This is a genomic window from Mycolicibacterium thermoresistibile, from assembly GCF_900187065.1.
In the GTDB taxonomy this organism is placed as follows: Bacteria; Actinomycetota; Actinomycetes; order Mycobacteriales; family Mycobacteriaceae; genus Mycobacterium; species Mycobacterium thermoresistibile.
Window position 1 is genome coordinate 3,893,434 of the sequence record NZ_LT906483.1, and the last position, 113,735, is coordinate 4,007,168.

Consider the following 113,735-nt stretch of genomic DNA (forward strand, 5'->3'; position numbering starts at 1 on the left):
GCCAGGGCGACGTCGCTGGTCCGGCGCACCGCATCGCGCTTGCTGATCAACATGGGCACCAGGACGAAGAGCCACAGAATGACCAGCGAGATCCACAGCAGAGATTGGGGGATGCTTGGCATGCAGCCTGCTCCTTTCCCCTTCAGGCTAGGTCCGCGACCAGCGCATCAGTCGCCGACGCGCCGAGACAATTACACACCTGTAATTCACCCACATCAAGCACCATCTGTAACTCGTGTCACATCCGTCACAGACCCGGTGCGCAAGGGTGCTCAAGATTGCCTTCAGGGTCGTGATCGCCGACGAACCACAGCCCTGAACGCAAAACCGGCAGACGGGGCGCGACTCGAGCGCGTCACACCCACTCGGCGCGGCCGTGCTTCACCAGTGCGGCGGTCGCACTGCCCGAGGTGAGTTCCTCGACGGTGATCGCCACCAGCAGGTGATCGCGCCAGGCGCCGTCGACGTCGAGGTAGCGCCGCAGCAGCCCCTCCTCGCGGAAGCCGACCTTGGCGAGCACCGCCCGGCTGGCGGCGTTCTCCGGCCGCACGGTCGCCTCCACCCGGTGCAGGCCCACCCGGCTGAAGCAGTGATCGACCCCCAGCGCCAACGCACCGGTCGCCACCCCGCCACCGGTGACCGCGCTGGCCACCCAGTACCCGATCCACGCCGAGCGCAGCGCCCCGTGGGTGACGTTGCCGATCGTCAACTGGCCGACGAACCGCCCGTCGAGTTCGATCACATACGGCAGCAACCGGCCCTTACGGGCCTCCGCCCGCAGACCGGAGCAGATCGACGGCCACGACGAGATCGCATGGCGCGTTTCCCAATCCATCCCGGTCGCGGGCTCCCACGGCTCCAGATGCGCCCGGTCGGCCAGCCGGAGCCGGCTCCACACCGCGGCGTCACGCATCCGGATCGGACGCAGCCCGATCACGCCGGCCTTCACACGCAGCGGTCCCGCCGGGATCGGCCACCCCGGATGCGCCGCACTGGATCTGAACAGGTTCACTCCTCAGCCACGCTGAGCCAGGAAAGCGACGTCGACGATCTCGCCGGTACGGACCTCCTCGGTCTCGGCGGGCACGATCACCAGACAGTTGGCCTCCGCCAGGGTGGCCAGCAGATGCGACGACGCGCCGGACGCGCCGCCGAGCGTCTGCACCAGGTACTCCCCGGTCTCGTGGTCACGCATGAGCTGACCCCGCAGGAAACCCTTGCGCCCGGGCACCGAGACGATCGGCGACAACGTGCGCGCCTTGACGATGCGCCGCATCGGATGACGTCTGCCCAGCGCCATCCGGATCAACGGCCGGACCATCACCTCGAACACCACCAGGGCGCTCACCGGGTTGGCCGGCAACAGGAACACCGGCACCCCGTCGCGGCCGAGTTGTCCGAAGCCCTGGACCGATCCGGGGTGCATGGCGATGCGGGTCACCTCCATCTCGCCGAGTTCGGACAGCACCCGGCGGACCGGTTCGGTCGCCGCGCCGCCCACCCCGCCGGCGATCACCACCACCTCGGACCGGTTGACCTGACCCTCGATGACCTCGCGCAGTTCCTTGGGGTCGGGGTCGAGGATGCCGACCCGGTTCACCTCGGCGCCGGCGTCGCGCCCGGCCGCCGCCAGCGCGTAGGAGTTGACGTCGTAGACCTGACCGTTGCCCGGGGTTCGGGAGATGTCGACCAGTTCCCCGCCGACCGACATCACCGAGAGCCGGGGCCGGGGGTGCACCAGCACCCGTTCCCGGCCCACCGCGGCGAGCAGACCCACCTGCGCCGGGCCGATGATGGTGCCGGCGCGCACCGCGACATCACCCGGCTGCACGTCGTCACCGGTGCGCCGGACGTAGGCGCCCGACCGCACCCCGCGCAGCACCCGCACCCGCTTCTCACCGCCGTCGGTCCAGCGCAGCGGCAGCACGGCATCGGCGAGGGTGGGCATCGGGGCGCCGGTCTGGATCCGCGCCGCCTGCTTCGGCTGCAGCCGCGTCGGGGTACGCGACCCGGCCTCGATCGTGGCCATCACGGGCAGGCTGACCTGCCTGTCCGGACCCTCTTCACCGTCCGGGCCGCCGCCCACCCCGAGCACATCGACACTGCGGACCGCGTAACCGTCGATCGCGGCCTGGTCGAATCCGGGTAGCGGACGCTCGGTGACGACTTCTTCGGCGCACATCAAGCCCTGAGCTTCGGCGATGGCGACCCGGACCGGGCGGGGCGCCACCGCTGCGGCAGCTACTCGAGCCTGCTGCTCCTCCACCGAACGCACAACACGCCTTTCTCCCGTCGTCGTGGACCCGAAGCGTGGCCGGCTCGCTGGGGTCAGGTCAGGCCCAGCCGCTCCAGCAGCCACTCGCGCAGGTCGGGTCCGTAATCGTCGCGCTCCAACGCAAAGTCAACCGCAGCCTTCAGGTACCCGCCAGGATTTCCCAGGTCGTGTCGGGTTCCGCGGTGCACGACCGCATGCACCGGGTGTCCCTCCTCGATGAGCAGCGCGATCGCGTCGGTCAGCTGGATCTCGCCGCCGGCGCCGCGCGGCACCCGGCGCAACGCGTCGAAGATCGCGCGGTCGAGCACATAGCGGCCGGCCGCGGCGTACGGGGACGGCGCGTCCTCGGGTTTGGGCTTCTCCACCATGCCCTTGACCCGCAGCACGTCCGGATTCGTGGAGTCGGGCACCGGTTCGACGTCGAAAACGCCGTAGGCGCTGATCTCGTCGCCCGGCACCTCGATCGCGCACAGCACCGAACCGCCGCGCTTGGCGCGCACCCGCGACATGGTCTCCAGGATGCCGGTCGGCAAAACCAGGTCGTCGGGCAGCAGCACCGCGATCGCGTCCTCGTCGGGCTCCAGGGACGACTCGACGCAGCTGACCGCATGGCCCAGGCCGAGGGGCTCCTGCTGGATCACCGACTCGACCCGGATCAGTTCCGGTGCGCGGCGGACCTTTTCCAGCATCGTCTTCTTGCCGCGGGCCTCCAGGACGCCCTCCAGGACGAGGTCCTGGACGAAGTGGGCGACCACGCTGTCCTTGCCTTCCGAGGTGATGATGATCAGCCGCTGGGCGCCGGCTTCGGCGGCCTCCTCGGCCACCAGCTCGATGCCCGGAGTGTCCACCACCGGCAGGAGTTCTTTGGGCACGGTCTTGGTGACCGGCAGGAACCGCGTCCCCAGCCCGGCGGCGGGGACGACGGCGGTGCGGGGAACGGGGGCCCGAGACTCACTCATCGTTCACACATTAACGCGGCCGTCCGGGCGAGGGACGGCCACGAGCGCGGAAATGCGATTCTGAACTCCGTGGAGACGTCATCGACGGAACGGCAGGAGGCGAAGCAACAGCTGCGCCGCCGGTTGCTCGCTGCCCGCCGAGCGGTGACCGCCGAGGTGCGCGCCGAGGAGGCCGCTGCGCTGGCCCGCCATGTCCGGCGGCTGGTTCACGCCGATGAGACGGTCTGCGCCTACGTGCCCGTCGGCGCCGAACCCGGATCGCTGGAGTTGGTCGAGGCCCTGCATGCCGTCGCAGCCCGGGTGCTGCTTCCGGTGGTCCGGCACGACGAGGACGGGGCGCCGGCGCCGCTGCAGTGGGCGGAGTACCGTCGCGACAATCTGGTCCGCGCGGACTACGGTCTGCTCGAACCGGCGCCGCCGTGGCTGGCGGCGGACTCGGTGGCCGATGCGGCGGTCATCCTGGTGCCCGCGCTGGCCGTCGACCGGACCGGGGTGCGGCTGGGCCGGGGCGCCGGCTTCTATGACCGCACGTTGCCGTCGGCGGCCGCCTCGGCGCTGTTGGTGGCGGTGGTACGCGACGACGAACTCGTCGAGCGTCTCCCCGCCGAACCCCACGATGTGGTGATGACCCACGCCCTGACCCCGCGACGCGGGCTGGTCCCGCTGAGCAGGGATGATTCCCCGGCCCGGCCGGGACCCCGCTCGGCGGAATGACCAAGCCCACGTGGCGGTTCTAGCACTTGACCCGCTAGAGTGCTAGCAGAATTGCGATTCGGAGGTTTTCCGTGCCTACCTATTCCTATGCGTGCACCGAGTGCGGCGACCGGTTCGACGCGGTGCAGGCGTTCACCGATGACGCGTTGACGACGTGCAAGAAGTGCTCCGGCCGGCTGCGGAAGATTTTCGGCAACGTCGGGGTGGTGTTCAAGGGCAGCGGTTTCTACCGCAACGACAGCCGTGCGGACAGCTCGTCGAGCGCCAAGAGCTCGTCCGGCTCGTCGAGTTCGTCGAGCTCTGCGGAGTCCGGCTCGTCGAGCTCGTCGAACGGGGGCTCCAAGTCGAGCGACTCGTCCAGCTCGTCATCCGCTCCGGCCGCGGCCGCCTCGAGCTGATCCACAACCCCGGGTACGTCCCCAACAGCTGATCCGGCCCGCCCGCCTCCCCGGTGGCGCCGCCTAGCGTGGCGGAATGCGGGATTCCCTCAACCCGTCGGTGTCGCACCGGCTGCTCGCCCTGCGGCCCGACTGGACCCGTACCGTCGCCGCGCGACGCCTCGCCGCCGGACTACTCGTCGTTCTCGCGGCGGTGGCCGCGTTGCGGGCGGACCCGCGGGGTGAACGCGCCGAGGTGGTGGTCGCCGCCCGTGATCTGGCGCCCGGTGTGGAACTCGGTGCTGACGACGTACGCCTGGAACGGCGGCTCGCCGCCGACGTCCCGGACGGCGCCACCGCAGACCCGGACACCGTGCTCGGCGCGCGGCTGGCCGGTCCGGCGCGCCGCGGCGAAGTGCTCACCGATGTCCGCCTGCTGGGCCCTCGGCTGGCCGAGTCGGCGGCCGGCCCCGGCGCCCGCATCGTGCCCCTCGCGCTGTCCGACCCCGCGCTGACCGATCTGATCCGGGTGGGCGACGTCATCGATGTCCTCGGCGCGGCGACCGGGGCGCCGACCACCGACGCCCGGACCCATCTGCTGGCGGCCGCCGCGGTGGTGGTGCTGGTGTCGGAGAAACCCCGGACCGGTGGCGACCGGGTGGTGCTGGTGGCGGTGCCGGCCCACACCGCCAACGATGTCGCGGCCGCGGCACTGGTCGATGCCGTCACGATCACGTTCCACTGAGTTGCCCACTGCCCCGCGGTGACGGGCGTAACGTGCGGTTTCACAAACCAGAACTCTGGACAGAACTCAGGCCGGAAGGGGTCTTGCGCATGTTGAAGGGTTTCAAGGAGTTCCTCGCCCGTGGCAATATCGTCGATCTCGCGGTGGCGGTCGTCATCGGCACCGCGTTCACCGGACTGGTCACCCGCTTCACCGACAGCGTCATCCAGCCGTTGATCAACAGGATCGGGGCGACCGGGGAAACCGACATCGGCGTCCTGCGCATCCCCATCGGCGGCGACCAGGCCATCGACCTGAACATCCTGCTGTCCGCGCTGATCAACTTCGTGATCGTCGCTGCGGTGGTCTATTTCCTGGTCGTGCTGCCCTACAACAAGCTGCGGGCCCGGGGCGAGGTGGAGCAGGCCCAGGACACCGAGTTGAGCCTGCTGACCGAGATCCGCGACCTGCTCGCCGACACCAACGGGTCCAGCGGAAAACACGTCAGCGGCCCCGGCACCGGCCCGAGCCCGGACACCGCCGAGACCACCAGCGCCGACAGGACCTGACCAGGCGGCCCGAAACGGCCGCCCGCGCACACCGCCCGAGACACGACGCGGCCCCCGGGGTTCCCCGGGGGCCGCATCTGGTGAAAACGATTGTGTCAGTTCATGTTCCAGGGTTCGCCGTAGGTGGTGACGCTGTCGCCGGTGGAGGCGATCAGCCGGGCGAACGGCCGCAGCAGTACCCCGCCGGCCGCACCGGTGACGGTGCCGTGGGCGTTGGACACCGCGACCCCGCCCTCGGGGCCGGCCACGTCGACGGAGAACGTGGCGACCTCCTGGATGCCGGGACCGTTGCCCAGATCCGCCGAGATCGACACCCCCGGGAACAGGTTCGGGGTGATCACCGAGTCCAGCCCGAACGGCGGGCCGGTGATGTCGCCGCCGTCGAGCAGGATGTTGGGGGTGGTGTAGCTGAAGTTGATGCCCACGCCCAGCGACCACGGGAACCCGATCTGATAGCCCAGTTCCAGGGTGCCCTCGAAGTCCTCGGCGCCGGGTCCCTCGACGCGGTACTTGGCGCGGCCGGAGTGGAACCACTCCCGGGTCAGCCGGTTGCGGTCCAGCGGAAACACCCCGTTGAGGAAGGTGTCCCACTGCTGCACCGTCAGCGTCCGATCCTGACCGTCGACCAGAGACAGCTCATTGTCCAAGCCCGCATGGGCCGTCCCCGGGCTCACCACCAGCGCCGCGACAGCGGTCGCCATCGCGATAAGCACCCGACTGATTGCCTTCATCTTCTCCCTAGCCGTGTCGACGGTGATCGGCGGTTCACCGTTGTTGCCTCCTGAGCGTGGCCTGCCGCGCCACCACACCGGTCGAGAACGTCATGCGGATCGAACGGAATATCTGCATGCCGTCCTCTTGTTCTCCTCATCGTTGAAACCACGAGGAACATAACGGCGCCGCCTGTACCCGGCAACGGGAAGCGGCGCGGGTGCGATGACGGCTGATCCGGCGCGGTGTTTGCTACGTTCGCATCAGCCGGTGACTTCTGCGGCGCTTCCGGACGGTGTCGCACGGTCGGCGGAGCGGGCCGGACACCGGCGATTCACCCGGTGAGATTCGCCCGGCGGCAAGTGATTTCCTGGCCTTTCAGTCCGATGCCGCATCAATCATGATGCGGCGGAACATTGTCGCGCAGCCAGCGGTCATGCTCGGCGGCTTCTTCCGGCGACCGCGGTTCGGGGTCCTCGACCCGGCCCTCGGCCAGGGGATCGCCGAATATCTTGTTAACTGAGTCGCGTTGTTTACTGTGAGGCGAGTTCACGATCAGACCTCCTGTGATGAAGATCACATTTCCGGTTCATGTGGTGTTCACACCGGAGTAACGGGATCGACCTGCAAAAACACGATGCGGGCGACCGCTGAGCCCGATCTCGGCTCAGATCTGGTCACCCGCGACGCGGTCCGGATCCGCAGAATTCGAATCGGTTAGATTTCCAAGCTTGATAGCTGGCCGATGATGTGGGTGGCCAACGGGATCAGGGTCGCCATCCCGTCACGCACCGCGGCCCGGGAACCGGCCAGGTTGACCACCAGCGTGCTGCCGGACACGCCCGCAAGCCCACGGGAGACACCGCCGTCGGCGATACCGGCCTGCAATGCCGACGCCCGCAACGCCTCGGCGATGCCGAGCAGTTCGCGGTCGAGCAGCTCCCGGGTGGCCTCCGGGGTGACATCGCGCGGGGTCACGCCGGTACCACCGACCGAGACCACCAGGTCGACGCCACCGATGACCGCGGTGTTGAGGGCGTTGCGGATCTCCACCTCGTCGGCGGACACCACGATCACCCCGTCGACGACGAAACCGCCCTCGTTGAGGAGTTCGGTGACCAGGGGTCCGCTGTGATCTTCTTCGTCACCGTGTGCGGTGCGGTCGTCGACGACGACCACCAATGCCCGGCCGACCATCTCCACAGGCTTTTCCATGGGTGCAACCGTATATCCGGAGCCCGGCCATGGTGCGACCACGGTCAGCTGTCCGTTCCCGCGCCGGATCACCGCTGCATCTTCCCGAGCGTGACGTCGACGGTCCGCGGCTTTCCGGAGCCCTCGACGTAGGTCAGGGTGACCGTGTCGCCGGGCGCCTTGGATCGCACCGCCGCCACCAATGCATCGGCGCTGTTGATCAACCGGTCGTCGAGTTTGGTCACGACCACCCCGGCCGGCAGGCCGGCGGCCGCGGCCGCACCGCCTTCGGTGACCTCGACGATCATGGCACCGTCGGTGCCCGCCTCGTTGCTGACCTGCACGCCCAGCGACGCATGGGTGGCCCTGCCGTGTTTGATCAGTTCATCGGCGATGCGTTTGGCCTGGTCGACCGGTATGGCGAAGCCCAGACCGATGGAGCCGCTCTGGGTCTGGGCCACTCCGCCGCCCAGGGTGGCGATCGCCGAGTTCACCCCCACCAGTTCACCGTTCATGTTGACCAGCGCACCGCCGGAGTTACCCGGGTTGATCGCGGCATCGGTCTGGATCGCGTCCAGCACGGTGTTCTGGTTGCGGGCGTCCCCGCCGGCGGCGACCGGACGGTTCAGCGCGCTGACGATCCCGGTGGTGACGGTGCCCTCGAGCCCCAGCGGCGAACCGATCGCGACGACGTCCTGGCCGACGCGCAGATCGGCCGACGATCCGAGCGTGACGGGGGTCAGCCCGGTGACGTTGGTCGCGCGGACGACGGCGATGTCGCTGCTCGGGTCGCTGCCCACGACGGTGAACGGGGCGGTGCGACCGTCGGCGAAGGTGACCTTGGTCCGGACGTTGGGGGTCTGGGCGTCGGTGCGGCCGGGTTCGCGCACCGCGGCGGACACCACGTGATGGTTGGTCAGGATCAGCCCGTCGGAGGACAGGATGATGCCTGACCCCTCCTCGGTCGCACGGCCGAGTTCGGTCTCGAGCTTGACCACGCTGGGCACCACCTTGGCCGCCACCTGTTCGACGGTGCCCGGCGGGATGCTGGCCGCCGGAACCGCGGAGGCGGCGTCGGACAGACTCGAGTAGTCGGCGGGGCGCTCCGGCTGGGCCAGGGTGGCCACCCCGCCGCCGATTCCGGCGGACACCACGGCGATGGCCAGTGCACCGGCGAAAAGTCCTGCACGCGAGGGCTTTCGGTCACCTCCCGAGGGAGTCGGCGGCTGCGCGGCCCCATTGCGGTACGGCTGGTACGACGGCGGGAACTGCTGCTGCGTCGCATACCGCCAGTCATAGCCGTAGGGGGTCTGCTGGTAGGGGTCGCGGCGCTGCACGCCCGGGTAACCGGGAACCGCCGTCGACTCGGGACCGCCGGGCCGACGGCCCGGCGGAGATGGCGGCGAATACCTCGGGTGATTCGTCATGGCGCTGCGTGCTCTTCCTCTTCGGTGAACTCCGTCGATCTGATCAACGAACAACGTCTCCGCACGGTGCCCGGGGCGTGCTGAGAATCGACTTAGAGTTGCTCGCCGAATCTCTCACTTATTCTCGGCGGTGAACACCGATTGCACAGCGTCGTTACCGGTTTGTGTCGGCGCGTGCGGGTCCGCGCCGGGCGCGTGCTGGGGCGGTTGCGGCTCCTGCGAAGCCGGCGGTACGCCGGACAGCGGCCGACCGGGCAGCACCACATGTATCGAGGTGCCCGGCGGCTGCCCGCCGGGGACGGTGTCCTCGACCCGCAGTGTCCCACCGTGTTTGAGCACGACCTGTTTGACGATCGCCAGCCCCAGACCGGATCCGGGCATCGACCGCGCGGTGGTGGACCGGTAGAACCGCTCGAAGACCAGCCGGCGTTCCTGCGGCGGGATGCCCGGGCCGTGGTCGGACACCACCAGTTCGGCGTGCACCGGGTCGACCTGGGTCAGCCGGACCCCGACCCGGCCGCCGGACGGGCTCCATTTGGCGGCGTTGTCGAGCAGGTTCATCACCGCGCGGCTCAGCCCGGCCGCGTCACCGTAGACCTGCCAGGGGACCACCTCGATGTCGAAGTCGATGTCGTTGCGGCGGCGTCGAACCCGTTCCAGGCTGCGGTCGACCACGTCGGCGATGTCGACCGGCTCGTGGATCACGCCGCCGGCGTCGTCACGGGTGAGGTCCACCAGATCCCCCACCAACGTTGACAATTCCTCGATCTGCGCGATGACGTCGGCGCGCAGCCCGGCCATCTCCTCCTCGGGCAATCCGGGCGCTCCCGGCTGCTGCGAGGCCATCAGCAGTTCGACGTTGGTGCGCAGCGACGTCAGCGGGGTGCGCAGTTCGTGCCCGGCGTCGGCCACCAGCCGGGCCTGCCGTTCGCGTGACTCGGCCAGCGCCCGCAGCATCATGTTGAACGCCTCGGTGAGCCGCGCGAGTTCATCGCTGCCGACCACCGGGATGGGCCGCAGATCGTCGGTGCGCGCGACCCGTTCGGCGGCCTCGGTGAGCCGCGACACCGGCCGCAGTCCGGCCCGTGCCACCATGCCGCCCGCGATCGCAGCGACCGCCACCCCGATCCCGCCGACGATGAGCAACACCGTGCCCAACCGTCTGAGCACCTCCATGGTGGGCGCCAGGCTCTTGGAGATGAGCAGTGAACTGCCGTTGCTGAGGTGGATCGCCAGCACCCGTTGCTGATCGGCGGTGCGCAGCGACATCACCAGCTCACCGGAGAGTACCTGCCGCTCCGGCTCGCCCAACGGCAGCGCCTCACCCTGCTGGTTGGCGGTGTAGATGGAGCGGCCCGGGTTGACCAGCATCGCGTTGACATCGGAGTAGGCGGTGCCCTCGATGGCGCGGCCCGGGTCGGCGGCCAGCGATCCGCTCTCGATCAGCAGACGGGCCCGGCTGTGCAGCTGATTGTCGATGTCGTTGTACAGCGCACGCGACACCACCGCGTACAGCGCGATGGACATCAACACCACGACCATCGCGACCATCGACATCGCGAGCAGCATGACGCGCCAGCGCAGCGACAGCGAACTGGCCGGCTGTGACGTCGCCTGCCGCTGCGGAGGCGACGGCGGATAGGGCTGGGCGAACGTCATCAGGGCGGTGTCTCACGCAACACGTAACCCACACCACGCACGGTGTGGATCAGGCGCGGCTCTCCTTCCGCTTCGGTCTTGCGGCGCAGGTAGCCGATGTACACCTCCAGCGCATTGCCGGAGGTGGGGAAATCGAACCCCCACACCTCTTCCAGGATGCGGCTTCGGCTCAGCACCCGCCGGGGATTCGCGATCAACAACTCCAACAGCGCGAACTCGGTGCGGGTGAGGCTGATCTGCCGGTTGCCGCGGGTCACCTCCCGGGTGACCGGGTCCAGCGTCAGATCGGCGAAGGTCAGCTTCTGGGAGTCGGCCGCATCGTCCGGGGTGGTGCGCCGCAGCAACGCGCGCAACCGGGCCAGCAGCTCTTCGAGCGCGAACGGTTTGGGCAGATAGTCGTCGGCGCCGGCGTCCAGACCGGCGACCCGTTCGGACACCGAATCGCGGGCGGTCAACACCAGGATCGGCAGGTCGTCGCCGGTGCTGCGCAGCTGCCGACACACCTCCAGACCGTCGAGCCGGGGCATCATCACATCGAGCACCACGGCATCGGGCCGGTCGTTGGCGATCAGGTCGAGCGCCTCGACACCGTCCTCCGCCAGTTCGACCGAGTAACCATTGAACGACAACGACCGGCGCAGCGACTCCCGCACCGCGCGATCGTCGTCGACGACAAGTATCCGCACGGCCACAGTTTCATCCCACCGCCTGAGATTGGGCTGAGAGGCGCGCCGAGGCGGCGTCGGCCGCCGGGAAAATGATCCGGGTCAGCGACGGTCCAGATCGATCAGACCGAGGCGAGCGGCCTTCATCAGCCGGCGGGGCACCTTGTGCTGCCGTCCGGCAACGTTGACGGTGACGAGCTGCGGCGTCTCGGCCTTCCACTGCGCACGGCGGGTCCGGGTGTTGGCACGCGACATTCTGCGCTTGGGCACAGCCATGATCGAGCTTCTCCTCTTACGGGGTACGGAGTGCCAGCCGCGCAAAACGAACGGCCTCGGCAATTACCTCCAAGAATAACCGGTCGCCGCCGTCGCCTCCAAAAAAGTCGACCACCCGCCTTACCGGCGCCGACCCGATAACCTACCGGTTGGTCGACCGGACATCCGCCAGTGACCGACATCACACCCACGGGGAGCTGCGCCGCCGCCGGCCGGCCGCCCGTGCCGGACACCGAGAAGGAGATGGCCCGTGACCGGCTTCGTCGAGTCCGAGGAACAGCGAGCGCTGCGCCGGGCGGCGGCCGAGTTGGCCGCCGGTTACGGCCAGGACTACTACCTGGAGAAGGCCCGCGCCGGTGAGCACACCGACGAACTGTGGGCCGAGGCGGGAAAGCTCGGCTTCCTGGGCGTCAACCTGCCCGAGGAGTACGGCGGTGGCGGCGCCGGCATGTACGAGCTGTCGCTGGTCATGGAGGAGTTGTCGGCCGCCGGATGCGGGCTGCTGATGATGGTGGTCTCCCCCGCCATCAACGGCACCATCATCAGCAGGTTCGGCACTGAGGACCAGAAGCGGCGCTGGCTGCCCGGGATCGCCGACGGTTCGATCACGATGGCGTTCGCGATCACCGAACCGGACGCGGGTTCGAACTCCCATCGCATCACCACCACCGCACGCCGCGACGGCGGCGACTGGATCCTCAGCGGTCAGAAGGTGTTCATCTCCGGGGTGGATCAGGCGCAGGCGGTGCTGGTCGTCGGCCGCGTCCAGAAGGACGGCACGGGGCGGACCAAATCGCTCAAGCCGGCGCTGTTCGTGGTGCCCACGGACGCACCGGGGCTGAGCTACACCAAGATCGAGATGGAGCTGATCAGCCCGGAGAGTCAGTTCCAGGTGTTCCTCGACGACGTGCGGCTGCCGGCCGACGCACTGGTCGGCGATGAGGACGCGGCGCTCGCACAGTTGTTCGCCGGCCTGAACCCGGAACGGATCATGGGCGCCGCCAGTGCGATCGGGATGGGCCGCTTCGCGATCGGCCGGGCCGTCGACTACGTCAAGAACCGGCAGGTGTGGCGGACCCCGATCGGCGCCCATCAGGGCTTGGCGCATCCGCTGGCGCAGAACCACATCGAGATCGAGTTGGCCAAGCTGATGATGCAGAAGGCCGCCGCGCTGTACGACCTCGGTGACGGCGCCGGGGCCGCCGAGGCCGCCAACATGGCCAAGTACGCCGCCGGTGAGGCCTCGGCCCGGGCTGTGGACCAGGCGGTGCAGTCCCTGGGCGGCAACGGGTTGACCAAGGAGTACGGCATCGCCGCGGCGATCACCAGCTCTCGGCTGGCCCGTATCGCCCCGATCAGCCGCGAGATGATCCTCAACTTCGTCGCGCAGACCTCACTGGGTCTGCCCCGGTCGTATTGATCCGCCGGGGTGTCCGGCCTGCTGACCACCGGCGCGACCGGCCGAACCAGGCTGCGGGATCGCACAGTGGGTACCGAGTCGGATCTCGCCCACACCGTGTTGCGGGTGACACAGTTCCCCGATCTGCTCGTGTCGTTGTTTGCGAAACAACCACTGCCGGGGCGTGCCGTGGCGTCGTTGCGGCGGTCCGGGGCCGGCTTGGTGCTGGATCATCGGGTCGGGACCATCGGACCCCCGAGTTCCTGACCGATTGGTTTTGCCGGCTAGCGGATTCGCCACGGCGGCCGGGGCACGGTCCGAACCGGCCTTGCGTGTGGCCGTGTTCGTCGTAGGCTCGTAGCCGATGACTACTCCAGCGTCGGAGAACGGGCGAATGCGCGCCGCGGACACTGACCGGATTCAGATGGCGCATCTGTTGACAGATGCCGCCGCGCAGGGACGCCTGCGGATGGACGAATACGAAGAGCGCCTGACCAAGGCGTATGCGGCCAAGACCTACGACGAACTCGAGCAGTTGTCCGCCGATCTGCCGGGCGTGGTCGCGCGGCGACGCAGCGGTGGTTCCGTGCATCCGGCGCCATCGTCATTGCTGCTGGCGATCATGGGCGGCTTCGAGCGGCGGGGACGGTGGAATGTTCCGAGCCGGCTGACCGCGATCGCACTGTTCGGCGGCGGGGTGATCGATCTGCGTTACGCCGACTTCACCGCACCGGAGGTCGTCATCCGGTCCTACTCCATCTGCGGCGGCCAGACCATCCTGGTGCCGCCGGAGGCCAACGTCGACCTGCGCGGCGTCGGTGTGATGGGCAGCTTCGACGAGAGGGTCAGCGGGGAGGGCACACCCGGGGCGCCCTGCGTCCGGATTCGCGGCGTCGCGTTCCTGGGCAACGTCAAGGTCAGACGCAAGCGGCGCAAGATCAGCTCGTCCTGAGCGCCGTCCGGCCGGGCCGACGACAAAGAATCCGCCCGCCGGTGTTCACCGGAGCGGGCCGAGATGCTGTCCGGATTGCCTTGAGCGGCGCGCTTATTCGTCGCCGCCCTCGCCGGCGCCGGTGCCGGTGCCGGTGCCCTTCTTGGCGTGCTTGCCGTAGGTGTCGGCGTCCGCGGACAGGGACGCACCGGCCGCTTCGGCGGTCGACGCCGTTGGGGTGGACGCGGTCGTGGTCGACGCGGCGTCCTTGTCCTCGGCGCGGTCCTCGGCGCGGTGCTTGCCGCCGGTCCGCGATTCCGTCGACTCGCCACCGGCCGCCCGGCCCGGCCCGTTGAACCGCTTCACGTTGAGCCGTGGCTTGATCTTGTCGGACGGCTTCTGCTTGAGCCCCGACGAACCCTCGGCGGCGGCACCGTCACCGGCCGGAGTCTCGCTGCCGGTCCCGTCGGTGACCTTCTCCGCGGGGGTCTCGGTCTCGAGTTCCCCGGTCTTCCCGTCCTCGTCGAGCGTGCTCTCGGTGTCCTCGGTGTCTTCGGCGTCCTCGGTGTCTTTGGTGTCCTCGACATTGCCCGGCTTCTCGGCGTCGTCGGCCTCCTCGACCTTCTGATTCGGAGCGACGTCGAGGGTGACGAACCGCGAGGACAGCGCCGAAGACCCGGCGTTCGAGCCCAGGAGGGAGGTCAATCCGTCGGCGCCGTCGCCGTCGCCGTTCTCGGTCTCTTCGGGATCCGGGTCGGGCTCCGGGTCGGGATCTTGCGGCGGCTCGTACCACGGCTCGGCCTGGCCGAGGATCCGGTCGACGATGTAGTTGACGACGCCCACGGCTCCGGGGGTGTACTCCCGGACAACGTACTGCTCGTCCCCGATCGGCCGGATCTGCTCCGCGCCGAAGAAGAAGATGCTGGTGGCATAGGACAGGTCGGGGCCGATCAGCGGCGCGAGCGAGGTGACCTCGGTGAGCGCCGCACCGGCGAGATAGACCCAGTTCTTCGCGACGAACTCCGCCACCCCGAGCGCGATCCCCACCGGGCCTTCGGGGCCGCCGGTGAGCTCAGAGGCCGCGACCCGGAACGCCTCCCACACACCAAGCTCGTAGAAGTAGCTGGTGACGTTGTTGTAGGCGAACTCCGCGGCATCCGCCAGCAGCGGAATCCCGGTCTGCACCACCGAGTCCAGGAACTGGTCGGTCAGGTAATAGGCCAGGCCGGTGAAACCGTCCAGATAGATCGAAAAGCCTTCGGGGAGCGGATAGTAGGGGTCGTTGGGTCCGACGCCGCCGCCGTAACCCTGGAAGAACACGTCCGACAGTTCACCCAGCGTGATGTCGGTGAGTGCGAGCAGCCGCAGCTGTTCGAGGGTGAGCGTGTGATCCGGTGCGGTCCCGGCGTCGCCGGCCGTGAGCTTCTCGTCCTGCGGACTCAGGATGGCCGGGTTGAATGCCGGAACCGCCGCGATCACGCCGGCACTGACCAGCGCGATACCGGTGGTGACGAACGGACGTGCAGCCATGGTGTTGTGACCCTTCTGATGAGGTGACGGCGCCGGCAAGCCAGACCTGAAAGCTCTCAGAAAGGGTATGGGAGGGTTTGCTTCCCAGCAACCGTTATGGACGCCCTCCGGTTAGCTGGCGGCTGGGGCATGTTTCCCGTCGCAAGGTCATATGACCTGATCAGAGCTGTTTCCGGACCGCTGGACCGCGGCAGAACCGCAGCCACTGCTCCGAATCTGACGAAAATCTTCACCGTAAATCCGCCGAAACTGTCGTGGGTATCAATAATCCACCGGCATGGCGATGGTTGCGGGCGAGCACGGGGACCACGTCGACGTGGAGTTCGATATCGACAGGGAGTACCAGCTCTACTCCTCCACCCGGGCGGCCGTCCGCTACGAGGACCTCGTCGGTAACCGCTACCTCGAGATCTCCACCGGACCCGGGGATCTGCGGCCGCTACCACCCGGCAGCACCATCGCCCGCTCGAACACCGCGCCCGCGTTGGACCTCGACGCCCTGTTGGGCGGACTGCGCCCGGTTCTCAAAGGCCTTGAGCCGCACAAGGTCAACGAGATCAGCAACGCCATCATCGAACTGCTCCAGGGCAACGGCGGCGCGCTGGCCGAAGTGCTCTCCGACACCGACTCCTTCACCCACACGCTCGCGGCGCGCGATCAGTTGATCGGAGAGATCATCGACAACCTCAACACCGTGCTGGCCACCGCCGACGGACAGGGGGCGCAACTCGACGCGAGCATCGACAACCTGCAACACCTGATCGACACCCTGTCGCGGGGCCGAGGTCCCATCGGGCGGGCCATCGCACCGCTGGCGTCCGCGCAGACCGATCTCACGGACCTATTGGAGACGGCACGGCGCCCGATACAGGGAGTGATCGAGAACGCGCGACCGCTGGCGGACGTGCTCGACGAACGCAAGGCCGAGATCAACGCGGTGATCGAACCGCTGGCCGAGAACTACGTGCGGCTCAGCGCGCTGGGCCAGTACGGCGCGTTCTTCAACATCTTCTTCTGCGCGGTGGCCTTCAAGGTCAACGGCCCGGCCGGCAGCGACATCCTGATACCGATGCTCGGCCCCGCCGACCCCTCGAAGGGACGGTGTTCCGATGACGGTTGAGGAACCGGGTCGGCGGAACCCGTTGCGCACAGGCATCTTCGGGATCACCCTCGTCGTCCTGTTGATGCTCGTGTCCTTCGGCTACACCGGCCTGCCGTTCATGCCCCAGGGCAGGGTGTACACCGCCTTCTTCACCAACGCCGCCGGAATCACCAGCGGCAGCGACGTGCAGGTATACGGATACAACGTCGGCGCGGTGAAGTCCGTCGACCTCGACATGTCGGCCAGAGCCGCCAAGGTGACCTTCACCGTCGACCGCAAGATACGCATCGGCGACCAGACCATGGTCGCGATCAAGACCGACACCGTTCTGGGGCAACGGATCCTGGCGGTCACCCCCGGCGGCGTCGGCTCGGAGACGGTGATTCCACTGGGACGCACCACCACTCCGTACACCCTGTCGGAGGCACTGCAGGACCTCGGCCACTCCGCCACCGAGCTGGACACCGACGCGTTCCAGACCGCCCTGCAGACCCTCACCGACACCATGCGCGACGCCACGCCCCGGCTGCGCGGTGCCCTCGACGGGATCGCCGCGCTGTCCCGCAGCGTCAACGCCCGCGATGAGAAGCTCGAACAACTACTGCACCACACCAGTTCGCTGTCGCAGATCCTGGCCCGGCGGGCCCGGCAGCTCAACCAGCTCATCTCCGACGGTAACGCGCTGTTCGCCGAACTCAGCAGGCAGCGCGCCGCCCTGGCCGAACTGATCGCGGGAATCGGCGACGTGTCTCGGCAGGTCTCCGGGTTCGTGGCCGACAACCGCCGCGAGTTCGGGCCCATGCTGGTCAGGTTGAACCTGGTGCTGGACAACCTCCTTGAACGGCGCGCCCACATCGACGAGGCGCTCAAGCGCGTGCCGTCGTTCTCTACCACCCTCGGCGAGGTCGTGGGCTCCGGGCCGGGTTTCTCGGTGAACATCTGGGGCGTGCCCAACCCGGAGGTCGCCGGCGTGCTGCTCGACACCTACTTCCAGCCGGGCAAGCTGCCCGACAGCCTGGCCGACATGCTGCGCGGATTCATCAGGGAACGACTCGTGATCAGGCCGAAGACCCCATGAGCGCACCAATCACCCGACGCAGGGCCCGCGCGGCGATCGCCGGCTTGCTCGCGGTGCTGCTCGCCGCCGGGGTGATCGCCGTGTGGCCGAGACCGGCGCAGCGCACCGTCACCGGCCTGTTCGCTTCGGCGGTGGGGTTGTACGTCGGCGACGAGGTGAAGGTTGCGGGTGTGCCCGTCGGCCGGGTCACCGCGATCGAACCCGGCCCCGCGCACACCACCGTGTCGATGCGGGTACGCGCGGACATCCCCATACCAGCCGACGCCTCTGCCCTGATCGTCGCACCGAACCTGGTCTCCGCGCGGTTCGTCGAGTTCGCCCCGGTCTACGACGGCGGGCCGATACTGGCCGACGACGCCGTCATCGGTCCGGACCGCACGGCGGTGCCGATCGAGTGGGACCAGGTCAAAGACGAACTCACCAGGCTGGCCGCCCAACTCGGACCACAGCCCGGCGCGGTCCAGGGGCCGCTGAGCCAGGTGATCAACCAGGCCGCGGACACCTTCGACGGCGCGGGCCGGTCGTTCCGCGACGCCGTGCGTGAGCTGTCTCAGGCGGCCGGACGCCTCGGGGACTCCCGCGCAGACCTGATCGGCACCGTGAAGAACCTCAGCGTGGTGGTCGATGCGCTCGCCGCCAGCAACGAGCAGATCGTCGCGTTCACCTCGCACGTCGCCTCGGTGTCCCAGGTGTTCGCGAACAGCTCTCAGGACATCGACCAGGCGCTCGGAGCGCTCAACACCGCACTGTCCGATGTCCGGGATCTGCTGCGGGACAACGACGATGCGCTGCGCGGTCAGATCGACCGGCTTACGGAGTTCACCAGCCTGCTGACCGAGCGCAGCGACGACATCGAACAGGTGCTGCATCTGGCTCCGCACGCGCTGGCCAACTTCTACAACATCTACACACCCGCCCAGGCCTCGGTCGCGGGCATCGTGACGCTGCCCAACTTCGGCAACCCGGTGCAGCTGATGTGCGCGGGAATGTTCGAGACCGCCAAGACTCCGGAGAGCTACAACCGCGCCGAGATCTGCCGCCAGCGGATGGCGCCGGTGATCAAGAGGCTGCAGATGAACTATCCACCGTTCCTGATGCATCCGATCAACAGCATCACCGCGTACAAGGGCCAGATCATCTACGACACCCCGGAAACCCAGGCCAAGGCACAGACGCCGATCTCGCACCTGCAGTGGCAACCGCTGCCGGGCGTGACGCCGCCGTCGGTGCCGCCGGATACCGACCTGACCGAACTGATGGTCCCGGAACCACAGAAGGAGAGCGGCCGGTGATCCGCTGGTTCAGGCGTGCGACAGCGATCGGGGCACTCACGCTGGCGGTTTCGGCGTGCGAGTTCAACGGCTTGAACTCGGTGAACATGCCCGGTACCGCAGGACACGGCGAGGGGTCGTTCACGATCTACGTCGAGCTGCCCGATGTCGCCGCCCTGCCGCAGAACTCCCCGGTCAAGGTCGACGACGTCACGGTGGGCAGCGTGTCGGGTGTCAAACCGGTGCAGCGCGCCGACGGAACCTTCTTCGCGCTGGTTCAGGTGTCGCTCGACGGCTCGGTGCGGCTGCCGGAGAACGCGACGGCCACCGTCGCCCAGACGTCGCTGCTGGGCTCCCGGCATCTCGAGCTGGCCGCACCGGAGACCAGACCACCCATCGGACGGCTCGGCCCCGGCTCGCGCATCGGGATCGACAACGCCGGGAACTACCCGAGCACCGAGGATGTGCTGTCGTCGTTGGCTCTGGTCGTCAACAACGGCAATCTCGGTGTACTGCAGGACATCACCGATGAGATATACGCTGCGGTGGCCGGGCGCGCCGGACGGTTCGCGGCATTCCTGCCGCGCCTGGCCGAGCTGACCGCGGCCATCGACGCCCAGGCGAACGACATCGTCACCGCGATGGACAACGTCAACCGGTTCGCCGGGCAGCTCGCGGGCGGGGCCGACAAGATCGAGCGCGCTCTGGTCACCCTGCCCGCGGCGACCCGGGTTCTCAAGGACAACGGCGACGAGATCGTGGCGGCCTTCGCCGCGCTCGGGCGGCTTGCCGACACCGCCGCCCCGCTGCTCGCACAGACCAAGGAGGATCTCGCCGCCGACCTTGTGCACGCCTACGCGCTCATCAAGGCGGCCAACGACAACGCCGACACCATCGTCGACGCGCTGCCGATCCTGCCCGCGTTCCCGCTGCCCCTCAACGAGGGCCTGAAACGGGCGGTGCGGGGTGACTTCCTCAACGTCTACGCCACGTTCGACCTGACGCTGCGCCGGATCGGCGAGAACTTCTTCACCACCAGTGCGCTGGACCCGAACATGAAGCACCTCTCCGAGATCGTCTCGATACCGGACTATCTGATCGGGGCGACGTCGTCGCTGTCCGGGCAGGCCGCCGACCCGTTCACGATCCCGCCGCACAACTCCTCCGACACCCCCGGACAACGCTGATGCTCTCCCGTCTCGTCCGGATGCAGCTGGCCGTCTTCACCGCGGTCGCGTTGATCAGTGTGCTCGCGATCGCGGTGTTCTACATACAGGTGCCGAAGACGCTCGGCTTCGGCAGCTATCGGGTGACGGCGGACTTCGCGGGCAGCGGCGGTATCTACCCGAACGCCAACGTCGCCTACCGCGGCACCACCATCGGCAAGGTGACCGGTGTATCGCTGACACACGACAACGACGTCCGCGTCGAGATGCGGATCGACGACGACCGCAAGGTGCCCGCCAACGTCAACGCCTACGTCAAGAGCATGTCGGCGATCGGCGAACAGTACGTCGATCTCGTCCCGCCCGAACACGCGTCCACCGAGTCCCTGCGGGGCGGCTCGCACATCGGCCGCGACCGCACCTTCATCAACGGCGACATCGCCGGCATGCTGCGCGAGGCACAGGCGCTGGTCGACTCTCTCGACCGCAGCCGGTTGCGGGACGTGCTGAAGGAGACGTTCGCGGCGTTCAACGGTTCCGGACCGGAACTTGCGCGGCTTCTGGAGTCCTCACGCCTGCTCGTCGAGGAGGCCGGCGATGCCACCGATGACACCATCGGCCTGGTCGAGCAGTCGCAGCCTCTGCTCGACGCCCAGGTCACCGCCGGCGACGACATCCGGGCGGTGGCCGACGGATTGGCGCGGCTGACAAGCCATCTCCGCGAGGCCGACCCTCAGTTCCGCGAGGTTCTGCAGAAGGCCCCGGCCGCCGCGGATCAGGCCACCACCCTGTTCGACGGCATCCGCCCCACCTTCCCGGTACTGGCGGCCAACCTCGCCAACGCCGGCCGTATCGGCGTCATCTACCACAAGTCGATCGAGCAGGTACTGGTCATCATCCCGGCGGTCACCGCCGCGATCATCGCGATCGCCAACCAGTTCCCCGCCGATGAGGGCGCCAAGGGCGACTTCAAGTTGAACTTCGGCGACCCGCCACCCTGCATCACCGGGTTCGTGCCGCCGTCGGAGATCCGCTCGCCCGCCGACACCACCCTGCGCGATGTGCCCAAGGAGCTGTACTGCAAGGTCCCGCACAACGATCCGGCCGTCGTCCGCGGTGCCCGCAACTATCCGTGCATGGAGTTCCCGGGTAAGCGGGCCGCGACGGTCCAGCAGTGCCGCGACCCGGAGGGGTATGTTCCCATCGGCAGCAACCCGTGGCGTGGACCGCCGGTGCCGGTCGGTACACCGATCACCGATCCGCGGATGATCCTGCCGCAGAACAAGTATCCGTACATCCCGCCGCAGGCCGACTACGATCCGGGGCCGCCGGTCGTACAGCTGCCGCCCGGTGTTCCCCCGGGGCCCGGTCCGGCGCTGACCCCGCCGTACCCGACGCAGATCCCGCCGGTCACCCCTGGGCCGCCGCCACCGCCGCTGCCGTTCCAGCCACCGCCGGATCAGATCGTGCCGCCCTACGGCCGGCCGCCTGCCCCGCCGCCCCCGGCCGAGGGCGACAGGCCGCAGGCCGCGGGTGTCGACGTCGCCACCTACGACCCGGCCACCGGCAAGTTCCTCGATCCGCACACCGGCATCAGCGTGTACGCCAGCGGCATTGCCGCACCGTCCATCGCGGAGAACTGGGTGGACCTCATGACATATCCCCGTACCGGATCGGAGCCAGCATGACCGGCAACCGGCATCTATTGGGTCTCGTGGTGAGCCTGATCGGCGTGGCGCACTTCGTCGCGCCCCGCCTGTTCGATCCCGTCAACCGACTCGGCTTCCCCACCCGCGCCCGCACCTTCACCTACGTCAACGGCGGGCTCGAGACACTGCTGGGCGTTCTGATCGCCGTGCCTGGCACCCAACGGCTGTCGAGGTACGTATCGGCTTGCTACACCGCGTATCTGACGGCGGCGGTCGCGCGCACACAACTGTCCACCCGTCACGGCCGCCGATGAGTACGACCCTCCGACTCGTCGGCGACGCGATCCGGATGAACGTCGCCGCCGCCGTGCGCACCCGCCGGCGCGGGTACGACGGCTGGACCGGTGCGATCAACACCGACTACGACCCGCAGGATCCGGCCACCGCCGCCCACCCCTTCGACGCCTACCGCGCACTGCACCGCGGCGGACGGGTGCACTACAACCCCCGACGCGCGACGTTCATCGTGGCCCGCCTCGAGGACGTACGGGCGGCGCTGCGCGACACCGACCAGGTCACCAGCTGCCAGGGAGTCACGCGGTGGCGGATGTCCGCACCGCTGGCCGTGCTCACCGACGGCGAGGAACACGCCCGGCTGCGCAAGCAGGTGCAACCCGGGTTCAGCAAGGGCGCGATGGAATCCTGGCAGGAGATCGTCGAGAAGCTCGCCGTCGAACACGTCACCGACCTGCTGGCCAACCCCGGGTGCGATGTCGTGCAGCGCCTGGCGATACCGATGCCGATCCGTCTGATCGCCGGCATCCTCGGCGTTCCCGACACCGATCTCGACGACTTTCGGCGCTGGTCGGAGCGCGGCGTCGGACTCATGGAAGTCAAGCCCACAGCCATCACCGAAGCGGCCAGGTCCGCGATCGCGATGGCATCCCTGTGCCGGTATCTCAGACAGCAGTTCGCTCACGGCGGGCTCAAGGGATCCGACACCGTGCTCGGACGGCTGCTCGCGCACAACACCGACGGGAGCCTCACCGACCAGCAGCTTCTGCTCGTCGCCATCCACCTGCTCATCGCGGGCAACGAGACCACGACGAACCTGCTGGGCGGGATGTTCGACACCCTCGCCCATCGTCCCGATCAGTACCAGCTCATTCGCGCCAACCCCGAACTGATTCCGATTGCGGTCGAGGAACACCTGCGGTTCACCACGCCGATCCAGAACCTGTACCGCTACACCCGCACCGACTACCGCATCGGTGACGTCGTCATCCCCGCCGGTTCCCGCGTGCTGCTGTCCTTCGGCGCGGCCAACCGCGATCCCAGCGTCTTCGACGAACCCGACGATTTCCGCGCGGACCGCGACCCGCGCAAGCACGTCGCCTTCGGCTACGGAGCGCACATGTGTCTGGGAGCCCCGCTGGCCCGGATGGAGGCCCAGGCGGTGCTGCGCCAACTCGTCACCCGCGTCGCGAATATCAGTCCGGTGGGTCCGACGCGGTGGTCGACGCACAGTTCGCTGCACGGGCCCACCCGGCTGCCGATCCGGCTCACCCCCGCCTGAGGTCTACCCGCGCTGGGCGGACACCGGCAGCTCGGGGTCGGACACCACGGTCTCCGCTGCGGTGGCGCGCATCAGCTGTTCGGTGCCCCCCACCGGGCTGCCCGCGAGACCGACCGCGGCCAGGGCACGCGCCTTGAAGACGACGGCGGCGTGGCTGAGACGATGCGAGACGATGTGCAACCGCGGATCGTGCTCACCCTCGGGGTCGACTCCGATGACGTCGGTCTCGCCGACCGTCTGGCCGAACCTGGCGGCGACGCGTTTGCGAAGCCGGGTGTCCGCATCGTAAAGCGCTGACGTGACCGCGATTCCGTACGGTAGCGGCCGATCGGGGTCCGGGATCGCACCGCGTTCGGCGACCTGGCAGCCGAGGATCCTGGCGACCAGTTCCGCGTCGTCACCGGGCTCGGTCAGGATCGTGACGGTCCAACCGGCCATGGCCCGGTCGATCAGCAGACCGCCCGCGTGAACCACCGCCTCGCGGATCGAGGTGGTGTAGACGTCGAGTCGGTAGGAGTCGTCGGGTGCCGGCCTCTCACCGGTTCGTGAGCGTGGAGCGTTGCGCATGACGAGTCTCCCGCCTAGTGCACTTGTCGCAGTAGCATGGCCGTGGTTCCGCTGTTGGCCGCCCCCACTCCGACGGCGGCCAGCGTCGCGTTCTCGATCTGCCGCTCCCCGGCTTCGCCCCGGATCTGCAGGCAGGCTTCGTGAAGATGCCCGAACCCGTGCAGGCGGCCGCCGGACAGTTGTCCGCCGGCGGTGTTGATGGGCAAGTCGCCGCCCGGTGAGATCCGCGCCGGGTCGGCGACGAACTCGCCGGACTCCCCGAGCCCGCAGAAGCCGAGGTCCTCCAGCCAGCACAGCACGAACACGCTGAAACCGTCGTACAGCGAGGCGTAGTCGACGTCGGCGGGCGTGAAATCCGTGCGGTCCCAGATGGTCGACCACCGGGAACTGATCCGGGTGATGTCCTCGCCACCCTCCCAGGTGAACCGGTCATGGTGCGCGCAATCGAGCGCCTCGACCGTCACCGCCGGATGGTCAAGGGCGCGTGCGTGGTCGCCGCGCGAGATCACGAACGCCGTCGCGCCGTCGCACGCGATGTCGCAGTCGTACATGCACAGCGGATCCGACACCATACGCGCGTTCAGGTAGGTGTCCAGGTCGAGGGGCTCGGTGTAGATGGCCGACGGATTGCGCGCCGCGTTGGCCCGTTGGACGATCGCGATCGAGGCGAGCTGTTCGCGGGTCAACCCGTAGCGGATCATCCTGGCCCGCACCTGCATTCCGGCGAGATTGGCCGCGGTCACGCCGTACGGCAACTGCCAGCCCATCATCCCGCTCGGCCGGCCGCCGCGCGCGCCGTAGCCCTGCCGCCGGCCCGGCCCCTGTGCGGTGCCCTCCCAGATGCTGCGCCAGCACAGCACATGGTTGGCCAGGCCACCCGCTACGGCGAGCATCGCGTCGACCACCGCGCCCAACTGGCCCGGTGATTCCCCGCCTCCGGCAACCCAATTCGGCTTGATGCCGAGCGCGTCGTGGATCTCCCGCAGCGACGCGCCGGAGAACCCCGGCCCGGCCTGCGACGCGCCCGGATACGTCGTCAACCCGTCGATGTCGGCGAGCGTGAGCCCGGCGTCCTCGACCGCGGCCTGGCACGCCTGCGCGGTCAACTCCAGGGGGTCGCGGCCCAGCCGTCGGCCGATGTCGGACTGGCCGACACCGCTGATGACGACCTTGTCGGTGAGTGGCGAAGCCATCACAGGTCCGGTTCGAACAACGGAACGTAGACCTCGTCGTCACCGTCGGTGTACCGCTCGAACGTCACCCGCACCGGCATCTTCGCGGTGACCTCCTCCGGGCGCACGTTGACGAGGTTCGTCAGGACCCGAACGCGTTCGTCCTCAACCGGATTCACAAACGCCACCACGTACGGCGGCGGAAAGCCCGGAAAGAACGGGTGCTCGTTGACGGTCCAGGTCTCCACGGTCGCGCGGCCGCGCAGCGCCACGTAGCGCAGGACGCCGTGGTCGTGCGGGCAGCGCAGCGCGGGCGGATGGACCAGGCGCTCGCAGTCGTCGCAGCGCTGCAACTGCCAGGTGCCCGCGGCGCCACCGGTCCAGTACGGCCGGTTCAGTTCCGTCAGCAGCGGCACCGGCCGCTGATCTGTCGCCGCGCTCATTGCTTGTCGAGTCCGAAGATGAACCGGTCGGCGATCGCGTGCTCGTTGCGGATCGACATCTCCTGCGCGGTGTTCAGCCAGAGCCCCTCGAACCCGTGCGAGTGCATGCCGGCGTGGATCGCCTCGATGTTCTGCAGATCCTGGGTCGGCAGCTCGCCCCAGCCGTCGTGATCCTGCCAGCGCTCGAACACCTGCCAGCTGGTCTCGGGAACCTCACCGGGCGCGAAGTGTTCGAGCGTGAACATCTCGAATGTGCACTTGTCGGGGTCCTCGGCGTCGGGCAGCATCCGATATCCGAGCAGACACGACTTCTCGACGAGGATGACCATCGTCGGGAAGATGTGCCAGTCGCCGTTGCCCGCGAAGTACTCCTCCATCGACATCCGCGGGAAGTCCACGCCTTCGGCCAGCGCGAGTTCCTCACACAGCTGGTGATACAGCACGAACGGCGGCACCTCGCTGGGCTCCATCGTCGCCAGCTTCTGCGCGGCCCGGTAGTCGCGCTCGGTCACCAGCGCGTTGACCCCGATGTAGTTGTACTGCATCGCGTTGGCGAACACCTCGGGCCGCGACGCCTGCTCCTGGCGGCCCTTGTCCCGCTCGGCCGTCTCGGGCCGCTGGGTGTAGATGAAGCGGGAGTGGTTCTTGTACGCGATGGTCGGGGTGTACGGCGCGTAGACGTACTCCTGGGGCTTCGCGGGCTCGGTGCTCGGGTGAGGGCTCTGCGCGGTGCGCAGCGTCTGCGGGTGCGTACCCGGCGTGTGGTAGCCCTCGATGAACGCATCGATCACCGTCTTGTAGTTGGCCGGCAGCGTCGTCCGCTTGCGCCATCGGAATCGCATGTCCTGTAGCCGGAACGGCGCCAGCGCGGTGGGCAGCGGATCCAGCCACTCGAGCAGCTCCGGCGGCTCGTCGGCCATGCTGATGAACACCCAGCCACCCCACGTGCCGACGTGGACCGGCCGCAGCCCCCACTGCTCGCGCGGCCGGTTGGCGAACTCCTCCCGGCCCGGCACGAACGACGAGCGCCCGTCGAGTGAGTACCGCCACCCGTGGAATCTGCACCGCAGCTCCCCCTCGGCCTCGACACCGGTGCCGCACACGATTTTCATGCCCCGGTGCGCGCATGTGTTGTGAAAGGCCTTGATGCTGCGGTCTTTCTGGCGCACTACCATGATCGACTGCCTGCCGATGCAGTACTCGTAGTAGCTACCGGGGTCGGGAATCTCCTCTTCGCGGCAGGCCGGCTGCCAGACCTGGGTGAAGAGCCGATCGAGTTCGAGCTGGAGGAATTCCGGATCGATGTATCGGCTCTTGGGGACGAACGTCTCGCCGCAGGCGTACTTCTGCGGCACTCGTTGGGCCGTCAGGTCGGTCATTCGTCACCTCATCCGTCAGGTCACTTGGCAGGCGGCTTGTCGAAGATGTTGGGCCACAGGATGGCCTCTTTGAACGACGACTCGATCTCAGCGAAGGCGGTGGGGATGTCCCAGGTCCCGCTGGCCGAGACGATCTCGCGCTCGATGACGGGGTTCGTCATCAGGCTGATGCGGCCGTTGCCGGCGAAGATGACGCGGCGGTTCAGCCAGTCGGACTGCTCGCTGGCCAGGTAGACCACCGGCGGCACGCAGTTCTTCGGCGACAGCCGCACATTGGAGTCGGAGTAGTCCATGCTGCCGCCACCCTTGATCCCCTGCGTCATCCGGGTGCCGGCGATCGGTGCGATCGCATTGGACGTGACGCCGTAGTTGCGCAGCGCGTTGGCGCAGGAGAAGGTGAGCCCGACGATGCCCATCTTCGCGGCCGCGTAGTTCGGCTGGCTCGGCGCACCCTGCAGGCCGGACATCGAGGTGAAGTTGATCAGCCGGTACTGACCACCCCGGTTCTCGCGCCACCATGCCGCGGCGTGCCGGGTGACGTTGAACGTGCCCTTGAGGTGCACCGAGATGACGGCGTCCCAGTCCTGCTCGCTCATCTTGAAGACCATGCCGTCACGCAGGATGCCCGCGGCGTTGACCACCACGTCCAACCCGCCGAGCGTATCGGCGGCGCGGGCGATCAGCGCCTCGCAGGCCGCGAAGTCCGTGATGTCGGTGACATCGGCGAACGCCTTGCCACCCTGCTGGTTGATGGCCGCGACCACCGACTCGGCCGGTCCCGGGTCACGCCCGGTGCCGTCGACCGCGACGCCGGCGTCGGAGACCATGACGGTCGCCCCCTCGGCCGCCAGGCCCTCGGCGATTGCGGCTCCGATGCCCCGGCCCGCGCCGGTGACCAATGCCGTCCGTCCGTCTAGCACACCCATCTACCACTCCTCATCGCAGGGCTCATCATATAGAACACACTGACATCTTTTGTATAACTGTTGCAACTATTCGAATCCCCACTCCCGGTAGCGGCGCTCGAGTTCGGCCAACGCCTCGCGACCACCCCGCACCGACCGCTCCTTCATGAAGTTGAATTCGTCGTCGCGCCAGACCAGGTTGCTGAACACGCTGTGCCCCATCGGAACCCAGTCGCCGAACTGCGCCATACCCACGGCGTTCCAGAACGTGATCAGCGCATGCTTACCCACCATCAGCCCGTCGGAGGAGTGGTGCGCGATCGCCCGCGCGTAGCGCAGCGCCTCGTCCCGAAGGCGATCGGCGGGCACGACCGAGGCCGCGACCCCCCACTCCTTGAGCTCGGCCGCGCGCACCTTCCGCCCGGTGATCATCGCCTCGTAACCGCGGTTGGGCCCCAGCTTGAGCAGGACCAGCGGCATCGCGGTGGAGAATCCGGCGAACCCGATCCGCGCCTGCGGCCGCGCCAGATACATGTCGTCGGAGACGACCAGGATGTCGGCCGCCAGTGCCAGGTTCATCCCGGCCCCCAGCGTCGCACCCTGACACGCGGCGATGACCGTCTTCGGGAACTCCAGCCAGTTCGTCAGGTGCCGGTGCAGCCGGCGGGCGTTGCCCATCCGCGCCGTCTGCGGCAGCTTCCCGCCCTTCTTCAGGCCGGCCTGCTCGACAGGCAGCCGCCGGACGTCGTCACCGGCGGAGAAGTCCTTGCCCTCGGCCGCCAGGATGACGACCTTCACCTCGTCGTCGGCCTCCGCACGGTCCAGGTGCGCCTTGAACAGCACATGCATGTCCGGCGACAGGATCGCGTTGCGGCGATCGGGCCTGTTGATCGTGATCTGCGCGATGTGCGGTTCGACAACCTCGTAGCGGACCCAGCTCTCATCGACCTCGAACTCACCCGTGGCCCGATCGTCAGCGCTCACCGTCTCTCCGATTCCACCGTCAGAAGATTGCACACATGAACATATTCCGCTTCATTGTTACATAGGTGGTAGGGTTCGCCATATGCCGACATTGACAGTCAGCAAGGACCTCACGGCCAGCGCCGAAGCAGTGTGGACGCTGCTGGCCGACTTCGCGGACGTCCGGTGGATTCCGGTGATCAGCGATGTCGAGGTCGAGGGCGAGGGCCCTGGCATGAGCCGCAAGATCCGCGGCTCGGCGGAGGCCGATCCGACGGTCGAGACGCTGCTGTGGATCCGGCCCGAGCAGCGCCAGATCTCCTACCGCATCGACGGCAGCCCGTTGCCGGTCAACCGCTTCGAGGCCGTCGTGTCGGTGACCGAGTCCGGCGTCGGCGGTTGCCGAGTCGCCTGGACCGTGGACTACGAACCGTCCGCCGACGACGCCAGCGCGCGCGAGAGCATCGAGGCGGTCTACGGAATGATGGCGGACTGGCTGGCAGCGGCGGTGAATCCGGCCACCTAGAGCTTGAAACAGATACACATTAACTGTTCAATAGTCTAGAATCGTGCCGGTGATCGACCCTCAGGACCTCGTGCTGATCAGCGTCGACGACCACACCGTCGAGCCGCCCGACATGTTCAAGGGCAGGGTGCCGTCGCGGTACGCCGATCAGGCACCGAAGATCGTGCAGGACGACGACGGCGTCTGCTTCTGGGAGTACGACGGCCTGGCACTGCCCAACATCGGGCTCAACGCCGTGGCGGGCCGTCCCAACGACGAGTGGGGCTTCGAGCCGTCGCGCTTCGAGGACATGCGCCGCGGCTGCTACGACGTCGACGCCCGGGTCGACGACATGAACGCGGCCGGGGTGTTGGCCTCGCTGTGCTTCCCGTCGTTCCCCACCATCTCCGGGGCGCTGTTCACCTACCGTGGTGACCGCGATGTCTCGGAGGTCATGGTCCGCGCCTACAACGACTGGCATCTGGAGGACTGGTGCGGACGGCATCCGGACCGCTTCATCCCGCTGGGCATTCTGCCGCTGTGGGATCCGGTCCTCGCCGCGGGTGAGGTGGCGCGGCTGGCCGCGAACGGCTGCCACGCGGTGACGGTGCCCCAGCACATCGGAAACTACGGCCAGCCGCCGTGGCAGGACCCGCAGTGGGATTCGCTGTGGGAGGCGGTCTGCGAGCACGACACCGTGGTCAACATCCACATCGGCACCGGCGGCGGAGTGCCTGTCCCGTCCGACCAGACCACGTACCTGGCGTACAACTCGATGCTGGCGATCGACACCCTGCGGTTCACCGCGGACCTGTTGTTCTCGCCGGTGATCCTGAAGTTCCCGACCATCAAGTTCGCGCTGTCCGAGGGTGGCATCGGCTGGATTCCGTTCATGCTGGAACGGTTCGAGGACCTCTACTCTCGTCAGCGCGCATGGACCGGTGACGACCTCGGCGACGGGGTCACCCCGACCGACGTGTTCCGTCGCAACTTCATGTCGTGCTTCATCCGCGACCGCGTCGGCATCGAGATGCGGGACCGCATCGGCGTGCAGACCATCTGCTGGGAGATGGACTACCCGCACTCGGACAGCAGCTGGCCGGATGCCCCCGAGCAGCTCGCCGCTCAGTTGGAGGGCTGCACGCCCGAGGAGGTCGAGGACATCACGTGGCGAAATGCCGCACGCGCCTTCGGCTATGACGGTGTCGAACGGCTGGGCCGGGAGAACTGCACCGTGCGCGCACTGCGCGAGAAGACCGCCGGACTCGACCTGTCCGCGCCAAAGGTCGAAGCGGGCCGCGCTCCCAAGGCCGGTGCCACCGCCATCACCTACGGCGACATGAAGAAGCGTATGGCATCGATCCTTCGCGGGGGCTCGTGAACGACCGCGATTACGGCGTCGCGCTCACCGACGCCGACCGAGCCTTCCGCGACGAGGTGCGCGAGTTCCTGGCATCGTCGCTGACCCCGGATCTGCTCAGCCGCGACGGCGGCGAGACCGCCCGCCTCGACCGGCTCCGGCGCTGGCAGGGCCTGCTCTACGACGCTGGGCTGGCGGCCATCTCGTGGCCGACCGAGTACGGCGGACGCGCTGCCACGCCCACCCAGCAGCTGATCTTCAACACCGAGATGGCGGCTGCCCGCGCGCCCGAGCCGATCAACCGCAGCGCGATCAACCAGCTCGGGCCGACGATCATCCAGTGGGGCACCGACGAGCAGCGGGCGTACTACCTGCCCCGCATCCTGTCGGCGGAAGACGTCTGGTGCCAGGGATTCTCCGAGCCAGAGGCCGGCAGCGACCTCGCGTCGCTGAAGACCAGGGCCGTCATCGACGGCGACGAACTGGTCATCACCGGCCAGAAGATCTGGACGTCGAAGGCCACGTACGCCAACCGGATCTACCTACTGGCCCGCACCGACCCGGATGCGCCGAAGCGCGAGGGCATCAGCTACATCCTGGCCGATCTGAACACCCCGGGCATCGAGGTGCGCCCGATCCGGCAGATCACCGGCGCCTCGGAGTTCTGCGAGGTGTTCCTCGACTCGGTGCGGGTGCCGCTGGCCAACGTGCTCGGGCCGCTGCACGGCGGCTGGCGGGTGGCCAAGTCGACGCTGGGCTACGAGCGGGTGGGCCAGAGCCGTACGCACCGTATCGAGCGTCGTCTCGGCATCCTGGTGAAGATGGCACAGGAGCCGAATGCGCTGACCGACAGCGGATTCGACGACAGCTACGTCGCCGATCGGATCGTCCGGTACGCGGCACAGGTCGAGGCGTTGCGCCAGATCGCCGCACAGGCCACCGCGGCGGGCGTGCGTGGCGTCGCCCCGGGCCCGGAGGCGTCGGTCGCCAAGCTGCTCACCTCGGAGGTGGACCAGTCGATGGCGAACTTCGGTGTCGAACTGGCCGGTGCGCCCGGGGTGCTGGAGCGCGGGTCACCCGGCGCCGCCAAGCGCGGCAACGTCGCCGCGAGCTACCTGCTGATGCGGGCCGCCACCTTCGGTGCGGGCACATCCGAGATCCAACGCAACGTCATCGCCGAACGACTTCTGGGGTTGCCGCGTGACAACTGACACCACCGTCTCTCTCGCCGAGATCGCCGATACCGCAGCCGAACTCGCGGAACTGCGGCAGTCCGCGCTGGAGATCGTGCGTCGCGCCTGGTCGGTGGAACGCAGCCGCGGGCTGCTGGACGGCCCGAGCCCGGCGTTCGACGACGCGCTGTGGTCGACCGTGCGCGACCTGGGCTGGCCGGACGTGCTGGTGCCGGAGAGCGCCGGCGGCGCCGGTGGCACGCTGCGCGAACTGGCGGTGCTGACCGAGGTGACCGGATCGGTCGTCGCTCCCCTGCCACTCGCCGCGACGGCGGCGGCGGCCTGGTGTGAGGGTCGGCCCGCCGACGGCATCGCGATCGTGGCGCCGGAGCCGGCGACGGCAGCCGGCCAGACGGCGACGGGCACGTTCTCGACGGTCCCGTACGGCGCGGTGGCGACCCGTCTCGTCGTGCTCGCCGAGGCCGACACCGCGGTACTCGGCGTCGTCGACCTCACCGGGCCGGGGGTCGAGCGCACACCGGTGACTCCCCTCGATCACGGTCCCGCGGCGCACATCAGCCTCGATCGGGCCCCCCTGCGGCAGATCGCCCGTGGCGACGACGCCATCGCGCGTCACCGCGACGCGGTCCTGCGCATGCGCGTCGCGCAGGTGGCCGAGCTGGTCGGCGTCGCGGCCGCCGCGAACGAGGCCGCCACCGAGTACGCGAAGGTCCGCGTGGCATTCGACCGGCCGATCGGCTCGTTCCAGGCCATCAAGCACCGGCTCGTCGATCAGCGGGCGGCGATCGAGGTCGGCCGCGCACTGGTCAATCGGGCCGCCGACGCGTGCGACCACGGACAGCCCGACACCGAGGCGCTGGTGTCACTGGCGGTGTTCTGGGCCGTCGACTCGTTGCGCACCGTCCCCGAGGGGGCGACGCAGGTGTTCGGCGGGATCGCCTACACGTGGGAGCACGACGCGCATGTGTATCTGCGCCGGACGGCCACGCTCGCCGCGACGCTGGGTTCGCGTGCGCGGCATCGCCGGGTGGTCACCGACTGGCTGGCGGCCCGCGGCTGAGACCGCGGCCGCCGCGCGTCAGCGGTACTCGAGCGTGACGTCCAACCGGTCGAAGGTGTTCACCAGCGACGACTCACGCTTGACCCGTTGCCCGGTGACGCGCACCGACTTCGCCCGCCGGACCACCTCCGAGAGCACGAACCGCGCCTCGCGGCGGGCGAGCGCGGCGCCCATGCAGAAGTGCTCGCCGACACCGAAGCCGAGATGCCCGGCCGCGTCGGGGCGGTTGATGTCGAAGTCCTCGGCCGTCGGACCCCAGTGGTCGACGTCGCGGTTGGCCGACGCGTAGGCCATCAGCAGGCCGTCGCCCGCGCGCACCGTCTTGCCCCGAAGCTCGACATCCTGAGCGGCCTGCCGGGCCATGCTCATGACCGGGGTCCACCACCGCAGGGTCTCCTCGATCGTGTTGTCGATCTTCGACGGATCGGCGAACACCGCCTCGGCCTGGTCGGGGTGCTGATCGAGGCAGTGCAGAAGGCCCGCCAACAGGCTCTGCGTCGTCTCGCTGCCCGCGGCGAGCAGCGTCAGCGCGTAAACCATGATCTGGACCTCGTTAAACGGCTCACCGTCGATGCGCACCTGCGTGAGCATCGTCAGCAGGTCGTCGCGCGGGTCCTTGGCCCGCTCGGCGGTCAGCCCCAGCAGATACGGCCCGATCTGATCGAAGATGAGCTGGAAGTCCTCATCGGTCGCCAAACCGCTGCCCGCCTTGGCGATCGTGGTCGCCCACGACGCGACCTTCGACCAGTCCTCCTCCGGCACCCCGAGGAAGTGGGAGAACACGAAGACCGGAATGGGCTCGGCGATGTGCTCGACCCAGTCGAACTCACCGTCGGGCAGCCGGTCGAACGCGTCGGAGACGACCTGCCGCACCCGGTCCTCCATCTTGGCCACCGCCGACGGGGTGAACCTGACGCCGATCGCCTTACGATGGGCCCGGTGCTCCGGCGGATCCATGAACATGATTCCGCGACTGCCGTATCCCTGTGGGTCGACGCCCTGGCGATGCGCGATCAGGTCCATCATGATCCCGATGCGCTCGGACTTGAACTTCTCCGGCCGCGCCGAGATCGCCTTGATGTCGTCGTACTTGGTGACGACCCAGAACCGGCCTTCCTGGTACCAGTGCAACGGATCGGTCTCGCGCAGATGGCGGAACGTCGCGTTGGGATCACCCAAGTAGAAGGAGGGATCGTCGAAACGGGCTTCAGACAGGTCGGCAATCGTCGACATAGTATGAACAATAGAACACTTGATGTGAAGCTGTGAAGTCGTCCCCCGTTGCGGGTGTGTTGCCTCTCGATATGGACTCAACAGAACGAATATTGTTCAATTGTTCAGCACACAGCGGGAAGGAGCGACGCACAGTGAGTCAGGAACATCCCACGACCACGGATTTCCTGGCAGGCGTGCGCGTGCTGCAGATCGGCGACGGCATCGCCGGCTCGGCCGCAGCCGCACTGCTGGCGAGCCTGGGCGCCGCCGTGGCCCGCATTCCGAGCACTTCGCGGACGGGCACACCCCGGACAGGACCGCACCTGGCAGGACCGCACGGGCCGGTCGCGGCCGTCGACTTCGTGCTCGACCACCGAAAGCGCATCCTCGACGCCGGCGCCGATCCGGCCGAGCACGCGCGCGACGCCGACATCGTCTTCGTCGACGGCGCCGCGGTCCCACCCGTCGACGGGCCGACAGTGGTGGTGGAGCTGACCCCGTTCGGCGCCGACGGGCCTGCGCATCCGGGCGGTGAACTGGTCGCACAGGCCAGCGGCGGGCTGATGGCGACGATCGAGGACAGCGACGGGCGGCCGGTTCCCGCACCCGGGTACGTTGCGTTGAAGGCGGCGGGGGCGGTCGCGGCACTGGCCGCCCTGCACGGACTGGACCGTCGCGGGTCGAGCCCCGTCCACGTGGACATGTCGATCCAGGAGGCGGTGATCTACACCGCCGCGCTGCCGGAATGCGCGCACGTCATGTACCGCTGCCCCGGCCGCGCGGGCAGCGGCCGTTACCTCGCACCGTCCGGGGTGTTCCCGTGCCGCGACGGGCTGGTGCGGATCACCGCGGTGGAGAACCACCAGTGGACGGGCCTGGTGAAGGCCTTCGGCCGGCCCGACTGGGCCGCGGGCCTCGACGACCGACCCGCCCGCATCGAGCACGCGGATCTGATCAACGCCAAGGTCACCGAGTGGACCCGCGACCGCCTCAAGGCCGACTGTGCCGCGATCCTTCAGGCCAACGGGGTGCCCTCGTCACCGGTGAATCTGCCCGGGGAGCTACTCACCTCCCCGCAGCTGGCGCATCGAAAGTCGTTGTACACGGGGCGAATCGGCGACCGCGATGTCACCGTCCTGGGCCCGCCGTGGCGTATCGACCTCGGCGATCGCCGGCCAACCCGGCCCGACGGCCTGCGCGGACTGCGAATCGCCGAACTCACCCACGTTCTCGCGGGCCCGATCATCGGCTCCCTGCTCGGCGCGATGGGCGCGACGGTGGTCCGGCTCGAGGACCCCGACCGGCTCGACATCTACCGGCGCAGCGGCCCGTTCGCCGAAGGGATCGCCGGCGTGGAACGCGGCGCCTACTACGCGGTGGCCAACCACTCCAAGCGCAGTGTGCTGATCAACCCCGAGCACGCGGCCGACGACGTCGCCGCCGCCCTGGCGCAGGCCGATGTCGTTATCGAGAACGTCGGATCGTCGCGGCTGAACCGGCTGAACGTGTCACCGGAGCGGCTCGCCGCGTCCGGGCGGCTGATGGTCCGGGTGTCGGGCTTCGGGTCGGACGGACCGCTGGCTGGATACCGGGTGTACGCCAACAACGTTCAGTCCTACGGCGGGCTCGCGGGCCTGACGACCGAAGCCGACGGCAGACCGGCACGCCTGGGCACTGTGCTGGCCGATCCGTTGTCGTCGGTGGTGGCGGCGGTCGTCATCGCCGCGTGGGCGGTCGGCCCGCGCGCCGACACCGGTGCGGTGATCGACTTGTCGATGTCGGAGGTGGTCGGCTACACCGTCGCCGAGTACGTCACGGCGGCGTCCACCGAACAGGGCGCCCCGGCCTCGGCCGTGCACCGCGGGGTGTATCCCGCCGCCGACTCGCGCTGGGTGGCGGTCGAACTGACCGGTGACGAGCCCGTCGACAGTGCCGACCTGCCCGCGCAGATCGCGTCGCTGCCCGCGCAGGACGCCGCGGCGAAGCTGACGAGCGCCGGTGTCCGCGCCGCCGTGGTGCGCAGCGCGACCGAGCTGGTCGGCGACCCGCATCTCGCGGCACGTGGATTCTTCCCCGAAATCGCCCACCCCGACCCGCAACTGCGCACCGGCCGGCTGGTGGGTCTGCCGTGGCGGTTCGCCGGTGCGGGACCGGTGCCGTTGAGCCCACCACCCGCACTGGGCAGTACCCCTGCCAGCGCGCTCTACGAGAGGACGCCAGTCTGACGATGTCCAAGCCAGCCACCGTATGGTCCTCGACGTTCGTACCGTCGAAATCCCCGTTCCCCGAGTACGGGCAGAACGGCTACAGCGTCGCGTGGGTCGACACCGACGACGGCCGGTTCCAGGTGCTTGTCGACGGCACCCGACCCGCTCCCGGCACCAAGGGCCGGTTGGTGCCCACCACCCTCGGCGAGGAGACCGTCGAGCTGTTCGTGGCGGATCAGTCATGACGGGGGTGCACATCACCGGAATCGGTGTCACCGAGTTCGGCAAGCACGGCCTGACGCCGCTGGCCGACCTCGGCGTGGCCGCCGCCGAGCAGGCGCTCGCCGATGCGGGCATCGCCTACAAGGAGGTCGGCGAGGTGTTCACCGCGTCCGCACTCGCGGGGCCGCAGACGGGCATCGGGGTGGCACATCGGTTGGGCCGCACCGGAATTCCCGTGACCGCGACGGAGAGCGCGTCCGCGGGGGGCATGGTCGCACTCCGGCATGCGGTGTGGGCGGTCGCGTCCGGCCGGTGCCGCACCGCGCTGGCGATCGGATACGAGAAGACCACCGCGCTGGAACCGGGCGGCGTGGTCCCGGCGGCAGTGGGCTTCTGGGACCGCTTCCCGCCGCAGCTGCACTATGCGATCGAGGCCGCACGTTTCCTGTACGACACCGGCGCCGGCCCGGAGGTCATCGCCGCCGTCGCCGCCAAGTCGTACAACCAAGCCCGCCTCAATCCCCTTGCCGCGCGCCGCAACCCGGAAGAGGTGACGGTCGACGAGGTGCTGGGCGCGCGGGTGGTGGCCGAACCGCTGACCAAGATGATGTGTCACGCCTCGGTCGACGGTGGGGCGGCCGTGGTGGTGTCGGCCGATCCGACGCCGCGTTCGGTGTCGGTGCTGTCGATCGAGCAGACCAGCTGGCCCGCCGATCCGCACTGGCCCCTGGTCGGCCCCGTCGTGGGTCCCCCCTCGCAGATCACGGTGACCGCGAAGCGCGCGTACGCCGCGGCCGGGGTGGAACCGAAGGACGTCGGGGTGGTCTCGCTGCACGACATGTGCGCCAGCGAGGAGATCACCGCACTCGTCGCGATGGGTCTCACCGACGAGGCCGGGGCCGTGCGGCTCGCCGAGTCCGGGGGGTTGGCGTCCGACGGCGCCCTGCCCACCAACACCGACGGCGGCTGCATCGCCCGCGGTCATCCGATCGGTGCGACCGGCCTTGCGCAGACCGCCGAGGTCGTCATGCAGCTGCGCGGCGAGGCGGGCGCGCGGCAGGTGTCCCGACCGCGGGTGGGGCTGGCGCAGGCGGTCGGCGGCGGCGGCTCGTGTGTCGTCGCGCTACTGCGCGAGAAACAGCAATAGTCGCGCTACTGCGCGCGTGACGGCGCCAGCGCGACGGTGGCCTCACCCGGTGTCGTGCTGGTGCCGTTCTGGTCGACGACGTCAATCTTGAGGTGCACCAGGTATTCCGGTCCGTCTGGTCCGTCGACGATCTCCTTTCCGGTTACCTCCCCGATCCCGCGCAGGGTATCGCCCTTCTGGTTCATCGAGCGGTATTTGGCGTTCAGCGCCCGGATCTCGCCCTCATCGCCGATCCACGCCTGCAGCATGTTGACCAGGTAAGCCAGCCGCAGGTTTCCCATTCCGAAGGCGCCGCGCTCATTACCCGCCGCCCGTCCGGCCTCGTCGTCCATGTGAATGGGAATGAACTCGTCGTTGACCGCGGCATAGCGGTTCCACTCGGTGAAGTGCGTCGTGCGCACGTAGGACGGGATCTGGTCGCCGATCTGAATCGACTCGAAATCAACGGGACTCATCGCAGCCTCCCTCACAGCGCGATTCCGAGGACCTTGGTGTCGAGGTACTCCTCGATACCCGCCCGCGCACCTTCGCGGCCCAGGCCGCTCTGCTTGATACCGCCGAACGGCACCGCCGCCGACGTCGGGTTGATGTCGTTGATGCCGATCATCCCGAAGTCGAGCGCCTCGCCGACGCGGATCGCCCGGCTGATGTCGCGGGTGTAGATGTATCCGGCCAGGCCGTACTCGGTCGAGTTGGCCATCGCGATCGCCTCGTCCTCGTCGTCGAACACCATCACCGGCGCGATCGGACCGAACGTCTCCTCGGAGCAGATCAGCATGTCCGGGGTGACGCCGGTGAGGATGGTCGGAGCGTAGAAGTGCCCGTTGTCGAACGCGGGGCCCTGCAGGCGCGACCCGCCGAGTTCGAGCTTGGCCCCCTTGTCAACGGCGTCGTCGACCTGGCGCTGCATCTTCTTCAGCGCGACCTCGTCGATGAGCGGCCCGACCGTGGTGCCCGCGGCCAAGCCGTCTCCGGGCACCAGCTTCTCGATGCGCGCGCGCAACGTCGCGATGAACGGTTCGGCGATCGAGCGGTGCACGATGAACCGGTTGGGGCAGATGCAGGCCTGGCCGGTGTTGAGAAACTTCACGGCCGCACCGCCCTTGGCCGCGTGCTCCGGGTCGGCGTCGGGGAAGACCAGGAACGGGGCGTGCCCGCCGAGCTCCATGGAGACCCGCTTCATCGTGGCGCCGGCACGCGACGCGATCATTCGGCCGACCTCGGTCGAGCCGGTGAAACTGATCTTGCGCACCCGGGGATCGCCGAGCAGCTCGTCGGCGACCGGTTCGGGATCCGAGCACGTCACGAGATTGACCACGCCCGCGGGCACGCCGGCGTCGGCGAACACCTTGAACGTCTCGACCGCGCACAGGGGCGTCTGCTCGGCCGGCTTGAGCACCGAGGTGCACCCGGCGGCCAACGCCGGAGCCAGCTTGCGGGTGAGCATCGAGATCGGGTAGTTCCACGGCGTGATCGCGGCACACACGCCCACCGGCTGTGCCAGCACGATGAAGCGTTGATCGGCGCGGGCGGACGGAATGACCTCGCCGTACACGCGCTTGGCCTCCTCGGCGAACCACAGCAGGAAGTCCGCGGCGTAACCGACCTCGGTGCGGGCCATCCTCAGCGGCTTGCCCTGTTCCCTGGTCATCAGCTCGGCGAGGTCGTCGCGGCGCTCCAGCATGATCCGGTGCGCCTCGACGAGCACCTCGGCACGTTCGTACGCGGTGCGCGACCGCCAGTCCGGCAGCGCGGCCGCGGCCGCGTCGATCGCGCGGCGCGCATCTTCGCGCTCACCGTCGGGCACGCTGTCGAGCACGGCGCCGTTCGCCGGGTTGATGCTGGCGAACGTCTTGCCCGACGCCGCCGACTGCCACTCACCATCGATGTACATGCGGATTCTTCCTTAACCGAGTCAGTACCGGATCAACGTGTCGACGCGAGTGCGCACCCACTCGTCGTGCTGGTTGTGCAACTGCCGCTCCAACCGGATGTAGAGCATCTGCCCGAGGCGGCCCGCACGTTCGGTGGCGTCCTTGATCCGCCATCGACCCCGGATGACGTCACCCGGCCGCATGGGTACGCCGTATTGAAAAGCCACCCCGCCGTTGAGCATCCGCTGACCAGGCTCACCCGGTGCCGGCATCACCAGCGCCGACGGACCGTCGTCGCCCCGGGTGACCGGCCACGCGAACGGGTTGAAGTCCGCAGGCGCGATGAGGCCACCCCAGCGCGTCGTCTTGGCGTATTCCTCGTCCCAGTAGAGCCGCGGTGGTTCCTCCGGCCAGTACGTCGCGATCGCCCACCGCCGAATGTCCGAGCGGTCGATCGGGAACGACGGTGGACCCTCCTCATGCCAGACGCCGACTGCGTCGGCGAGCCGGTCGGTGATCATGCTCACGACATTCGCCCCTCGTGTCCGATGAAGTGCCGTCCGACAGCGGATGATTCGCTGTCGGCGGTACCGTTGCGCACTGCGCGCCAGAGGTATCAGTTAAACAGTCTATGTTATGGTGTTCAGCCATGGTGGCGATCGGCAGGCAATGGCATGTCAACCACGTCGTCTCCGACTACCGCACCGTCACTGACTGGTATCGCGAGGTATTCGGCGCCGTCGACGTGTTCACCGACGAGTGGCTCGAGGCCGAGAAGCGCTGGGCGTCGATGGTGACCATCGCCGACCTCGCGGTCGACGTCATGGAACCCACCGTCGCCGAGCTCCCGCTGGGGAGGTTCCTGTCCCGGTTCGGCTCGCACTTTCATGCGGCGGCATATTTCGTCGCCTGCCCGCCGACCGAGATCTTTGACGCCCTCACCGCCCAGGGGGTGCGGTGTTTCGGCCTCGCAGGCGCCGGCCGGGAGGTGATGGTCGAGAAGCCGATGAGCCCGGTGTTCACTCATCCCCGCGACACCGCGGGCCAACTCGAGTTCATGCCGTTCTCCGAGTCCCGGCCGGGTCCGCTCGGCGTGCCGGGCAAGTGGGCGGACCCTCGCTACGGCGAGGGATGGTCGACCGAGCCGTGGGAGCGGCACCCGCTGGGCATCCGTGGCTGGCGCATCGGCGTCGTGGTGCGCGACCTCGACCGCGCCACCGGGATCTACCGGGCACTCGGTGCCGACGTCGTCGCCAAGGACGACGGACCCGACGCGGCCCGCTGCCGGCTGCGGCTCGGTACCAACACCACGGTGGAACTCATCTCCCCCACCTCCGAATCCACAGTCGCCGGGCGCGATCTGGCCGCCAACGGCGAGATCATGCACTCGTGCGTCTTCGAGACCGCTGACCTCGCGTCCGCGCAGGCATATCTGGCCGACCACGGTGTCGGCATCGCCGAGCGTCACCGCGGACGCCTCGTGACCGATCCCGCGACGTGCCACGGCGCGGTGTTCGAATTCGTCGAGTAGGACCCCCAGTAGGACATGACCGAAACGCTGCACGCCACACTTCGCCCGCTGTGCCACATCACCTATCAGCTCGCCGATCCCATCGCGGTGTCGTCCGGCCCCACCGGCAGCCGCACCATCGGCGAGATCACCGCCGCACGGTACGAGGGCGAGCGCCTCAAGGCCTCACTGAAGGGCAGGGCCGCCGCCGACTGGGCGTTCGTCGAGCCGTCCGGCCGGGTCCTCGTCGACGCCCGCCTCACCCTCGAGACCGACGACGGGGCGACGATTCTGGTGACCTACACCGGGCGGATGACCGGACCCACCGTGCACTCGGCGTTCTTCTTCGAAACCGGCGACGAACGCTACCAGTGGCTCACCCAGATACTCGCCGTCGGCAAGGGCGGCTTCCGCGGCGAGAGCCTCGAATACGAGGTCTACGAGGTGGTCTAGGCGATCGCGCCACTGTCCTTCAACGCCGTGATGCGATCCCAGTCGCCGCCGAGTTCGAGGATCAGCTGCTCGGTGTCGGCGGCGAACTCCGGCATCGGCCGCAGATTCAGCGGGGTCTCGTCGAACAACACTGGGCTGGCGACGAGTTCGGTCTTACCGCTGCCGGTTTCGACCTCGACGATGCCGCCGTTGGCGCGCACCTGCGGGTCCGCGGCGACCTCGGCGGTGTTCTGCACCACCGCCCACTGCCCCTCGAACCCGTCAAGCACCCGCCGCCAGTGCTCCAGCGGCTGGGCCGCGATGGTGGCGCGCAGGATCTCGGTGGCCGCCGCGGCGTTCGCGGTCAACGCCGCGTGACTGGCGAAGCGCTCGTCGGCGGCGAGCTCGCCGACCCCGATGCGCTTGCAGAACTCCCCGAAGAAGCGGAACCCCTGCAGCATCGACAGGCTCAGGAAGCGGCCGTCGGCGGTCCGGTAGAAGCCGACGAGCGGATTGTTGGGCGCGACGTTCGCGCCGGTGGGATTGGGGATCCACGGCTGACCGCTGATCAGCGCCGCGTTGATCGCCACCCCGGACGCCCACACCCCCACACCGAGCAGCGAGATGTCGACGACACGGGCCACCCCGGTGCGCTCCCGCTCGAACAGTGCCGCCGCGATGCCGCCGGCTATGGTCATGCCGCCGATCGAATCGCCGTAGGCCGGGCCCGGCTGGGGCACAACGCCTTCCATGTCGCTCGGCGTCGACCCCATGGCTCCGGCCGCCCGACTCCAGAACCCGGTCATGTCGTAGCCGCCGATCTCGGCTTCGGCGCCCAGCGGCCCGTACGCGCTGCCGCGCGCGTAGACGATGTCCGGATTGACCGCGCGCAGGTCCTCGACATCGATCCTGAGCTTCTTGCGGGCCTCAGGCAGGAAGTTGGTCAGGAACACGTCGCTGGTGCGCGCGATCTCCATCAAGAGCTCGTGCCCGTCCGGAGTGGACATGTCGATGGCGACCGACCGCTTGCCCCGGTTCGCGTGCTCCATCACCGGGTTTCGGTCACCCTCGATCGTGATGTGACCGAGGCTGCGCAGCCCTCGCTGGGAGTCGCCGGTGCGCGGGTGTTCCACCTTGATGACGTCGGCGCCCCAGTCGGCCAGTACCGCGCCGGCCGCGGGCACGAACGTCCACTGTGCAACCTCCAGCACACGGACACCTCTCATCGGCGCAGGGGCACCTTCTGTCATCTGTTCAGCCTCCGATGTGGTCAACGCCATTGCATTGAACAATAGAACACTTTATGTCTAGCTGCTATTGTCATTGCCGTGACGGACGCGTTGTCGCACCTACGGGTGTGCGATCTGAGCGGTCAACTGGCGGGCGCCGGTGCGACCAAGATCCTCGCCGCGTTCGGTGCGGAGGTCATCAGGGTCGAGGACCCGGTCACCCGTGGGCTCTGGGATGCCCTGCGGGGCTCCGGGCCCTACGTCGACGACCGCCGCGGGGTCAACCTCGGCGCCGGTTTCAACAACCACAACGTCGGCAAGTACGGCGTCACCATCAACATGCGCACCCCTGAGGGGAAAGACCTGCTGCGCGAACTGATCTCGATCAGCGACATCGTGACCGAGAACTTCGCGGCGGGGGTGATGGAGAAGCGCGGCTTCGGCTACGAGGAGCTCAAGAGGATCAAGCCCGACATCATCTACGTGTCCAACTGCGGGTTCGGCCACACCGGGCCGTACCGGGACTTCAAGACGTGGGGCCCGATCGTGCAGGCGGTGAGCGGGTTGACCTACACCGCAGGCCTGCCCGACACCGAGCCCGCCGGATGGGGCTTCTCGTACATGGACCACATGTCGGCCCTGTACATGACCACAGCCCTGCTGGCGGCCCTGCATCACCGCGACCGGACCGGGGAGGGCCAGCACGTGGACCTGGCGACCGTGCCCGCGGGCACCGCGATGCTGTCCACGCAGGTACTGGAGTGGACGGTGAACGGCCGCAGCGTGGCCGCCGCGGGCAATCGGGCCGACTTCGGGGAGATGGCACCGCACGGCATCTACCCGTGCGCGGGCGAGGACCGCTGGATCGCGATCGCCTGCCGCGACGACCGCGAGTTCTCCGTGCTGGCCAAGGTGCTCAACGAACCCGAACTGACGTCGGAGCGGTTCAACACCCTCGAACAGCGACTGCGGGCCGCCGATGACCTCGACACGCTGATCGGCTCGGTCACCGCCACCCGCGACGCGGCGGAACTGGCCGACGACCTCATCGCGGTCGGCGTGCCGGCCAGCGTGGTCAAGAGCCCGCAGGAACGCATCGACGACGACCCCGACCTCGCGGGACTGTTCCCGTCGGTGACACACCCCGATATCGGCGAGGTGCGCGTGGAGGGCATTCCGCTGCGGTGCTCGAAGACGCCGTGGACCATCGCCTCGGCGGCCCCCCGGCTGGGCCAGCACAACCGCGAGGTGCTGGTGGACCTGCTCGGCCACACCGAGGAGGAGCTGAACGACTGGGCGCAGCGAGGTGTGATCTGACAGCGCTACACGACCTGCGGGTCATCGAGATATCCGACCAGTTCACGCCGGTCGGCGGCCGAGCGCTGGCCGAGTTGGGCGCCGACGTCATCGTGGTCGAGCCGCCCACCGGTTCGACCCATCGTGCCCGGCCGCCGTTCGTCGACGACCAACCCGGCGCGGACCGCAGCCTCCGGTGGTGGGCGGACAACGTCGGAAAGCGTTCGGTGACGATCGATGTTCTCGCCGATGCCGGACGGCGCCGACTGCTGGAACTGATCGCCACCGCCGACATCGTCATCGCGGGCAGCGACCGGTGGGAGACCGTCGACTACGAGACGTGCGCGGCCCGCGACGCGGGGTTGATCTGGGTGTCGGTGAGCCCGTACGGGCTGGGCAGCGCCCGCAACGGTCAACCGACGACCGACCTGACCATGCTTGCCGGCGGCGGCCAGGTGTGGAACTGCGGATACGACGACCACACCCTGCCGCCCATCCGCGGCGCCGGTGACCAGTCGGCGAACATCGCCGGAATGTACTGCGCGATCGGGGCGCTGGTGGCTCTGGCGCACCGCGACCACACGGGTCAGGGGCAGCTGGTCGATGTCAGCGTCAACGCGGCGTGCAACGTCACCTGCGAGCAGACGACGTACCACTGGCTGGTGAACCGCCATGTCTGCCTGCGCCAGACCGGCAGGCACGCCTATCCGACCCCCAGCTCGCCCGTGCAGGTGCGCTGCGCCGACGGACGCTACGCCACCACCGGTGTGCTGCCCCGCAAGCAGGAGGACTTCGCCGAGCTGTTGGCGTGGCTGGGCGAGCTCGACCTCACCGAGGAGTTCCCCGAGGCGGTGTTCCTGGAACTGGCCGCCAACCGGGATGAGCCCGTCGACGGGTCACTGATCGGAATCGACGACGAGACCACGGCGATACTGAGCGCCGCGCGCGACGCGATCCGCCTCATCGCATCGCGGCTGCCCGCCAAGGAGTTCTTCGTGACCGGCCAGCGCCGCGGCTTTCCCTGCGGTGCCGTACTTCCCCCGAACGAGGCCTTCGACGACGAGCACAACGTGGCACGTGGCTTCCGCGTTCCGGTGGAGCACCCGGAACTCGGCCGGACCGTCACCTACCCCGGCAGGCCATACCTGTTCAGCGCGACGCCGACGACCGCGCCGACTCGCCCGCCGCTGCTGGGCGAGCACAACGCACTGCTCGACGACCTCGCCGAACAACAAACCGAACCACAGCGATGAGCGACAGGATCCGCCTCACCCACTTCGGACTGTGCGTGCGCGACATCGGTCGTGCCGAACAGTTCTACTGCAATGCACTGGGTTTCGAGGCCATCGGCCGGATGACCGTCGACGACGACGCCACGGCCACGCTGCTCGACATTCCCGGCCTGCTGCTCGAACTCGTCTACCTGCAGCGCGACGGATTCCGCCTCGAACTGCTCGGCTACGCGCGTCCTGCGACCGTGGGCGAGCAGGGGCCGCGGCCGATGAACGCCGTCGGCTTCACCCATCTGTCGTTCCGGGTCGACGATGCCGACCGGGTGATGGACGCGATCGTCGCCCACGGCGGTCGCACGCTCCCGGAGCGCACCGTTGCGTTCAGCGGCGGCAACCGCGGCCTGATGGCGACCGACCCCGAAGGCAATCTGCTTGAACTGATCGAACGCACGGCTGACAGGTGACGAAATCATGGTGCCGACGACCAACGAATTGACGTATTCGCCGTTCTCCAAGGCGATCTTCGACGACCCTTACCCGGTGTACCGCCGGTTGCGCGACGAAGCGCCCGTGTACCGCGACCCCGAGGACCGGTGGTGGGTGCTGTCCCGGTTCGACGACGTCTCCGCCGCGCTGCGGGACTGGTCGACGTACTCGTCGAAACTCGGCCCGGCTCCGGAGAACCCGGACAACGACGGCCGCAAGTACTCGATCATCTCGATGGACCCACCGCGACACGACCGGATCCGCGGGGTACTCAAGGGCTTCTTCACCCCGAAGGCGGTCGAGGCGATGGAGAACGCGTTGCGCGCGGTCGTGGCGCACCATCTCGACAAGCTGCGTCCCGGCACCACCGTCGACGCCATGCAGGCCTTCGCCTTCTCCATTCCCACCGACGTGATCGGCGACCTGCTCGGTGTCCCGCAGGGCGACCGCGAACAACTGCGGCTGTGGTGGGAGGACTTCCTCACCCGCCACGAGGGCGAGGTCGCCATGCCCCCGAAGGCGATCGAGGCCAACCGGAAGATCAGCGCATACATCAGCGATCTTATCGACGAGCGGCGCCGCCATCCCGGTGACGACCTCATCAGCATCGTGCTCAACGCGACGTTCGACGACCCGGAGGCCGGCGGCGAGCGGTCCCTCACACCCCACGAGGTGCTGATGTTCGCGAACCTGCTGTCGGCAGCCGGTTCCGAGACCACCCAGAAGCTGATCTCCAACGGTCTGGTGGCACTCTACGAGCATCCCGACCAGTGGCGGCGAATTGTCGCCGACCCCAGCCTGATTCCCGCTGCCGTGAACGAGGCGCTGCGGTACGACACCCCCAGTCACTGGGTTGCTCGCACCCTGACCAAGCCGGTCGAGAAGCACGGGGTGCGGATGCAGGCCGGCGACTGGGTGCTGCTCCTGCTCGGCAGCGCCAACCGCGACGAACGTCGCTACCAGGACCCCGACCGCTTCATCATCGACCGCCCTCGCGGCACGGACGTGTACTTCGGCTGGGGCATCCACATCTGCCTGGGCCAGTGGCTGGCCCGCCGCGAAGCCCAGCTGGTGTTCGAGTACATCGCCAAGAAGTTCCCGAACTACTCGATCGGTGCGCGCGAACGTGTACTCACGGCCACCGTGCGGGGCTACACCAGTGTGGAGATGACGCTCAGGTGAGCGTCATCTCCACACCGGCTCAGCCGGCGCTGAAGACCCCGGGCGATTGCGAGTAGTCCACGGTCGACAGCTCGGTCATGCCGCCGTCGACGTGCAGCACGGTACCGGTGATGAAGGCGGCGTCGTCGCTGGCGAGGAACGCCACCGCGGGCGCGATCTCGGTGTCCGGATCGGCGCCACGCTTCATCGGCGACGCCTCCGCGGTGCGGGTGTAGTTGTCCCACTCGGTGCCGATCATCTTGCGCTGCACGTCCGTCAGCGCGAACGGGCACAGCGCGTTCACCCGGATGCCGTGGTGCGCCCACTCGTTGGCGGCCACCTTGGTCAGCGCATGGATGGCCCCCTTGGCGGCGGAATACGGTGCGGTGTAAGCCATCCCGCCCAGAGCGGAACCGGACACGAAGTTGATCACCGAAGCCTTGCCGGAGGCCTTCAGCGCGGCGAACGATGCCTGCATGAACCGGAACGTCGCCTTCGGCCCGGTGGCCTCCGACAGTTCCCAGTCCTTGTCCGAAACCAGTTCCAGCGCCTTGGGCATCGCAAAGTACTGGGCGGCGTTGACCAGCACGTCCAGCCGGCCGTCGACAGACGCCGCCGCGGCCGCGGCCTCGATGTCCTCCCGCTTGGCCACGTTCGCACGGACGAATGCGGCACTACCGCCTGCCGATTCGATGAGCTCGACGCACTCGCGACCCTTGTCCTCGTTGAGGTCGACGATCGTCACCCGGGCGCCCTCGGCCGCCAGTCGGCGGGCCACCGCCCGACCGAGACCTTGCGCACCTCCCGTGACGAGGGCGTTTCGATTCTGGAGCCGGGACAACATGGGCCTCCTTGCAGTGAACAGTTGAACAACTTTCGTTCTATCATCCATGATGGTATCCGAACGCTCAGGAAGGAAGTCGGATGCGCGTCGAAGTGGATCGCGAACTGTGCGAATCCAATGCGGTGTGTGTAGGTGTCGCTCCCGATGTCTTCGAACTCGGTGACGACGACCTCGCGCGCCCCCTGGTAGACGAGGTGCCCCCGGACCGGGAGGCCGCCGTCCGGGAGGCGGTCGCGTTGTGCCCGAAGGTCGCCCTCACTCTGCACGACAGCTGATCGCTCAATGGACATCGGGCTGACTGACGAGCAGAAGCTCCTGCAGGACACCGTATCCGCGCTGGCGGATCAGCTCGCCACCACGAACCCGAGCGAGATCGCCGGGGGTGAGGCGCTCGCGCAGCGATGGCGCCAGGTGGTCGAGGTCGGCATCCCCACCCTGCGCTCCCCCGCCCTGTGCGGACTGGAGGCCAGCGGGGTGGAGACCGCGCTCGCGGTCGAGCAGTTGGCCCGCAGACTGTGCGCGGTGCCGGTCGCCGGTCAGGCGGTGCTCGCGGCCGAGCTGCTGGAGGCCGCGCGCGCCGAGAAGGAACTGGACCTGTTGGCCGAGGGCCAACTGCGGATCGCCCCGGTACTCACCGCCGACCTGCGCGGGTTCGGCACGCTCGGCGCCGGCGCGGTGGCGTTCGACACCGCGGGTGCGACCCACGTGCTCGTCGCCGAAGAGATCGACGGTTGCCGCCGGCTCGGCACCGTCGCCCTGGACGGGGCCGCCGCCGAGGACGGCCTCGACCTCACCCGGGCGGTGCGCCGGCTACCCGCCGACGGCCCGGCCGAGGTGACCGTCGTCGGCGAGCCCATCGCCGACGAGCGGTGGCGGCGCGTCGAGGCGCTCGCTCTGACCGTCATCGCCGCCGACCTGCTCGGCGTGATGCAGGGTGCACTCGACGACGCGGTCCGCTACGCCGGCGAACGCAGCCAGTTCGGTGTTCCGATCGGCTCCTTCCAGGCGATCCAGCACCTGCTGGCCGACGCGCTGGTCAGCGTCGAGGGCGCCAGGAGCTGCGTCTGGCACGCGGCGTGGGCCATCGACCACCTGCCCATCGACGAGGCGGTGCTGGCGGCCATGACGGCCAAGGCCTACGCGTCGGCGGCCGGTCGCGACGTGGTGGAGACCACCGTGCAGGTGTTCGGCGGCATCGCCATCACCTGGGAGCACCTTTCGCACCTGCGGGTGCGCCGAACCCTGTTGAACCGCCGCCTGTTCGGCGACGAGACGACACAGTACGAGCCCATCGCCGAGTTGCGGTTGGCGAACGAGGAGCTCGCGTAGCCGATGGATTTCAACGACACCCCCGAGGAGGCCCGGTTCCGGGCCCGGCTTCGCCAGTGGCTGCGCGACCACAGCGCCGAGGCCACCATCCCCGACGATCCGGGCGCCCGCGCGGACGCCCAGAACGCCTGGCATCAGACGCTCTACGAGGCCGGCTACATCGGATTGTCGTTTCCCGTCGAATACGGCGGACACGGCCTGCCGCCCATCTACGAGGCGATTCTCAACGACGAGTTGGGCCGTGCCGGGGCGCCGCCGATCGAGGGGGTCGGCCATCTCAGCAACGCGCTGCGCCTGTTCGGAACCGACGCCCAGCGCACCGAACTGCTGCCCGGCCTGCTGTCGGGCCGGGTCCGGTGGTGCCAGGGATTCAGCGAGCCCGAGGCGGGTTCGGATCTGGCGGGCCTGAAGACCACCGCCAACCTCGTCGAGAGCGACGGCCGCCGGTTCTTCCGGGTCAACGGGCGCAAGATCTGGACCAGCTTCGCCGCCGTCGCGGATTGGTGTTTCCTGTTGTGCCGCACCGAGCCCGACGCCCCCAAGCACCAGGGCATCTCGGTACTGCTGATACCGATGTCGACCCCCGGCATCACGGTCTCGCCGATCGTCAACGCCGCACGCAACCGCGAGTTCGCCGAGGTGACGTTCGACGACGTCGAGGTGCCCGAGGAGAATCTGCTCGGCGAGCGGGGGCAGGGCTGGACGATCGCCAACCAGTTGCTCGCCTACGAACGGGGACCCAGCGACATCAACTGGATCAGCCGGCTCTCGCGGCAGCTGCGCGACCTCGAACAGCAGGTGCGGTCCGGTCAGCTGGAGGACTCGGCGACGACGCGGGCGCGACTCGGTCGCGCGTACACCGAACTGCGCGCCCTGCAGGTCAAGGTACAGCGGTCACTGACCGAGCGGCAGCGCGGCGCCCTGCCGGGTCCCGAGGGCTCCGTGGACAAGCTGCTGATGGCGCGCGCCGACCAGGTGTGCGGCCACACGATGATGGATCTCACCGACAGCGGCCCGCTGCTGCACGAGGGCCTGGAGTGGGACATCTACGTGTGGTCGCGAGCCGCCGGGATCTACGGCGGCACCGCCCAGATTCAGCGCAACATCGTCGCGCAACGGGTGCTCGGCCTGCCCCGCGGGCGCTGACCGGCGGGCCGTTATTCGGCGCTATTCGGCCTGGTACTGCTCCAACGCCGCTTCCATGGCCGCCAGCCGGCGCAGGGTGATCGCGTCGTCGTGGCCGGCCGCAATCCTCGCCTTCACGTCGACGATCTCCTCGGCCAGCCGCTGGGCCGCCTCTGAGCGGGTCAACAGGTCCTGATCGGCCCAGTCGTCATGGGGTATCCGCTCCCTGGGGTCCATCAGCGCCTCCTTGCCACGGTTGAGTTCCCACACCACCGAACGGTATAGTCAGTTAATCAGAATCTGTTCAATTGTTCTGCCATGAAGACTAACAGCCGGAAGGCGGGGATGAAACGATGCCACTGCAACCGTCGATGAAGCTTCTCTCGGTGGACGACCACCTCATCGAACCGCCACACGTGTGGACCGACCGACTGCCCAAGAAGTACCTACAGGACGGGCCGCGGATCGTCGAGTTCCCGCGAGAGGGCAAGCCGCCGACGCACCAGTGGGTCTACGAGGGCCGCGCGTACCCCAACATCGGGCTCAACGCCGTCGCCGGTAAGCGACCCGAGGAGTTCGGCGTGGACCCGGTGCGCTACGACGAGATGATCCCCGGCTGCTACGACCCCAAGGCCCGCCTGCAGGACATGGACATCGACGGCGTGCATGCGATGCTGTGCTTCCCGTCGTTCCCGCGGTTCTGCGGCACGGTGTTCCTCGAGGGCAACGACAAGGACCTGGCGCTGCTGTGCGTGCAGGCCTGGAACGACTTCTCGATCGACGAGTGGTGCGCCACCGATCCGGCCCGGTTCATCCCGATGATGATCACGCCGCTGTGGGATACCGCGTTGATCGTCAAGGAGATCGAACGCATGGCCGCCAAGGGCTGCCGCGCCGTCGGCCTGCCCGACAACCCGATGAACCTCGGCCTGCCGAGCTTCCACACCCCGCACTGGGACCCGGTGTGGTCTGCCCTGGAGGAGACCAACCTGACTGCGGTCATGCACTTCGGCTCCGGCGGCATGCCGCCCTCCACCGCACCCGAGGCGCCCTTCGCCGTCATGGTGACGCTGATGGGCACGACGTCGATGTCGGCGGCGGTCGAGTTGATCTTCTCGCCGGTCTTCCACAAGCACCCGAACCTGAAGGTCGCGTTCTCCGAGGGCGGCGTCGGCTGGATGCCCTACATCATCGAGCGGGCGGACTACGTCTGGCGCAAGCACAAGTACTACCAGAACATCCACCCGACGATCGCACCGTCGGAGCTGTTCCGCCGCAACATCTCCGGCTGCTTCATCGAGGACGAGGTCGGCATCGGGCTGCGGCACCAGATCGGCATCGACAACATCACCTGGGAGTGCGACTACCCGCACTCCGACTCGTTCTGGCCGAAGAGCCGGGCGCGCGCCGAGGAGATGCTGGCCGACGTGCCCGACGAGGACGCCCACAAGATCGTCGAACTCAACACCCGCCGGTGGTACGCGTTCCCGGAGGAGGGGTTCAAGTCCTGCACGGCCGACTCCGGCTGGCGGCCCAACGACGGCAACCCGCCGGAGTACGACTACGACGCCGTGATGTCCGACCACGGCGGCGTCGGATACGGCGCGTTCATCCAGAACCTCGCCGACCAGATGGCCAACAAGGAGTAGCTCAGCGGATTCCCGCGGCCGTCATCCAGTCCTCAACGACCAGGATCCGCCCGGACGAGGCGAGCGTGACGTACAGCCTCGTCTCGTCCGGGCTGAGCGTCATGTTCGTGGTCATCGGGTCGTCCGCCTCGATGGCACCGAGCAACTCGCCCGCGGCGGAGAAGACCGTCACCCCACCGGTACCCAACGTCGCCACCAGGATCCGGCCCGCGCTGTCGACGCACAGGCCGTCGGCGCCACCGACGTTCAGCGGTCCCCCGCTGGGCACCGTCGCCAGCCCGCGCGCCGAGCCGATGACGCCGGGCTCGTCCAGGCCGAACTCCCAGATTCGGCGCGTCCTGGTCTCGGCGACATACAGTTTCGACTCGTCGGGTGACAGCGCCACGCCGTTGGGCATCTCCAGCGGATACACGATCTCGCGCAGGACGCCGTCCAGGCCTGCGTACAGCAGCCCGGTCATCTCTCGGCTGCGGCCCCTGATCGTGCCCCCGTCGGTGACGTAGTAACCACCCGACGAGTCCACGCACACGTCGCTCGGCCGCACCAGCGGCAACCGCTGGCCGTTGCGTGCGATGAATTCTGTTGTCAGCGTTTCGATCCTGCCGTCGGCGTCGATGACCTGCAACTGGGGCGTCAGCGGTGCGGTCGCGGGTCCGATCGGCCGGAACAGCTTCGTTGCTCCGGGAAGGTCGTAGGGCCACGACCCGACGCCGAACGTGGATCCGCCGTTCTGGCAGACGACCAGGCGGCCGTCGGGCAGCCGAGCGATCCCGTTCGGCCCGCCGCCGGTGTCGGCGACTTTCTCCGTCGTGCCGTCCGGTCGCACCCGAGTGATGCATCCGCCCGCGATCTCGGAAACCAGCACCGAGCCGTCCGCCTCCGCGATCGGACTCTCCGGAAACGCCAATCCCTGCGCAAGAATCATGACCGTCTCTCCCACCAGGAGTGGAACACCTTGTCGGACAGTGGAATATCGCCGACGCCGATCTGGCTCGCGGGCCAGTTCGCCGCTGGCTGGCGCAGCGGCGACTCGCGGTGGCCGACGCCGTACCACAACCGGTGCCTGCGGTGACTGAACAGCCAGCGGCCGTCCCGGCGCTCGTAACGATCGTCGTACCTGATGAGCTGCTCGACGAAACCGTCGGCCTCGGTCTGGGCGAAACAGTGCGCCCACACCTGCCCGTGGGCCCGGGCGTCGTCGTCGAAATCGATCAGATGGTTCGCGACCAGGATCACCGTGAACAGCGCCCCGTCCAGACTCTGGGTCGTCAGCCGGCGCAACGCGTCGGGACCGCTGCCGAATTCGCCGAAGCGGGCGTCGGGCGAGAACAGGTCGACCATCGCGTCGACGTCCCGCGCCTGCAGCGCGGCCGCGTACCGGTAGGCGAGCTGACGAATCTCGTCACGCGCCACCAGCAGTGCGACCGGGTCGGGCTGCGTCATCAGCCTCCCGTCACGAAGATGTCCTGGCCGGTGATCGCCGACGCGGCATCGGATGCGAGCCAGAGGGAGACGTCGGCGACCTCCTCCGGGCTGATCAGCCTGCCGAGCTTGGTCGAGCGGGCCAGCCCGCTGAGCACCTCGTCCGGGCTCACCCCGTCGGCGGCAGCCCTCCGCGCGACGTACCGGTCGAGCAGTTCGCCCTCCACGCTGCCGACCACCAGCGTGTTGACCCGGATCCCGGTCCCGCCGACCTCGAGCGCGAGCGTCTGTCCGAGTGCGCTCAGCGCCAGCTTCGCCGCGGCGTAGTGGGCCTTGCCCGGCGCGACGTTGCGGGCCGCCGCCGACGACAGGAACTGGATGTTGCCACTGCCCGCCGGAATCATCGCCTGACACAGCGCCTCTCGCGACAACACCATCGGTGCGACGAGATTGGTTGCCAGCACCTGGTTCCAGTTGTCGACGGTGGCCTCGGCGACCGACTGGTCGCTGCCCGGCACCGCGGCGTTGTTGACCAGCACGTCGAGGCGCCCCCATCGCGCCACCGTCGCGGCCACCGCGTCAGCACACTGTGTCTCGTCACGAATGTCGGCGACCAGCACCAGGGCCTCGCCGCCCGCCTCGGTGACCGCCGCGGCGGTCACGTTCAGTTCGTCGCGACGCCGCGCGACCAGCGCCACCCGCGCTCCGCGCTGCGCATAGCGACGCGCCAGCACACGGCCTATCCCGCCGCTGGCGCCGGTGATCAGCGCGACGGAGTCGGAGAGCACAACACAACGAGAGCACAATGTCTGTACTATTGTCCAGTGGCTGAATGCGGCATCGACCGTGTCGTCTCCGACTGGATCTCGGCCAACATCGGGCCGGTCCGCAGCATCGAACGCCATCAGCGTTGGCGGCCCGCGTGGTTCGTCACAGCTGAACGCGACGGCCGGGAGATCGGACTCTACGTGCGGGGCGACCGCGAGGGATTCGGCTTCGCGGGGGTCAAGGTCGAGGCGCAGATCTACCGGGTCCTCGAGGAGCATCAGATCTCCGTCCCGCACGTCTACGGAGAGATCGACGAAGCCTCGGCGATCGTGCTGGACCTGTTGCCGGGAGCGCCGAATCCCTGCCAGGCCAACGATCCTGCCGAGGTCGACGCGGTGATGGACTCCTACGTCGACGCGCTGGTGCGCACCCACGCCATCGAACCGGCGGCGTTCGCCGGGCTGGCGGTCCCCGACGGTCCGCGCGCACTCGCACTGGACAACTTCGAGACGTTCGTGGCCCGCTATCGGGAGTTCAAGCAGCGCCCGGAACCGTTGCTGGAGTTCGCGATCGGATGGCTGCGGCGCAACGCGCCGGCCCACCGGTCCGCCGCGTCGTTCGTTCTCGGAGACACCGGGCAGTACATGTACGCCGACGGCCGGATCACCGGCCTGATCGACGTCGAGCTCGCGCACATCGGCGACGTCGCCCACGACCTCGCGGGTCTGCGACTGCGCAACGCGACCGAGCCGATGGGCGACCTCGGCCGGGTGTTGCGGCGCTACCAGCAGGTCTCGGGCACGCCGCTGGACCGCGCCGCCATCGAGTTCCACACCGCCAAGTTCGCGCTGTGCACGCCGCTCGGCATCACGATCGTGCTGCACCTGGACCTGCCGCTGACCGACATCGTCCAGTACATCGAGTGGTTCCACCAGCTTTCGCTGCACGCGATCGAGTCGATCGCCCGGCAGGCAGGCGTCGAGTTGTCCGCGGTGTCGCTGCCCGAGCCGCAGCCCACGCCCTACCCCGGCGCCGTCGCCGGCCTGGCGTCGATGGTGGAGTCCCTCCAGGTGCCTGCCGGTATCGCCGAGTACGAGCGGTCCTCCGTCGCGCGGGTCGCCCGGTTCAGTCACCGCGTCGCCGAGTACGCGCGCGCCGTCGAGGCCGCCGACCTCGACGACCTCGCGGATCTACTCGGTACCCGGCCCGCCGACCGCGCGGCGGGCGACCAAGCCCTCGAGGAGTTCATCCACACGGCGTCACCCGAGCACGACGCCGCACTGATCACGCTGCTGCACCGCCGGGTGATGCGTCAGCTGCTGATGATGGAGCCGCTGCTGACCGGCGGCCGGATCGTGCACGTCATGCCGCTGGACGAACTGCTCGGCTGACCGGTCAGCGTCCCCGGAACGAGGCCTCGCGCTTCTCGGCGAAGGCCGCCATCCCCTCCGCGACGTCCTCGGTGGACGCCACCTGCTCGACGAGAAGCGCCTCGGTGGCGAAGGCCGCGGCGCGGTCCACGTCGAGCGCCTGGTTGAGCATCGCCTTGGCGGCGGCGATTCCGCGCGTCGCACCCCGAGCGAGGCGCTGCGCCCAGGCCGTCACCTCGGCGGTGAGCTGATCGTCGGGCACCACCTTGTTGACCAACCCGATGCGATGCGCCTCCTGGGCGGTGATCTGCTCGCCGAACATCAGGAGTTCCTTGGCGATGTTGAACGGCACCTTGCGCGCCAGCAGGTAGGCCGCCCCGCCGTCGGGCGCCAGGCCGCGTCGCACGAACAACTCGATCAGCCGCGCGCTTTCGGCCGCGACGATCAGGTCGCACGCCAGCACCATGCTCGCGCCGACGCCTGCCGCGACGCCGTTGAGTCCGCACACGACGGGCTTCTCACAGTCCAGGATCGCCGACACCACGGCCTGCGATCCGGTGCGCAGCCTGCGCGCGGCGTCCCCGGCGATCCGGTCCTGGCTCGGCCGCATCTCAGGGTCGCGCAGGTTGGGGCCGGTGCAGAAGTGCTTGGTGCCCGCGGCGGTGAACACGACGGCGCGGATATCGGGGTCGGCGGACGCACGCTCCAGGTTGTCGATGAGGTCGCGCTGCATCGCCCGGGTCACGGAGTTGCCGACATCCGGGCGGTCCAGCACCAGCCAGCGCACCCCGTCCTCGGTGCGCGCGGACAGTCCGGTGGCGCTCACAACCGGATCTGCACGCTCGCCGGACCGCGCACCGAATTGGTGTGCACGTACTCGACAGCGTCCTCGTCGATGTCCCACGTCGGGAACCGCGCCAACGTCTCCTCGAGGGCGACCCTGGCCTCCAGGCGGGCCAGCGCCGCGCCGAGGCAGAAGTGCGCTCCGTGGCCGAAGCTGACGTGCCGGATGCCGGTGCGGGTGACGTCGAAGACGTCGGGGTTCGGGTACTGGCGTTCGTCCCGGCCTGCCGAGCCGGTCAGCAACGCGACCTTCGTCCCCGCCGGGATCACGGTGCCGTGATAGGTGGCGTCGCGCACGGCGAAGCGGCCCTGCACCGGTGACGGCGCCTCGTAGCGCAGCAGTTCCTCGACAGCGCCGGGGATCAAGCTCGGGTTGTCGACGAGCTTGGCCCGCTGCTCCGGGAACCGCGCCAACGTCACCGCAGCCCAACCGAGCAACCGGGCCACGGTCTCGTTGCCCGCGACGTTGATCAGCGCGATGAACATCAGCAGCTCGCCGTCGTCGAGTCGACGGGTCGGCTTGCCCGGCTGCACCAGGTCGGAGTCCATCAGCTGGCTGACGATGTCGTCGGCGCGCTCGGCCCGCCGGCTCGCCACCTGATCCCGGTAGTAGGCGAAGAGCTTCTCACCGGCCTGCCTGCCGACCTCGCTGAGCTCGGTGCTGCCCTCCTCGCGGTACAGCTGCAGGTCCGACCACTCCCGCAGGTTGTCGTGGTCCTCCTCCGGGAAGCCCAGCAACGAGCTGATCACCATGACGGGCAGCTTCATCGAGAAGTCCCGAACGTAGTCGAAGCCGCCGCTGCCGACGAACGGGTCGAGATACCCACGGCACAGCATCCGGATCCGGTCCTCCAACTCCGCGACCTTGCTACGGAAGAAGGTGCGGTTGACCATCTTTCGCATCGCCGTGTGGTCGGGCGGATCCATCATGATCATCGCCTTGGGCGACGGCCACGGGTCCGGGGTGATGGCGTCGAGGGTGATCCCGTGCTCAGACGAGAAGGTCTCGGTGTCCAAGGAGGCCGACAGCACATCGTCGAACCGGCTCAACGCGTAGAAGTCGTGCTGCTCGTTGTAATACACGGGCGCCTCGTCGCGCAGCCGCCGCCACACGTCGTAGGGATTCTTGTGCAGGGCACGGTCGAACGGATCCCAGCGCAGTTCCGCTGTCACCATCGGCTGGTCCTTTCCTGGAGTGAGCAGACGCTAAACAATGGTACACTCCGCGTTATTCTGTACAACAGTGAAGCTATACAACAGAGACGGTAATCGTTAAGGAGGTTGGGCAGGTTGGAAACGCGGACCCTGGAACATGTCATCTACGAGAAGGACGGCCCGATCGCCCGGATCATCCTCAACAACCCCGACCGCGCCAACGCCCAGACCTCCGAAATGGTGCACAGCGTCAACACCGCACTCGACGACGCGCAGTACGACTATGACATCAAGGTCGTGATCATCAAGGCCAACGGCAAGGGCTTCTGCTCGGGCCACATTCCCGACGGCAGCTATCCGGAGTTCAAGGCCGAGATCGAGGCGTCGGGCAAGGTGTGGCGCTCGGCCGCCCAGCTGTTCCTGTGGCCGGTGCTGAAGCTGTGGGAGTTCCCCAAGCCGGTCATCGCCCAGGTCCACGGTTATGCCATCGGGGGCGGCACCACATGGGCGCTGATACCCGAGATCACCGTCTGCTCGGAAGACGCCTGGTTCCAGATGCCGCTGGTCCCGGGGTTCGGGCTGCCCGGCTCCGAGACGATGTTCGAGCCGTGGGTGTTCATGAACTACAAGCGCGCCGCCGAGTACCTGTACACCGCGCAGAAGATCACCGCCCAGCAGGCCCTCGAATTCGGCCTGGTGAACCGCGTGGTGCCCGCCGACGAGCTGGAGAGCACGGTCGAGGAGTTGGCCGCCAAGATCGCCAAGGCGCCGCTGATCACGCTGCAGGCCACCAAGGCCGGCATCCTGCGGGCCTGGGAGACCATGGGCTTTCGCACCCACCAGCAGGCCAGCAACGACCTGCAGGCGGTGGTCACCGGCTCCAGGGAGTTCCAGGAGTACATGGCGGAGCTGATGAAGCGGGCGTCCAAGCCGGCCGATCGGGTCTGACATGCCGCTGACCCCGATCGTCCGGTTCGGCGGCGCAGAACACGTCGAGCAGCTGCGGGCGTCGGTGCGCTCCTGGCTGGCCGACAACCTGCCCGACGAGTTCCGCCGCACCGCGGCCAATCCCGACTACCTGCCGCGGGAGGGCCATGAGCGCGCGGTGCGGTTCTGCCGCGAGCTGCACGCCCAGGGCTGGTTCGTCCCACACTGGCCCGCGAAGTTCGAGGGCGGCGGACTGGGCGTCGTCGAACAGGTGGTCATCCGGGAGGAGCTCGCCTACGCCGGCGCCCCGCTGGTCAACACCAACGGCGTGAACATGCTGGCGCCGGTGCTGTTTCGGTTCGGCACCCCGGAGCAACAGCAAGAGCACCTGCCCCTGATCGCACGGTCGGAACGGATGTGGGCCCAGGGTTACTCGGAACCGGAGGCCGGGTCCGATCTGGCGTCGCTGCGGATGACCGCACGCCGCGACGGCGACCACTACGTGCTCAACGGCCAGAAGACCTGGACCAGCAACGGCGTGCTGGCCGACTGGATCTTCGTGCTCGCGCGTACCTCCCCGGTGAGCGGGAAACGGCAGCAGGGCATCTCGTTCTTCCTCGTCGACCTGTCCAGCCCGGGCATCACCCGGCGCCCCATCAGGTCGATGACGGGCTATCCGACGTTCGCCGAGGAGTTCTTCGACGACGTGCGCGTGCCGGCGAAGAACCTGGTCGGCGCGGAGGGCGACGGTTGGAAGGTCGCCAAGGCCCTGCTGAACGCCGAGCGGTCGAACGTGACCCGCGCCGCGCAGGCGCAGCGCTTCCTCGACGAGCTCGTCGACTGGTGTCACGCACAGCGCGGCAAGCCCCATGACCCGCTGGCGGATCCGACCAACCGGCTGGCCTTGGCGCGGGCGGTCGAGCGGGTCGAGGTGGGCCGCATCCTGTCGTACCGGATCGCGCATCTGCAGGCGGCGGGTTCGCTCGACCCGACCCTGCCGTCGCTGTCCAAGCTGTACCACTCCGAGCTCACGGCCGAGCTGCGTGCGCTCGGCGCGCAGATCCTGGGCCCGGCCGGGGCGTTGATGCCCGACGATCCGGAGGCGGTGCTGCACGGCCACTTCTCCGACGGGCTGCTGCTGTCGCTGCTGCACACGATCGGCGGCGGCACCAGCGAGATTCAGCGGGACCTGATCTCTACCAGCGGTCTCGGGCTGCCGCGCTAGCGGAGCGCTGTTGGGCCACCGTGGCCATCGCCAGCTCCAGCGGATGGAAGGCCGCCAACTGCGCGGCCTCCACCGAGTTGATCAGCCGTTTGGTCATCTCCACCGCCCCGGCATCGGCCGATGCCAGCTCGTCGAGGAGCGCGAGTGCGACCTCGACGGCCGAGCCGAGCTCGGCGAGTTCGGTGACCAACCCCGCCTGCGCGGCGTCGGGCGCGGCAAGCCGACTGCCCCGCAACAACAGTGCCGAGGCTCGCTGCCTGCCGAGCTGGTGGGTCAACCGCCACGCCAGGCCGCCGTCCGGGACGACGGCCCGGGCGACGAACGGGGCGCTGAAGAACGCGTCGGAGGCGGCGACCACGAGATCGCACGCCAGCGCCAGGCTCCAGCCCAGCCCCACCGCGGCGCCCTCCACCGCCGCCACGGTGGGCACCGGGACCGCCTTGAGCTGTTCCATCACCCGCTGGGCGTGTTCGACCCGGCCGGCGGGTCCGAGCGGGCCGGCGCCGTGCGCCGGCCCGGTCTTCAGATCACCGCCGGCAGAGAAGAACCCGCCCGCGCCGGCCACCACGACGCCGCGCACGTCGGGATCCTCGGCCAGCACCGCCAGATGCTCGGACAGCTCGGTCCACGATTCGTAGCGCAGGGCGTTGCGCTGCGCCGCACGGTTGAGCCACAGCAGCGCGACCGCGCCGCGGTCCTCGCGCAGCACCAGCGGTGCATCGGCGGTCACCGGTTGAGGAACCTCTCGATCGCGGCCCGGTGCTCCGGTGTGGTGAAGCACTCCGTCTCCGCGGAGATCCCGTAGTCGAGAATCGCCGTCACCGCGCGCTCGGCGTGCAGGTTCAGCGTGCGCTTGGTGTCCTGGACCGCACGCGCGGGCAGCGCCGCGAGCCGGTGCGCCAGCGCCAGCCCCTCCTGCTTGACCGAGTCGTGCGGCACCACCCGGTTGGCCAGCCCGAGCTCGACGGCCTTGGCCGCCGGAATGCGTTCGCCGAGCAGGAGATACTCCTTCGCCTTCATCAGGCTCATCATCAGCGGCCACAGCACCGAACCGCCGTCGCCGGCGACCAGGCCGGAGGCGACATGGGTGTCGGCCAGGAACGCACGGTCGGACATCAACGTGATGTCACACAACACCGCGATGCTGCAACCGAATCCGACGGCGGGGCCGTTCACCGCGGCCACGATCGGCAGCGGGAAGTCGACCATGTCGCGCACGATCCGGCGGGCGTCGCGCATGCCCTCGCGCCGGGTGACCGGGTTGTTGACGTGGGTCTCCAGCCACTCCACCAGGTTGCCGCCCGCCGAGAAGTAGTCCCCGGTGCCGGTGATGAGCACCGCGCGGGCGTCCGGGTCCTCCCCCAGCTTGCTCCACAGCCGGGCGAAGGCGCCGTGCATCGCGTTGTTGACCGCGTTGGCGTCACCGGGGTTGTTGAGGGTGACGATCCGGACGGGACCGTCGTTGGCCACCAGGATCTCGTCGCATCCGGTGAGTTCCGATGTGCCGGTGGGAAGTTCGGTCATCGCAGCGCCCCCGCCAGTCGCCCGTTGATGATCTCCTCGGCTTCGGAAACCATCCGCGACACCAGTTCGCCGACGGTCGGGATGTCGTTGATCAGCCCCATCGCCGTGCCGATCCACCAGATGCCGGCCTCCAGGTCGCCCGTCTCGTACACCTTGGCCCCGCGCTTGCCGGACACCAGGTGCGCGACGTCCTCGAACTTGCCTCCCTTGTCCAGGATTTCGACGACCTCGCGCGACACCGAGTTGCTGGCCACCCGTCCGGTGTTGCGCAGCGGGCGGAAGATCAGCTCGGTGTCCAGTTCGCTGCCCGCTACGATCGCCTCCTTGACCTTCTGGTGGATCGGCGACTCCACGGTGCACATGAACCGCGAGCCCATGTTGATGCCGTCGGCGCCCAGCGCCAGCGCCGCCACCAGACCCCGCGCGTCGGCGAACCCGCCCGAAGCGATCATCGGGACCGTGATCTTGGCCGCCGCCGCCGGAATCAACACCAGCCCCGGGATGTCGTCCTCACCCGGATGGCCGGCGCACTCGAACCCGTCGATGCTGATGCCGTCCACACCGAGTTCCTGCGCCTTGACCGCGTGGCGCACCGAGGTGCACTTGTGCAGCACCTTGACCCCGTGCTCGTGGAACATCGGCAGGTGCGGCGCGGGGTTCGAGCCGGCGGTCTCGACGATCTTGATGCCCGACTCGACGATCACCTGCCGGTACTCGTCGTACGGCGGCGGGTTGATCGTCGGCAGGATGGTGAGATTCACGCCGAACGGCTTGTCGGTCAGCTCGCGGCAGCGCGCGATCTCCTTGGCCAGATCCTCCGGCGTCGGCTGGGTGAGCGCCGTGATGAACCCCAGCGCTCCCGCGTTCGCCACCGCCGCGACGAGTTCCGCACGGCCGACCCACTGCATCCCGCCCTGGACGATCGGATGCTCGATTCCGAAGGCCTCAGTGAACCTGGTCTTGATCAACGGCTGTCATTCCTTTCCGGAGTCAGGCGGCATCCACTGCGGCCTGCGGGTCTGGACGAACGCGTCGCGGTCGGAGCTCACCGACCAACGCGGTGGACGTTTTTCGAGGAAGGCGGAGAAGGCCTCGATCTGTTCGGAGGTTCCGATCGACGACCAGTAGCCGCTGACGTCGACGGCCGGCAGGGCGCGGGCCATCTCGCGTTTCACCGCGGCCCGCGCCGCGGGGCCGGTGTTGCGGACCCGGTCCAGCAGCGCCTGTGTCTCCGCGGCCAGCGTGTCATGGGGCACCACCTTGCCGACCAGTCCGAGGCGCTCGGCCTCGGCGGCGTCGATCCAGTCGTTTCCATAGATCAGGTGGTTGGCCCGCAGCGTGCCGATGCGTTGCGGTAGACGGGCGGCGACGAACGCCTCGTACACCCCGCGGGTCAGGTCGGGCACCCGCATCCGGGCCTTGTCCGACGCCACGACGAGGTCGGCGAACAACGTCATCACCAGTCCCCCACCCATGGCGATGCCGTTGACCGCACACACCACGATCTTGGGGATCTTGCCCAGCACCTCGAACGGTGTCGCGTCGTAGGCCTCGGTGAACGCATCCCAGGTGCGGTCGGGATTGCCCGCCCCGCTCATGTCGCCGCCGGCGCAGAACACGTCACCGGTTCCGGTGATGACCAGGAACTGCAGGCCCGGCTCGTCGGCGACGATCATCGCGGCGCGCTTGATCCCGTGGTAGCCGTCGACGGTGACGGCATTGCGTTTCTCCGGTCGGTTGATGGTGACCGTCAGTGTGTCACCGTGGATTTCGCCGGTCAGCTCCGGTGCGCCGAGATCAACTGTCAGCGACTCGGGCAGACCGGTCATGCGATCACGGCGACCAGTTCGCCGACACTGTAGGTGCCGCCCACCTCGACCTTCCAGGTCACCACGCCGGACGCCGGCGCCTCGATGTCCATCTCGACCTTGTCCGTGGCGATGGCGTACAGCGGGTCACCCTCGGTGACCGTGCCACCGTCGGGGACGTGGACAGCGGTCAGCTCGGCCTCCGTAATCGCGTCGCCCGGCTTGGGAATACGCACCTCGGTCACATGATCCTCCTGACGGCATCACTGAGCTTTGTGGCATCTGGGCGGCAGGCCGCCTCCAGCGTGGCGGCCCTCGGCACCGGGGTGTAGGTGCCCGCGACGCGTTGAATCGGCGCCGCAAGCTCTGCGAACAGTTCGGTACCGACGGCTGCGGCGATCTCGGCACCGGGACCGCAGAAGCCGACCGATTCGTGTGCGACGACCAGGCGCTTGGTCTTGCGCACCGAGTCGAGCACGGTCTGCAGGTCCAGCGGAACCAACGTCCTCAGATCGACTACCTCGACAGAGACACCCTCGCCCGCAAGGGTTTTCGCTGCTTCCAGCGCGGCATGCACCAACACGCCGTAGGTGCAGATGGTGACGTCGCTGCCGACCCGCTTGACATCGGCCTGGCCGAGCGGGATCACGTAGTCGGCTACCGGAACCGGCCCCTTGCCGCCGCCGTAGTACAGCTTCATCGATTCGATGAACAGGCACGGGTCGTCCTCACGCAGGCACGCGTTGAGCAGGCCGGCGGCATCTGCGGCGGTGCTGGGCCAGACGACCTTGAGTCCCGGGGTGTGCATGGCCCATGCCTCGAGAGCCTGGGAGTGCTGCGCCCCGGCGGCGGTCCCCACCATCGTGCGGATCACCAGCGGCGCGCCGCGGCGCCCGCCCGACATGTAGCGCACCTTGGCGACATGGTTGGCGATCTGGTCCATCGCCACCCCGAGAAAATCCATGAACATCAACTCGGCGACGGGCCGCAGACCTGCCAGCGAGGCCCCCAGCGCGGCGCCGATGATCGACGACTCCGCGATCGGGGTGTCGCGGACCCGCTCTTCGCCGTACTTGGCCGACAGTCCCGCGGTGATCTTGAACATGCCGCCACCGGAGCGGTCACCGATGTCCTCGCCCAGCAGGATGATCGAATCGTCGGCGGCCATCGCCCGGTCCAGCGTGCGGTGGATCGCCTGCACCAGCCCGAGTTCCTCGGTCTCCCCCTCGGGCAGCGCGACCCGCGGGACGGTGCCGTCGGCCAACTCGGTCCCGTTGCCCGTGAACACGTCACCGGTGAGCTCTTCGGGGCCGAGCGGTTCGGCGTCGCGCGCCGCGGCGAACGCGGCGTCGACCTGCGCCGCCAGCTCGGCGTCGATCTGGTCGAGGGTCGCCGCGGTGGCTATCCCCTCGTCGATCAGGCGCCGCCGGTAGCGGTCGAACGGCGGGTCGGCGCGCTTGGCCGCCAGCTCGTCGGGGTCGGCGTAGGCCATGGTGTCGCCGAAGTAGTGACCCTGCAACCGGTAGGCGAGGGCCTCCACGAACGTCGGACCGCCGCCCGATCGGGCGCGCGTGACGGCCTCGGCCACGGCGTCGTGCACGGCGCGTGGATCGGTGCCGTCGACCGTGACACCCGGCATGCCGTAGCCCTGCGCGCGGTCGGACAGTCTGGCGGTGCGGGTGTAACGCTCCATCGCGGTGCACTCCGCCCACGCGTTGTTCTGGCAGAAGAACACCACCGGCAGGTTCCACAGCGCCGCCATGTTCATCGCCTCGTGGACGTAGCCGATGCTGGTGGCGCCGTCACCGAAGCTGACCAGCACCACCTGCCCCGTGCCGCGGATCGAGGCGGCTAACGCGATACCGTTGGCGAACAGCGGCCCCGCGCCGACGATGCCCGTCGTCCACGCGATGCCGTGGTCGGGGTCGGAGATGCCCATGGCACCCGCCTTGCCCCGCGACAGCCCGGTCCTGCGGCCGAGGATCTCGCCGAAATAGCCGGCCAGGTCGATGCCCTTGGCGACGACGTCACCGAGGCCGCGGTAGGTACTGACCAACTGGTCGCCGTCGGACAGCGCCAGCGCGGCACCGGCCGACATCGCCTCCTGACCGGTCACCGGCCAGTAGCTCATCGCAATCTCGCCCGAGGACAGACCTTTCCGAACCCGCGCATCCGCGTGATGCACCTTGCTCATCAAGCGGTACAACGCGATCGCGCGATCGTTGGCCGATGTCGGTGCCTCGACGTCCAACTGGGTGGCCATTGAGTCTCCTTGCCCGCGCACTACGGCTGCGGCGATTCTACAACATGACGAATTGTGTTCAATCGTTCCACTTACCGATGCCCTTCAGCTGCGCACCGAACAGCGCCTGGTCGAAGTAGCAGCGCTCCAGCACCAACCCCGCGCCGTCGAAGCCGAAGACGTTCATGCTCAGCATGTCGAAGTCGGTGCCCGGACACGTCGTTCGGGTCTCCACCGCGAGCCCGTCGGGACCGTGGTAGATGGCCTCCGCCGTGTACCGCAACCGCGGCAGCTCCGTCCACTGGCGCAGGACCATCTGCCGGACCGCGGCGTCACCGTCGTAAACGGTTCCGCTGGGCACGATTTCGTACCGCGGGTGGGTGAAGGTGGCCATGATGGCCTCCAGGTCACGGTCGTTCTCACCCGCGACATGACGCAACACGATCTCCTCGCGGATCCGGCGCAGTTCGGCGTCGCTCATCGGGGCTCGAACACCGGAAGGTTGCGCCCGTCGTCCAGCCGCAGCCAGGTCAGCGACACCTGGTCCCCCACCGACGGCGGCGGCCCGAACACGTTGGACATGATCCGGGCGCCCTCGTCCAGGTCGACCAGCACAACCGAGTACGGCACCCGCTCGGCGAACGCCGGATGCGCGGGCCGGTGGTGGATGCTGACCGCGTAGACGACGCCCTGGCCGGACAGCTGCTCCCACTCCAGCGAGAACCCGCCGCAGCGCGGGCACACGTGCCGCGGGTACCACACCAGGTGTCGGCACGCGGTGCAGCGCTGCATGACCAGCCGGTGCTTGCGGGTCGCCTCCCAGAACGGTGCGGAGACCGCACTGGGTTCGGGGACCGGCAGGCCGTTGGTGTTGGCCTCGTTGGCGTTAGATTGGTTGCTCACAGCACCGCCTCCGTCCCGAGAATGACCGTCGACGTCGCCGACAGCACGCCGCCGGTGCCGTGCGCCAGCGCGGTCTGGGCGTCGGCCACCTGCCGGTCGCCGCACTCGCCGCGCAGCTGCCGGGTGGCCTCGACCAGCAGGAACGCCCCGAACGCCCCGGGGTGCGTGTAGGACAGCCCGCCCCCGGTGGTCTGGCCGGGCAGCGCGCCGCCCGGTGCCAGCACCCCGTCGCCGACGAACGGTCCGCCCTCACCCTTCTTGCAGAAGCCGAGATCCTCCAGCGCCAGCAGCACGGTGATGGTGAACGAGTCGTACAGTTCGACGACGTCGATGTCGTCGGGCCGCAGCCCGGCGGCTGCGAACGCCGCGGGCCCCGACACCGCACCGGGGGTCACGGTCAGATCGGGCATCTGCGTGATCATCGCGTGCGACGCCGCCGACGCCGCACCCAGCACGTAGACCGGGCGCTCGAGGTGGCGGGCCCGCTCCGCGCTGGTGACCACGATCGCGGCGGCACCGTCGGTGACCAGGCAGCACTCCAGCTTGTGGATGGGTTCAACGACGTAGCCCGAGTTCAGCACGTCGTCGACGGTGATCGGATCGCGTTGATTGGCGCGCGGATTGCGGGTGGCCCACGTCCTGGTGTCGACCGCGATCTGCGCGAGTTGTTCGGCGGTGGTGCCGTAGACCGCCATGTGCCGGTTGGCGGCGAGCGCGTAGGCGCTCAGCGGCAGCATCACGCCGAACGGGGTCTCCCACTCCAGCCGCTCCGGGGTGGCGAACACCCCGAGGCCCTTCTCACCGCGCTTGCGGGCCGCGCGCGGGGTGGACGCGTAGACGATCACCACGGTCTCGGCCAACCCGGCGGCGATGGCGGCGGCGGCGTGCTCGATGTAGAGCCCGTAGCTCGCCCCGCCGGTCTGGGTGGCGTCGGTGAATCGCGGTGAGATGCCGAGGTATTCGGCGAGTTCCACCGAGTGCATCAACGTGCCGCCGGTGCATGTGCACAGCCCGTCGACATCCGACAGCGACAGGCCGGCGTCCGCGAGCGCCGCGGTGATCACCCGGGCCTCGAGTTCTCGCAGCGGCACGTCGATGACGCCGGACGGCGACACCTCGTCGGCGACACCGACGATGGCGGTGCCACCCCGAATGCCGCCAGCACGAATGTTGTTGCTCACGTCGGCTCCTGTTCGAACAGTTCTCGCAGTGCGGGCTGGCTGACCTTCAGCGACGGGGTGCGGGGCAGCTCGTCGAGTACCAGCAGCCGCGCCGGCACCTGGTATCGGGTCAGCCGCTGGCGAAGGAAGTCCAGCAGTTCGTCGGGTTCGGCTTGGGCGCCTCCGGCGAGTTCCACCGCGGCGACCGGCACCGCACCCAGTCGTGGATCGGGCAGGCCGGTCACCCCCGCGTCGCGCACCGCGGGGTGGCTGCGCAACGCGTTGGCGATGTCGGCCGGGGAGATCTTGAAACCGCCCCGGATGATCGCGTCGTCGGTGCGTCCGTCCACGAACAGGAACCCGTCGGAGTCGAGGCGGCCGAGGTCGGTGGTGCGCACCCACTCTCCGCCCCGCGTGCGGACCTCGATCTGCCCCTGGGTACCGGGTGGCAGCTCGGCCCCGTCCTCGGGCGAGACGATGCGCACCTCGCGCCCGCGCTGCGGGCGGCCGACACTGCCCCGCTTGATCTTCGCCCACTCGCGGTGCAGTGCCAGGTTCCAGCCCGCGACGCCGCCCGCGAACTCGGTGGCGCCGTACGAGGGCAGCACCGCGACGTCGTAGCGCTCCTCGAAAGCCTCCTGCAGCTCGACCGGCAGCGGCGCGGTGCCCGAGGTGACGACCTTGACGCTGGAGAAGACCTCCGGCGGCACCCCGGCGTCGAGCACCATCGCCAGCGCCGAGGGCACCAGGCTGACGGCCTTGGGCTGGTGCCGCACCACAAGGTCGACGAAGTCGTCCACCCGGAAACGCTCGAGCAGCGCGATCCGGCGACCCTCGCAGATGTTGAGCAGGGTACGGAACAGCCCGGACATGTGGACCAGCGGCGAGCTAATGATCGCCACGCCGGAGCGCAGCCGGACCTGGCCATTGTCACCGCTGCCGTAGTGCGCCCCAGCGGCGGCGACAGTGTGCTGGAACGCGTTGTAGGACAACGGCACCCGCTTCGGCGGTCCGGTGGTCCCGCTGGTCAGCATCTCGACCGCCACCCCGGGCCGGTCGGGACGGAACGGCCCGGCACCGACGCTCCCGCGACCGGTCACCGTCCGCACCGACGCGGGGTCCGCGGCCACCTCGAGCCCGAGCGCGCCGGCCGCCGCCTCGACGATGTGCGGTCGCCCCCAGTCCGCGCCCAGGCCGATGACCACGGGCAGCCGGAGCTCCTCCAGGTCGGTGGCCAACCGCGCGTCGCCGCTGCTGGCGTTGATGGTGACGACGCAGCCGTTCACGAGCAGCACGCCCAGCAGCGCCGCCACCATCGCCGGATGGTTGCGCAGGATCAGCCCAACCGGGCTGCCCGCGCCCAGTCCCGCTGCCGTCAACCGGGATTCCACCGCGTGGGCAACATGCGCGACGGTCTTCCAGTCTGTCCAGGCGCCCTGGTACTCGACGGCCTCCGCGGACGGATCGAGCGCCAGCACCGCGCGAATGTGTGCGCTGAGGTCTGGCAGCTGACTCAAGCCGACGCTTTCGCGAGTTCGGTCGCCGCCGGGATCACCTCGTCGGCGAACAGCTTCATCGAGTCACGGACCTTGGCGCGATCCATCGCACCGCCACGCGACATGCGCAGCATGATGTTGCGCCAGCCCATGTCGATGACAGTGCGAATCTTCTCGATGATCCGGTCCGGGTTGCCCATCAGCGTGAGGTGCGAGTTGAGCACCTGCTCATAGCTCTGCTTGTCGTGCTTCTCGAACCAGTCGGCGTACGCCTTGTAGTCCGCCGGGATCTCCCCGCCGCGCTCGAACGGGCTGGAGTACTTGCGGTGTGTCTCGATGGACAGCTCGATGCTCTCGCGCGGATAGCTTCTGGCGAACGCGTCGTCCTGATGACAGAACGCGTTCAGCAGCGCCCAGACGTTGCCGGTCGCGGCCTCCAGCCCCTTCTTGGCCTGCGTCTCCAGATACAGGTCCAGCGCGCCCTGCAGGTCCGGGTCAACCTGGTAAGGGTTGCCGATGATGGCGCCGAATCCCTTGTCGGCCAACCATTCGAAGCTCGACGGCGTCTTCATCACCGTGCCCCACACCGGAATCGGGTTCTGCACCGGACGCGGATGGACGGTGACGTCGTGCAACTGCCAGAACTTGCCCTCGTAGGTGACGTTCTCCTGCGTCAGCAACAGGTCAACGATCTCCACGCACTCCTGGTAGCGCGCGGTGGCCTCGTCCATCGGGATGCCGAAGCCCTTGAACTCGTGGGCCTGGTACCCGCGTCCGAAGCCGGCGTCGAACCGGCCACCGCTGAGGTTGTCCACCAGGGCGATTCGCTCAGCGAGCTGAATCGGATCGTGGAACGGCGCAACCATGCACGCGGTGCCGATCCTGATCCGCTCGGTCTTCGCGGCGATGGCCGCGGCGACCAGCGGTAGGTCCGCGAGGGTGCCGTAGGGCGAGAAGTGGTGTTCGGCCAGCCAGATCTCGTCGTAGCCGAACTCCTCCGCCCACTGCGCTTCCTCCAGCACGTTGGCGAGCACCTGCGCATGGCTGAGGTGATTGGGTTTGTCTCCAAGGATGAACACGCCGAACCGCAAGGCGCTACCTCCGTTTCGGAAAAGTAGTTGCAGTTACTGTCACTATATTGCACGATTGAACAAATATCGTCAATCCGTTCTATCGCTGGAGGTCGTGTGACCGCGAGTACGGACCAGCGTCGGGTGCGCGGTCACCGCAACCGCGAAGCACTGATCGCCGCGGCGATCGATCTGTTCACGGTCAACGGATATGAGCAGACCACGGTCGAGCAGATCGCCGAGGCGGCCGGCGTCGCCCCACGCACCTTCTTCCGCCACTTCGCCGCGAAGGAGGACATCCTCTTTCACGGGTATGCCGACCGACTCGCCGAAGCCACCCGCCGATTCCGCGCCGCGCGCAGCGGGTCGTTGTGGAAGGCATTGGCCGAGGCGTCCGAAGCGGTCGCCACGGCCATCGCCGAGAACCCGGGCATCTTCCTGGTCCGGGCGCGGATGTACGGCGAACTTCCGGCGCTGCGCGCCACCATGCTGCGGATCAACGACGACTGGATCGACCAGATGACAACCGAGGTCGCGCGGTGGCTTGGCTCCGACGCCGCGGTCGACGTACGGCCGCGCCTGGCGGCCACCGTGATCAACGGCGCCAACCGCACCGCGATCGACCTGTGGGTGTCCGCCGACGGAAAGGGTGATCTCGTGGAGTTGATGGCCGACGCCGTGCGCCTGGTGCGCCCGACGCTCGATCGGATCGAGCGCGAGTCGCGCACGGTTGCCAACCCGGTGAGGAGGCGCGATGTCGTCTGAGGTGGTGCCCGTCGCGGTCGTGACCGGCGGGGCGCGCGGAATCGGGGAGGCGATCGCCGCGGCGTTGATCGACGCCGGCTACCGCACCGCCGTCATCGACGTCAACGAGAAGGCGATCACGCGGGCCGCGGACTCCGATGCTGCGCGGCAGGGCAAGCTGATCCCGCTGCAGCTCTCGATCACCGACCGGCCCGCCGTCGAGCGGGCGATGGGCGAGCTCGCCGACGCGCACGGGCCCATCCGGGCTCTGGTCAACAACGCCGGCATGACGCTGCCGGGCAGCTTCCTCGACCAGACCGACGAGGACTGGGACCGCATCGTCGACGTCAACCTCAAGGGCACCTTCGTCATGTCGCAGGTGGTGGCCCGCCAGATGGTCGAGGAGCGGACCGGGGCGATCGTCAACATCAGCTCGGTGTCGGCGCACGGTGTGCGCACCGGCCCACCCGCCTACGCCGCCGCCAAGGCGGGTGTGGAGGGGCTCAGCCGGCTGATGGCGGTGCAGTTGGGACCTTCGGGCATCAGGGTCAACACGGTGGTGGTGGGCACCACCGCCACACCGTGGTTGCTGTCCCGCAAGACCGACGAGGAACTCGCCACCATGCGCGAGTCGACACTGCTGGACCGCCTCGGCGAGCCGGAGGACGTCGCCGCGACGGTGGCATTCCTGTGCTCACCGGCGGCCAGGCACGTCACCGGTCAGCTCGTCTCGGTCTCGGGCGGGCAATGGATGCCGTAACGACCACTAGCGGAACGATGAAACATAACCTGATACTCTGTTCAACAGCGTGCGCGCCGGGAGGCCGAGGGATTCAATGGATCTGAAAAGAATTCTGTTCGACGTCAGCGACCATGTCGCCACCATCACCCTCAACCGCCCTGAGCGGCTGAACGCCACCGACGACCTGGCCCGCACGGAGCTGGCCTGGGCGTGGGGGCAGGTGCGCGACAACCCCGATATCCGGGTCGCGATCATCACCGGCGCCGGCGACCGCGCGTTCTGCGCGGGGCAGGACATCCGCGCCACCGCCGAGAGCGGCATCCGCAACAAAGTGCCCGGCTCCCGGCTGCACCACAACGTGTGGAAGCCGGTCATCTGCGCCCTCAACGGCATGGCGGTCGGTGGGGCGCTGCACCAGGTGGCCGACTCGGACCTGATCATCGCCGCCGAGCATGCCGAACTGATCGACACGCACCTGCAGGTCGGCAACGTGTTCGCGCTCGAACCCGCGGTGCTATTACGGCGCATGCCGCTGTCGATGGTGATGCAGCTCGCGCTGATGACCAAGCAGGGCCGGATCTCCGCGCAGCGCGGATACGAGATCGGGCTCATCAACGAGGTGGTGCCCGCGGACCGACTGCAGGAGCGCGCCCGCGAGATCGCGCTGGCGATCACCAAGCTGTCCCCGGCGACCGTGCAGGCCTCCGTCAAGGCGATGTGGACCAGCCTGGACGTCGGTCTGCACGCCGCACACGACGTGGCCTACCGGTATGTGCTGCAGCACCAGATGACTCACCCCGACTACCGCGAGGGGATGGTCGCGTTCGCCGAGAAGCGGGAACCGCGCTGGGTGGTCGAATGACGTCGACGCCGTCGGCCACACGGGTGTTCCGATACGAACCGCTGCCCTACGACGCGGTGCTCCCCGCGATGCTGGCGGCGGTGACCGGTGCCCACAGCGCCGGCGATCTCGTGGTCACCGTCACCGGCGACGGTTCGGTGGAGCGGATCACCTACGGCGAGGCCGAGGACCGGTCGGCCGACATGGCGGCACGGCTGCTCGCCGCGGGGGTCACCAAGGGGGTGCGGGTCGGCATCCTCGCGCCCAACGGCCCCGATTTCGTCACGGCATTCCTGGCGACCGCCCGCATCGGCGCCGTCGCGGTGCCGATCAACACCTTCTTCCAGCCACCCGAGCTGGAGTGGGTGCTGCGCGACGCCGACATCCACACCCTGCTGGCCGTCGAGACGCTGCTCGGCCGCGACATGTTCGAACGGATCGAGGCCGCCGCAGGCGAGTGGCAGGTCGTCGACGGACAGCTGCGCATCGAGCGACTCCCCCAGTTGCGCAACATCCTTCCGCTCGGCACCGCCCGCCGTGAGTGGCCGAGCTCGTGGCCGGACCCCGTTCCGGAGAACTTCCGCAAGGCGTGCGAAGCGACGGTGCGCAGCGCCGACGACCTGCTCGTCATCTACACCTCGGGCAGCACGTCGACACCGAAGGGCATCATCCACACCCACGGCACGACGATCACCCACTCCCGGTTCATCGCCACGGCGCACGACTGGGATCACAACGACCGTATCTACGTACCCATGGTGTTCTTCTGGGTCGCCGGACTGGTCTTCGGGTTCCTGGGCCCGATGCAGGTCGGCGCCGCGATCCTCACCGAGCACAAGTTCGACGCGGGCGAGGTGCTGCGACTCCTGCAGAGCGAGAAAGCAACCTATACAACGGGGTTCGGTCACATCGGGCCCGCTCTGGTGAACCATCCCGATTTCGCGTCGACCGACCTGTCGAGCCTGCGTGAGGGCTACCAGCAGGTGCTGCTGCCGCCGGAGCGCCGCACTCCCGACCCGTCGCTGCGGGTCGCGCAGCTCGGGATGACCGAGACCTGCAGCTCGCACACCTGGTGGCCGCCGCACGAGGAGCTGCCCGAGGCCAAGCGCGGCTCGCTGGGCGTATCCGCGCCGGGCTACGAGCACAAGATCGTCGACGAGGCCGGCAACGAGGTGCCCAACGGCGTCACCGGTGAGATCTGCGTGCGCGGCACCGCGATGATGCGCGCAATGGTGGGCAGGCACTGGTTCGAGCTGGTGGACCGGGACGGCTGGCTGCACACCAAGGATGCCGGCTACCGCGACGACGACGGCCACTTGTACTTCGCCGGACGCCTCGACGAGATGATCAAGACCTCGGGCACCAACGTGGCGCCGATGGAGGTCGAAGCCGCGCTGGGCAAGATCGAGGCCGTGCGCATCGCCTATGTCGTGGGCGTTCCCGATCCGGAGAAGGGGGCGATCGTCAGCGCCGCGGTGGTGCTCAACGAGGGATACACCGCCACGGCCGACGATCTGGTGGCCGAGTGCCGCAGCAGGCTCGCGGCGTACAAAGTTCCCAAGAAGTGGGCGATCCTGTCCGACGCCGACCGCCTGCCGTACACCACCACCAACAAGATCGACAAGGTGCGGCTGACTCAACTCATGGCCTCGGGAGAGCTCTGTTGACCTCGCTGGCCGACCTCGAAGCCCGGATCGCGCGCCTCGAGGCGCTCGACGAGATCCGCCAGCTCGCCGCGAAGTACGCGGTCGCGCTGGACATGCGCGACCTCGATGCGTTGGTCAACCTGTTCGTCGAGGACGTGAAGGTGCCCGGTGGCCGGCGCGGGCGCGCGGCGTTGCGCGACTGGTACGACACCGAACTGCGCACCAACCTGCTGGGCAGTGCGCACGGGGTACTCGGCCACGTGATCGACATCCACGACGCCGACACCGCCAGCGGTCTGGTGTACTCCCGCAACGATCTCGAGACCGAATCTGTCTGGGTGATCGAGATGCTGGCCTACCTGGACCGCTACCAGCGTCGCGACGGCCACTGGTTCTTCCGCAAACGCACACCGCTGTTCTGGTACGAGTGCGATATCACCGATCCTCCGGTGGGTCCGCACAAGATGCGGTTCCCGGGCCGGGACCGTCACGACGGCAACCTGCACGAGGCCTTCCCCTCCTGGCGGGAGTTCTGGGAGGCCGCTCCCGGCCGCCCCGACGCACCGGTGCGCGCGCCCGCGCCGGTCGGTGCGTGGCTGCGCGAACTCCGCCGTGACAACCCCGATCCCCGTGTCGACCCCACCGGCCGAACGGACCAAGGAAGTCGATGAGATGACCGACATCCCAGACGCATTCGCCGCCACCGACGCACAGGACGAGCTGCGCCGAACGGTGCGCGGGTTCTTCGAGAAGAAGATGCCCGAGCACGAGGTGCGCCGCATCATGGAGACGCCCGAGGGCTACGACCGCGCGGTGTGGCGCCAGATGGCCGACCAGCTCGGGCTCCAGGGGGTGGCCATCCCCGAGGAGTTCGGCGGCAGCGGCTTCGGCTACTCGGAGCTGGGCGTTGTCGTCGAGGAAACCGGCCGCGCGCTGCTGCCCGGCCCGTTCTTCGGCTCGGTCGTGCTGGCCGGCACGGCCCTGCTGTGCAGTGCCGACGACGCCGCCAAGTCGCGGTACCTGCCCGGCATCGCGACCGGTGAGACCATCGCGGCGCTGGCGCTGACCGAGCAGTCCGGGCGGTGGAGCGCCGATGCCGTCCAGACCACCGCGCGTCACGACGGCGGCCGCTGGATAATCAACGGCAGCAAGACATTCGTCCTTGACGGCCACGCCGCCGACCTGCTGCTGGTGGCGGCTCGGACGGACAGCGGCATCTCACTGCTGGCGGTCGATCAGACCGAGGGCCTGACCCGGCGGATGCTCTCGACGCTGGACCCGACCCGGCGGCAGGGCCGCATCGACTTCACCGACACCCCCGCCGAGTTGATCGGGGCCGAGGGGCAGGCGTGGCCGTCGTTGTCGCACGCCCTCGATATCGCTGCCGCCCTCCTGGCTCTCGAGCAGGTGGGCGGCGCGCAGCGGTGCCTGGAGATCGCCGTGGACTACGCCAAGACCCGTCACCAGTTCGGCAAGCCGATCGGGTCGTTCCAGGCGATCCGTCACCGGTTTGCCGATCTGATGCTGGAGATCGAGTGTGCCCGTGGCGCAGCGCAGTACGCCGTGTACGCCGCCGCACGGGGGCTGGACGAGCTTCCGGCGGCCGCCTCGCTGGCCAAGGCGTACTGCACGGACGTCTACACCAAGGCGGCCGGGGCGAACATCCAGATCCACGGCGGAATCGGGTTCACCTGGGAGCATCCCGCGCACATGTACTTCAAGCGGGCGAAGTCATCGGAGCACCTGCTGGGCGACGCCGCCTACCACCGCGGCCTGCTCGCCGACCGCGCCGGGATCTAGAAATCCGTTCCGCCGTCGATGTTTATCGCCGCGCCGGTCGTGTACGCCGCGCGGTCGCTGAGCAGGAACGCGATCAACTCCCCCGCCTCATGTGGGCGGCCGCCGCGGTCGAGTGCCACCCGCATGTTCCAGGCCGGGTTGCTCGACAGGTGGGTGTAGATCGCGTCCTCCTCCGCGACGTTGTACTCCGCCGCCCGCTGCGCGCGAATGAAGTCGTTGACCTCGGTGTCGAACAGCCCCGGACACACGGTGTTGACCCGGATGCCTTCCGCCCCATGGGTTTTCGCTAGGATCTTGGACAGCGTGAGCACCGCGGCCTTGAGCGCGTTGTACGGCGGAATGAGGATCTTCGGGGCCCGCACGGAATAGGCCGCCGTCGTCACGATCGTCCCGCCGCCGTTGCGCTGCAGGTGGGGAATGACCGCCCGGCAGGAGCGCACCGTGGCCATCAGGATCGTCTGGTAGTACCAGTCCCACGAGTCGTCGGCGTGCTCGAGGAACGGGCCCTGCTGCTTCATCGGACCCGCGGTGACGGCCAGGCCACGCAGTGGTCCGAGCCGCTCGGCCGCCTCGTCGATGGCGTGGCGCACACCGTCGCCGGTTGCCGCGGCGTCGACGCTGATACCCACGGCACGCACGCCGTGTTGCTCGGCCAGCCCCGCGGCCCTCTCGGTTGCACGATCTCCGTCACGGGCCAGCAATGCCACGTTGGCACCGTCGCGGGCGAGTTGCTCGGCAGCCGCGTATCCCATGCCGGTGGTCCCGCCGACGATGACGAAGTTGCGTCCGCTCAACCCGAGATCCATGCCGCGCCTCCCACCATCACCCGACTCAGCAGCGCCACGGAGTGTAACAATTGAACGCACTTTGTCACTATGCTTAGCTATATCGCACGTGATAACCGTCACCGCCACCGCCGGTGTGCCGGAACACCGCGACACCACGTGTCCCGTAGCATGAACGGGTCAGGACGGCATATCCCAGCGACGAGGGGGTGACATGGCGACCCAACGGGCCACGGCCGACGTCGAGGAGCAGCACGAATCCGACCGCCGAGACCAGATCCTGGAGGCGGCCAACGCATGTTTCGCCCAGCTTGGGATACACCGCACGAGCGTGCAGGACGTGGCCCGGGCCGCGAATGTGTCACGCGGCACGGTGTACCGGTACTTCGAGGACCGGACCATCCTGATCGAGGCCGCCATCGAATACGGCGCGCAGAAGTTCTACCAGGAGATCGCGGCGGCGATGGCGAAGAAGTCGACGCTGGCCGAGCAGCTCGGCGCGATGGCCGAGACCCACGCGAAGATCCTGCTCGACCATCGCACCCGCAACCGCCTGATGACCGACGACGCCGAGCTGATGCGGCACATGATCGCCGACGCCGACGCGGCGGTGCGACGCACCACCGAGTTCCTGATGCCCTATGTGCAGCAGGCCAAGGAGCGCGGCGAGGTCGGATCCGGCGTCGACGTCAAAGCTGCCAGCGAGTGGCTGGCCCGGATCATCTACTCGTTCACGACGGTCAACGAGGGCCTGACCTTCGACATGTCCAAGCCCGCCACCGTGCGGCGCTACGTGGAGAGGTTCGCCGTCAACGGCCTTCGCTGAAGTTCGCCAAGACGGCGTATCAGTGAGACATACTCTGTAAGATTGTTCTATGTCTTGCGGAGGTCTGGATGGCTGAGCGGTCGTTGGCTGGTAAGCGAGTCGTGGTGGTCGGTGCCTCTGCCGGTATCGGCCGGGCGTTTGCGATCCGGGCGGGTAAGGAAGGCGCCAGACTGGTGCTGGCAGCGCGCCGGACCGACAAGCTCGACGAGGTGGTGGCCGAAGCCGGTGGCGGCGCCGCGGTCGCCGTCGATGTGCGCAACCCCGCCGACTGCCAACGCCTCGCCGAGGTGAGCGGCCAAACGCTGGGAAACGTCGACATCCTGCTCGCCTCATCGGGCTATGCGCCGCTGAAGATGTTTGCCGACACCACCATCGACGACTGGCGTGATGTGTTCGAGACCAACGTGATCGGGGTGCACGAAGTCATCCGCGCCCACCTTCCCGTGCTGGTCCCGTCGGCGATCGTCGCGGCGATGTCGTCGGATTCGGTCCGCCACCCACACGCCGCGCTGGGTGCCTACTCCTCGAGCAAGGCCGCGCTGGAGCGCTGCCTGGTGTCCTGGCGGCTGGAGAAGCCGGGTTACCGGTTCGCCTGTGTGGAGGTCGGCGGCACGGTGCCGACCGACTTCACGTCACACTTCGATCCGGGGCTGCTCGACACGGCGTTGAACGACTGGCTGTCCCGGGGCCTGGTGCAGGAGACCCGGATGACGCCGGAAGCGGTGGCCGACGCGCTGGTGGGGACGTTCGCCGGCGCGATCGACTCTCCCGACGTCGGGCTGGAGTCGATCGTCCTCAAGTCGCCGTCGGCGCCGATGCGCGTATGAGCACGCAAGTCGAGTCGGCGTGGCCGTCGCACCCCGACTACCGCATCGACATCGAGCCCTTCACCTACACCGCGCAGGTGTGGTTCGGCGACCTGCTGCTGGCCGAAAGCGATCGCTGCCTGATCCTCAAAGAAGCCAAACATATTGACCGGCTGTACTTTCCGGACGCCGACATCAAGTGGGAACTGCTCGAGCAGACCGATCACACGACCGTGTGCCCGTTCAAGGGGCGGGCGTCGTACTGGACCGCGTCGCATGACGGGCAGACCGCCGAGAACGTGGCGTGGAGCTATCGGGATCCGCTGCCCGAGGTGGCGGCGATCGCCGGGCACGTCGCGTTCTACTCCGAGCGGCTGCGCGTGGTGGTGGTGGACCGCTGGCCGGACGGCACGGTCGTGCACACCCGGTTCCCGCTGTGGGGTGATGCCGCCGAACTGCTGCGGTTGATCGACGTGGTGCCCGAGGGCGATCACTTCGTCGGACCCGCACACGGACCGACGCAGCGCGACGTCGTCGAGGGCGGCCAGCTGCTCGCCGAGGCGATCGTCGCGGTGTCCAAGACGCTGCCCGACCAGCGGGTGACGTCGGCCTCGATGGTGTTCTGCAAGGCCGCGTCGTTCACCAAGCCCGTCGACGTCTCGGTCGATCTGCTGCGCGGGGGCCGGACGTTCTCCACCGCCGAGGTACGCGCGACGCAGGACGGCGTCCTGCGCGGCGCCGCGATCCTGCTCTGCGACGCCGGCGCCGACGACGTCTTCACCCACGTCGACCCGATGCCGGAGGTGCCGCCGCCCGCGGGGGCGGTCCCGTTCGAGGGCTTCGGTATGCCGGGGCGCGAGATCCGGGTGGTGGACGCGGCGTATGACCCCGACCCGGACCGGGTGGGGCCGCCGGAGATCAATGTGTGGGTGCGGTTCCGTGACGCGCCGCCGCACCAGTACCTGCACACCGCACTGCTCGCGCAGTCGACGACGCACTGGACCATCGCCGCGGGTATGTTGCCGCACGCCGGGTTCGGCGAGGCACACGCCCACCGGACACTGTCGACCGGAATCATGAAGGCCACGGTCGCTTTTCATGACGACGCCGACGTCACGGACTGGCTGCTGTACCACAATCGCGCGTTCTGGGCCGGCCGCGGGCTGGTGCAGGGCGAGGGCAGAGTTTTCACCCAGGACGGCCGACAGGTGGCGTCGTACACGGTGCAGGCGATGGTGCGCGGGTTCCAGCGCAGTCCGCAGGAGATGGGACATGACGACCGCACGGCGATGTGATAACCGAAATGTATTGGAGGGCTTGAAATGAACCGTCTGACCGGCAAGGTGGTGGCGATCACCGGCGCGGCGCGTGGGCAGGGCCGCAGCCACGCCGTGCACATGGCCGACGAGGGCGCCGACATCATCGCGCTCGACATCTGCGCCGACATCGCGACCAACGAGTATCCGTTGGCGACGCGGGAGGATCTCGAGGAGACGGCCAGGTTGGTCGAGAAGGCCGGGCGGCGCGCCATCACCGCCGAGGTCGACGTGCGGGACCGCGCCCGCCTCAAGCAGGTTCTCGATGACGCCGTCGCCGAACTCGGCGGCCTGCACGTCGTCGTCGCCAACGCGGGAATCTGCCCGCAGGGCAACCACCTTCCGTACAAGGCGTACATCGACGCCTTCGACGTGGACTTCGTCGGCGTGGTCAACACGATCCACGTCGGGCTGGACTACCTCGGCGAGGGCGGGTCGGTCATCGTGACCGGGTCGATCGCCGGACTGGTCGACCAGAAGGACATGGCCAACGGCGGCGGTCCATCGGGCCCCGGCGGGGCGGGATACGGCATGGCCAAGAAGATGGTCCGCGACTACACCAAGGCACTGGCGCTCACGCTGGCGCCGCACAAGATCCGGATCAACGCGGTGCATCCGACCAACGTGAACACCGACATGCTGCACAACATGTCGATGTACCGGGTGTTCCGGCCGGACCTGACCGAGCCGACCCGCGAGGACGCCGAGGTGGTCTTCCCGCTTCTGCAGGCGATGCCGATCCCCTACGTCGAGCCCGACGACGTCTCGCACGCGGTGGTCTACCTCGCGTCCGACGAGTCACGCTACGTGACCGGTCAGCAGCTGTTCGTCGACGCGGGCGCCGGACTGAAGATGGGCGTGTAGGGTCCGCGAGAGCAGCCGCTGGAGCGATGCCCGAGACGCTCAGGCTTCCGGTCGCCGCCGGCCGAGGAAGAACGCCAGGGCGATCGCGCCGAAACCCAGGGTGCCGATCACACCGGCGGACACCATCAGGAAGATGTCGCGCCCGGACATCCCGCCGCCCGTGGACGACTCGTCGGCCGCCAGCCGCAGCCGGTAGTCGCCGGGCAGCGGGCCCTCGGCCGGTTCGCTCAGACCCGGGAACTGCTGGGTCTTACGGACCTCGAACTGGCGCTCCCCGTTGGCGGTCTGGGTCCACTCACCCCAGACCGGGGTGGCGCCGTCGAGCAGCACCTTGCGCCCGCCGTACACCTTGTCCTCGCCCACGTCGACGATCTGGCGCACCCGGAACGGCTCGTAACGCGCGTTCGAGTAGTTCACCAGTACCGGCACGTTGTCGAAGCGCGCCACCGGCGGCGGGGGCGGCGGCAGCGGCAGCCCGGCACCCGGGAAGTAGCCGCCGCCGAAGAACGTGCCCACCGCGACGGCGGTGGCCGCCTGTGCCAGGTCGATCGCCGCGTTGACCGGCGCCAGCACGGCCGCGGTGAAGCTGTAGGCCGCGAACTGGGCCGCCTCGATCACCATCCGCGCCAGCGGCGGGATGTAAAGGATGCGGGGCCGCATGTCGTAGACGTAGACGATGCGCACCGGCTGGCGGAACGGGTTCATCAGGACAGGCCGGTAGTACTCGTCGTACTCGATCCAGTCGGGGCGCCACTGCCGGACGTTGGAGACCAGCTCGACGCCGCGCTCCTGCTTGCTCTCCAGCTCGACCTTGGCGCTGGCGCCGGGCTTGTCGCCGTCGCGGCCCAGCGACAGATCGATGGACTGCTTGAGCGCCTCGATCTCCGGCTCGGGCGCGGGCTCGGGTTCCGGCTCGAAGACCGGTTCGGCCTTGCGGGCGAGCTCGATGTCGTCGTCGGGCGCATCCAGGGTCTCCGGCACCAGGGTCTCGAGTTCCTTGGCCGCCTGGGTGATGGACACCGTCGGCTTGTCGGATTCCTCGGTGTTCTCCTCGCCCTCACCCTTGCCCTCACCCGTGCCCTCGGACTCGTCCGACGCCGTGGTGGTCTCGGTGCCGCTGGTCGGCTCCGAAGTCTCGGATGTGCTCGACGCGCTGGTCTCCGACGCCGGCGCGGCCGACGAGCTCGGCGTCGAGGTCTCCTCGGTGTCCGACGTCTCCTCGGTGTCCGACTCCTCGGTGGTCCGCGCCCTGGGGCTCGGGGCGGTGCTCGGCGCGGTCGTGGTAGACGGTGCGCGCTCGACCGAGGTCGACGGCTCCTCGGTCGCCGGCTCCGGCTCGGCCGTCTCGACGACGGTGCTGGTCCGCGGGGCCTGGGTTTGAGGTGCCTCGGTGTGAGGTGCCTGAGACTGGGGCTCCGGCGCGGGTTCCGGCTCGGGTGCGGGGGCCGGGGTGGGCGGGGGCGCCTGGGTGGCCGGGGCCTGCGGCGCGGCGGGCTCGGGCGCCGAGCTGGGCTGCTCCGGCTCCGGGGCGCTGACCTGCGGGATCTCCGGCGCCGGTGCGACCGACGTCACGACGTCGCCGTCGGAGTCCGGCTGCGCGACAGCAGGCGACAACCCGGCAGTCAGGGCGGTCAGCGAGATCGCGACCCCTGACGCAAGCGCGGCAACACCGTGCCTGCGGAACTTGTCCTTGGCAGACAGCGCGGAAATGGTTTTCTCCACGGAACGCCCGGAGACCGCTGGACCCGATACCGGCTAATCCGTGTTCGCGGGGATGTACGCCGCGGGACGCCGCCCGGATCCCGCTCACCAGTGCCGATGCCCACCCCCGGCGGTGGCCGGGACATCAGTGGTCGACGTCAGCGAAGGGTTGCCGGTGGGCGTCCGGTGGTAGCTGCGTCACCCCTCGTCGGTGCTCTCTGATTCGGGGGATCGCGCCGGCGTGGAGGGATCGGTGATCCTCTTCCAGGTGTCGCGGATCCGGTTGCCCGGATCCCCGCCCGGCCGCTTTCCGAACGGCAGCAGCGGTTCCACCGTCGTCTTGTTCCCGGTGGTCATATCGACCGCCGGCTTCTGATTCCGCTTCGTCCGGTCCACGGCGGCCGGCTTGCGGCCGGTCGACGCCGGTTCCGGTGTCTCTTCGGCGGCGACAGCTGCGTCAGTCGGGGGCGCGGCCGGCTCCGGATCCGGCTGTGGCGGCGTGGGCACCCGCCAGGAGCGCCCCGACGCCGGCGGGCTCTCGACCGGGTTCTCGAACACCCCGCCCGGGTTGACCGCCGCTGTGGGCGGGACGGCCGGGACCGGGGTCTTCCCGATGGTGTCGCCGTCGACCCGCGGACCGGGGTTCTGATCGACCGCCGGAATGCGACCGGTCGCGGCGAACGGTACCGCTCCGAATGTGGATGGCTCGGCGAGTTCGTCGGGGACCGGCGGCGGCGTTCCGGAGATCAGCGTGGTGAGCGTGTAGTAGGTGGCTCCGACGATTCCGTTCGGCGGCTCGTCGTCGTCCGGATCGTTCGAGTAGCCGAAGAAGAACGCGTCGGTGACACCGTGTGCGTAGCTGTCGTCGGGTAACGCGTCGACCAGCGCGGTGCCGACCAGTTGGGTGACGCCGCCCTCGAAGAAGTCGTTGATCGCTCCGCCCAACGGGGTGCCCTCGCCGCCGGCGAGGCCGACCAGCACCACCCGGGCGACCTCGGTGAAGCCACCTTCGAAGAATGCGTCGACGATCGGCGAGTCGGGGAAGATCTGGTCGACGGCGAAGTAGGCGACACCGGTGAAGCCGTCCGGTCCGGCCGATGTCGGATAGCCGATGAAGAACGCGTCGAGCAGGGTCTGCAGAGTGCTCGGATCAGCGAGCAACAGCGTCGGCGCATCGGGCCCGCCGACGTCTTCGACGAGGTGCAACCCCGTCGCCAGGTCCTCGACGGGTGCGGGCGACGGGGCGATCGGAAACCCCGAGCCGGCACCCGATGGGGTCTGCGCATCCGCGGCGATGCGGATCTCCCGGTCGAGCAGCGGCGGCGCGATGGTCGGCAACGACGCGATGAGCAGCCCGGCGCTGCTCAGGACGACTCCGGCGCCGATGAGTGGTCGAACAGCCATACCCACGCTCCCCCCGCGCTGGATGTCGGCCCCACCCGAATCCGATACATTAGCCAGACGCGCAGCAAGGCTGGAGAAAGCGTACGGCCCGCACCCCCAGCGAGCAACAGGAACCAGCTGAAACAGCGAGCCACGGAGGTGACCCGGTGCGCCTGGCGGCGCCGCTCGCTATTTGCTCATGCAAGCTTTCGAGGTCACTCGGTGGGGTCGGCGCCGCCCGGGGTGCCCGTGTGGCCGGTTTCCCGCCGCTCACCCGCGGGGCGCTCGTGCGCTCCGACCGTCGGCCGCTGCAGCACGCCGCGTACCCGACGTGGCGTCGCGTCCCCCGTCTTGGGCACCGACGTGGAGTCCTCGGCAACGGCGGGATCTTCCGCTGATCCGGAGACCGAACCGACACGGGTGCTGAAGTTCGGGCTCACCCGCCGGGTGGGCCTGCGGTCGTCGACGGACGGAGTCGGCTCCGCCGCGGCGAGCCGCTCGGCACCGTTGGCGGCCACGGAGCCGCCGGTCGTCCTGATGACGGCCCCGGGGGCTTCGGCGAATCGGGTGGATTCGGTGCGGCCGGTTTCCGGCGCCGGATCGGGCCCGGTCGATCCGGATCCCGCGCGGTGCAACCGAGTGAGGCCGTCCTGGATCGCTTCGGGCAGCTGCCGCAGCGCCGTGACGACGACATGCGGGGGTGGCAGGAACCGGCCCGGCACATAGCGATCCGGGTTGGCGATCGGATCGTTGTCCGGATATCCGGCGTTGACCAGGACGGTCGCGATCGGTTCGAGCACATCGGCGAGCGTCGAGCCGACCGGCCCGAGCAGGCGTAGCGGCTGCACCAGCGGCAGCCCGTTGCTCAGATAGGTGACGTACGTGGTGTCGCCGACCTTCTTGATCTCGGCGTACTGCGGCGTTCCGTCGTCCTCCCATCCGATGACCACGCGGCAGGTGTCCGGACATTCCACCACGGTGTCCGTGGCGTCCACGATGGTGCCGTCGTCTTGCACCGGCAGATACAACTCAGACTGGTGCAGCCTCCGCTGCGCATAGGCCACCAGGGAATTCAGATCCGCGATCGGGTTCAGGAAGTACGCCGGCGCGTTGGAGTTCGCGTCGTACTGATAGCCGATGTCGATCACCTGCACACCGTCGATCTCCGGTGTCGGGATGGGATTCACCCCGATCAGCGCGAACACCGGATAGCGGGTGCCCCACCCGCCGTTCGGCCGTGCCACATTGTTGTCGAGCACCCACAGGTTGCCGGCGAGCGCTGCCGGGTCGGTGTGGTTGAACCAGGACAGCAACGCACTCGCGTTGGCCGCACCCCACCCAGAGGACAACACGACGTCGGACTCGTCGGTGCTCACCAGGGCCGCGTAGATACCCAACGGACCGGTGAGGAAGTTGACCGTCCGGACATCGGTTCCGGGCGGGTTGAACCGGCTCTGGAAGAAGTTCACCACGCCGGTGCCCGCCGGGTTGGTGGAACTGCCGACCGCGATCAGCGCGGACAGTTCGATCGCTTCGGTCAGCACCTGCCGGCTCGACACCGCAGCCGCCGAAACCGGTGGCACCGCAGGGGTGCTCACACCCACCGCGGCGGCCGTTGTCACCGCGACAGCGGCCGCCGTCGCCGACGACAGCGCCCGCCGGACCCGGCCGGGCCGCCTTTCCGACGTCCCCGTCTCAGCCATCACCACACGTCTCCTCGCCTCTGCGTTGAGCAAAGTTATCGCAGAACGCCATCGCACACGACGCAACGCCGGACCCGGCCCGACGACCACCCATACTTACGCAGGCGTGAATTTTTTTCCCAAACCCACCACGTGACCGTGCGAGCGAAGCTAACCTAGCCGACCTAATAGAACAGGGACCGGCTGAATGGAGTCGCGATGGTCGCAAGGCGGGCATTCGGTGCAGTCGCGGTGACGGGAGTCGCTGGACTCGCCGGCGCACTGACGGGGCCGCCGGCACACGCGACCATCCCGACACTGCTCACCACGACCGATGCCGCGACCGGTGCCGTGGCAAACCCCGCCGTGACCGGCTCCGGCGGGGCTCACCCTGCCGGGGCCGACCGCGCAGGATCTGTCCTTCTCGCGGCGGACGCGGGTCGGCCGCCGACGGTCCGCGGACGGTGCGCTGGACCATCGCGGCCGGCACCCATCCGAGCATGATGTCCGACACCGCACGGATCTCGGATGGACTGGGCGCGCCGGCGGTGGGAGACGTCTCGCCTCAGGCAGGCGGGCGGCCCTCCGTCGGCGCGGTCGCCGCCCAGCCCGCACGACTCGTGCTCGATCTCGCGGACGGTTCGACACCACCCTCACGCTGGTCACCGCCCGCGGTACCGGACGACGCGGCAGGGTACGCGGCGCTCGCGGTGGCGCGGGTCGACGAGGGCGACACCACCTTCCAGTTCGTGTTCACCGTGACGGTCACCCCCGACGGGGTGACGATCGTCGACCCCGCCGGGGTGATGTGGGTCGGTAACGGCACCGATCCCGGCCAGAACGGGGGCCGGCTGATCGGCAACGGCGCCGACGGCGGACCCGGCCAGAACGGCGGCAACGGCGGCCTGTTGTTCGGCCGCGGCGGTAACGGCGGCGCCGGGCTGGAACCGGGACAGGCCGGCGGAAACGGCGGCAACGCCGGACTGTTCGGCAACGGCGGACACGGCGGGGCCGGCGGCCCCGGTGCGGCCGGCGGGAACGGCGGCCGTGGCGGTCTGTTCTTCGGCAACGGCGGCGACGGCGGGTCCGGGCATGCCGATGTCAACGGCGGGGCCGGCGGCGACGGTGGACACGGCGGTAACGCCCTGCTGTTCGGACGCGGCGGCGACGGCGGCGCGGGCGGGGCCGGTCTCGACGGCGCGAACGGCCTGAACCCGGCCCCACTCCCGGCGACTCCGCCCACCGGCTTGGTCGGCGGCCAGGGCGGTGACGGCGCCGACGGTGAGCAGGCATCGCACGACTCCCAACCGGACCTTCCCGGTTACCCAGGTTTTCCTGGACAGCCCGGACAGCCGAACGGCCGCGGCGGTGACGGTGGGCGGGGAGGCGACGGTGGACCCGGCATCGGTACTGCGAACCCCGGCGCCGGTGGAGCGGGTGGAGCCGGCGGTACGGGCGCCGACGGGGCCCTGCCCGGCCAATCCGGCGGCGACGGCGGCGCCGGGGGCGCGGGCGGCTGGGGGGCGTGATCGTAGATCACGGGGGATACCACCGGGGCGGAACCGGCGGTGCCGGCGGTGCCGGCGGTCGCGGCGCCGACGGCCTCCTGCCGGGTCAGGCCGGCGGCAATGGCGGCCACGGCGGGCGGGGCGGCTGGGGCGGCGACGGTGGGCACGACCCTGACCGCGACGCCTTCACCGGTGACGGTGGCCGGGGCGGCGACGGTGGGCACGGCGGACCGGGTGGCGGTCACGGCGGTCACGGCGGCCACGGCGGGCGGGGCGGCTTCGGTGGTGTCAGCGACCGCCCCGACGGGCTCGGTCGCCTGGGGGACCAGCGAGGACGGCGGCCACGGTGGCGACGGCGGAGCCGGTACGCCCGGCGGCAGCGGCGCCCCGGGCGGCCGCGGCGGCAACGGCGGATCGGGCGGCGCCGGAGGCGACGGCGGCCGGGGCGGAGCCGGGGCGGTCGGCGGCAATGGCGGTGACGGCGGCGATACCGGCACCGGCGTGGCCCCTGGCCGAGCGGGCAATGGCGGCAATGGCGGGTCCGGTGGGACCGGCGGCAACGGTGGCGCGGGCGGCGATGGCGGACACGGCGGCCGCTCGGGACTTCTCATCGGTGTCGGCGGTGGAGCCGGGGCCGGCGGCAACGGCGGTGTGGGTGGCGCCGGAGGCAGTGGCGGCCTCGGCGGAAAGAGGGGATTCGGCTCGGGCGGTCACGACGGCAGCACCGGGCAGACCGGCGCGTCGGGATCGACCGGCGCTGCCGGCAAGCCCGGCTTGTCCCGGCGCTGACTCAGCGCCGGCGCCGGCGCGAACTGAGATAGTCTCCGACGACCGCGGCTCCCAGGCCGTCGAGATCGGGTACCACCACCCGCCCCTCGACCCGGCGCGCCACCTGATCGATGAACCTGGCCAGGCCGGGGTCGTCACCCAACCGGAAGATGGTGATCTGGGTGCCCATTCGGGCCACCTCGTCGAAACCCCGCACGGTCAGGGCGATGGTCCGCGGATGCGGGGGGTAATCAAAAAAGACCGAAGAACCCACCCCGTCCTCCGAGCCGCCGTAGTTCTCCAGGTGCGCGGTCGGCTCACCGTCGGTGACCACCAGCATCACCGGCTGGGCGTTGGGGTGGCGGCGCAGATGACGCGCCGCCAGCGCCAGCGCATGGTGCAGGTTGGTGCCCTGTTCGTAAACCCCTTCCAGCCCGGTCAACTCGGCCGCGCTGACGGTGCGGGCGTACCGGCCGAATGCGATGATCTCCAGCGCGTCGGACCGGAACCGGGTGCTGATCAGATGATTCAGCGCCAACGCGGTGCGCTTCATCGGCAGCCAGCGGTTCTCCATCACCATCGAGAAGGAGGTGTCCACCAGCAGCGCGACCGCGGCCTGGGTGCGGGTCTCGGTCTCGGAGATCTCCACATCCTCGACCGAGATCTGAATCGGCGGTTCCGCCGGCCCCGTACCCGCTTGCCGCAGCACCGCATTCGTCAGGGTGCGGGTCACATTCCACGGCTCGGTGTCGCCGAACGACCACGGTCGGGTGGCGCCGGTCAGCTCACCGGCGGCGCCGGCACGGCGGGTGTCGCGTTCCCCATGCCGGCCGGACAGTTGTTGCGCCACATCGCGTAACGCGGTCTGACCGAGCTGGCGCATCGCCTTGGGCGACAATCGCCACGACCCGTCCGAGGCGCGGTCCAGAAAGCCCTGATTCATCAGGGCGCGTTCCAGCTCGGCCAGGGTGCGGGCGTCCACCGCGGCGTCCTCGCCGAGCTGGCGGGCCAGCATGTCCAGGTCGACGTCCTCCATGGTGGCGCCGGCGTAGCTCTGCGACAGCTGCTCGGCGAGTTGTTCCAGCTCGCCGATGTCCTGCAGCGCCTGCGCGCCCTCGCCCATTCCGAGCGGGTTGCCGCCGGTGAACTCCGCCGAACCGTCCCAGTCCTCCCCCGGCCGGGCGGCCCGCAGATGGCTGTCGAGCCGCTCCAGCTGGTTGATCAGCGCCGGAGACCCGAACGCCTGCTGCGCCAGCGCATCGAGTTCGGCACGTTGTTGCGCGCTCAGGCTGTTACGGAACCGCTGCGCCGCCGCGGCGCGTCGGGCCAGCGAGTCCAGCAGTTCGTCGACGTCGCGCGGGTTCTCGGGAAAGAACTCGCCGTGCTTGGCCATGAAGTCGTCGAAGTCCTGCTGGGTGTCCTCACCGCGAGAATGCTTGTCCAGCAGATCATTCAGATCGTCCAGCATCTCGGTGACGCGCTGCCGGTCTTCCTCGGTGGCGTTCTGGAGCGCCTGCTTCATCCCGGCGAACCGCTGATCGAGCATCTCCCGGCCGAGCAGATCGCGGATCTGCTCGTACTTCTGCCGCCCCTCCGGGGACCGCCATTGGTAGTCGGCGAGTTCCTGCACCGCCTTGGCCGGTGACGGCGACAGCGACTCGATCTGCATCTCCTGGAAGCGGGCGTCGTCGTCGAGGGCCCGGGCCAGCTCCTTGCGTTCGGCGAGCACCGCCTCGTCGAGCAGCTTCTTGATCTCCTGCAGCGTGCCGTCGAGGTTGTTGCGGCTCAACAACTCCCGACGCCGCCGGTTCACCTCGGCGGCGAGCCGGTCGGCGCCGCGCATGTTGCGGGTGCCGCGGCGCATCAGCTCCGACAGCGCCCGGCGCGGCGAGGCGCCCTCCATGACCTCCTCGCCGATGCGTTCCAGCGCCTCACGCAGGTCGATCGGCGGTGCCAGCGGATCCGGTCCGCCGGTGTAGGCCGAATAGCGCGCGGAGCGCCCACGGCGGGTCCTAGCCATAGATGGTTTCGCCTTCGCCCGTCTGCTTGTCGATCCGTTTGGCCAGATACAGTGCTTCCAGCGCCAATTCGACGGCCGCCGCCCGCTGCCCGATGCTCTGCGCACCGAGCCGGGTGGTGATGGTGTCGATGACCGGCAGATCCGGCAGCGCCGCCAGCACGTCCTTGGCCGACACCCGCTCCCCGGTGGTCACCGGCGAACCCTCCTCGACCGCCGCCACCAGCGGTCCGACATCGATACCACCCAACAGCCGCTGAGCGGTGTCCGCGGTGGCGCGGCGCAACAGATGTTCCAGGATCGCCAGCTCGCGGCCCTCCTCGCCGGATTCGAACTCCAGCTTGCCGCGCAGCACCTCGATGACCGTGCCGAGATCGACCACCCGGGCCACCGGATCGTCCTCGCCGAGGATCGCCGACCGGTGCCGTGCCGAGGCGGCGACGGTTTCGGCCGCGGCGATCGCGAACCGCGCCGACACCCCCGACCGCTGGTCGATCGACGGCGACTCGCGCAGATTGCGGGTGAACCGGGCCAGGATGTGCAGCAGGTACTCCGGGACCTCGGCGGCCAGGTGCGCCTCCTGGGTGATCACACCGACCTCCGCCTCGAGCTGCTGCGGGTAGTGGGTGCGGATCTCCGCGCCGAACCGGTCCTTGAGCGGGGTGATGATGCGCCCGCGGTTGGTGTAGTCCTCCGGGTTGGCGCTGGCGACCACCAGCACGTCCAGCGGCAGCCGCAGCGTGTAGCCGCGCACCTGGATGTCGCGTTCCTCCATCACGTTGAGCATCGCGACCTGGATCCGTTCGGCCAGGTCGGGCAGCTCGTTGACGGCGACGATGCCGCGGTGCGCGCGCGGGATGAGCCCGTAGGCGATGGTCTCCGGGTCCCCCAGGCTGCGGCCCTCGGCCACCTTGATCGGGTCGATGTCACCGACCAGGTCGGCCACGCTGGTGTCGGGGGTGGCCAGCTTCTCGGTGTACCGCTCGCTGCGGTGCCGCCAGGTGATCGGCAGGTCGTCGCCGGAGTCGGCGGCCCGGCGGATCGACTCCGGGGTGATCGGGCTGTACGGGTGCTCCCCCAGTTCGGAGCCGGCGATCACCGGAGTCCATTCGTCGAGCAGACCGATCAGCGCCCGCAGCAGCCGCGTCTTGCCCTGCCCGCGTTCACCCAGCAGCACCACGTCGTGCCCGGCGATCAGGGCGCGCTCGAGCTGCGGGATCACGGTGTCCTCGAAGCCCAGAATGCCCGGCCACACATCGCGGCCGCCGGCCAGCGCGGCCAGCAGATTTTCCCGGATTTCCTGTTTGACGCCCCGTTCTCGATGCCCTGAGGCGCGCAGTTCACCTACGGTGCGGGGAAGATCATTGGGTTGGGTCACCCCTCCAAGCTACGACGAGTCCCGGATTTCGCCAGCGCTAACCCCGATTCGCGGGCACTCCGGCGGGTCCGGCCAGCGGGCCGGCTCACTCCGGGGACGGCGGCAACACCACGAAACCCGACAGGATCGCGTCGACGTCGCGCCGGTAGGTGGGGTTGTCCGGATCCATCGTCTGCGCGGTCACGGCGACGATGTACATCTCGTCGTCGGTGTCCAGGGCCACCAGCAGCACCGTCGCCGGATGCGGCCGGACGGCGCCCATCGCCGGCGTCAGGTAGTCGATGGTCTGCGCGGGCAGACCGCACAGCGTGTGCGCGCTGACGCGCAGGTCCGTCGCCCCCACCACCTGCTCGAGCCCCAGCCGCTGCTGCTCGAAGGCCAGGCCGGGATCGACTCCGTCCACGGTCTCCAGCGTCACCACCACGTTGGGGACGAACTCCTCGGCGACGATGCCGGGGTTGCCGATGACGAACCGGATCAGCTCGGAGTCCAGCTGCCGGGACCGTTCCCAGCCGTCGGGCTGCGGGATCCGCAGGACCGGTTCGCCGTCGGCCCGGGCCGGGATGGCGGTCAGCGGTGGGTCGACCGGTGTGCACGGCGACGCGTCGGAGGCCGCCGGTCGGTCGTCGGCGGCGACCGGTTCGGCGGCGACCGGTTCGGCGTCGACGTAGCGGGTGCACGACACGGTCAGCAGCGTCACCAGCGCCACGACGGCCGCGACCCCGGCCGAACGCACACGGAACCGCCCGATCCCGCGGGTTTCCGGGCGATTCTGCGACTGCTCGCGGAACATCAGCGGGGTCAGTGGGCGAAGTGTCGGGCGCCGGTGAGGTAGAGGGTCAGACCGGCGTTGGCGGCCGCCTCGGTGACCAGCTCGTCACGCATCGACCCGCCGGGGTGCACGACGGCCTTGACCCCGGCGTCGATGAGGACCTCCAGCCCGTCGGGGAACGGGAAGAACGCGTCGGAGGCGGCCACCGCACCGCGCACCCGGTCGCCGCCGCGCTGCACCGCCAGCCGCGCCGCGTCCACCCGGTTGACCTGGCCCATGCCGACTCCCACGGTGGCGCCGTCGGCGGCGATGACGATCGCGTTGGACTTCACCGACCGGCAGGCCCGCCAGGCGAAGGCCAGATCGGCCAGGGTGGCCGGATCGGCCGGTTCTCCGGCGGCCAGGGTCCAGTTCGCCGGATCGTCGCCGGCCGCGTCGATGGCGTCCCGCTGCTGCACCAGCAGCCCGCCGCTGATCTGGCGCATCTCGGTGCCGCCGGTCATCGGCTCGGAGGCCACCAGCACCCGGATGTTCTTCTTGCGGGCCAGCACCTCGACCGCGCCGGGCTCATAGGCGGGAGCGACGATCACCTCGGTGAAGATGTCGGCGACGGTCTCGGCCATCTCGACGGTCACCTCGGTGTTGGCCGCGATCACCCCGCCGAACGCGCTGAGCGGATCGCATTCGTGGGCCTTGCGGTGCGCATCGGCCACCGACACCGACGAGATCGCGATGCCGCAGGGGTTGGCGTGTTTGATGATCGCCACACAGATCTGCTCGTGGTCGAACGCCGCCCGCCAGGCCGCATCGGCGTCGGTGTAGTTGTTGTAGGACATCTCCTTGCCGTGCAGCTGTTCGGCCTGGGCGAGCCCGGGCCACGCCGACCGGTCGCTGTACAGCGCGGCCTGCTGGTGGGGGTTCTCGCCGTAGCGCAGCACCGCGGTGCGCCGCCAGGTTCCGCCGATCCAGGCCGGCAGGGTTGCCGACGTCGCGTCGTCGCTGGGCGCCAGGGTCTGCCCCATCCAGTTGGCCACCGCCACGTCGTACTCGGCGGTGTGCCGAAACGCCAACGACGCCAGGGTTTTACGCTCGGCGAGTGTGAAGCCGCCGGACCGGACGCCGGCGAGCACACCGTCGTAGCCGAGCGGATCGACCACCACCGCCACGGTGGCGTGGTTCTTGGCCGCCGCGCGCACCATGGCCGGTCCGCCGATGTCGATCTGCTCGACACACTCGTCGATGTCGGCGCCGGAGGCCACCGTCTCGCTGAACGGATACAGGTTCACCACGACGAGATCGAACGGCATGATCTCCAGCTCGCGCAGCGCCTCGACATGCGCCGGATTGCGCGAGTCGGCCAGCACCGCAGCGTGGATCTTCGGATGCAGGGTCTTGACCCGGCCGTCGAGGATCTCCGGGAAACCGGTGACAGCCTCCACCGGGGTCACCGGGATCCCCTGGGCAGCAATGGTTTTGGCAGTGGATCCGGTCGAGACGATCTCCACGCCGGAATCGTGCAGGCCGCGCGCCAGGTCGACCAGCCCGGTCTTGTCGTACACGCTGATCAACGCGCGCTGAATTGACCGCTTCCCACTCATCCTATGGTCGCCTTTCGTCCGCTCCAGGTGACGCCGCGGGTTGCCAACGCGGCCAGTACTTCAACCAGCAGTTGCCGTTCCACGACCTTGATCCGCTCGTGCAGGGTGGCTTCGTCGTCGCCCTTGAGCACCGGCACGGCGCGTTGCGCGATGATCGGCCCGGTGTCGGTCCCGGCGTCGACGAGATGCACGGTGCACCCGGTGACCTGCACCCCGTAGGACAGGGCGTCGGCCACCGCGTGGGCGCCCGGAAACGCCGGCAGCAACGCTGGATGGGTGTTGAGCACCCGGCCCTGGAAGCGGGAGAGGAAATGGGGGCCGAGAATCTTCATGAAGCCCGCGGAGACCACCAGATCGGGCTGATGAGCGGCGACGGCCTCGGTGATCGCGGCGTCCCAGGCCTGCCGGTCGGGGTAGTCGCGCAGCCGCACCGTGAACGTCGGAACGTTCGCCGCCGCGGCGATCTCGAGAGCCGCGCAGTCCCGGTCGGTGCCGACGGCCACCACCCGCGCCGGGTAGTCGCCGACGGCGGCCTCCAGCAGTGCGGCGAGCAGTGAACCGGTGCCGGAGGCCAGCACGACGACCCGCGCCGGTGCGCTCGGGGGCACTCGGAGCGGTTCTTGCACGGCGGCAAGCCTAGTCTGTTCGGTGCTCATCGTCCCTGCCGGTCGGGTCGGGGCCGGTCGGGTCGGGGTCGTCGACCATGAAGTGTTCCTCGGGGTCCTCGACGAGGTCGATCGGCGCCGCGGCATCGGGCGGGCCGGCGGGCGGTGCGGGCGTGGACACGTCCGGATCGAACTCGACCGTGTCCGCCGCACTGACCTCGGCCTCGTCGAGATCAGCCACGCCCGGGTCACCGAGCGGGGCCGGCGGGTCGATCGCCGGCGCGGCCTCGCGGTCCGTCTCGGCCGCGGCGGCCTTCCCGGGCCGGGGCGGCCAGTCGATCCCACCGGCCATCGCCACCGTCAGCCCGCCGATTCCGACGAACCACAGGAACACCGCGGGGCCGAACGTCGCGTGGTCCACCCCGACGTCACCGAAGTTGCCCAGCCGGCCGCCGCCGACGTAGCCGAGCGCCGCCATCGTCACCGCCGCCACCGCGGACGCGACGGCGAGTTTGCTCAGCGCCGCGAGCGGCCGCAACGGCCTGCGGGCGCACTGCTGACCGACCGCGACGCCGGCGACCGCGGCGATGATCAACAACGCCACCCAGACCGGGCCGAGCGGTGGCGTGGGCGCCGCGGCCAGCACCGGGAGCGCGGGAATGTCACCGCCGAAGACGGTGAACGAACTGAAGGCGGCCGGCCCGATGTGGGCGCTGGAGCCGACCGCGATCGCCGACGCGCCGACGATGACGTTGGGGATGTAGAGCGCCGACAGCACGGTCAGGCTGAACTGCCCGAACACCGAGTCGGTGATGCCGTACAGCTCGTGCATCGCACCCCAGTGCACGATCAGCGATCCGGCGGTGACGGCCCCGGACAGCCCGATGAGCGCCAGCACGCCGGCCGCGGCGGCGCGCAGCGCGTCGGGCAGCCAGTCCGGTGCGCGGGTGACGGTCAGGACCCGGCCGCCGATCCGCGACAGCACCCCGAACGCCGCTCCGATGGCGTGGACCGCCAGCACCGCGGTGAACGCCCGCAGCGCGTCGGGGGTCTGCAGTTCGGTGAGCACCGACGCCGCGTCGTGGATGATCGCCAGCGAGATGGCCGCCATCAGCAGCGGTCCGCCCAACGCGGCGGCGACCACCCACCGGATGACGAACCACGACGCCCGCGGGGAGGTCGCGGCCGCGGTGGTGCGGGCGACCCCCCACACCATCACCAGTGTCGGCAGCAGCGGCATGACGCCCAGCACGCGGCCGCCGATCGAGACCGGAACCTGATGCACCCCCAGCCACATGCTGGCGATGGCGCCGAAGGCACCGGTCATGTCGCTGTTGGCGATGAGCAGTTGCAACAGGGTGACCGCGGCGATGACCACCAGTGCGACCAGCGACGGACCGAACGCCACCTGCAGCAGGTCCCGCGCCTGACGGGCGCCGACCGGCCGGGGCGCACCGCCCGCGTGCGGCGGATTCATCACTGCTGGGCCGCTCCTCGAACCGACATGCGCACGTCGTCGCGCGCGCCGGTCAGCTTACGACGGCGACTGGCCGGACGGCGGCGGCGTCTGGCCGGGACCGGACTGCCCGCCCTGAGGCTGGCCGCCCTGCGCCTGCGCCTGCGCCTGCCCGCCGTGGCCCTGCCCGCCGTGCGGCTGGGCGCCGGGGGCCTGCTGGCCCGGCTGGCCCGGCTGCTGGGCCTGACCCGGTTGGGGCTGCTGGCCGGGCTGGGGCTGCTGGCCGGGCTGGGGCTGGCCGTAGCTGGGGAATCCGGTCGGCGGGGTCGGGGTACCGCTGTGGCCACCGCCCTGCGACGAGTATCCGCCCGTCGATGCGCCGTAGCCGCCGTACTGCGACGGATAGCCGGGACGCTGCTGGGGCGCCTGCACCTGCTGGGGCTGCTGTCCGTACTGCTGCTGCCCGTAGTAGCCGCCGTACTGGCCGCCGTACTGCGACGGGTCGTACTTGGGTTGCGAGACCGGCGGAGTCACCACACCGGAGTCGAACAACAGCACCGTGACGGCCAGGCCGGCCTGCAGCAGGGTGAACACCAGGATCAGCCACAGACCCAGGCCGATCGACACGCCCTCGGGGGAGGCGAGCACACCGTGCAGCGCCATGAGGAACCCGAAGACCGCGAGCACCGAGAGCACCCCGGTGGTGACGGCCTGCTTGGGCAGCAATGCGACCGCCGCCAGCAGACCGGCCAACAGCGCGGCGGCGATGCCGAACTCGATGCTCACGGGAATCATTCCCGGGGCGGCTCCCATGCCGTCGATGTCCCAGAGTTCGGCGAATCGGGCGAAGAACACCGCCAGGCCGAGCACCGCCACCGCGGCGGTCAGATACAGCGGAAGTTTGCTCGACCCTTCGGCATTCGCGATGCCGGCACTGGGCAGCGTGGTCATCTGCTGGGTCGGACCCCCATACTGGCTGGTCGGTGGTTGAGCGGATGGATAACCGGGGCTTCCGGGCGGGTAGGTCATGACCTCTCCTGTGCTGGTCGGGGCTCGGACCGGCTCGCGGCATGAACACGGGCCGCCTTCGCGATTCGGCCTTCCACGCTAGCGCACCGAGGCGGTGTCGCAGGACACCTGTCGGCGTCGAACCACATCGACGGAGCCGACCGGCGCGTCACACCGACACGGTCCCCCGGAAGACCGCGCCAACCCCGTCCTGGGCCCCGGCCTTGCCCGAAAGACTGGAACACGTTCTAATTCACCTATGGACTTCGGGCTCGTTCTCTTCACCAGCGATCGCGGGATCACTCCGGCCAAAGCCGCCACGTTGGCCGATGACCACGGCTTCACCACCTTCTACGTGCCCGAGCACACCCACATCCCGGTGAAGCGGGAGGCGGCCCACCCCACCACCGGGGACTCGTCACTGCCCGACGACCGCTACATGCGGACCCTCGACCCGTGGGTCAGCCTGGCGACCGCGTCCGCCGTCACCTCGCGGGTGCGGTTGTCGACGGCGGTGGCGCTGCCGGTCGAGCACGACCCGATCTCGCTGGCGAAGACGATCGCCTCGCTGGACCACCTGTCCGGCGGGCGGGTCAGCCTGGGGGTCGGATTCGGTTGGAACACCGATGAACTCGTCGATCACGGGGTTCCGCCGAAGCGTCGGCGCACGATGCTGCGGGAGTATCTGGAGGCGATGCGGGCGCTGTGGACCCAGGAGGAGGCGTCCTATCAGGGCGAGTTCGTCAGCTTCGGGCCGAGTTGGGCATGGCCGAAGCCGGTGCAGGCGCACATCCCGGTGCTGGTCGGCGCGGCCGGCACCGAGAAGAACTTCAAGTGGATCGCCCGCTCCGCCGACGGCTGGATCACCACGCCGCGCGACGTCGACATCGAAGAACCGGTCAAGCTGCTGCAGGACATCTGGGCCGATGCCGGCCGGGACGGCGCACCGCAGATCGTCGCCCTGGATTTCAAGCCCGACCCGGACAAACTGGCCCGCTGGCGCGACCTGGGCGTCACCGAGGTGCTGTTCGGGCTGCCGGACCGCTCCGACGACGAGATCGCCGCGTACGTCGAACGGCTCGCCGGCAAGCTCGGACTGTCCTGATCCCGGGGCCCGGACCGGGCGTCCGGTGCCGGGCTCAGAGTGAGGCGCGGTTGCCCTTCTCGGTCGACCGCACGGTGAACGCGGCGCCCAGCGGTTCGCCCTCGCACAGCAGCGCCAGCATGTCGTCGTCGCGGGTGGTGGCCAGGAACCGGCTGTTGTCCGCGTCCAGCCGTCCGACGATGATGCCGGTGCGGCCCTTGCGGCCGTAGCGCACCGTGTAGGTCTCGACGGTGGCGGCGCCGTCGGCCCGCTCGGTGATCGCCACCTTCGGCATCGCGGCGATCTGCTCCTGCAAGTCGGCGCTGCGGTCCGGCCGCCACTCGGCGGGTTCGGTGGAGTAGATTCCCACCGAGTACTTGCTCGCGAAGCCGCCGTTGGCGCCGACCAATGCGAACTGCCCCGGCCTGCCGCGCATCTCGGTCACCGCCTCGGCGATGGCGTGCAGCGAGTAGTTGTTGCCCGGACCGCCGAAGAACGGCAGGCCCCCGGTCAGCGTCAGACCGCGCGGATCGTCGGTGGCCAGCCCGGTGCCGTCGCAGATGTTGAACACCGGGAACGGGAAGCAGCTGTACAGGTCGAACGCGGCCACCTGATCCAGACCGATACCGGCGACGCGCAGCGCCTCCTGCACGGCCAGCACCGAGGCCGGGCCGGCCCCGAGGTCGGGCCGTTCCAGCAGCGGCTGTTCCTTCAGATCCGCGTGTCCGTGCAGGTACACCCAGTTGTCCTCGGGCACACCGAGCCGGCGCGCTGCCTCCACCGACATCAGCACCGCGGCCGCGCCCTGGTTCACCTGGTCGCGGGCCACCATCAACCGGGGATAGGGATCGCTGATCATCCGGTTGCTGTCGGTGACGGTGGCCAGCTCCTGCACGCTGCGTTCCACCGGCGACGACGAGTACGGGTTCTTGGCGGCCACCTTGGAGAACGGGGCGAACAACTCGGCCATCGCCAGCCGGTAGTCGTCGGCCGAGAGCCCCACCCGGGCCCGCCGCGCGTTCTCCAGCAGTGCGTACTGGGGCGGGGCGCCTACCAGCCCGTGTGTGACGCTGTAGTCGTCGATGATGCCGTCGTAGCCGTAACCGCGGTCTTCCAGCTGCCCGCCGACGGTCTCGGAGTGGTCGGGTTTGTCGTCGCGGTCGGCGAAGTAGCGCAGGGTCGAGGTGTTCTCCGAACCCATCACCAGCACCACGTCCGCCTCGCCGGCGGCGATGGCGCCGGCGAACTCGGTGACCAGCCGTTGCGGGGACTGTCCGCCGATGACTTCGAGCACCGCACGGCGCGGGTCGGCGCCGATGCGCCGCGCCACCGACCGCGGATAGTTGTCGGACTTGCCCAGCGGCGCCGGGGCGAGTCCGGAGATCTCGAACTGCCGGACGCCGGCCACGGTGTCGATGGCTGCCGCCACGTCGCGCCCGCCGCAGTCGGCCACCGCGGCGCGGGCCGCCTCGGTCGCCAGCTCCACCGCCGACATGCCGCGGTAGTCCGGCTCGCCGAGACGTTCGGTGAACTGTCCGACGCCGACGAGCACCGGGGTGCGCTGATCAACCATGGGCAACCTCCTGACACCGAAGCGCCGAACAGTGTTCCCGGCCGCGGACCCATCAGAATCGCGACCGGGAACACTGTTCCGGCGCAGAGAACTACAGGCTCTGCAGGATCTCGCGGGCCAGGCGCGCGGTCTCCGACGGGGTCTTGCCGACCTTCACGCCGGCCGCCTCCAGGGCCTCCTTCTTGGCCTGCGCGGTGCCCGACGACCCGGACACGATGGCGCCGGCGTGGCCCATCGTCTTGCCCTCCGGGGCGGTGAAGCCCGCGACATAGCCGACGACCGGCTTGGAGACGTTGGCCTTGATGTACTCGGCGGCACGCTCCTCGGCGTCGCCGCCGATCTCGCCGATCATCACGATCAGCTTGGTGTCCGGATCCTTCTCGAACGCCTCGATCGCGTCGATGTGGGTGGTGCCGATGATCGGGTCACCACCGATGCCGATCGCGGTGGAGAAGCCGAAGTCGCTGAGCTCGAACATCATCTGGTAGGTCAGGGTGCCGGACTTCGAGACCAGCCCGATCGGTCCCGGCCCGGTGATGTTGGCCGGGGTGATACCGGCCAGCGCCTCACCGGGGGTGATGATGCCCGGGCAGTTCGGCCCGATGATGCGGGTCTTCTGCCCCCTCTTGACGTTGTAGGCCCACGCATAGGCGGTGTCCTGCACCGGGATGCCCTCGGTGATGACGACCAGCAGCGCGATCTCGGCGTCGATGGCCTCGATGATCGCGTCCTTGGCGAACTTCGGCGGCACGAACACCACCGACACGTCCGCGCCGGTCTCCTTCATCGCCTCTTCGACGGTGCCGAACACCGGGAGTTCGACGTCCTTGCCGTCCTTGTCGGTGTGCGACACGGTGGTGCCGGCCTTGCGGGCGTTGACGCCGCCGACGATCTGGGTGCCGGCCTTGAGCATCAGCGCGGTGTGCTTGGTGCCCTCACCGCCGGTGATGCCCTGGACGATGACCTTGGAGTTCTTGTTCAGGAAGATAGACATTAGCCCTGGGTCCTTTACTTGTTCGCCAGCTCGGCGGCCTTGTCGGCACCGGCGTCCATGGTGTCGGCCTGGATCACCAACGGGTGGTTGGCCTCGGCCAGGATCCGCCGGCCTTCCTCCACGTTGTTCCCGTCGAGTCGGACCACCAGCGGCTTGTTGGCCTCGTCACCGAGGATCTGCAGCGCCTTGACGATGCCGGTGGCGACTGCGTCGCACGCGGTGATCCCGCCGAACACGTTGACGAACACGCTCTTGACCTGCGGGTCGTTCAGGATGACGTCCAGGCCGGCGGCCATCACCTCGGCCGACGCGCCGCCGCCGATGTCGAGGAAGTTGGCCGGCTTCACACCGCCGTGCTTCTCCCCGGCGTACGCGGTGACGTCGAGCGTCGACATGACCAGGCCGGCGCCGTTGCCGATGATGCCGACCTCGCCGTCGAGCTTGACGTAGTTGAGGTCGTGCTCCTTGGCCTTGAGCTCCAGCGGATCGGTGGCGTCACGGTCCTCGAACTCGGCGTGATGCGGCTGACGGAACGCCGCGTTGTCGTCGAGGGTGACCTTGCCGTCCAGGGCCAGGATCTGATCGTCGGGGGTGCGGACCAGCGGGTTGACCTCGACCAGGGTGGCGTCCTCCTTGACGAACACCTCCCACAGCTTGGCGATCGTCACCGCCGCGGAGTCGAGCACCTCCCCGGGCAGGTGACCCTTCTGGGCGATCTCCCGCGCGAACGCCACGTCGACACCGACGGTCGGGTCGACGGGCACCTTCGCCAGCCGGTCGGGCTTGGTGGCGGCGACCTCTTCGATCTCCATACCGCCCTCGACCGAGCACATGGCCAGGTAGGTGCGGTTGGCGCGGTCGAGCAGGAAGGAGATGTAGTACTCCTCGGCGATGTCGCTGGCCTCGGACACCAGCAGCTTCTTGACGATGTGGCCCTTGATGTCGAGTCCGAGGATGTTCTGGGCGTGGGTGAACGCGTCGTCGGGGGTGGCCGCGTACTTGACGCCGCCGGCCTTACCGCGTCCACCGGTCTTGACCTGCGCCTTGACCATCACGGGCTTGCCGATCTCGGTGGCGATCGCCTTGGCGTCCTCGGCGGTGGTGGTGACCCGGCCGGGCGTGGTCGGCACGTTGTGCTTGGCGAACAGCTCCTTCGCCTGGTATTCGAAGAGATCCATGGACTCGCTGTCTGTCTGTGGTTGTTCCCGGTATCACTGAGCCCACCGCCCGGCACGTCCCGGTGTGTCCCGGTCGAGTTGCGATCCCGGCGGGGCTCGTGAAACTTTATCGGTACCGGCGACCGGCTCCCGAATCGCCCTTGGCCCTTGTGGTGGATCTCACCAGCACAGCGTAGTGATCCATCTCACATTCCAGCCAGGAATAGCGGCACGGGTTGCCACAATCAACCGAAGTTGGTTACCGTCGTCGCGGTCCAGATAACGTTCTGATTACGACGACGAGAAGGACTTTGAGGGTTGGCGAAGCACCGTGCCGTATCTCCTGCGGGAGACTCGACGGACGCTCACCGCCACCCCCGCCAGGGGTTCGATCCCCATCCCGCCGAGATCACCGAGATCATTCCGCTCAGCGGTTTCGGGCGCCTGTCCGATCTCGGGGCCGACACGGACTTCTACGGCGACGCCTGGGACGACGAGTGGGACGTCGCGTTCGACCGGGAGTCCGAAGTGGTCTCGGCTCCCGAACTCGATGATCTCGATCCCGACGCCGAGGCTCCGCTGCGCCTGGTGGTGCCGTCCGAGTTCCGGCCGGATCCGCGCGACGAGCGGCCCTCCGGGCACGCCTACCGCGACAGCCACACCGATGTCAGCGACGGCACCGCGGCCACCGACGTCATCGCGATCGGCCGGCGTGGCCAGCACCGCAAGCCCGAACCGACCAGCGCCGGCAAAGGCCGCCTGATGATCGCCGCGATGGCTGCCGGAGCCACCGCGGCCGGGGCGTACTCGGTGGTCAACGGCGATGACGAGAAGTCGTCCACCGACGCCACCGTGTTGGCGGCCGATCAGGCCGCCATGCCGGATGCGATCGACGGGGCGACCGGCGGTATGCAGATCGTCACCGTCGCCCAGCCCGCCAAGGCGATCGTGCACGCCGAGGAGATCACCAAGGCCGCCGCGTTCGCCCAGGAGCGCGCGGAACGCGAGGCCCGACTGGCCCGCCCCCAGTTCGTGATGCCGACCACCGGCGTGTGGACGTCGGGTTTCGGCTACCGCTGGGGTGTGCTACACGGCGGCATCGACATCGCCAACTCCGTCGGCACGCCGATCCTGGCGGCCGCCGACGGTGTGGTGATCGAGACCGGCCCGCAGGGTGGTTACGGCATCTGGGTGAAGTTGCGGCACTACGACGGCACCGTGACGGTGTACGCGCACCTCAGTTCGGTGTTGGTCAACGTGGGCCAGCGGGTGATGGCCGGCGATCAGATCGCCCGGATGGGCAACACCGGCAACTCCACCGGCCCGCATCTGCATTTCGAGGTGCTGCTCGACGGTGTCAACCGGGTCGACCCGGCCGCGTGGCTCGCCAAGCGGGGCGTCGGCCCCAACAGCGGCTACATGCGATGAGCGGCCCGGCCCGATAAGTCCGGACCACCCGGGATCCGCACGGGATTACGGTGGATATCTGTGAGTGACGGCCCCGAAGACCAACCGTCCGGGTCTGCCGGGCCTTCGTCCGAACCGTCCGAACGTTCCGCCGACCGGGGCGCGGATCGGCCGCGGATCATCCGGCGCCACCCGACCGGCGCGCTCCCCGCACTCACTCAGCCGGCCGACACCGGTGGCGAGCCGCGCACCAGCCTGATCCCGGGCGCCGCCGAACAGCAGACCACCTTCATTCCCCAGCCCGGCACCGGGCCGTCCGCGCCGGCGCCCGGCACGCCGGCGGCCCGCCCGGGTGGCCCCGGAACCACGGTCGCGGCGGCGGTGGTGACCATCCTCAGCGGATGGGCCACCGCCGTCATCGCCACCGATCTGATCACCGGGTGGTGGCGGACCGACCGGCTGTTCTGTGTGGCCGTGGGATTCCTGACCGCGGTGTCGGCGGCGGCGATGATCGGCGGGCTGATCCTGATGTTGTTGCGCCGCCGCCTGGGCCGACTGTTGACGGTGGTCGGCGGGGTGATCGGGTTGCTGATCTTCGGCAGCCTGTTCGTGGCCGGCGCCGCGCTGCCGCCGGTGGTCTACGCCATCCCGATCCTGCCGGTGACCAGCATCGTGCTGACCGTCCTGCCCGCCACCGGGCGGTGGGCCGATCTCAGCTGACCACCCACCGGGCCGCGGTCAGCCGTAGTCCTTCCACTCCACGATGATTCCGTCGTCGTCGAAGCGCAGCACGCTGCACAGCTGCAGTTCGATGAACTCCCCGGCCGTGCCGAATCCCGGGATGTCCTCTTTGGCATGGCCGCTCCAGGTGGCCTCCCGGATCACCGTGTTACCGGAGACGGTGACGCGGGAGGGTTCGGAGAACTTCCGGTCCGGCATGATCGTCGCGACGAACTGACGCAACACCGCGATGAGCTCTCCCCGATCGCGGGTGGCGAATCCCCGGTTGTGGTGGGCGAAGTCGAGGTCCGGCGCCAGCCTCCGCTCGACCTCGTCGATGTCGCAGTCGTTGTAGGCGCGGAAGAACTCGTCGGACGCGGCCGCGAAATCGGTCATCGATGACTCCTGTCAATCTCGGGTGTTTCTGATTCGGGTGGTCGTTCAGTTGGCGGAGGTCGCCAGCTGTGCGGCGTCACCCTCGCTGCTGTCCTGATGGAAGGTGAAACCCGGGTAGCCGTTCGCCTCGGACCGGTTGAATTCGTCGAAGTAGGCCGGCACACCGGCGGCGTACAGCACGATGCGGTTGGGCCCGTCGGGGGTGTTCGCCCCGAAGAACCACGAGTTGGCGGCCTTGCCCTTCTCCAGCAGGGTGGTGTCGACGATCGCCTGCAGCAGACCCGCCCACTCGTCCATCGCCTGCTGGGTCGGCTCGATGGCGCGGGCGCCGGTGCGGCCCAGGTGCTCGATGACCTGGCCGATCCACCGGGAGGCCCGTTCGGCGACCGGCGGCGCGTTGCCGATGGTCGAATGCGGCCCGCCGATCAGGAAGAAGTTGGGGAATCCGGCGACGCCGACGCCCATCAGGGTCTGCGGGCCGTCGCGCCACACCTCCTTCAACTCCACGCCGCGCTCACCGCGCACATCCATCTGCTCCAACGAGCCGGTGCCGACCTTGAAGCCGGTGGCGAACACCAGCACCTCGAGTTCGACGACGCCGCTTGCGGTCTGGATGCCGTTGGGGACCATCCGTTCGATCGGATCGCTGCGCAGGTCGACGAGGGTGACGTTGTCGCGGTTGTAGGTCTCGTAGTAGTTCGTGCCGATGGGCGGCCGTTTGGTGCCCAGCGGATGGTTCGTCGGGCAGAGCCGTTCGGCCACCTCGGGGTCGTGCACGATGGACCGGATCTTGTCGCGCACGAACTCCGCCGCGATCTCGTTCGCCTCCTCGGAGACGAAAAGGTCGTCGAACGTCTCAAAGATGAAGCGGAATCCGCCCTTCTCCCAGCCTTCTTCGAGGATGCGCCGACGCTCCTCGGGCGGCGTGTCGAGCGCGTTCCGGCCGGCCGGCGGGATCGGGAAGCCGAAGACCTGATTGTGCGCGAGTTGCCAGATCTGCTCGTAGTCCCGCTTGATCGCCTTGCGCTGTTCCTCTTCGAGGGGGTGGTTGCGCGCGGGGAGCACGAAGTTCGGGGTGCGCTGGAAGACCGTCAGATGCCCGGCGGTCTGGGCGATCTGGGGGATCAGTTGCACGCCGGTCGATCCGGTGCCGATGATGCCGACTCGTTTCCCGCTGAAGTCGACGCCTTCCTTCGGCCAGGCCGCCGACATGTACCACTCGCCCCGGAAGGTGTCGAAGTCGGGGATGTCCGGCCGGTACGCATGCGCGATCCCGCCCGTTGCGGCGACGACATAGGTGGCCCGGTACCGGCCGCCGGCTTCGGTCGTCGCGGTCCAGGTGTTGCTCCCGGAGTCGCGGATGAGCGATGTCACCCGCTGGTTGAACTCGATGTCCTCGCGCAGCCGGTGGCGGTGGCACACGAAGTCGAGGTAGGCCTGCACCTCACGTTGCGACGGGTAGCGGTCCTGCCACTCCCACTCCTGCAGCAGCTCGGGGTCGAAGCTGAAGCAGTACGTCCACGCTTCGGTGTCGGTCCTCGCGCCCGGATACCGGTTCCAGTACCAGGTCCCGCCGACGTCGGATCCCGCCTCGAGGACACGTGCCCGAAGACCTCTGGAACGCGCTTCGATCAACATGCGCAGCCCGGCGAACCCGGCGCCGATGATCAGGACGTCGACTTCCGACGGTGACATGGGGGCTCCTATCCCTTACGGAAATCCCTCGGGAAATCCATCTGTTCCGCGACCGGCGGCCGGGCGCTCACGCCACTTCCGCCGACGGTTGTGACGCCCCTAACATACTCGAGAACTGACGCGCGTCGAATAAATTCGACACGCGTGCAGTTTCTTCGACGCATGACGAGACCGCGGCCGGCGCACGCCGGCGCCAGGAGGGATGACGAGGAAGATGATGACGAGGAAGATGACGCCCGGTCAGGCGTCGTAGAGCACGCGGCCCCAGACGAACGCGAGCACCCGCGGGAGGTCGGCGTCCGCCGGAGCTCCGCTGGTGATGGCGCGCATGTCCCGCTCCAGGGCCTTGACGTTCATGCCGACCAGCACCCGGGCGAGCGCCTCCGGGTCGGGCCCGTCGGGCGCCTCCCCCACCGCACGCTCATGGCGGATCCGGGCCGCGGATCCGTCCACGAAGCTGTCGATGTGGCCCTCGAACATCGCCCGGACCTCGGCATCCGTCGAGGCCGCGTCGAACATGGCGGCCATCAGCGGTGCATGCTGACGCCAGATGGCGACGACCCGTTCGAAGCTGTCGTAGACCTCCCGGCGGCGGGCGGCGACGCTGTCCCCCAGCTCGGTCCACTTGTCGAGCACATCGCTGATCTCGCCGAAGACATCGCCGAGCATGGCGCCCACGGCGGCGGCTTTCGACGGGAAGTAGAAGTAGAACGCCGATCGGGACAGGCCCGCCGCGCGGGCGATGTCGCCGACCTCGATCGCCGCGAACGGGCGGGACGCCAGCAGATCCTCCAGCGCCTGCAGTAACCGCTCACGTCGCTGTTCGCCCCGCGTGGGACCGCTTGAGTATCGGTTACGGACGCGGGGCTTGGACATCGTTCACTGACGGTATCGCATCGGCGCTGGGGTCAGAGTTTCTGCAGCGGCGCGTGGTTGTGCATGAGCTTGACCCGGCCGGCGCTGCCGAAATCGATCAGCGACATCGCCGACTCCCCGACGCCGGACACCTCCTCGACCCGACCCAGCCCGTACTTGTCGTGGTTCACCCGGTCGCCGGGTTGCAGCACCACCAGCGGACGGTTACGCGCCCCCGCCCGGCCGGCCCCCGCCCGCCCGGGGGCCGGCCGGCGGTGCTCCGGTGCGCCGAACCGCCCGACCCCGCTCCCCGGCGCACTGACCATCCCCCGCACACCGACGGCGCCGGGTGTCGGGTCGGTGCGCCGCCATTCGATCAGCTCCTGTGGAATCTCCTGCAGGAAACGGGATTCCGGGTTGAGCATCGGCTGCCCCCAGGACGACCGGACCTTGGCGCGGGTCAGGTACAACCGGCGGCGGGCACGGGTGATGCCCACATAGGCCAACCGCCGTTCCTCGGACAGTTCGGTGGGATCGCCCAGCGCCCGCATGTGCGGGAACATGCCGTCCTCCCAGCCGGTGACGAACACCACCGGGAACTCCAGGCCCTTGGCGGTGTGCAGCGTCATCAGCGTCACCACGCCGGCGCCCTCCTCGGGCAACTCGTCGGCGTCGGCGACCAGCGACACCCGCTCCAGGAACTGCGCGAGCACCCCGGTCTCCGGGACGTCCTCGTCCTCCGGGCCGCCCAGCGCTTCGGCGTTGGCCAGGTCGATGCTGAATTCGTGGGCGACGCTGACCAGTTCGTTGAGGTTGTCGAGCCGGGCGAGATCCTGCGGATCGTTGGAGGATTCCAGTTCGGAGCGGTACCCGGTGCGGTCGAGCACCGCCTCGACCAGGTCGCCGAGGTCATCGTCGAGTTTGCCGCGCAGATCGTCGAGCAGATCGACGAACGCCTTGATGCATTTCTCCGAGCGGGTGTTGAGCATCGGCACCTTGCCCTCGGCCGCGGCCACCAGGGCGTCGTTGAAGTTCATGCCGGTGTTCTCGGCGTACACCGCCACGCACGCCTCGGCGCGGTCGCCGATGCCGCGGCGCGGGGTGTTGAGGATGCGCCGCATGCTCACCGAGTCGCCCGGGTTGTCCAGCACCCGCAGGTAGGCGACGATGTCGCGGATCTCCTTGCGCTCGTAGAACCGCACACCGCCGACGACCTTGTACGGGATCCCGGCGCGGATGAACACCTCTTCCAGCGCCCGCGACGAGTTGTTGGTGCGGTAGAAGACCGCCACGTCGGAATAGCTGATCTCGCCGCGATCGGCGAGGGCGTCGATCTCCTCGGCGACGAAGCGGGCCTCGTCGTGTTCGTTGTCAGCGACGTAGCCGACGATCAGATCACCCTCACCGGCGTCGGTCCACAGCCGCTTCTCCCGGCGGCCCGGATTGTGCTTGATGACGGCGTTGGCGGCGTTGAGGATCGTCTGCGTGGAGCGGTAGTTCTGCTCCAGCAGGATGGTGGTGGCGTCGGGGAAGTCGCGTTCGAAGTCCTCGATGTTGCGGATGGTGGCGCCGCGGAACGCATAGATCGACTGGTCGGCGTCGCCGACCACACACAGTTCGGACGGCGGCACCGCGGGGGCGGCCGGATCGGCTGCCTGATCCGCGGCCTGATCCGCGGCCTGGTGGTGGCCCACGAGTTCGCGCACCAGCACGTACTGCGCATGGTTGGTGTCCTGGTACTCGTCGACCAGGATGTGCCGGAACCGGCGCCGGTAGTACTGGGCGATGTGCGGGAACCGTTGCAGCACCGCGACCGTCTCACCGATCAGGTCGTCGAAGTCCAGCGCGTTGGCCGCGCGGAGCCGGCGCTGGTACTCGGCGTAGACCTCCGCGACGATGCGGGCGAGCTCGTCGGAGGCCTCCGACGCTTCGGCCGCGGACTGTTCGGGATCGATCAGCTCGTTCTTGAGGTTGGAGATGGCGTTGGCCAACAGCCGCGGCGAATGCCGTTTGGTGTCCAGCCCCAGATCCTTGCCGATCATCATCAGCAGCCGCCGCGAGTCGTCGGCGTCGTAGATGGAGAAATTGGAGTTCAGGCCGGGCAGCAGCGACGCCTGATTGCGCAGGATCCGCACACAGGTGGAGTGGAACGTCGACACCCACATGCTGCGGGCCTGCGGGCCCACCAGCCCGATCACCCGTTCCCGCATCTCGGCGGCGGCCTTGTTGGTGAAGGTGATGGCCAGGATCTGGCCGACGGCCACATCGCGGGCGGCCAGCAGGTAGGCGATGCGACGGGTCAGCACGGCGGTCTTGCCGGAGCCTGCGCCGGCGACGATGAGCAGCGGGGAGCCCTCGTGCAGCACCGCCTGGCGCTGTTGCGGGTTGAGGCCCTCCAGGATCTGATCTGCTTCGGTCGCGGTCGTCATCTCGCGAACCAACCTACCGCCGCGAGGCGACATCTTTGCGCCGGCATGTCCGGAGTGGAATACTTGATTGCGTGCTCAAATGGCAGGGACGATTTTTTCACGGGTGCCGGTAGCGGTGCCCGTGGTCTGACTGCCTTCAGCAGAGCCCCGAGGTCCGCATCCGGATTCGGGGCTTGTCTCTTGTGTGGAGGCCCGGACACCGGATGAGACCTGACAGTCCACACAACGAGAAGACGGAGAATTCCCAGATGACAACCGAGACCCAGGCGGATTCCGACACCTCGGTCGACATCGACGCGCTGCGCCGCGAGATCGACGAACTCGACGCGCAGATCCTCGAGGCCGTGCAGCGGCGCACCGAGGTGTCCAGGCTGATCGGCAAGACCCGGATGGCATCCGGCGGCACCCGTCTGGTGCACAGCCGGGAGATGAAGGTCATCGAGCGGTACAGCGTGCTCGGCCCGGAAGGCCGCGAGCTCGCGATGCTGCTGCTGCGGCTGGGCCGCGGCCGCCTCGGCCACTGACCTCCCGGCCCGCGGAACACTATTCCGCGACGGGCCGGTTGTTGTGGGGTGGCTTGTGGGGTGGCTTCGGGGTGGCCGGCTCCGGTGCCGGTTTGTCCGGTGCCGGTGTGTTTGGGGGCGCGACGGCCTCCTGTAGCCACGGCGCCAGCCACTCTACGCCCTCCGGGGTGAAGTGCACGCCGTCGCTGCGCACCCGCACCCCGTCCACCTTCGCGGTGTAGCGGCCGTTCGGCCCCAGCTTCTTGTTCAGGTCCAGCACCGACACACCCGGATACTCGTCGACGACGCTGCGCAGGATGCGGTTCCACCGGTCCACCCGTTCCGGCTGATCCTCCGGGTACAGGCTGCCGTCCGGTTTCTCCCCGCGCCGGTTGTAGGGCACGGTGGTGACGATCACCCGGGCACCCGTCGAGGAGATGATGTCCAGCGCGCGGCGCAGCTCACCGGTCAGATAGGCGTCGTAGGCCGGGTCGCCGATGTGCGTCCAGCGGCCCTCGAAGACCCGGTCGACGATCTCCCACCGGCCGACGATCAGCAGCGCGACGTCGGGTTTGTCGTAGTTGATGCGCTGCGTCCAGCGGGCCGGCCAGACATCGCACTCCGGCTTCTGGTTCAGCGTCTCCCCCAGCTGCCGGTACGGGCCACCGCGGGCCAGACCGCAGCCGATCGTGGTGCGGTCGATGAACGTCATGCCCGGCATCGGCGGCAGATACCGCATCAGCGTCCAGCCGACCGAATCGCCGAACACCGACACCGTGTGCTCACGGGGCCCGGGCTGCACCGGCGTCACCCGGCGGGCCGCCTCGATCGGCTCCACCAGCGCCGCCGTCGACACCCCGGGCGGCAGCCCGTCGGCGGCCGGCCCGCCCGGGCCGACACCGACCGGCACGAACTGGATGGTCACCACCGCGGCGGTGGCCATCGTGGCGACGGCCAACCGCAGCTGCGGCACCCGCACCGGACGCCATCGCCGGATCGGCTGTTCGATCAGCCACCACGACAGCGTCGCGATCCCGACCGTGAGGATGCAGCGCACCACGAACAGCGGCAGCCCGGTCCAGCCGGTGCGTTCACCGTTGACGGCCAGGAAGATCGGCCAGTGCCACAGGTAGACGCCGTAGGAGATGGCGCCCAGGAACACCAGTGGCCGCCAGGACAGCAGCCGCGCGACGAGGCCGTCCTGGTCCAGCGCCACCGGGGCGATGACCAGGATCGCGGCGAGCGCCACCACGGTCAGCGCCCCGGCACGGAACTCCTCGGCGCTGCCGGTCAGGTGGTGCGCGGCGGCGCCGATCAACACCAGCCCGAGAACCGGCAACAACCGGGCCAGCACCCGGCCCCACCGGGTCCGGATCACCGACCAGCCGGCGGTCAGCGCGGGCCAGTCCCGCACCAGCAGCGCCGCCGCGGCCGCACCGATCAACAGACCCTGCGCGCGGGTGTCGGTGCCGAAGTACACCCGGTTGACGGTGTCCTCGCCGACGGTGCCGGTGCGGGCCATCCAGACCGCGGCGGCCGCGGACGCGATCACCCCGGCGGTCGCCAGCACGAACACCGCGGCCCGCACCGCGCCGATGGGCAGCCGGCGGCCGCGGCGACGCACCACGACGGCCAGCAGCACCGTCAACCCCAGCACCACCAGCGGCCACAGCAGGTAGTACTGCTCCTCCACCCCCAGCGACCAGGTGTGTTGGAGCGGGGACGGGGTTCCGCCCTGGGTGAAGTAGTCGGTCTCCTGCACCACGAGATGCCAATTCGCCACCCAGAACAGCGCGGCCAGCGCATCGTCGCGCAGTCCGGCGACCGCCTCGGGCGGGAACACCTGGCGGGCGAACGCGACGGCCAGCACCATCAGCACCAGCGCGGGCAGCAGCCGGCGGGCGCGGCGAGCCCAGAATCCGGTCAGGCTGATCCGGCCGCTGGCGTTGAGTTCCTCCAGCAGCAGCGACGTGATCAGAAACCCGCTGAGGACGAAGAACAGGTCGACGCCGATGAATCCGCCGGACACCCCGGGGATTCCGCCGTGCCCGACGAGCACCAGCCCGACGGCGATGGCGCGCAGACCGTCCAGCGCGGGGATGCCGTCGCGCCGGTCCCGGGCCTTCGGCGCGCCCCGGTAGCCGGGACGAGAGACCGGGTCAACCCATCTGCCCCGTTCCCGATGGGGTTCAGCAGTACGCACTGCCGACACCTGGCTGCCCTTTCTGTTCAACGCAGCAAGCTTAGGCGCGGCGCGCTCCCATCCCCGGGAGACACGGCCGGGGAGCGGCCGACTGTTTCCCGGGTTACAGATGTCGGGCTATGTCAAGGAGTTACGGCAAGGCGTCATGTCAGGGCGTCATGTCAGGGCGTCATGTCAGGGCTATGTACTTGGTCTCCAGATATTCCTCGATGCCCTCGGTGCCACCCTCCCGGCCGAACCCGGATTCCTTGATTCCGCCGAACGGGGCGGCGGCGTCGCTGATCACGCCGCGGTTGACACCGACCATCCCGGACTCGATCGCCTCGGCCACCCGCAGCGCCCGATCCAGCGAACGGGTGTAGATGTAGGCGGCCAAACCGTATTCGGTGTCGTTCGCCGCGGCGATGCCCTCCTCTTCGGTGTCGAATCCGACGATCGGGGCGACCGGACCGAACACCTCCTCCTTGAGGATGCGCGCGTCGGCCGACACGTCGGTCAACACGGTCGCCGGGTAGAACCAGCCGGGGCCGTCGGGCACGGTGCCGCCGACCGCGACCGTCGCCCCCCGCTCGACCGCGTCGGTGACCAGTTCCACGACGGTGTCGCGCTGTTGGGCGTTGATCAGCGGCCCCAGCGTCGACGACCCGTCGAGCCCGTTGCCGAGGGTCACCTCGCTCATCCGTTTGACCAGCTTCTCGGTGAACTCCTCGCGCACCGCGTTGGCGACGTGGAACCGGTTGGCGGCGGTGCAGGCCTCGCCGCCGTTGCGCATCTTGGCCAGCATCGCGCCGTCCACCGCGGCGTCGATGTCGGCGTCGTCGAACACGATGAACGGCGCGTTGCCGCCCAGCTCCATCGAGGTGCGCAGCAGTTTCGCACTGGCCTGCTGGGCCAGCGCCTTCCCCACCCCGGTGGACCCGGTGAAGGTGAGTTTGCGCAGCCGGCCGTCACCGATCAGCGCCTCGGTGAGCGGGCGCGGGTTGCTGGTCGGCAGCACCGACAACACCCCCTTGGGCAGCCCGGCCTCGTCGATCAGCTTGGCCAGCAACAACATCGTCAACGGGGTTTCCTGCGCGGGTTTGACGATCATCGTGCAGCCGGCGGCCAGCGCCGGGCCGATCTTGCGGGTGCCCATGGCCAGCGGGAAGTTCCACGGGGTGATCGCGTAACACGGGCCGACGGCCTGTTTGGTGACCAGGATGCGGCCGTTGCCGGCCGGGCTCGGGGTGTAGCGGCCGCCGATGCGGACCGCCTCTTCGGCGAACCACCGGAAGAACTCCGCGCCGTAGGCGACCTCGCCCTTGCTCTCGGCCACCACCTTGCCCATCTCCAGGGTCATCAGGGTGGCGATGTCGTCGGCGCGGGCGGTGATCGCCTCGAAGGCCGCGCGCAGGATCTCGCCGCGCCGCCGCGGCGCGGTAGCCGCCCACTCCTGCTGCACCGCACAGGCGGCGTCCAGCGCGGCGGCGGCGTCGGCCGCGGAGGCGTCGGCGACGGTGGTCAGCACCGAATCGTCGGCCGGGTTGCGCACTTCGAACGTCGACGTGCCGGCCCGTTCCTCACCGCCGATCCACAATCCGGTGGGAACCGACGCCAACAGTTGCTCGACCCTGGAATCCATACTGTTTGTCTTACCCGTTCGCCCGGTTCGGCGCACTACCCTCATCGGGGTGAGCTCCGATTTTCCGCGTGTTTCCGATATCACCGCGACCCCGGCCTGGCAGGCCCTGAGCCGTCATCACGGTGAGATCCGTGACCGGCATCTGCGGGAGTTGTTCGCTGAGGATCCTGACCGGGGCACCGAATTGGCGTTGACCGTCGGGGATCTCTACATCGACTACAGCAAGCACCGGGTCACCCGGGAGACCCTCGGGCTGCTGGTGGAGTTGGCCCGCACCGCCGGGCTGGAGCAGCATCGGGACGCGATGTTCGCCGGTGCGCACATCAACACCTCCGAGGACCGCGCGGTGCTGCACACCGCGCTGCGGCTGCCCCGGGACGCCGAGCTGGTGGTCGACGGGCAGGACGTGGTGGCCGATGTGCACGAGGTGCTGGACCGGATGGGTGACTTCACCGACCGGTTGCGCAGCGGCGAGTGGACCGGCGCCACCGGGCAGCGCATCACCACGGTGGTCAACATCGGCATCGGCGGCTCGGATCTGGGGCCGGTGATGGTGTACGACGCGCTGCGCCACTACGCCGACGCGGGCATCTCGGCACGCTTCGTCTCCAACGTCGACCCCGCCGACCTGGTGGCCAAACTGGACGGGTTGGACCCGGCGACAACGCTTTTCATCGTCGCCTCGAAGACGTTCTCGACGCTGGAGACACTGACGAACGCCACCGCGGCGCGCCGGTGGCTCACCGAGGCGCTGGGCGAGGACGCGGTGGCCAGACATTTCGTGGCGGTATCGACGAACCACCGGCTGGTCGAGGAGTTCGGCATCGACACCGCGAACATGTTCGGGTTCTGGGACTGGGTCGGCGGACGGTATTCAGTGGACAGCGCCATCGGGCTCAGCGTGATGGCGGTGATCGGGCGGGAGCGGTTCGCGCAGTTCCTGGCCGGCTTCCGCACCGTCGACGAGCACTTCCGGACCGCACCGCTGGAGCGCAACGCGCCGGTGCTGCTGGGGCTGATCGGGTTGTGGTACAACAATTTCTTCGGTGCCCAGTCGCGCGCGGTGTTGCCGTACTCCAATGATCTGTCCCGGTTCGCGGCCTATCTGCAGCAGTTGACGATGGAATCGAACGGCAAGTCGGTGCGGGCCGACGGGTCCCCGGTCACCTGCGACACCGGTGC

The 113,735-nt window shown here is 69.0% G+C and carries 110 protein-coding genes and 1 pseudogene (2 of these 111 only partly in view); 50 read left to right on the top strand and 61 right to left on the bottom strand.

The features are described from left to right. From sepX to CKW28_RS18290, 4 genes are all read right to left on the bottom strand, one after another. On the bottom strand, positions 1–122 hold the 5' end (the start) of the coding sequence (gene sepX / locus CKW28_RS18275; RefSeq protein ID WP_003924123.1) for a divisome protein SepX/GlpR. Its footprint begins 1,090 nt before the window's first position; only the first 122 of its 1,212 coding nucleotides appear in the window; its start codon is at positions 120–122; its stop codon lies beyond the left edge, outside the window. Positions 123–355: 233 nt separating this feature from the next. Then, complete coding sequence (locus tag CKW28_RS18280; RefSeq protein WP_003924124.1) at positions 356–1,012, bottom strand: GNAT family N-acetyltransferase; 657 nt, start codon at positions 1,010–1,012, stop codon at positions 356–358. 3 nt (positions 1,013–1,015) lie between these two features. Next, entirely contained in the window at positions 1,016–2,275 is a 1,260-nt protein-coding gene (glp, locus tag CKW28_RS18285) for a molybdotransferase-like divisome protein Glp (RefSeq protein WP_003924125.1), read from the bottom strand. 53 nt (positions 2,276–2,328) lie between these two features. Continuing rightward, entirely contained in the window at positions 2,329–3,234 is a 906-nt protein-coding gene (locus tag CKW28_RS18290; protein ID WP_003924126.1) for a UTP--glucose-1-phosphate uridylyltransferase, read from the bottom strand. Between the two features lie 69 nt (positions 3,235–3,303). On the opposite strand from CKW28_RS18290, the gene CKW28_RS18295 reads away from it, so the two are divergent. From CKW28_RS18295 to mscL, 4 genes are all read left to right on the top strand, one after another. After that, positions 3,304–3,948 carry a 5-formyltetrahydrofolate cyclo-ligase gene (locus CKW28_RS18295; RefSeq protein ID WP_003924127.1) on the top strand — a complete coding sequence of 215 codons (645 nt, stop codon included), beginning with the start codon at positions 3,304–3,306 and terminating at the stop codon, positions 3,946–3,948. 71 nt (positions 3,949–4,019) lie between these two features. Further along, complete coding sequence (locus CKW28_RS18300) at positions 4,020–4,346, top strand: FmdB family zinc ribbon protein (protein ID WP_081475423.1); 327 nt, start codon at positions 4,020–4,022, stop codon at positions 4,344–4,346. Positions 4,347–4,422: 76 nt separating this feature from the next. Beyond that, positions 4,423–5,070 carry an SAF domain-containing protein gene (locus CKW28_RS18305; protein ID WP_003924130.1) on the top strand — a complete coding sequence of 216 codons (648 nt, stop codon included), beginning with the start codon at positions 4,423–4,425 and terminating at the stop codon, positions 5,068–5,070. An 89-nt stretch (positions 5,071–5,159) separates the two neighbouring features. Further along, positions 5,160–5,618 carry a large-conductance mechanosensitive channel protein MscL gene (gene mscL / locus CKW28_RS18310; RefSeq protein ID WP_003924131.1) on the top strand — a complete coding sequence of 153 codons (459 nt, stop codon included), beginning with the start codon at positions 5,160–5,162 and terminating at the stop codon, positions 5,616–5,618. A 95-nt stretch (positions 5,619–5,713) separates the two neighbouring features. Here the strand turns inward: mscL and mspA are convergent, their stop codons facing one another. The 7 genes from mspA to rpmF all read right to left on the bottom strand — a co-directional run bounded on the left by mspA (position 5,714) and on the right by rpmF (position 11,550). Then, entirely contained in the window at positions 5,714–6,349 is a 636-nt protein-coding gene (gene mspA, locus CKW28_RS18315; protein WP_061252255.1) for a porin MspA, read from the bottom strand. A gap of 374 nt (positions 6,350–6,723) precedes the next feature. Then, positions 6,724–6,909, bottom strand: a complete 186-nt coding sequence (locus tag CKW28_RS18320) for a hypothetical protein (RefSeq protein WP_081475487.1) — start codon at positions 6,907–6,909, stop codon at positions 6,724–6,726. Positions 6,910–7,046: 137 nt separating this feature from the next. Further along, positions 7,047–7,544, bottom strand: a complete 498-nt coding sequence (locus tag CKW28_RS18325) for a MogA/MoaB family molybdenum cofactor biosynthesis protein (protein WP_040546689.1) — start codon at positions 7,542–7,544, stop codon at positions 7,047–7,049. A 68-nt stretch (positions 7,545–7,612) separates the two neighbouring features. Then, positions 7,613–8,950 (bottom strand): S1C family serine protease, encoded by a 1,338-nt coding sequence (locus tag CKW28_RS18330; protein ID WP_040546688.1) that lies wholly within the window; start codon positions 8,948–8,950, stop codon positions 7,613–7,615. 114 nt (positions 8,951–9,064) lie between these two features. Beyond that, the gene (locus tag CKW28_RS18335) at positions 9,065–10,519 is read right to left on the bottom strand and encodes a HAMP domain-containing sensor histidine kinase (RefSeq protein WP_234784966.1); all 1,455 of its coding nucleotides are present in this window, start codon (positions 10,517–10,519) and stop codon (positions 9,065–9,067) included. An 89-nt stretch (positions 10,520–10,608) separates the two neighbouring features. Further along, positions 10,609–11,295 carry a response regulator transcription factor gene (locus CKW28_RS18340; RefSeq protein ID WP_003925394.1) on the bottom strand — a complete coding sequence of 229 codons (687 nt, stop codon included), beginning with the start codon at positions 11,293–11,295 and terminating at the stop codon, positions 10,609–10,611. Positions 11,296–11,376: 81 nt separating this feature from the next. Beyond that, positions 11,377–11,550 carry a 50S ribosomal protein L32 gene (gene rpmF, locus CKW28_RS18345; RefSeq protein ID WP_003925393.1) on the bottom strand — a complete coding sequence of 58 codons (174 nt, stop codon included), beginning with the start codon at positions 11,548–11,550 and terminating at the stop codon, positions 11,377–11,379. A 250-nt stretch (positions 11,551–11,800) separates the two neighbouring features. Between rpmF and CKW28_RS18350 the strand changes: the two genes are divergently transcribed. Together CKW28_RS18350 and CKW28_RS18360 are read left to right on the top strand one after the other, a co-directional pair. Further along, the gene (locus tag CKW28_RS18350; protein WP_003925392.1) at positions 11,801–12,970 is read left to right on the top strand and encodes an acyl-CoA dehydrogenase family protein; all 1,170 of its coding nucleotides are present in this window, start codon (positions 11,801–11,803) and stop codon (positions 12,968–12,970) included. A gap of 343 nt (positions 12,971–13,313) precedes the next feature. Continuing rightward, positions 13,314–13,901: a DUF1707 SHOCT-like domain-containing protein gene (locus CKW28_RS18360; protein WP_040546685.1), complete on the top strand. Its 588-nt coding sequence runs from the start codon at positions 13,314–13,316 to the stop codon at positions 13,899–13,901. 93 nt (positions 13,902–13,994) lie between these two features. Here CKW28_RS18360 and CKW28_RS18365 read toward each other — a convergent pair whose 3' ends face one another. Further along, complete coding sequence (locus CKW28_RS18365) at positions 13,995–15,410, bottom strand: hypothetical protein (RefSeq protein WP_003925389.1); 1,416 nt, start codon at positions 15,408–15,410, stop codon at positions 13,995–13,997. A gap of 277 nt (positions 15,411–15,687) precedes the next feature. On the opposite strand from CKW28_RS18365, the gene CKW28_RS18370 reads away from it, so the two are divergent. The 7 genes from CKW28_RS18370 to CKW28_RS18400 are packed head-to-tail and all read left to right on the top strand — an operon-like array spanning position 15,688 to position 23,252. After that, complete coding sequence (locus tag CKW28_RS18370) at positions 15,688–16,530, top strand: MCE family protein (protein ID WP_003925388.1); 843 nt, start codon at positions 15,688–15,690, stop codon at positions 16,528–16,530. Continuing rightward, positions 16,520–17,590: an MCE family protein gene (locus CKW28_RS18375; RefSeq protein WP_003925387.1), complete on the top strand. Its 1,071-nt coding sequence runs from the start codon at positions 16,520–16,522 to the stop codon at positions 17,588–17,590. The genes CKW28_RS18370 and CKW28_RS18375 overlap by 11 nt, the downstream gene beginning before the upstream one ends. Next, positions 17,587–18,882 carry an MCE family protein gene (locus CKW28_RS18380; RefSeq protein ID WP_003925386.1) on the top strand — a complete coding sequence of 432 codons (1,296 nt, stop codon included), beginning with the start codon at positions 17,587–17,589 and terminating at the stop codon, positions 18,880–18,882. Before CKW28_RS18375 ends, CKW28_RS18380 begins: the two co-directional genes overlap by 4 nt. Further along, complete coding sequence (locus CKW28_RS18385; protein ID WP_003925385.1) at positions 18,879–20,048, top strand: MCE family protein; 1,170 nt, start codon at positions 18,879–18,881, stop codon at positions 20,046–20,048. The genes CKW28_RS18380 and CKW28_RS18385 overlap by 4 nt, the downstream gene beginning before the upstream one ends. After that, a complete protein-coding gene (locus CKW28_RS18390; protein ID WP_040546683.1) occupies positions 20,048–21,715 on the top strand; it encodes an MCE family protein in 1,668 nt (555 codons plus the stop codon). The genes CKW28_RS18385 and CKW28_RS18390 overlap by 1 nt, the downstream gene beginning before the upstream one ends. Continuing rightward, positions 21,712–21,990, top strand: coding sequence for a DoxX-related protein (locus CKW28_RS18395; RefSeq protein ID WP_003925383.1), 279 nt, complete (start codon positions 21,712–21,714; stop codon positions 21,988–21,990). The genes CKW28_RS18390 and CKW28_RS18395 overlap by 4 nt, the downstream gene beginning before the upstream one ends. After that, positions 21,987–23,252: a cytochrome P450 gene (locus tag CKW28_RS18400; RefSeq protein WP_040546681.1), complete on the top strand. Its 1,266-nt coding sequence runs from the start codon at positions 21,987–21,989 to the stop codon at positions 23,250–23,252. Before CKW28_RS18395 ends, CKW28_RS18400 begins: the two co-directional genes overlap by 4 nt. Positions 23,253–23,255: 3 nt before the next feature. Here the strand turns inward: CKW28_RS18400 and CKW28_RS18405 are convergent, their stop codons facing one another. The 6 genes from CKW28_RS18405 to CKW28_RS18430 all read right to left on the bottom strand — a co-directional run bounded on the left by CKW28_RS18405 (position 23,256) and on the right by CKW28_RS18430 (position 28,702). Continuing rightward, positions 23,256–23,819 carry a hypothetical protein gene (locus tag CKW28_RS18405; RefSeq protein WP_003925381.1) on the bottom strand — a complete coding sequence of 188 codons (564 nt, stop codon included), beginning with the start codon at positions 23,817–23,819 and terminating at the stop codon, positions 23,256–23,258. A 14-nt stretch (positions 23,820–23,833) separates the two neighbouring features. Further along, entirely contained in the window at positions 23,834–25,012 is a 1,179-nt protein-coding gene (locus CKW28_RS18410; protein ID WP_003925380.1) for a thiolase family protein, read from the bottom strand. Further along, positions 25,012–25,434: a Zn-ribbon domain-containing OB-fold protein gene (locus CKW28_RS18415; protein ID WP_003925379.1), complete on the bottom strand. Its 423-nt coding sequence runs from the start codon at positions 25,432–25,434 to the stop codon at positions 25,012–25,014. The genes CKW28_RS18410 and CKW28_RS18415 overlap by 1 nt, the downstream gene beginning before the upstream one ends. After that, positions 25,431–26,813 carry an aromatic ring-hydroxylating oxygenase subunit alpha gene (locus CKW28_RS18420; protein WP_003925378.1) on the bottom strand — a complete coding sequence of 461 codons (1,383 nt, stop codon included), beginning with the start codon at positions 26,811–26,813 and terminating at the stop codon, positions 25,431–25,433. Before CKW28_RS18420 ends, CKW28_RS18415 begins: the two co-directional genes overlap by 4 nt. A gap of 20 nt (positions 26,814–26,833) precedes the next feature. Continuing rightward, complete coding sequence (locus tag CKW28_RS18425) at positions 26,834–27,739, bottom strand: SDR family NAD(P)-dependent oxidoreductase (RefSeq protein ID WP_003925377.1); 906 nt, start codon at positions 27,737–27,739, stop codon at positions 26,834–26,836. 66 nt (positions 27,740–27,805) lie between these two features. After that, a complete protein-coding gene (locus tag CKW28_RS18430) occupies positions 27,806–28,702 on the bottom strand; it encodes an enoyl-CoA hydratase/isomerase family protein (protein ID WP_003925376.1) in 897 nt (298 codons plus the stop codon). Positions 28,703–28,784: 82 nt separating this feature from the next. Between CKW28_RS18430 and CKW28_RS18435 the strand changes: the two genes are divergently transcribed. Genes CKW28_RS18435 through CKW28_RS18450 form a run of 4 tightly spaced genes read left to right on the top strand, consistent with a single transcriptional unit; the run spans position 28,785 to position 32,799 of the window. Next, positions 28,785–29,207 (top strand): SRPBCC family protein, encoded by a 423-nt coding sequence (locus CKW28_RS18435; protein ID WP_081475486.1) that lies wholly within the window; start codon positions 28,785–28,787, stop codon positions 29,205–29,207. Positions 29,208–29,256: 49 nt separating this feature from the next. After that, entirely contained in the window at positions 29,257–30,567 is a 1,311-nt protein-coding gene (locus CKW28_RS18440; protein WP_110844422.1) for an amidohydrolase family protein, read from the top strand. Next, positions 30,564–31,757, top strand: coding sequence for an acyl-CoA dehydrogenase family protein (locus CKW28_RS18445; RefSeq protein ID WP_003925373.1), 1,194 nt, complete (start codon positions 30,564–30,566; stop codon positions 31,755–31,757). The genes CKW28_RS18440 and CKW28_RS18445 overlap by 4 nt, the downstream gene beginning before the upstream one ends. Beyond that, the gene (locus CKW28_RS18450; RefSeq protein ID WP_003925372.1) at positions 31,747–32,799 is read left to right on the top strand and encodes an acyl-CoA dehydrogenase family protein; all 1,053 of its coding nucleotides are present in this window, start codon (positions 31,747–31,749) and stop codon (positions 32,797–32,799) included. The genes CKW28_RS18445 and CKW28_RS18450 overlap by 11 nt, the downstream gene beginning before the upstream one ends. Positions 32,800–32,817: 18 nt before the next feature. On the opposite strand, the gene CKW28_RS18455 is transcribed toward CKW28_RS18450, so the two are convergent. Then, positions 32,818–34,032 carry a cytochrome P450 gene (locus tag CKW28_RS18455; protein ID WP_003925371.1) on the bottom strand — a complete coding sequence of 405 codons (1,215 nt, stop codon included), beginning with the start codon at positions 34,030–34,032 and terminating at the stop codon, positions 32,818–32,820. A gap of 134 nt (positions 34,033–34,166) precedes the next feature. On the opposite strand from CKW28_RS18455, the gene CKW28_RS18460 reads away from it, so the two are divergent. From CKW28_RS18460 to CKW28_RS18470, 3 genes are read left to right on the top strand one after another with little or no spacing between them, the layout of a single operon-like run. After that, positions 34,167–36,239, top strand: a complete 2,073-nt coding sequence (locus CKW28_RS18460; RefSeq protein WP_110844408.1) for a CoA transferase — start codon at positions 34,167–34,169, stop codon at positions 36,237–36,239. A 2-nt stretch (positions 36,240–36,241) separates the two neighbouring features. Further along, entirely contained in the window at positions 36,242–36,466 is a 225-nt protein-coding gene (locus CKW28_RS18465) for a hypothetical protein (RefSeq protein WP_003925369.1), read from the top strand. Continuing rightward, complete coding sequence (locus tag CKW28_RS18470; RefSeq protein ID WP_003925368.1) at positions 36,463–37,590, top strand: thiolase family protein; 1,128 nt, start codon at positions 36,463–36,465, stop codon at positions 37,588–37,590. The genes CKW28_RS18465 and CKW28_RS18470 overlap by 4 nt, the downstream gene beginning before the upstream one ends. Positions 37,591–37,595: 5 nt before the next feature. On the opposite strand, the gene CKW28_RS18475 is transcribed toward CKW28_RS18470, so the two are convergent. Genes CKW28_RS18475 through CKW28_RS18485 form a run of 3 tightly spaced genes read right to left on the bottom strand, consistent with a single transcriptional unit; the run spans position 37,596 to position 39,985 of the window. Then, positions 37,596–38,045 (bottom strand): MaoC/PaaZ C-terminal domain-containing protein, encoded by a 450-nt coding sequence (locus tag CKW28_RS18475; RefSeq protein ID WP_003925367.1) that lies wholly within the window; start codon positions 38,043–38,045, stop codon positions 37,596–37,598. Positions 38,046–38,056: 11 nt separating this feature from the next. Next, entirely contained in the window at positions 38,057–39,484 is a 1,428-nt protein-coding gene (locus CKW28_RS18480; protein ID WP_003925366.1) for an NAD-dependent succinate-semialdehyde dehydrogenase, read from the bottom strand. 21 nt (positions 39,485–39,505) lie between these two features. Continuing rightward, positions 39,506–39,985: an FAS1-like dehydratase domain-containing protein gene (locus CKW28_RS18485; protein ID WP_040546868.1), complete on the bottom strand. Its 480-nt coding sequence runs from the start codon at positions 39,983–39,985 to the stop codon at positions 39,506–39,508. 128 nt (positions 39,986–40,113) lie between these two features. Here CKW28_RS18485 and CKW28_RS18490 point away from each other — a divergent pair, with 128 nt between their 5' ends. Together CKW28_RS18490 and CKW28_RS18495 are read left to right on the top strand one after the other, a co-directional pair. After that, the gene (locus CKW28_RS18490) at positions 40,114–40,995 is read left to right on the top strand and encodes a VOC family protein (RefSeq protein WP_003925364.1); all 882 of its coding nucleotides are present in this window, start codon (positions 40,114–40,116) and stop codon (positions 40,993–40,995) included. A gap of 15 nt (positions 40,996–41,010) precedes the next feature. After that, the gene (locus CKW28_RS18495; RefSeq protein ID WP_003925363.1) at positions 41,011–41,427 is read left to right on the top strand and encodes a DUF3237 domain-containing protein; all 417 of its coding nucleotides are present in this window, start codon (positions 41,011–41,013) and stop codon (positions 41,425–41,427) included. On the opposite strand, the gene CKW28_RS18500 is transcribed toward CKW28_RS18495, so the two are convergent. Next, complete coding sequence (locus CKW28_RS18500) at positions 41,424–42,632, bottom strand: CaiB/BaiF CoA transferase family protein (RefSeq protein WP_040546676.1); 1,209 nt, start codon at positions 42,630–42,632, stop codon at positions 41,424–41,426. The two genes, CKW28_RS18495 and CKW28_RS18500, sit on opposite strands and share 4 nt — an antisense overlap. Positions 42,633–42,734: 102 nt before the next feature. Between CKW28_RS18500 and CKW28_RS18505 the strand changes: the two genes are divergently transcribed. The 4 genes from CKW28_RS18505 to CKW28_RS18520 are packed head-to-tail and all read left to right on the top strand — an operon-like array spanning position 42,735 to position 46,831. Next, positions 42,735–43,952, top strand: a complete 1,218-nt coding sequence (locus CKW28_RS18505) for a CaiB/BaiF CoA transferase family protein (RefSeq protein WP_110844407.1) — start codon at positions 42,735–42,737, stop codon at positions 43,950–43,952. Positions 43,953–43,966: 14 nt separating this feature from the next. Next, the gene (locus tag CKW28_RS18510) at positions 43,967–45,184 is read left to right on the top strand and encodes a CoA transferase (protein WP_268793674.1); all 1,218 of its coding nucleotides are present in this window, start codon (positions 43,967–43,969) and stop codon (positions 45,182–45,184) included. Continuing rightward, on the top strand, positions 45,181–45,627 hold the full coding sequence (locus CKW28_RS18515; protein WP_003925358.1) for a VOC family protein: 447 nt from the start codon (positions 45,181–45,183) through the stop codon (positions 45,625–45,627). Before CKW28_RS18510 ends, CKW28_RS18515 begins: the two co-directional genes overlap by 4 nt. A 7-nt stretch (positions 45,628–45,634) precedes the next feature. After that, a complete protein-coding gene (locus tag CKW28_RS18520) occupies positions 45,635–46,831 on the top strand; it encodes a cytochrome P450 (RefSeq protein WP_003925357.1) in 1,197 nt (398 codons plus the stop codon). A 19-nt stretch (positions 46,832–46,850) separates the two neighbouring features. On the opposite strand, the gene CKW28_RS18525 is transcribed toward CKW28_RS18520, so the two are convergent. Further along, entirely contained in the window at positions 46,851–47,702 is an 852-nt protein-coding gene (locus CKW28_RS18525) for an SDR family NAD(P)-dependent oxidoreductase (protein ID WP_328588367.1), read from the bottom strand. 32 nt (positions 47,703–47,734) lie between these two features. Here CKW28_RS18525 and CKW28_RS18530 point away from each other — a divergent pair, with 32 nt between their 5' ends. The 3 genes from CKW28_RS18530 to CKW28_RS18540 are packed head-to-tail and all read left to right on the top strand — an operon-like array spanning position 47,735 to position 50,129. Next, entirely contained in the window at positions 47,735–47,929 is a 195-nt protein-coding gene (locus CKW28_RS18530) for a ferredoxin (RefSeq protein ID WP_003925355.1), read from the top strand. Positions 47,930–47,936: 7 nt separating this feature from the next. Continuing rightward, positions 47,937–48,983, top strand: coding sequence for an acyl-CoA dehydrogenase family protein (locus CKW28_RS18535; RefSeq protein WP_003925354.1), 1,047 nt, complete (start codon positions 47,937–47,939; stop codon positions 48,981–48,983). Between the two features lie 3 nt (positions 48,984–48,986). After that, positions 48,987–50,129 (top strand): acyl-CoA dehydrogenase family protein, encoded by a 1,143-nt coding sequence (locus CKW28_RS18540; RefSeq protein WP_003925353.1) that lies wholly within the window; start codon positions 48,987–48,989, stop codon positions 50,127–50,129. A gap of 21 nt (positions 50,130–50,150) precedes the next feature. On the opposite strand, the gene CKW28_RS18545 is transcribed toward CKW28_RS18540, so the two are convergent. After that, a complete protein-coding gene (locus CKW28_RS18545; RefSeq protein WP_003925352.1) occupies positions 50,151–50,378 on the bottom strand; it encodes a hypothetical protein in 228 nt (75 codons plus the stop codon). 83 nt (positions 50,379–50,461) lie between these two features. On the opposite strand from CKW28_RS18545, the gene CKW28_RS18550 reads away from it, so the two are divergent. Continuing rightward, on the top strand, positions 50,462–51,757 hold the full coding sequence (locus tag CKW28_RS18550) for an amidohydrolase family protein (RefSeq protein WP_003925351.1): 1,296 nt from the start codon (positions 50,462–50,464) through the stop codon (positions 51,755–51,757). Position 51,758: 1 nt separating this feature from the next. On the opposite strand, the gene CKW28_RS18555 is transcribed toward CKW28_RS18550, so the two are convergent. The 3 genes from CKW28_RS18555 to CKW28_RS18565 are packed head-to-tail and all read right to left on the bottom strand — an operon-like array spanning position 51,759 to position 53,967. After that, positions 51,759–52,697 (bottom strand): SMP-30/gluconolactonase/LRE family protein, encoded by a 939-nt coding sequence (locus CKW28_RS18555; RefSeq protein WP_234784955.1) that lies wholly within the window; start codon positions 52,695–52,697, stop codon positions 51,759–51,761. After that, complete coding sequence (locus CKW28_RS18560; RefSeq protein ID WP_003925349.1) at positions 52,679–53,200, bottom strand: nuclear transport factor 2 family protein; 522 nt, start codon at positions 53,198–53,200, stop codon at positions 52,679–52,681. The genes CKW28_RS18555 and CKW28_RS18560 overlap by 19 nt, the downstream gene beginning before the upstream one ends. Then, a complete protein-coding gene (locus tag CKW28_RS18565) occupies positions 53,200–53,967 on the bottom strand; it encodes an SDR family NAD(P)-dependent oxidoreductase (RefSeq protein ID WP_003925348.1) in 768 nt (255 codons plus the stop codon). The genes CKW28_RS18560 and CKW28_RS18565 overlap by 1 nt, the downstream gene beginning before the upstream one ends. Positions 53,968–54,003: 36 nt before the next feature. On the opposite strand from CKW28_RS18565, the gene CKW28_RS18570 reads away from it, so the two are divergent. Continuing rightward, positions 54,004–55,338: a phosphotransferase gene (locus tag CKW28_RS18570; RefSeq protein ID WP_003925347.1), complete on the top strand. Its 1,335-nt coding sequence runs from the start codon at positions 54,004–54,006 to the stop codon at positions 55,336–55,338. 4 nt (positions 55,339–55,342) lie between these two features. Here the strand turns inward: CKW28_RS18570 and CKW28_RS18575 are convergent, their stop codons facing one another. Both CKW28_RS18575 and CKW28_RS18580 read right to left on the bottom strand, forming a co-directional pair. Beyond that, the gene (locus tag CKW28_RS18575) at positions 55,343–56,143 is read right to left on the bottom strand and encodes an enoyl-CoA hydratase/isomerase family protein (protein ID WP_003925346.1); all 801 of its coding nucleotides are present in this window, start codon (positions 56,141–56,143) and stop codon (positions 55,343–55,345) included. Further along, the gene (locus tag CKW28_RS18580; protein WP_003925345.1) at positions 56,140–57,336 is read right to left on the bottom strand and encodes a cytochrome P450; all 1,197 of its coding nucleotides are present in this window, start codon (positions 57,334–57,336) and stop codon (positions 56,140–56,142) included. Before CKW28_RS18580 ends, CKW28_RS18575 begins: the two co-directional genes overlap by 4 nt. Positions 57,337–57,450: 114 nt before the next feature. On the opposite strand from CKW28_RS18580, the gene CKW28_RS18585 reads away from it, so the two are divergent. After that, positions 57,451–58,263 carry an enoyl-CoA hydratase/isomerase family protein gene (locus tag CKW28_RS18585; RefSeq protein ID WP_003925344.1) on the top strand — a complete coding sequence of 271 codons (813 nt, stop codon included), beginning with the start codon at positions 57,451–57,453 and terminating at the stop codon, positions 58,261–58,263. Between the two features lies 1 nt (position 58,264). Further along, positions 58,265–59,467, top strand: coding sequence for an acyl-CoA dehydrogenase family protein (locus tag CKW28_RS18590; RefSeq protein WP_003925343.1), 1,203 nt, complete (start codon positions 58,265–58,267; stop codon positions 59,465–59,467). On the opposite strand, the gene CKW28_RS18595 is transcribed toward CKW28_RS18590, so the two are convergent. The 11 genes from CKW28_RS18595 to CKW28_RS18645 are packed head-to-tail and all read right to left on the bottom strand — an operon-like array spanning position 59,439 to position 69,691. Continuing rightward, positions 59,439–60,197: an enoyl-CoA hydratase/isomerase family protein gene (locus tag CKW28_RS18595; protein WP_003925342.1), complete on the bottom strand. Its 759-nt coding sequence runs from the start codon at positions 60,195–60,197 to the stop codon at positions 59,439–59,441. The two genes, CKW28_RS18590 and CKW28_RS18595, sit on opposite strands and share 29 nt — an antisense overlap. Beyond that, the gene (locus tag CKW28_RS18600) at positions 60,194–60,991 is read right to left on the bottom strand and encodes an enoyl-CoA hydratase/isomerase family protein (RefSeq protein ID WP_003925341.1); all 798 of its coding nucleotides are present in this window, start codon (positions 60,989–60,991) and stop codon (positions 60,194–60,196) included. The genes CKW28_RS18595 and CKW28_RS18600 overlap by 4 nt, the downstream gene beginning before the upstream one ends. Further along, positions 60,988–61,959 carry an NAD(P)H-dependent flavin oxidoreductase gene (locus CKW28_RS18605; protein ID WP_003925340.1) on the bottom strand — a complete coding sequence of 324 codons (972 nt, stop codon included), beginning with the start codon at positions 61,957–61,959 and terminating at the stop codon, positions 60,988–60,990. Before CKW28_RS18605 ends, CKW28_RS18600 begins: the two co-directional genes overlap by 4 nt. Positions 61,960–61,965: 6 nt before the next feature. Next, positions 61,966–62,820: an enoyl-CoA hydratase/isomerase family protein gene (locus CKW28_RS18610; protein ID WP_003925339.1), complete on the bottom strand. Its 855-nt coding sequence runs from the start codon at positions 62,818–62,820 to the stop codon at positions 61,966–61,968. Next, a complete protein-coding gene (locus CKW28_RS18615) occupies positions 62,817–63,044 on the bottom strand; it encodes a biotin/lipoyl-containing protein (protein ID WP_003925338.1) in 228 nt (75 codons plus the stop codon). Before CKW28_RS18615 ends, CKW28_RS18610 begins: the two co-directional genes overlap by 4 nt. Beyond that, on the bottom strand, positions 63,041–65,062 hold the full coding sequence (locus CKW28_RS18620) for an alpha-ketoacid dehydrogenase subunit alpha/beta (protein WP_003925337.1): 2,022 nt from the start codon (positions 65,060–65,062) through the stop codon (positions 63,041–63,043). Before CKW28_RS18620 ends, CKW28_RS18615 begins: the two co-directional genes overlap by 4 nt. Positions 65,063–65,120: 58 nt before the next feature. Beyond that, positions 65,121–65,522, bottom strand: coding sequence for a nuclear transport factor 2 family protein (locus CKW28_RS18625; protein ID WP_003925336.1), 402 nt, complete (start codon positions 65,520–65,522; stop codon positions 65,121–65,123). Beyond that, positions 65,519–65,944, bottom strand: a complete 426-nt coding sequence (locus CKW28_RS18630; protein ID WP_003925335.1) for a Zn-ribbon domain-containing OB-fold protein — start codon at positions 65,942–65,944, stop codon at positions 65,519–65,521. The genes CKW28_RS18625 and CKW28_RS18630 overlap by 4 nt, the downstream gene beginning before the upstream one ends. Continuing rightward, positions 65,941–67,125 (bottom strand): acetyl-CoA acetyltransferase, encoded by a 1,185-nt coding sequence (locus CKW28_RS18635; RefSeq protein ID WP_003925334.1) that lies wholly within the window; start codon positions 67,123–67,125, stop codon positions 65,941–65,943. The genes CKW28_RS18630 and CKW28_RS18635 overlap by 4 nt, the downstream gene beginning before the upstream one ends. Further along, on the bottom strand, positions 67,122–68,621 hold the full coding sequence (locus CKW28_RS18640) for a class I adenylate-forming enzyme family protein (protein WP_064774569.1): 1,500 nt from the start codon (positions 68,619–68,621) through the stop codon (positions 67,122–67,124). The genes CKW28_RS18635 and CKW28_RS18640 overlap by 4 nt, the downstream gene beginning before the upstream one ends. Continuing rightward, complete coding sequence (locus CKW28_RS18645; RefSeq protein WP_003925332.1) at positions 68,618–69,691, bottom strand: LLM class flavin-dependent oxidoreductase; 1,074 nt, start codon at positions 69,689–69,691, stop codon at positions 68,618–68,620. The genes CKW28_RS18640 and CKW28_RS18645 overlap by 4 nt, the downstream gene beginning before the upstream one ends. Positions 69,692–69,787: 96 nt before the next feature. On the opposite strand from CKW28_RS18645, the gene CKW28_RS18650 reads away from it, so the two are divergent. From CKW28_RS18650 to CKW28_RS18675, 6 genes are all read left to right on the top strand, one after another. Then, the gene (locus CKW28_RS18650) at positions 69,788–70,435 is read left to right on the top strand and encodes a TetR/AcrR family transcriptional regulator (RefSeq protein ID WP_110844406.1); all 648 of its coding nucleotides are present in this window, start codon (positions 69,788–69,790) and stop codon (positions 70,433–70,435) included. Then, positions 70,425–71,174 carry an SDR family NAD(P)-dependent oxidoreductase gene (locus CKW28_RS18655; RefSeq protein WP_003925330.1) on the top strand — a complete coding sequence of 250 codons (750 nt, stop codon included), beginning with the start codon at positions 70,425–70,427 and terminating at the stop codon, positions 71,172–71,174. Before CKW28_RS18650 ends, CKW28_RS18655 begins: the two co-directional genes overlap by 11 nt. 76 nt (positions 71,175–71,250) lie before the next feature. Continuing rightward, positions 71,251–72,018 carry an enoyl-CoA hydratase-related protein gene (locus CKW28_RS18660; RefSeq protein ID WP_003925329.1) on the top strand — a complete coding sequence of 256 codons (768 nt, stop codon included), beginning with the start codon at positions 71,251–71,253 and terminating at the stop codon, positions 72,016–72,018. Further along, positions 72,015–73,664, top strand: coding sequence for a class I adenylate-forming enzyme family protein (locus CKW28_RS18665; RefSeq protein WP_003925328.1), 1,650 nt, complete (start codon positions 72,015–72,017; stop codon positions 73,662–73,664). Before CKW28_RS18660 ends, CKW28_RS18665 begins: the two co-directional genes overlap by 4 nt. Further along, positions 73,661–74,314: a nuclear transport factor 2 family protein gene (locus CKW28_RS18670; protein WP_003925327.1), complete on the top strand. Its 654-nt coding sequence runs from the start codon at positions 73,661–73,663 to the stop codon at positions 74,312–74,314. The genes CKW28_RS18665 and CKW28_RS18670 overlap by 4 nt, the downstream gene beginning before the upstream one ends. 1 nt (position 74,315) lies before the next feature. After that, complete coding sequence (locus CKW28_RS18675; RefSeq protein ID WP_040546671.1) at positions 74,316–75,443, top strand: acyl-CoA dehydrogenase family protein; 1,128 nt, start codon at positions 74,316–74,318, stop codon at positions 75,441–75,443. On the opposite strand, the gene CKW28_RS18680 is transcribed toward CKW28_RS18675, so the two are convergent. After that, a complete protein-coding gene (locus CKW28_RS18680) occupies positions 75,440–76,249 on the bottom strand; it encodes an SDR family NAD(P)-dependent oxidoreductase (protein ID WP_003925325.1) in 810 nt (269 codons plus the stop codon). The genes CKW28_RS18675 and CKW28_RS18680 overlap by 4 nt on opposite strands. 193 nt (positions 76,250–76,442) lie before the next feature. On the opposite strand from CKW28_RS18680, the gene CKW28_RS18685 reads away from it, so the two are divergent. The 4 genes from CKW28_RS18685 to CKW28_RS18700 all read left to right on the top strand — a co-directional run bounded on the left by CKW28_RS18685 (position 76,443) and on the right by CKW28_RS18700 (position 80,040). Continuing rightward, entirely contained in the window at positions 76,443–77,054 is a 612-nt protein-coding gene (locus tag CKW28_RS18685) for a TetR/AcrR family transcriptional regulator (RefSeq protein ID WP_003925324.1), read from the top strand. Between the two features lie 68 nt (positions 77,055–77,122). Beyond that, a complete protein-coding gene (locus CKW28_RS18690; protein WP_040546669.1) occupies positions 77,123–77,881 on the top strand; it encodes an SDR family oxidoreductase in 759 nt (252 codons plus the stop codon). Beyond that, complete coding sequence (locus CKW28_RS18695; RefSeq protein WP_003925322.1) at positions 77,878–79,155, top strand: DUF427 domain-containing protein; 1,278 nt, start codon at positions 77,878–77,880, stop codon at positions 79,153–79,155. The genes CKW28_RS18690 and CKW28_RS18695 overlap by 4 nt, the downstream gene beginning before the upstream one ends. A gap of 27 nt (positions 79,156–79,182) precedes the next feature. Further along, positions 79,183–80,040 carry a mycofactocin-coupled SDR family oxidoreductase gene (locus CKW28_RS18700; RefSeq protein ID WP_003925321.1) on the top strand — a complete coding sequence of 286 codons (858 nt, stop codon included), beginning with the start codon at positions 79,183–79,185 and terminating at the stop codon, positions 80,038–80,040. A 39-nt stretch (positions 80,041–80,079) separates the two neighbouring features. On the opposite strand, the gene CKW28_RS18705 is transcribed toward CKW28_RS18700, so the two are convergent. From CKW28_RS18705 to CKW28_RS18715, 3 genes are all read right to left on the bottom strand, one after another. Then, positions 80,080–81,762: a hypothetical protein gene (locus CKW28_RS18705; RefSeq protein ID WP_234784956.1), complete on the bottom strand. Its 1,683-nt coding sequence runs from the start codon at positions 81,760–81,762 to the stop codon at positions 80,080–80,082. 177 nt (positions 81,763–81,939) lie between these two features. Continuing rightward, on the bottom strand, positions 81,940–83,145 hold the full coding sequence (locus tag CKW28_RS18710; protein WP_003925319.1) for a hypothetical protein: 1,206 nt from the start codon (positions 83,143–83,145) through the stop codon (positions 81,940–81,942). 194 nt (positions 83,146–83,339) lie between these two features. Beyond that, a complete protein-coding gene (locus tag CKW28_RS18715) occupies positions 83,340–84,827 on the bottom strand; it encodes a PE-PPE domain-containing protein (RefSeq protein ID WP_131588035.1) in 1,488 nt (495 codons plus the stop codon). 821 nt (positions 84,828–85,648) lie between these two features. On the opposite strand from CKW28_RS18715, the pseudogene CKW28_RS24525 reads away from it, so the two are divergent. After that, positions 85,649–86,020 (top strand): annotated as a pseudogene (locus tag CKW28_RS24525) (PGRS repeat-containing protein); the annotation flags it as partial. A gap of 453 nt (positions 86,021–86,473) precedes the next feature. Further along, positions 86,474–87,103: a hypothetical protein gene (locus tag CKW28_RS24345; protein ID WP_162292325.1), complete on the top strand. Its 630-nt coding sequence runs from the start codon at positions 86,474–86,476 to the stop codon at positions 87,101–87,103. Between the two features lies 1 nt (position 87,104). On the opposite strand, the gene CKW28_RS18735 is transcribed toward CKW28_RS24345, so the two are convergent. The 7 genes from CKW28_RS18735 to CKW28_RS18765 form a co-directional block, all read right to left on the bottom strand. Beyond that, positions 87,105–89,102 carry a vWA domain-containing protein gene (locus CKW28_RS18735; protein ID WP_003925716.1) on the bottom strand — a complete coding sequence of 666 codons (1,998 nt, stop codon included), beginning with the start codon at positions 89,100–89,102 and terminating at the stop codon, positions 87,105–87,107. Then, complete coding sequence (locus CKW28_RS18740) at positions 89,095–90,477, bottom strand: sigma 54-interacting transcriptional regulator (protein ID WP_003925717.1); 1,383 nt, start codon at positions 90,475–90,477, stop codon at positions 89,095–89,097. The genes CKW28_RS18735 and CKW28_RS18740 overlap by 8 nt, the downstream gene beginning before the upstream one ends. Before the next feature lie 85 nt (positions 90,478–90,562). After that, entirely contained in the window at positions 90,563–91,213 is a 651-nt protein-coding gene (locus tag CKW28_RS18745; protein ID WP_040547491.1) for an LpqN/LpqT family lipoprotein, read from the bottom strand. A 65-nt stretch (positions 91,214–91,278) separates the two neighbouring features. Further along, positions 91,279–92,847, bottom strand: a complete 1,569-nt coding sequence (gene purH, locus CKW28_RS18750; RefSeq protein ID WP_003925719.1) for a bifunctional phosphoribosylaminoimidazolecarboxamide formyltransferase/IMP cyclohydrolase — start codon at positions 92,845–92,847, stop codon at positions 91,279–91,281. Further along, complete coding sequence (gene purN, locus CKW28_RS18755) at positions 92,844–93,473, bottom strand: phosphoribosylglycinamide formyltransferase (RefSeq protein WP_003925720.1); 630 nt, start codon at positions 93,471–93,473, stop codon at positions 92,844–92,846. Before purN ends, purH begins: the two co-directional genes overlap by 4 nt. Positions 93,474–93,483: 10 nt before the next feature. Further along, on the bottom strand, positions 93,484–94,929 hold the full coding sequence (locus tag CKW28_RS18760; RefSeq protein ID WP_003925721.1) for a cell division protein PerM: 1,446 nt from the start codon (positions 94,927–94,929) through the stop codon (positions 93,484–93,486). A gap of 57 nt (positions 94,930–94,986) precedes the next feature. Further along, a complete protein-coding gene (locus tag CKW28_RS18765) occupies positions 94,987–95,937 on the bottom strand; it encodes a DUF5336 domain-containing protein (RefSeq protein WP_040547013.1) in 951 nt (316 codons plus the stop codon). Between the two features lie 238 nt (positions 95,938–96,175). On the opposite strand from CKW28_RS18765, the gene CKW28_RS18770 reads away from it, so the two are divergent. Then, entirely contained in the window at positions 96,176–97,021 is an 846-nt protein-coding gene (locus CKW28_RS18770) for an LLM class F420-dependent oxidoreductase (RefSeq protein WP_003925723.1), read from the top strand. Positions 97,022–97,055: 34 nt separating this feature from the next. Here the strand turns inward: CKW28_RS18770 and CKW28_RS18775 are convergent, their stop codons facing one another. The 3 genes from CKW28_RS18775 to sucC all read right to left on the bottom strand — a co-directional run bounded on the left by CKW28_RS18775 (position 97,056) and on the right by sucC (position 100,745). Then, positions 97,056–98,573 carry an acetyl-CoA acetyltransferase gene (locus CKW28_RS18775; RefSeq protein WP_040547015.1) on the bottom strand — a complete coding sequence of 506 codons (1,518 nt, stop codon included), beginning with the start codon at positions 98,571–98,573 and terminating at the stop codon, positions 97,056–97,058. Between the two features lie 91 nt (positions 98,574–98,664). After that, entirely contained in the window at positions 98,665–99,567 is a 903-nt protein-coding gene (sucD, locus tag CKW28_RS18780; protein ID WP_003925725.1) for a succinate--CoA ligase subunit alpha, read from the bottom strand. A gap of 14 nt (positions 99,568–99,581) precedes the next feature. Next, positions 99,582–100,745, bottom strand: coding sequence for an ADP-forming succinate--CoA ligase subunit beta (sucC, locus tag CKW28_RS18785; RefSeq protein WP_003925726.1), 1,164 nt, complete (start codon positions 100,743–100,745; stop codon positions 99,582–99,584). A 297-nt stretch (positions 100,746–101,042) separates the two neighbouring features. Between sucC and CKW28_RS18790 the strand changes: the two genes are divergently transcribed. After that, a complete protein-coding gene (locus CKW28_RS18790; RefSeq protein WP_003925727.1) occupies positions 101,043–102,152 on the top strand; it encodes a M23 family metallopeptidase in 1,110 nt (369 codons plus the stop codon). A gap of 60 nt (positions 102,153–102,212) precedes the next feature. After that, positions 102,213–102,851: a hypothetical protein gene (locus CKW28_RS18795; protein WP_003925728.1), complete on the top strand. Its 639-nt coding sequence runs from the start codon at positions 102,213–102,215 to the stop codon at positions 102,849–102,851. 18 nt (positions 102,852–102,869) lie between these two features. Here CKW28_RS18795 and CKW28_RS18800 read toward each other — a convergent pair whose 3' ends face one another. From CKW28_RS18800 to pcrA, 4 genes are all read right to left on the bottom strand, one after another. Continuing rightward, the gene (locus tag CKW28_RS18800; RefSeq protein ID WP_003925729.1) at positions 102,870–103,247 is read right to left on the bottom strand and encodes a nuclear transport factor 2 family protein; all 378 of its coding nucleotides are present in this window, start codon (positions 103,245–103,247) and stop codon (positions 102,870–102,872) included. Between the two features lie 45 nt (positions 103,248–103,292). Next, the gene (locus tag CKW28_RS18805) at positions 103,293–104,942 is read right to left on the bottom strand and encodes a flavin-containing monooxygenase (RefSeq protein ID WP_003925730.1); all 1,650 of its coding nucleotides are present in this window, start codon (positions 104,940–104,942) and stop codon (positions 103,293–103,295) included. A 240-nt stretch (positions 104,943–105,182) separates the two neighbouring features. Then, the gene (locus tag CKW28_RS18810) at positions 105,183–105,818 is read right to left on the bottom strand and encodes a TetR/AcrR family transcriptional regulator (protein ID WP_003925731.1); all 636 of its coding nucleotides are present in this window, start codon (positions 105,816–105,818) and stop codon (positions 105,183–105,185) included. 32 nt (positions 105,819–105,850) lie between these two features. Beyond that, on the bottom strand, positions 105,851–108,226 hold the full coding sequence (gene pcrA / locus CKW28_RS18815; protein ID WP_061252258.1) for a DNA helicase PcrA: 2,376 nt from the start codon (positions 108,224–108,226) through the stop codon (positions 105,851–105,853). A gap of 203 nt (positions 108,227–108,429) precedes the next feature. On the opposite strand from pcrA, the gene CKW28_RS18820 reads away from it, so the two are divergent. Beyond that, positions 108,430–108,750 (top strand): chorismate mutase, encoded by a 321-nt coding sequence (locus CKW28_RS18820; RefSeq protein WP_050811969.1) that lies wholly within the window; start codon positions 108,430–108,432, stop codon positions 108,748–108,750. Positions 108,751–108,769: 19 nt separating this feature from the next. Here the strand turns inward: CKW28_RS18820 and CKW28_RS18825 are convergent, their stop codons facing one another. Both CKW28_RS18825 and CKW28_RS18830 read right to left on the bottom strand, forming a co-directional pair. Continuing rightward, positions 108,770–110,941: an acyltransferase family protein gene (locus CKW28_RS18825; RefSeq protein WP_003925734.1), complete on the bottom strand. Its 2,172-nt coding sequence runs from the start codon at positions 110,939–110,941 to the stop codon at positions 108,770–108,772. Positions 110,942–111,101: 160 nt separating this feature from the next. Continuing rightward, positions 111,102–112,553 (bottom strand): NAD-dependent succinate-semialdehyde dehydrogenase, encoded by a 1,452-nt coding sequence (locus CKW28_RS18830; protein ID WP_003925735.1) that lies wholly within the window; start codon positions 112,551–112,553, stop codon positions 111,102–111,104. 49 nt (positions 112,554–112,602) lie between these two features. On the opposite strand from CKW28_RS18830, the gene pgi reads away from it, so the two are divergent. Then, positions 112,603–113,735, top strand: partial view of a glucose-6-phosphate isomerase gene (gene pgi, locus CKW28_RS18835; RefSeq protein WP_003925736.1) — the 5' portion only. Its footprint extends 535 nt past the window's final position; only the first 1,133 of its 1,668 coding nucleotides appear in the window; it begins with the start codon at positions 112,603–112,605; its stop codon lies off the right edge, out of view.

Coding starts and splice junctions, on each gene's coding strand:
- CKW28_RS18290 (WP_003924126.1), bottom strand. CDS start 3,234: ATGAGTGAGTCTCGGGCCCCCGTTCCCCGCACCGCCGTCGTCCCCGCC.
- CKW28_RS18305 (WP_003924130.1), top strand. CDS start 4,423: ATGCGGGATTCCCTCAACCCGTCGGTGTCGCACCGGCTGCTCGCCCTG.
- mscL (WP_003924131.1), top strand. CDS start 5,160: ATGTTGAAGGGTTTCAAGGAGTTCCTCGCCCGTGGCAATATCGTCGAT.
- mspA (WP_061252255.1), bottom strand. CDS start 6,349: ATGAAGGCAATCAGTCGGGTGCTTATCGCGATGGCGACCGCTGTCGCG.
- CKW28_RS18325 (WP_040546689.1), bottom strand. CDS start 7,544: ATGGAAAAGCCTGTGGAGATGGTCGGCCGGGCATTGGTGGTCGTCGTC.
- CKW28_RS18330 (WP_040546688.1), bottom strand. CDS start 8,950: ATGACGAATCACCCGAGGTATTCGCCGCCATCTCCGCCGGGCCGTCGG.
- CKW28_RS18335 (WP_234784966.1), bottom strand. CDS start 10,519: ATGCTGCTCGCGATGTCGATGGTCGCGATGGTCGTGGTGTTGATGTCC.
- rpmF (WP_003925393.1), bottom strand. CDS start 11,550: ATGGCTGTGCCCAAGCGCAGAATGTCGCGTGCCAACACCCGGACCCGC.
- CKW28_RS18360 (WP_040546685.1), top strand. CDS start 13,314: ATGACTACTCCAGCGTCGGAGAACGGGCGAATGCGCGCCGCGGACACT.
- CKW28_RS18365 (WP_003925389.1), bottom strand. CDS start 15,410: ATGGCTGCACGTCCGTTCGTCACCACCGGTATCGCGCTGGTCAGTGCC.
- CKW28_RS18370 (WP_003925388.1), top strand. CDS start 15,688: ATGGCGATGGTTGCGGGCGAGCACGGGGACCACGTCGACGTGGAGTTC.
- CKW28_RS18375 (WP_003925387.1), top strand. CDS start 16,520: ATGACGGTTGAGGAACCGGGTCGGCGGAACCCGTTGCGCACAGGCATC.
- CKW28_RS18380 (WP_003925386.1), top strand. CDS start 17,587: ATGAGCGCACCAATCACCCGACGCAGGGCCCGCGCGGCGATCGCCGGC.
- CKW28_RS18390 (WP_040546683.1), top strand. CDS start 20,048: ATGCTCTCCCGTCTCGTCCGGATGCAGCTGGCCGTCTTCACCGCGGTC.
- CKW28_RS18395 (WP_003925383.1), top strand. CDS start 21,712: ATGACCGGCAACCGGCATCTATTGGGTCTCGTGGTGAGCCTGATCGGC.
- CKW28_RS18400 (WP_040546681.1), top strand. CDS start 21,987: ATGAGTACGACCCTCCGACTCGTCGGCGACGCGATCCGGATGAACGTC.
- CKW28_RS18405 (WP_003925381.1), bottom strand. CDS start 23,819: ATGCGCAACGCTCCACGCTCACGAACCGGTGAGAGGCCGGCACCCGAC.
- CKW28_RS18410 (WP_003925380.1), bottom strand. CDS start 25,012: ATGGCTTCGCCACTCACCGACAAGGTCGTCATCAGCGGTGTCGGCCAG.
- CKW28_RS18415 (WP_003925379.1), bottom strand. CDS start 25,434: ATGAGCGCGGCGACAGATCAGCGGCCGGTGCCGCTGCTGACGGAACTG.
- CKW28_RS18420 (WP_003925378.1), bottom strand. CDS start 26,813: ATGACCGACCTGACGGCCCAACGAGTGCCGCAGAAGTACGCCTGCGGC.
- CKW28_RS18425 (WP_003925377.1), bottom strand. CDS start 27,739: ATGGGTGTGCTAGACGGACGGACGGCATTGGTCACCGGCGCGGGCCGG.
- CKW28_RS18435 (WP_081475486.1), top strand. CDS start 28,785: ATGCCGACATTGACAGTCAGCAAGGACCTCACGGCCAGCGCCGAAGCA.
- CKW28_RS18455 (WP_003925371.1), bottom strand. CDS start 34,032: ATGTCGACGATTGCCGACCTGTCTGAAGCCCGTTTCGACGATCCCTCC.
- CKW28_RS18465 (WP_003925369.1), top strand. CDS start 36,242: ATGTCCAAGCCAGCCACCGTATGGTCCTCGACGTTCGTACCGTCGAAA.
- CKW28_RS18470 (WP_003925368.1), top strand. CDS start 36,463: ATGACGGGGGTGCACATCACCGGAATCGGTGTCACCGAGTTCGGCAAG.
- CKW28_RS18475 (WP_003925367.1), bottom strand. CDS start 38,045: ATGAGTCCCGTTGATTTCGAGTCGATTCAGATCGGCGACCAGATCCCG.
- CKW28_RS18480 (WP_003925366.1), bottom strand. CDS start 39,484: ATGTACATCGATGGTGAGTGGCAGTCGGCGGCGTCGGGCAAGACGTTC.
- CKW28_RS18485 (WP_040546868.1), bottom strand. CDS start 39,985: ATGATCACCGACCGGCTCGCCGACGCAGTCGGCGTCTGGCATGAGGAG.
- CKW28_RS18490 (WP_003925364.1), top strand. CDS start 40,114: ATGGTGGCGATCGGCAGGCAATGGCATGTCAACCACGTCGTCTCCGAC.
- CKW28_RS18495 (WP_003925363.1), top strand. CDS start 41,011: ATGACCGAAACGCTGCACGCCACACTTCGCCCGCTGTGCCACATCACC.
- CKW28_RS18500 (WP_040546676.1), bottom strand. CDS start 42,632: ATGAGAGGTGTCCGTGTGCTGGAGGTTGCACAGTGGACGTTCGTGCCC.
- CKW28_RS18515 (WP_003925358.1), top strand. CDS start 45,181: ATGAGCGACAGGATCCGCCTCACCCACTTCGGACTGTGCGTGCGCGAC.
- CKW28_RS18520 (WP_003925357.1), top strand. CDS start 45,635: ATGGTGCCGACGACCAACGAATTGACGTATTCGCCGTTCTCCAAGGCG.
- CKW28_RS18525 (WP_328588367.1), bottom strand. CDS start 47,702: ATGGATGATAGAACGAAAGTTGTTCAACTGTTCACTGCAAGGAGGCCC.
- CKW28_RS18530 (WP_003925355.1), top strand. CDS start 47,735: ATGCGCGTCGAAGTGGATCGCGAACTGTGCGAATCCAATGCGGTGTGT.
- CKW28_RS18535 (WP_003925354.1), top strand. CDS start 47,937: ATGGACATCGGGCTGACTGACGAGCAGAAGCTCCTGCAGGACACCGTA.
- CKW28_RS18540 (WP_003925353.1), top strand. CDS start 48,987: ATGGATTTCAACGACACCCCCGAGGAGGCCCGGTTCCGGGCCCGGCTT.
- CKW28_RS18550 (WP_003925351.1), top strand. CDS start 50,462: ATGCCACTGCAACCGTCGATGAAGCTTCTCTCGGTGGACGACCACCTC.
- CKW28_RS18560 (WP_003925349.1), bottom strand. CDS start 53,200: ATGACGCAGCCCGACCCGGTCGCACTGCTGGTGGCGCGTGACGAGATT.
- CKW28_RS18580 (WP_003925345.1), bottom strand. CDS start 57,336: ATGGTGACAGCGGAACTGCGCTGGGATCCGTTCGACCGTGCCCTGCAC.
- CKW28_RS18590 (WP_003925343.1), top strand. CDS start 58,265: ATGCCGCTGACCCCGATCGTCCGGTTCGGCGGCGCAGAACACGTCGAG.
- CKW28_RS18600 (WP_003925341.1), bottom strand. CDS start 60,991: ATGACCGAACTTCCCACCGGCACATCGGAACTCACCGGATGCGACGAG.
- CKW28_RS18610 (WP_003925339.1), bottom strand. CDS start 62,820: ATGACCGGTCTGCCCGAGTCGCTGACAGTTGATCTCGGCGCACCGGAG.
- CKW28_RS18620 (WP_003925337.1), bottom strand. CDS start 65,062: ATGGCCACCCAGTTGGACGTCGAGGCACCGACATCGGCCAACGATCGC.
- CKW28_RS18625 (WP_003925336.1), bottom strand. CDS start 65,522: ATGAGCGACGCCGAACTGCGCCGGATCCGCGAGGAGATCGTGTTGCGT.
- CKW28_RS18655 (WP_003925330.1), top strand. CDS start 70,425: ATGTCGTCTGAGGTGGTGCCCGTCGCGGTCGTGACCGGCGGGGCGCGC.
- CKW28_RS18660 (WP_003925329.1), top strand. CDS start 71,251: ATGGATCTGAAAAGAATTCTGTTCGACGTCAGCGACCATGTCGCCACC.
- CKW28_RS18665 (WP_003925328.1), top strand. CDS start 72,015: ATGACGTCGACGCCGTCGGCCACACGGGTGTTCCGATACGAACCGCTG.
- CKW28_RS18675 (WP_040546671.1), top strand. CDS start 74,316: ATGACCGACATCCCAGACGCATTCGCCGCCACCGACGCACAGGACGAG.
- CKW28_RS18680 (WP_003925325.1), bottom strand. CDS start 76,249: ATGGATCTCGGGTTGAGCGGACGCAACTTCGTCATCGTCGGCGGGACC.
- CKW28_RS18685 (WP_003925324.1), top strand. CDS start 76,443: ATGGCGACCCAACGGGCCACGGCCGACGTCGAGGAGCAGCACGAATCC.
- CKW28_RS18690 (WP_040546669.1), top strand. CDS start 77,123: ATGGCTGAGCGGTCGTTGGCTGGTAAGCGAGTCGTGGTGGTCGGTGCC.
- CKW28_RS18695 (WP_003925322.1), top strand. CDS start 77,878: ATGAGCACGCAAGTCGAGTCGGCGTGGCCGTCGCACCCCGACTACCGC.
- CKW28_RS18700 (WP_003925321.1), top strand. CDS start 79,183: ATGAACCGTCTGACCGGCAAGGTGGTGGCGATCACCGGCGCGGCGCGT.
- CKW28_RS18710 (WP_003925319.1), bottom strand. CDS start 83,145: ATGGCTGTTCGACCACTCATCGGCGCCGGAGTCGTCCTGAGCAGCGCC.
- CKW28_RS18715 (WP_131588035.1), bottom strand. CDS start 84,827: ATGGCTGAGACGGGGACGTCGGAAAGGCGGCCCGGCCGGGTCCGGCGG.
- CKW28_RS18735 (WP_003925716.1), bottom strand. CDS start 89,102: ATGGCTAGGACCCGCCGTGGGCGCTCCGCGCGCTATTCGGCCTACACC.
- purH (WP_003925719.1), bottom strand. CDS start 92,847: ATGAGTGGGAAGCGGTCAATTCAGCGCGCGTTGATCAGCGTGTACGAC.
- CKW28_RS18760 (WP_003925721.1), bottom strand. CDS start 94,929: ATGAATCCGCCGCACGCGGGCGGTGCGCCCCGGCCGGTCGGCGCCCGT.
- CKW28_RS18765 (WP_040547013.1), bottom strand. CDS start 95,937: ATGACCTACCCGCCCGGAAGCCCCGGTTATCCATCCGCTCAACCACCG.
- CKW28_RS18770 (WP_003925723.1), top strand. CDS start 96,176: ATGGACTTCGGGCTCGTTCTCTTCACCAGCGATCGCGGGATCACTCCG.
- CKW28_RS18775 (WP_040547015.1), bottom strand. CDS start 98,573: ATGGTTGATCAGCGCACCCCGGTGCTCGTCGGCGTCGGACAGTTCACC.
- sucD (WP_003925725.1), bottom strand. CDS start 99,567: ATGTCTATCTTCCTGAACAAGAACTCCAAGGTCATCGTCCAGGGCATC.
- sucC (WP_003925726.1), bottom strand. CDS start 100,745: ATGGATCTCTTCGAATACCAGGCGAAGGAGCTGTTCGCCAAGCACAAC.
- CKW28_RS18800 (WP_003925729.1), bottom strand. CDS start 103,247: ATGACCGATTTCGCGGCCGCGTCCGACGAGTTCTTCCGCGCCTACAAC.
- CKW28_RS18805 (WP_003925730.1), bottom strand. CDS start 104,942: ATGTCACCGTCGGAAGTCGACGTCCTGATCATCGGCGCCGGGTTCGCC.
- CKW28_RS18810 (WP_003925731.1), bottom strand. CDS start 105,818: ATGTCCAAGCCCCGCGTCCGTAACCGATACTCAAGCGGTCCCACGCGG.
- pcrA (WP_061252258.1), bottom strand. CDS start 108,226: ATGACGACCGCGACCGAAGCAGATCAGATCCTGGAGGGCCTCAACCCG.
- CKW28_RS18820 (WP_050811969.1), top strand. CDS start 108,430: ATGAGACCTGACAGTCCACACAACGAGAAGACGGAGAATTCCCAGATG.
- CKW28_RS18830 (WP_003925735.1), bottom strand. CDS start 112,553: ATGGATTCCAGGGTCGAGCAACTGTTGGCGTCGGTTCCCACCGGATTG.